Annotated in this window: 101 protein-coding genes and 1 pseudogene (2 of these 102 running past the window's edge); 37 read left to right on the top strand and 65 right to left on the bottom strand. The window is 70.1% G+C overall.

Annotated elements, in window-relative coordinates; translation table 11 throughout:
- Positions 1-615, bottom strand: partial view of a LuxR family transcriptional regulator gene (locus AB0C30_RS35245; protein WP_357952476.1) — the beginning only. The gene continues 2220 nt to the left of window position 1, outside the view; the window shows 615 of its 2835 coding nt (coding positions 1-615); its start codon is at positions 613-615; the stop codon falls past the left edge of the window.
- A gap of 191 nt (positions 616-806) precedes the next feature.
- Here AB0C30_RS35245 and AB0C30_RS35240 point away from each other — a divergent pair, with 191 nt between their 5' ends.
- Positions 807-10376: a LamG-like jellyroll fold domain-containing protein gene (locus tag AB0C30_RS35240; protein WP_357952475.1), complete on the top strand. Its 9570-nt coding sequence runs from the start codon at positions 807-809 to the stop codon at positions 10374-10376.
- A gap of 41 nt (positions 10377-10417) precedes the next feature.
- A complete protein-coding gene (locus AB0C30_RS35235) occupies positions 10418-10732 on the top strand; it encodes a hypothetical protein (protein WP_357952474.1) in 315 nt (104 codons plus the stop codon).
- Between the two features lie 7 nt (positions 10733-10739).
- Here AB0C30_RS35235 and AB0C30_RS35230 read toward each other — a convergent pair whose 3' ends face one another.
- Positions 10740-11093: a VOC family protein gene (locus tag AB0C30_RS35230; protein ID WP_357952473.1), complete on the bottom strand. Its 354-nt coding sequence runs from the start codon at positions 11091-11093 to the stop codon at positions 10740-10742.
- 89 nt (positions 11094-11182) lie between these two features.
- Between AB0C30_RS35230 and AB0C30_RS35225 the strand changes: the two genes are divergently transcribed.
- Both AB0C30_RS35225 and AB0C30_RS35220 read left to right on the top strand, forming a co-directional pair.
- On the top strand, positions 11183-11602 hold the full coding sequence (locus AB0C30_RS35225; protein ID WP_357952472.1) for a helix-turn-helix domain-containing protein: 420 nt from the start codon (positions 11183-11185) through the stop codon (positions 11600-11602).
- A gap of 51 nt (positions 11603-11653) precedes the next feature.
- On the top strand, positions 11654-12877 hold the full coding sequence (locus AB0C30_RS35220; RefSeq protein ID WP_357952471.1) for an MAB_1171c family putative transporter: 1224 nt from the start codon (positions 11654-11656) through the stop codon (positions 12875-12877).
- On the opposite strand, the gene AB0C30_RS35215 is transcribed toward AB0C30_RS35220, so the two are convergent.
- The 9 genes from AB0C30_RS35215 to AB0C30_RS35175 all read right to left on the bottom strand — a co-directional run bounded on the left by AB0C30_RS35215 (position 12810) and on the right by AB0C30_RS35175 (position 26760).
- A complete protein-coding gene (locus AB0C30_RS35215) occupies positions 12810-13163 on the bottom strand; it encodes a hypothetical protein (RefSeq protein WP_357952470.1) in 354 nt (117 codons plus the stop codon). The genes AB0C30_RS35220 and AB0C30_RS35215 overlap by 68 nt on opposite strands.
- 11 nt (positions 13164-13174) lie before the next feature.
- Positions 13175-15154, bottom strand: a complete 1980-nt coding sequence (locus AB0C30_RS35210) for a TOMM precursor leader peptide-binding protein (RefSeq protein ID WP_357952469.1) — start codon at positions 15152-15154, stop codon at positions 13175-13177.
- Positions 15147-17435, bottom strand: a complete 2289-nt coding sequence (locus tag AB0C30_RS35205; RefSeq protein ID WP_357952468.1) for a YcaO-like family protein — start codon at positions 17433-17435, stop codon at positions 15147-15149. The genes AB0C30_RS35210 and AB0C30_RS35205 overlap by 8 nt, the downstream gene beginning before the upstream one ends.
- Before the next feature lie 6 nt (positions 17436-17441).
- Positions 17442-18860, bottom strand: coding sequence for a SagB family peptide dehydrogenase (locus AB0C30_RS35200; RefSeq protein ID WP_357952467.1), 1419 nt, complete (start codon positions 18858-18860; stop codon positions 17442-17444).
- Positions 18857-19885: a thiopeptide maturation pyridine synthase gene (locus AB0C30_RS35195; RefSeq protein ID WP_357952466.1), complete on the bottom strand. Its 1029-nt coding sequence runs from the start codon at positions 19883-19885 to the stop codon at positions 18857-18859. Before AB0C30_RS35195 ends, AB0C30_RS35200 begins: the two co-directional genes overlap by 4 nt.
- A gap of 3 nt (positions 19886-19888) precedes the next feature.
- Positions 19889-20866 carry a lantibiotic dehydratase C-terminal domain-containing protein gene (locus AB0C30_RS35190; protein ID WP_357952465.1) on the bottom strand — a complete coding sequence of 326 codons (978 nt, stop codon included), beginning with the start codon at positions 20864-20866 and terminating at the stop codon, positions 19889-19891.
- Positions 20859-23528 (bottom strand): lantibiotic dehydratase, encoded by a 2670-nt coding sequence (locus AB0C30_RS35185; RefSeq protein WP_357952464.1) that lies wholly within the window; start codon positions 23526-23528, stop codon positions 20859-20861. The genes AB0C30_RS35190 and AB0C30_RS35185 overlap by 8 nt, the downstream gene beginning before the upstream one ends.
- A 58-nt stretch (positions 23529-23586) precedes the next feature.
- Complete coding sequence (locus AB0C30_RS35180; protein WP_355448036.1) at positions 23587-23775, bottom strand: thiomuracin/GE37468 family thiazolyl RiPP peptide; 189 nt, start codon at positions 23773-23775, stop codon at positions 23587-23589.
- Positions 23776-23955: 180 nt separating this feature from the next.
- Positions 23956-26760, bottom strand: a complete 2805-nt coding sequence (locus tag AB0C30_RS35175; protein WP_357952463.1) for a BTAD domain-containing putative transcriptional regulator — start codon at positions 26758-26760, stop codon at positions 23956-23958.
- Between the two features lie 226 nt (positions 26761-26986).
- On the opposite strand from AB0C30_RS35175, the gene AB0C30_RS35170 reads away from it, so the two are divergent.
- Both AB0C30_RS35170 and AB0C30_RS35165 read left to right on the top strand, forming a co-directional pair.
- Positions 26987-27502: a hypothetical protein gene (locus AB0C30_RS35170; RefSeq protein WP_357952462.1), complete on the top strand. Its 516-nt coding sequence runs from the start codon at positions 26987-26989 to the stop codon at positions 27500-27502.
- A 74-nt stretch (positions 27503-27576) separates the two neighbouring features.
- On the top strand, positions 27577-28611 hold the full coding sequence (locus tag AB0C30_RS35165; protein ID WP_357952460.1) for a LacI family DNA-binding transcriptional regulator: 1035 nt from the start codon (positions 27577-27579) through the stop codon (positions 28609-28611).
- 21 nt (positions 28612-28632) lie between these two features.
- Here the strand turns inward: AB0C30_RS35165 and AB0C30_RS35160 are convergent, their stop codons facing one another.
- The 5 genes from AB0C30_RS35160 to AB0C30_RS35140 form a co-directional block, all read right to left on the bottom strand.
- Entirely contained in the window at positions 28633-29238 is a 606-nt protein-coding gene (locus tag AB0C30_RS35160) for a bifunctional 4-hydroxy-2-oxoglutarate aldolase/2-dehydro-3-deoxy-phosphogluconate aldolase (RefSeq protein ID WP_357952459.1), read from the bottom strand.
- Positions 29225-29986, bottom strand: coding sequence for an IclR family transcriptional regulator (locus tag AB0C30_RS35155; RefSeq protein WP_357952458.1), 762 nt, complete (start codon positions 29984-29986; stop codon positions 29225-29227). The genes AB0C30_RS35160 and AB0C30_RS35155 overlap by 14 nt, the downstream gene beginning before the upstream one ends.
- Positions 29958-30929, bottom strand: a complete 972-nt coding sequence (locus tag AB0C30_RS35150; RefSeq protein WP_357952457.1) for a sugar kinase — start codon at positions 30927-30929, stop codon at positions 29958-29960. The genes AB0C30_RS35155 and AB0C30_RS35150 overlap by 29 nt, the downstream gene beginning before the upstream one ends.
- Positions 30930-30936: 7 nt before the next feature.
- On the bottom strand, positions 30937-31119 hold the full coding sequence (locus tag AB0C30_RS35145) for an alcohol dehydrogenase catalytic domain-containing protein (protein ID WP_357952456.1): 183 nt from the start codon (positions 31117-31119) through the stop codon (positions 30937-30939).
- 156 nt (positions 31120-31275) lie between these two features.
- On the bottom strand, positions 31276-32112 hold the full coding sequence (locus tag AB0C30_RS35140) for an NAD(P)H-binding protein (RefSeq protein ID WP_357952455.1): 837 nt from the start codon (positions 32110-32112) through the stop codon (positions 31276-31278).
- 82 nt (positions 32113-32194) lie between these two features.
- Here AB0C30_RS35140 and AB0C30_RS35135 point away from each other — a divergent pair, with 82 nt between their 5' ends.
- From AB0C30_RS35135 to AB0C30_RS35125, 3 genes are all read left to right on the top strand, one after another.
- A complete protein-coding gene (locus tag AB0C30_RS35135; RefSeq protein ID WP_357952454.1) occupies positions 32195-33136 on the top strand; it encodes an AraC family transcriptional regulator in 942 nt (313 codons plus the stop codon).
- Between the two features lie 183 nt (positions 33137-33319).
- Positions 33320-34291 (top strand): alpha/beta hydrolase, encoded by a 972-nt coding sequence (locus tag AB0C30_RS35130; protein WP_357952453.1) that lies wholly within the window; start codon positions 33320-33322, stop codon positions 34289-34291.
- A gap of 120 nt (positions 34292-34411) precedes the next feature.
- A complete protein-coding gene (locus tag AB0C30_RS35125) occupies positions 34412-35443 on the top strand; it encodes a hypothetical protein (protein WP_357952452.1) in 1032 nt (343 codons plus the stop codon).
- Positions 35444-35533: 90 nt separating this feature from the next.
- On the opposite strand, the gene AB0C30_RS35120 is transcribed toward AB0C30_RS35125, so the two are convergent.
- Together AB0C30_RS35120 and AB0C30_RS35115 are read right to left on the bottom strand one after the other, a co-directional pair.
- Positions 35534-36193 carry a response regulator transcription factor gene (locus AB0C30_RS35120; protein WP_357952451.1) on the bottom strand — a complete coding sequence of 220 codons (660 nt, stop codon included), beginning with the start codon at positions 36191-36193 and terminating at the stop codon, positions 35534-35536.
- The gene (locus tag AB0C30_RS35115; protein WP_357952450.1) at positions 36166-37434 is read right to left on the bottom strand and encodes a sensor domain-containing protein; all 1269 of its coding nucleotides are present in this window, start codon (positions 37432-37434) and stop codon (positions 36166-36168) included. Before AB0C30_RS35115 ends, AB0C30_RS35120 begins: the two co-directional genes overlap by 28 nt.
- Before the next feature lie 132 nt (positions 37435-37566).
- Between AB0C30_RS35115 and AB0C30_RS35110 the strand changes: the two genes are divergently transcribed.
- On the top strand, positions 37567-38205 hold the full coding sequence (locus tag AB0C30_RS35110) for a methyltransferase domain-containing protein (protein ID WP_357952449.1): 639 nt from the start codon (positions 37567-37569) through the stop codon (positions 38203-38205).
- Positions 38198-38845, top strand: a complete 648-nt coding sequence (locus AB0C30_RS35105; RefSeq protein ID WP_357952448.1) for a VTT domain-containing protein — start codon at positions 38198-38200, stop codon at positions 38843-38845. Before AB0C30_RS35110 ends, AB0C30_RS35105 begins: the two co-directional genes overlap by 8 nt.
- Positions 38846-38860: 15 nt before the next feature.
- Here AB0C30_RS35105 and AB0C30_RS35100 read toward each other — a convergent pair whose 3' ends face one another.
- From AB0C30_RS35100 to AB0C30_RS35090, 3 genes are all read right to left on the bottom strand, one after another.
- A complete protein-coding gene (locus AB0C30_RS35100) occupies positions 38861-40132 on the bottom strand; it encodes an alpha/beta hydrolase (RefSeq protein ID WP_357952447.1) in 1272 nt (423 codons plus the stop codon).
- A gap of 174 nt (positions 40133-40306) precedes the next feature.
- Positions 40307-40960: a response regulator transcription factor gene (locus AB0C30_RS35095; RefSeq protein WP_357952446.1), complete on the bottom strand. Its 654-nt coding sequence runs from the start codon at positions 40958-40960 to the stop codon at positions 40307-40309.
- A complete protein-coding gene (locus tag AB0C30_RS35090; protein ID WP_357952445.1) occupies positions 40957-43242 on the bottom strand; it encodes an ATP-binding protein in 2286 nt (761 codons plus the stop codon). Before AB0C30_RS35090 ends, AB0C30_RS35095 begins: the two co-directional genes overlap by 4 nt.
- A gap of 24 nt (positions 43243-43266) precedes the next feature.
- On the opposite strand from AB0C30_RS35090, the gene AB0C30_RS35085 reads away from it, so the two are divergent.
- The 3 genes from AB0C30_RS35085 to AB0C30_RS35075 all read left to right on the top strand — a co-directional run bounded on the left by AB0C30_RS35085 (position 43267) and on the right by AB0C30_RS35075 (position 45377).
- On the top strand, positions 43267-43536 hold the full coding sequence (locus AB0C30_RS35085; RefSeq protein ID WP_357952444.1) for a hypothetical protein: 270 nt from the start codon (positions 43267-43269) through the stop codon (positions 43534-43536).
- A 100-nt stretch (positions 43537-43636) separates the two neighbouring features.
- Complete coding sequence (locus tag AB0C30_RS35080; RefSeq protein ID WP_357952443.1) at positions 43637-44671, top strand: LLM class flavin-dependent oxidoreductase; 1035 nt, start codon at positions 43637-43639, stop codon at positions 44669-44671.
- Between the two features lie 46 nt (positions 44672-44717).
- The gene (locus tag AB0C30_RS35075; RefSeq protein WP_357952442.1) at positions 44718-45377 is read left to right on the top strand and encodes an alpha-ketoglutarate-dependent dioxygenase AlkB; all 660 of its coding nucleotides are present in this window, start codon (positions 44718-44720) and stop codon (positions 45375-45377) included.
- On the opposite strand, the gene AB0C30_RS35070 is transcribed toward AB0C30_RS35075, so the two are convergent.
- The 11 genes from AB0C30_RS35070 to AB0C30_RS35020 form a co-directional block, all read right to left on the bottom strand.
- A complete protein-coding gene (locus AB0C30_RS35070) occupies positions 45358-46413 on the bottom strand; it encodes a glutathione S-transferase C-terminal domain-containing protein (protein WP_357952441.1) in 1056 nt (351 codons plus the stop codon). The two genes, AB0C30_RS35075 and AB0C30_RS35070, sit on opposite strands and share 20 nt — an antisense overlap.
- Before the next feature lie 75 nt (positions 46414-46488).
- A complete protein-coding gene (locus AB0C30_RS35065) occupies positions 46489-47640 on the bottom strand; it encodes an LLM class flavin-dependent oxidoreductase (RefSeq protein ID WP_357952440.1) in 1152 nt (383 codons plus the stop codon).
- A 1-nt stretch (position 47641) separates the two neighbouring features.
- A complete protein-coding gene (locus tag AB0C30_RS35060; RefSeq protein WP_357952439.1) occupies positions 47642-48673 on the bottom strand; it encodes an aldo/keto reductase in 1032 nt (343 codons plus the stop codon).
- On the bottom strand, positions 48670-49716 hold the full coding sequence (locus AB0C30_RS35055) for an aldo/keto reductase (RefSeq protein ID WP_357952438.1): 1047 nt from the start codon (positions 49714-49716) through the stop codon (positions 48670-48672). Before AB0C30_RS35055 ends, AB0C30_RS35060 begins: the two co-directional genes overlap by 4 nt.
- A gap of 87 nt (positions 49717-49803) precedes the next feature.
- Positions 49804-51099 carry an acyl-CoA dehydrogenase family protein gene (locus AB0C30_RS35050; protein ID WP_357952437.1) on the bottom strand — a complete coding sequence of 432 codons (1296 nt, stop codon included), beginning with the start codon at positions 51097-51099 and terminating at the stop codon, positions 49804-49806.
- A complete protein-coding gene (locus tag AB0C30_RS35045) occupies positions 51096-52058 on the bottom strand; it encodes an LLM class flavin-dependent oxidoreductase (protein ID WP_357952436.1) in 963 nt (320 codons plus the stop codon). Before AB0C30_RS35045 ends, AB0C30_RS35050 begins: the two co-directional genes overlap by 4 nt.
- A gap of 29 nt (positions 52059-52087) precedes the next feature.
- A complete protein-coding gene (locus AB0C30_RS35040) occupies positions 52088-53323 on the bottom strand; it encodes an LLM class flavin-dependent oxidoreductase (RefSeq protein ID WP_357952435.1) in 1236 nt (411 codons plus the stop codon).
- A gap of 21 nt (positions 53324-53344) precedes the next feature.
- A complete protein-coding gene (locus AB0C30_RS35035; RefSeq protein WP_357952434.1) occupies positions 53345-55024 on the bottom strand; it encodes an ABC transporter ATP-binding protein in 1680 nt (559 codons plus the stop codon).
- The gene (locus tag AB0C30_RS35030) at positions 55021-55875 is read right to left on the bottom strand and encodes an ABC transporter permease (protein ID WP_357952432.1); all 855 of its coding nucleotides are present in this window, start codon (positions 55873-55875) and stop codon (positions 55021-55023) included. Before AB0C30_RS35030 ends, AB0C30_RS35035 begins: the two co-directional genes overlap by 4 nt.
- A 10-nt stretch (positions 55876-55885) precedes the next feature.
- Complete coding sequence (locus tag AB0C30_RS35025; protein WP_357952431.1) at positions 55886-56854, bottom strand: ABC transporter permease; 969 nt, start codon at positions 56852-56854, stop codon at positions 55886-55888.
- Positions 56833-58548, bottom strand: a complete 1716-nt coding sequence (locus AB0C30_RS35020) for an ABC transporter substrate-binding protein (protein ID WP_357952430.1) — start codon at positions 58546-58548, stop codon at positions 56833-56835. The genes AB0C30_RS35025 and AB0C30_RS35020 overlap by 22 nt, the downstream gene beginning before the upstream one ends.
- Positions 58549-58739: 191 nt before the next feature.
- On the opposite strand from AB0C30_RS35020, the gene AB0C30_RS35015 reads away from it, so the two are divergent.
- Positions 58740-59810, top strand: coding sequence for an LLM class flavin-dependent oxidoreductase (locus AB0C30_RS35015; protein ID WP_357952429.1), 1071 nt, complete (start codon positions 58740-58742; stop codon positions 59808-59810).
- On the opposite strand, the gene AB0C30_RS35010 is transcribed toward AB0C30_RS35015, so the two are convergent.
- Genes AB0C30_RS35010 through AB0C30_RS35000 form a run of 3 tightly spaced genes read right to left on the bottom strand, consistent with a single transcriptional unit; the run spans position 59755 to position 62338 of the window.
- On the bottom strand, positions 59755-60486 hold the full coding sequence (locus AB0C30_RS35010; RefSeq protein WP_357952428.1) for an ABC transporter ATP-binding protein: 732 nt from the start codon (positions 60484-60486) through the stop codon (positions 59755-59757). The genes AB0C30_RS35015 and AB0C30_RS35010 overlap by 56 nt on opposite strands.
- Complete coding sequence (locus AB0C30_RS35005) at positions 60462-61286, bottom strand: ABC transporter permease (RefSeq protein WP_357952427.1); 825 nt, start codon at positions 61284-61286, stop codon at positions 60462-60464. The genes AB0C30_RS35010 and AB0C30_RS35005 overlap by 25 nt, the downstream gene beginning before the upstream one ends.
- Positions 61286-62338, bottom strand: a complete 1053-nt coding sequence (locus tag AB0C30_RS35000; protein ID WP_357952426.1) for an ABC transporter substrate-binding protein — start codon at positions 62336-62338, stop codon at positions 61286-61288. Before AB0C30_RS35000 ends, AB0C30_RS35005 begins: the two co-directional genes overlap by 1 nt.
- A gap of 126 nt (positions 62339-62464) precedes the next feature.
- Here AB0C30_RS35000 and AB0C30_RS34995 point away from each other — a divergent pair, with 126 nt between their 5' ends.
- Together AB0C30_RS34995 and AB0C30_RS34990 are read left to right on the top strand one after the other, a co-directional pair.
- Positions 62465-62566, top strand: coding sequence for a putative leader peptide (locus AB0C30_RS34995; protein ID WP_357952425.1), 102 nt, complete (start codon positions 62465-62467; stop codon positions 62564-62566).
- 62 nt (positions 62567-62628) lie between these two features.
- On the top strand, positions 62629-63576 hold the full coding sequence (locus tag AB0C30_RS34990; RefSeq protein ID WP_357952424.1) for a TauD/TfdA family dioxygenase: 948 nt from the start codon (positions 62629-62631) through the stop codon (positions 63574-63576).
- 340 nt (positions 63577-63916) lie between these two features.
- Here the strand turns inward: AB0C30_RS34990 and AB0C30_RS34985 are convergent, their stop codons facing one another.
- On the bottom strand, positions 63917-64909 hold the full coding sequence (locus AB0C30_RS34985) for a hypothetical protein (protein WP_357952423.1): 993 nt from the start codon (positions 64907-64909) through the stop codon (positions 63917-63919).
- A 303-nt stretch (positions 64910-65212) separates the two neighbouring features.
- On the opposite strand from AB0C30_RS34985, the gene AB0C30_RS34980 reads away from it, so the two are divergent.
- Both AB0C30_RS34980 and AB0C30_RS34975 read left to right on the top strand, forming a co-directional pair.
- Positions 65213-65467 carry a hypothetical protein gene (locus AB0C30_RS34980; RefSeq protein WP_357952422.1) on the top strand — a complete coding sequence of 85 codons (255 nt, stop codon included), beginning with the start codon at positions 65213-65215 and terminating at the stop codon, positions 65465-65467.
- A gap of 22 nt (positions 65468-65489) precedes the next feature.
- On the top strand, positions 65490-66329 hold the full coding sequence (locus AB0C30_RS34975; RefSeq protein WP_357952421.1) for a hypothetical protein: 840 nt from the start codon (positions 65490-65492) through the stop codon (positions 66327-66329).
- A gap of 51 nt (positions 66330-66380) precedes the next feature.
- Here the strand turns inward: AB0C30_RS34975 and AB0C30_RS34970 are convergent, their stop codons facing one another.
- From AB0C30_RS34970 to AB0C30_RS34950, 5 genes are all read right to left on the bottom strand, one after another.
- A complete protein-coding gene (locus tag AB0C30_RS34970) occupies positions 66381-66680 on the bottom strand; it encodes a hypothetical protein (protein WP_357952420.1) in 300 nt (99 codons plus the stop codon).
- Between the two features lie 9 nt (positions 66681-66689).
- On the bottom strand, positions 66690-67685 hold the full coding sequence (locus AB0C30_RS34965; protein ID WP_357952419.1) for a pectinesterase family protein: 996 nt from the start codon (positions 67683-67685) through the stop codon (positions 66690-66692).
- Between the two features lie 166 nt (positions 67686-67851).
- The gene (locus tag AB0C30_RS34960; RefSeq protein ID WP_357952532.1) at positions 67852-69603 is read right to left on the bottom strand and encodes a biotin carboxylase N-terminal domain-containing protein; all 1752 of its coding nucleotides are present in this window, start codon (positions 69601-69603) and stop codon (positions 67852-67854) included.
- Between the two features lie 2 nt (positions 69604-69605).
- A complete protein-coding gene (locus tag AB0C30_RS34955) occupies positions 69606-69866 on the bottom strand; it encodes an acyl-CoA carboxylase subunit epsilon (RefSeq protein ID WP_357952418.1) in 261 nt (86 codons plus the stop codon).
- Positions 69863-71401, bottom strand: coding sequence for an acyl-CoA carboxylase subunit beta (locus AB0C30_RS34950; protein WP_357952416.1), 1539 nt, complete (start codon positions 71399-71401; stop codon positions 69863-69865). The genes AB0C30_RS34955 and AB0C30_RS34950 overlap by 4 nt, the downstream gene beginning before the upstream one ends.
- Before the next feature lie 79 nt (positions 71402-71480).
- Here AB0C30_RS34950 and AB0C30_RS34945 point away from each other — a divergent pair, with 79 nt between their 5' ends.
- Positions 71481-72164 (top strand): TetR family transcriptional regulator, encoded by a 684-nt coding sequence (locus AB0C30_RS34945; RefSeq protein ID WP_357952415.1) that lies wholly within the window; start codon positions 71481-71483, stop codon positions 72162-72164.
- 6 nt (positions 72165-72170) lie between these two features.
- Here AB0C30_RS34945 and AB0C30_RS34940 read toward each other — a convergent pair whose 3' ends face one another.
- The 5 genes from AB0C30_RS34940 to AB0C30_RS34920 form a co-directional block, all read right to left on the bottom strand.
- On the bottom strand, positions 72171-73235 hold the full coding sequence (locus AB0C30_RS34940; protein ID WP_357952414.1) for a TIGR03617 family F420-dependent LLM class oxidoreductase: 1065 nt from the start codon (positions 73233-73235) through the stop codon (positions 72171-72173).
- 9 nt (positions 73236-73244) lie between these two features.
- Entirely contained in the window at positions 73245-74819 is a 1575-nt protein-coding gene (locus AB0C30_RS34935; RefSeq protein ID WP_357952413.1) for an AMP-binding protein, read from the bottom strand.
- Positions 74820-74868: 49 nt separating this feature from the next.
- Positions 74869-75786: an SDR family NAD(P)-dependent oxidoreductase gene (locus AB0C30_RS34930; protein ID WP_357952412.1), complete on the bottom strand. Its 918-nt coding sequence runs from the start codon at positions 75784-75786 to the stop codon at positions 74869-74871.
- A 30-nt stretch (positions 75787-75816) separates the two neighbouring features.
- A complete protein-coding gene (locus tag AB0C30_RS34925) occupies positions 75817-75951 on the bottom strand; it encodes a hypothetical protein (protein ID WP_357952411.1) in 135 nt (44 codons plus the stop codon).
- A gap of 191 nt (positions 75952-76142) precedes the next feature.
- Complete coding sequence (locus AB0C30_RS34920) at positions 76143-76763, bottom strand: TetR/AcrR family transcriptional regulator (RefSeq protein ID WP_357952410.1); 621 nt, start codon at positions 76761-76763, stop codon at positions 76143-76145.
- A gap of 224 nt (positions 76764-76987) precedes the next feature.
- Here AB0C30_RS34920 and AB0C30_RS34915 point away from each other — a divergent pair, with 224 nt between their 5' ends.
- Complete coding sequence (locus AB0C30_RS34915; protein WP_357952409.1) at positions 76988-77284, top strand: DUF3817 domain-containing protein; 297 nt, start codon at positions 76988-76990, stop codon at positions 77282-77284.
- A gap of 85 nt (positions 77285-77369) precedes the next feature.
- Here AB0C30_RS34915 and AB0C30_RS34910 read toward each other — a convergent pair whose 3' ends face one another.
- Together AB0C30_RS34910 and AB0C30_RS34905 are read right to left on the bottom strand one after the other, a co-directional pair.
- Complete coding sequence (locus AB0C30_RS34910) at positions 77370-78869, bottom strand: serine/threonine-protein kinase (RefSeq protein WP_357952408.1); 1500 nt, start codon at positions 78867-78869, stop codon at positions 77370-77372.
- Between the two features lie 151 nt (positions 78870-79020).
- Entirely contained in the window at positions 79021-79398 is a 378-nt protein-coding gene (locus AB0C30_RS34905; protein WP_357952407.1) for a PPOX class F420-dependent oxidoreductase, read from the bottom strand.
- Between the two features lie 101 nt (positions 79399-79499).
- On the opposite strand from AB0C30_RS34905, the gene AB0C30_RS34900 reads away from it, so the two are divergent.
- Positions 79500-79952 (top strand): helix-turn-helix domain-containing protein, encoded by a 453-nt coding sequence (locus AB0C30_RS34900; RefSeq protein ID WP_357952405.1) that lies wholly within the window; start codon positions 79500-79502, stop codon positions 79950-79952.
- Between the two features lie 26 nt (positions 79953-79978).
- Here the strand turns inward: AB0C30_RS34900 and AB0C30_RS34895 are convergent, their stop codons facing one another.
- Positions 79979-80257 (bottom strand): NAD(P)-dependent oxidoreductase, encoded by a 279-nt coding sequence (locus AB0C30_RS34895; protein WP_357952404.1) that lies wholly within the window; start codon positions 80255-80257, stop codon positions 79979-79981.
- Between the two features lie 2 nt (positions 80258-80259).
- Between AB0C30_RS34895 and AB0C30_RS34890 the strand changes: the two genes are divergently transcribed.
- The gene (locus AB0C30_RS34890) at positions 80260-80880 is read left to right on the top strand and encodes a DUF3459 domain-containing protein (protein WP_357952403.1); all 621 of its coding nucleotides are present in this window, start codon (positions 80260-80262) and stop codon (positions 80878-80880) included.
- Here the strand turns inward: AB0C30_RS34890 and AB0C30_RS34885 are convergent.
- Positions 80813-81370, bottom strand: a complete 558-nt coding sequence (locus tag AB0C30_RS34885) for a hypothetical protein (RefSeq protein ID WP_357952402.1) — start codon at positions 81368-81370, stop codon at positions 80813-80815. The two genes, AB0C30_RS34890 and AB0C30_RS34885, sit on opposite strands and share 68 nt — an antisense overlap.
- Before the next feature lie 146 nt (positions 81371-81516).
- Positions 81517-81954 (bottom strand): MarR family winged helix-turn-helix transcriptional regulator, encoded by a 438-nt coding sequence (locus AB0C30_RS34880; RefSeq protein ID WP_357952401.1) that lies wholly within the window; start codon positions 81952-81954, stop codon positions 81517-81519.
- Positions 81955-82179: 225 nt separating this feature from the next.
- Between AB0C30_RS34880 and AB0C30_RS34875 the strand changes: the two genes are divergently transcribed.
- Together AB0C30_RS34875 and AB0C30_RS34870 are read left to right on the top strand one after the other, a co-directional pair.
- The gene (locus AB0C30_RS34875) at positions 82180-83247 is read left to right on the top strand and encodes a glycerophosphodiester phosphodiesterase family protein (protein ID WP_357952400.1); all 1068 of its coding nucleotides are present in this window, start codon (positions 82180-82182) and stop codon (positions 83245-83247) included.
- Positions 83248-84603: 1356 nt separating this feature from the next.
- Complete coding sequence (locus tag AB0C30_RS34870) at positions 84604-85593, top strand: GNAT family N-acetyltransferase (RefSeq protein WP_357952399.1); 990 nt, start codon at positions 84604-84606, stop codon at positions 85591-85593.
- On the opposite strand, the gene AB0C30_RS34865 is transcribed toward AB0C30_RS34870, so the two are convergent.
- Positions 85590-86534 (bottom strand): helix-turn-helix domain-containing protein, encoded by a 945-nt coding sequence (locus AB0C30_RS34865; protein WP_357952398.1) that lies wholly within the window; start codon positions 86532-86534, stop codon positions 85590-85592. The genes AB0C30_RS34870 and AB0C30_RS34865 overlap by 4 nt on opposite strands.
- A gap of 143 nt (positions 86535-86677) precedes the next feature.
- Between AB0C30_RS34865 and AB0C30_RS34860 the strand changes: the two genes are divergently transcribed.
- Positions 86678-87118, top strand: a complete 441-nt coding sequence (locus tag AB0C30_RS34860; protein ID WP_357952397.1) for a DUF6010 family protein — start codon at positions 86678-86680, stop codon at positions 87116-87118.
- Positions 87119-87220: 102 nt separating this feature from the next.
- The gene (locus AB0C30_RS34855; protein ID WP_357952396.1) at positions 87221-87673 is read left to right on the top strand and encodes a hypothetical protein; all 453 of its coding nucleotides are present in this window, start codon (positions 87221-87223) and stop codon (positions 87671-87673) included.
- 34 nt (positions 87674-87707) lie between these two features.
- On the opposite strand, the gene AB0C30_RS34850 is transcribed toward AB0C30_RS34855, so the two are convergent.
- Positions 87708-88217, bottom strand: a complete 510-nt coding sequence (locus tag AB0C30_RS34850) for an HAD domain-containing protein (protein WP_357952395.1) — start codon at positions 88215-88217, stop codon at positions 87708-87710.
- A 68-nt stretch (positions 88218-88285) separates the two neighbouring features.
- Entirely contained in the window at positions 88286-88837 is a 552-nt protein-coding gene (locus AB0C30_RS34845) for a helix-turn-helix domain-containing protein (RefSeq protein ID WP_357952394.1), read from the bottom strand.
- A gap of 65 nt (positions 88838-88902) precedes the next feature.
- Between AB0C30_RS34845 and AB0C30_RS34840 the strand changes: the two genes are divergently transcribed.
- Positions 88903-89748 (top strand): alpha/beta hydrolase, encoded by an 846-nt coding sequence (locus AB0C30_RS34840; RefSeq protein ID WP_357952393.1) that lies wholly within the window; start codon positions 88903-88905, stop codon positions 89746-89748.
- Here AB0C30_RS34840 and AB0C30_RS34835 read toward each other — a convergent pair.
- Positions 89732-90238 (bottom strand): ATP-binding protein, encoded by a 507-nt coding sequence (locus AB0C30_RS34835; protein ID WP_357952392.1) that lies wholly within the window; start codon positions 90236-90238, stop codon positions 89732-89734. The genes AB0C30_RS34840 and AB0C30_RS34835 overlap by 17 nt on opposite strands.
- A gap of 219 nt (positions 90239-90457) precedes the next feature.
- Between AB0C30_RS34835 and AB0C30_RS34830 the strand changes: the two genes are divergently transcribed.
- Positions 90458-91279, top strand: coding sequence for a helix-turn-helix transcriptional regulator (locus AB0C30_RS34830; RefSeq protein ID WP_357952390.1), 822 nt, complete (start codon positions 90458-90460; stop codon positions 91277-91279).
- Entirely contained in the window at positions 91270-91491 is a 222-nt protein-coding gene (locus tag AB0C30_RS34825; protein ID WP_357952389.1) for a DUF397 domain-containing protein, read from the top strand. The genes AB0C30_RS34830 and AB0C30_RS34825 overlap by 10 nt, the downstream gene beginning before the upstream one ends.
- Positions 91492-91567: 76 nt before the next feature.
- On the opposite strand, the gene AB0C30_RS34820 is transcribed toward AB0C30_RS34825, so the two are convergent.
- Positions 91568-92440, bottom strand: a complete 873-nt coding sequence (locus AB0C30_RS34820) for a helix-turn-helix transcriptional regulator (RefSeq protein ID WP_357952388.1) — start codon at positions 92438-92440, stop codon at positions 91568-91570.
- A 94-nt stretch (positions 92441-92534) separates the two neighbouring features.
- Positions 92535-93113 (bottom strand): MFS transporter, encoded by a 579-nt coding sequence (locus tag AB0C30_RS34815; RefSeq protein WP_357952387.1) that lies wholly within the window; start codon positions 93111-93113, stop codon positions 92535-92537.
- 402 nt (positions 93114-93515) lie between these two features.
- On the opposite strand from AB0C30_RS34815, the gene AB0C30_RS34810 reads away from it, so the two are divergent.
- Positions 93516-94433 carry an aldo/keto reductase gene (locus tag AB0C30_RS34810; protein WP_357952386.1) on the top strand — a complete coding sequence of 306 codons (918 nt, stop codon included), beginning with the start codon at positions 93516-93518 and terminating at the stop codon, positions 94431-94433.
- A 68-nt stretch (positions 94434-94501) separates the two neighbouring features.
- On the opposite strand, the pseudogene AB0C30_RS34805 reads toward AB0C30_RS34810, so the two are convergent.
- Both AB0C30_RS34805 and AB0C30_RS34800 read right to left on the bottom strand, forming a co-directional pair.
- Positions 94502-94879: pseudogene (locus tag AB0C30_RS34805) on the bottom strand (pyridine nucleotide-disulfide oxidoreductase); the annotation flags it as partial.
- A gap of 73 nt (positions 94880-94952) precedes the next feature.
- Positions 94953-95513, bottom strand: a complete 561-nt coding sequence (locus AB0C30_RS34800; RefSeq protein ID WP_357952385.1) for a hypothetical protein — start codon at positions 95511-95513, stop codon at positions 94953-94955.
- Between the two features lie 138 nt (positions 95514-95651).
- Here AB0C30_RS34800 and AB0C30_RS34795 point away from each other — a divergent pair, with 138 nt between their 5' ends.
- Both AB0C30_RS34795 and AB0C30_RS34790 read left to right on the top strand, forming a co-directional pair.
- Complete coding sequence (locus tag AB0C30_RS34795) at positions 95652-96260, top strand: helix-turn-helix domain-containing protein (protein ID WP_357952384.1); 609 nt, start codon at positions 95652-95654, stop codon at positions 96258-96260.
- Between the two features lie 125 nt (positions 96261-96385).
- Positions 96386-97555 carry a glycerophosphodiester phosphodiesterase gene (locus tag AB0C30_RS34790; RefSeq protein ID WP_357952383.1) on the top strand — a complete coding sequence of 390 codons (1170 nt, stop codon included), beginning with the start codon at positions 96386-96388 and terminating at the stop codon, positions 97553-97555.
- A gap of 6 nt (positions 97556-97561) precedes the next feature.
- Here the strand turns inward: AB0C30_RS34790 and AB0C30_RS34785 are convergent, their stop codons facing one another.
- The 4 genes from AB0C30_RS34785 to AB0C30_RS34770 all read right to left on the bottom strand — a co-directional run bounded on the left by AB0C30_RS34785 (position 97562) and on the right by AB0C30_RS34770 (position 103621).
- Positions 97562-101224 (bottom strand): CHAT domain-containing protein, encoded by a 3663-nt coding sequence (locus AB0C30_RS34785; protein ID WP_357952382.1) that lies wholly within the window; start codon positions 101222-101224, stop codon positions 97562-97564.
- A complete protein-coding gene (locus AB0C30_RS34780; protein ID WP_357952381.1) occupies positions 101221-102411 on the bottom strand; it encodes a CATRA conflict system CASPASE/TPR repeat-associated protein in 1191 nt (396 codons plus the stop codon). The genes AB0C30_RS34785 and AB0C30_RS34780 overlap by 4 nt, the downstream gene beginning before the upstream one ends.
- A complete protein-coding gene (locus AB0C30_RS34775; RefSeq protein WP_357952380.1) occupies positions 102398-102676 on the bottom strand; it encodes a CATRA system-associated protein in 279 nt (92 codons plus the stop codon). The genes AB0C30_RS34780 and AB0C30_RS34775 overlap by 14 nt, the downstream gene beginning before the upstream one ends.
- A gap of 300 nt (positions 102677-102976) precedes the next feature.
- Positions 102977-103621, bottom strand: a complete 645-nt coding sequence (locus AB0C30_RS34770) for an acyl-homoserine-lactone synthase (protein ID WP_357952379.1) — start codon at positions 103619-103621, stop codon at positions 102977-102979.
- A gap of 185 nt (positions 103622-103806) precedes the next feature.
- On the opposite strand from AB0C30_RS34770, the gene AB0C30_RS34765 reads away from it, so the two are divergent.
- A complete protein-coding gene (locus AB0C30_RS34765; protein ID WP_357952378.1) occupies positions 103807-104244 on the top strand; it encodes a hypothetical protein in 438 nt (145 codons plus the stop codon).
- Positions 104245-104334: 90 nt separating this feature from the next.
- Entirely contained in the window at positions 104335-106569 is a 2235-nt protein-coding gene (locus tag AB0C30_RS34760) for an Orn/Lys/Arg decarboxylase N-terminal domain-containing protein (protein ID WP_357952377.1), read from the top strand.
- A 35-nt stretch (positions 106570-106604) separates the two neighbouring features.
- Here AB0C30_RS34760 and AB0C30_RS34755 read toward each other — a convergent pair whose 3' ends face one another.
- On the bottom strand, positions 106605-107447 hold the full coding sequence (locus AB0C30_RS34755) for a hypothetical protein (RefSeq protein WP_357952376.1): 843 nt from the start codon (positions 107445-107447) through the stop codon (positions 106605-106607).
- Positions 107448-107887: 440 nt separating this feature from the next.
- On the opposite strand from AB0C30_RS34755, the gene AB0C30_RS34750 reads away from it, so the two are divergent.
- Positions 107888-109504, top strand: coding sequence for a phospholipase A2 (locus AB0C30_RS34750; protein ID WP_357952375.1), 1617 nt, complete (start codon positions 107888-107890; stop codon positions 109502-109504).
- 199 nt (positions 109505-109703) lie between these two features.
- Here the strand turns inward: AB0C30_RS34750 and AB0C30_RS34745 are convergent, their stop codons facing one another.
- Positions 109704-114563, bottom strand: coding sequence for a DUF4132 domain-containing protein (locus AB0C30_RS34745; protein ID WP_357952374.1), 4860 nt, complete (start codon positions 114561-114563; stop codon positions 109704-109706).
- Positions 114564-114881: 318 nt separating this feature from the next.
- On the opposite strand from AB0C30_RS34745, the gene AB0C30_RS34740 reads away from it, so the two are divergent.
- Positions 114882-115343 carry the 5' portion of a cytochrome P450 gene (locus AB0C30_RS34740; protein WP_357952373.1) on the top strand. It continues 891 nt past the right edge of the window, so 462 of the gene's 1353 nt are visible here — the first part of the coding sequence; its start codon is at positions 114882-114884; its stop codon lies off the right edge, out of view.

The raw sequence follows: 115343 nt of genomic DNA, 5'->3' as shown, positions 1-115343 counted from the left end.
CTGCCTGTCGACACCGGGCAGGTCCAGCTCGTCGATCCCCTGGAGCGCGGGCACCTCGCCCTCGGCGGCCACCAGGATCACCACGCGCGCGGCGGCGAGGCGCCGGACGCAGAAGGACAGGACCGCCAGGCTCTCCCGGTCCAGCCAGTGCGCGTCGTCGATCAGGCAGAGGACGGGCCGCTTGCCCGCCAGGTGGCGCAGGAGGTTCCAGACAGGCAGGTACGGCGAGCGCGGCCAGGCGGGTTCGCCTACCGCGCGGATGCCGGGCGCAAGGCTCCACGGTTCCGGGTCGCCCTGGCGGTCGACGACATCGGGCACAAGGCTCCGCGGTTGCGGCTCGCCCAGCTGGTCGAGGACGTCGCGCTGCTGGGCGGGCAGGTGTTTCCAGCGCGGACGGGTGGTCCCCAGCAGCATGTGCAGGCCGCCGTACGGGAGGTGCGACTCCTCGGGGCTGCCGGAGGCGCGCAGCACGATTTGATCACTCGCGAGCTCGGCCGCGAAGGCGAGCAACACGCTCTTGCCCGCCCCGGCTTCCCCGCGCACCATCAGGGCGCCGCTCTCACCAGCGAGAAGTCGCGTGATCCTGGCCTGCTCCGCGATGCGCCCGTGCAGCACCAGGCGAGAGTACCGGACTCGGAGTTGATCTCATACCTAACCCGGAGCATTCCGACACCCTCGAACCAGGTCATCCGTACAGATGTGGTGCGGATAGGCGGGGACTACGGTCGCCGCCGGAGGTCGGCATGAGGAATCGTTGGGCCACTCGTCTTTGCTCGGCACTGACAGTGACCACCCTTGTCATCAGCATGGCAGGTCAGGGAGCCCACGCGGCTGCCAAGGAGCCGACGCTCCCCGAGCAGCGCCTGGGCTCGGCGGCGAACCGCACGCACCAGGTGGCGGCGGAGGCGACCCGGGCGCAGACCGAGCTGCCGGAGAAGAAGGCCGCCAAGCTGCCCAAGGGGGTCGTGCCCCGGGAGGCCCAGCAGCCGCCCAAGCTGGTCTCCCATCTGTCGAACAAGACGCAGCGGGTGGGCAAGGCGACCGGCAAGCCGGGCAACGGGGAAGTGCACGGGTTCGACGCCAAGCAGAGCCGGGTGGCCCCCAAGCTGGGCGACGCGACGTCCAAGGTGTTCCAGAACCCCGATCAGACCTACACCGTGCGCACGTACTCCAGGCCAGTGCGATACCGGACGGCCACCGGTGAGTGGGCCGACATCGACCTCAACCTGACCGGCGCCAACGGACGCTGGCGGCCGACTGCCAACGACGTCGCGGCCGAGCTGGCCGACGACGCCGCCGACCCCAGGCTTCAGTCGCTCACCTTGGACAACGAGCACAGCCTGTCCTTCGCCCTCCAAGGGGCAAAAAGCACAAAAGCCGATATTTCGGGAAATATCGCGAAGTACGGTGAGGTGCTGCCGGGGACGGACCTCCAGGTCGAGGCCGCCTGGAACGGGATCAAGGAGTCGCTCGTCCTGACCTCGCGCCAGGCCGCGACGGGCCCCTGGGACTTCCCCTTCCAGGCCAAGGGGCTGACGCCGCGAAGCACGCCGCAGGGCGTGGAGTTCGTCGACGAGCAGGGCGCGGTGCGCATCACCGTCCCCGCCGGATTCATGAGCGACGCCAAGGGCGCCCGCTCCGACGCGGTCCACTACACCCTCGCCGGCGACGTCCTGCGGGTCAGCGCCGACCAGAAGTGGCTGCGCGCCAAGGACCGCGCGTTCCCGGTGGTCATCGACCCCTCCTCCTATGTACGCACCACCAGCGGCGCCTCCTCCGACACCTACGTCGACAACCACTCCGGCGCCAATCACTCCGGCAGCGACCAGCTCCTGGTCGGCTCCCAGGACGGCACCAAGCGCAACAACGCCTACATCAACTTCAACCTCGCCTCCCAGATCCCCCACGCCTATGTGACCGGCGCCGCGCTCTTCCTCTACAACACCCTGTCGAACTCCTGCGCGGCCAACCCCGTCACGGTGAAGCAGATCACCAGCGGCTGGAACGTCGGCACGATCTCCTCCTATCCCGGCGTGAGCCTCGGCGACACCTGGGGGTCGGCCAGCTTCAGCGGCGGCGTGACCTGCGGCGGCGCCGGCTGGGCGTGGATCGGGATCAACAGCGCGGGCCTGTCGGCCCTGTCGGACTGGTCCAACGGCGCGGGCAACAACGGCCTGGCGCTGACCGCCGACAGCTTCAAGGAGTTCGCCAGCGCCAACTCGGCCAACCCGCCGTACCTGCAGGTGGACTACAGCCCCTGGCGGGCGCTGTACGCGATCGACTCCGGTGCCACGATCGACCCGCCGGTGACGGCCAACAGCTTCGGCAGGCTGCCCGTCACGGTGATCAACAACGGGATGAACTCCTGGTCTCCCGGCTCGGTGAAGCTGGGCTACAAGGTGTACACCCTCGGCGGCAGCTTCGTGGGCAGCTCCACCGCCGCCGCCACGCTGCCCGCCACGATCGGCAACAACGGCTCGGCGAAGGTGAGCGCCACGATCGACCCGCTCAACCCGGGCTCGTACCAGGTCTGCTGGGACATGGTGGCGAACGGGCAGTTCTTCTCCGACTGGGGCGTACCCGTCTGGTGCGTGAGCCTGAGCGTGATCAACGTGCCACCCCAGATCGACTCGATGTGGCCGGGCAGCGGGTACGTGGAGTCCACGCTGATGCCGGAGTTCACGGTCACCGGCCATGACCAGGACGAGTGGCCCGGCGGAGAGCTGAACTTCATCTTCAACATCTGCCTGGTCTCCGCCCCCAGCACGTGCCCGGCGACCGGCCTGATCAAGGGCGACTCCAACACCGGTGAGCAGACCGCGAACTGGACGGTGCCGCAGGGCAAGCTCAAATGGGGCGAGCAGTACATGTGGCAGGCCCTGGTCACCGACGGCAAGACCTCAAGCCCGGCGACCGGATGGAGCACCTTCCGCACGGTCGTGCCGCAGCCCCTGGTCTCCTCGCACGTCTCCGACAGCGCGGGCACGGCCGCCGTCAAGGGCATCGACCCGCTGACCGGCCAGTACGCGGCCACCACCACGGACGCGAGCCTGACCACCGCCGGTCCCGCGCTGGCGATCACCCGCTCGTACAGCAGCCTGAACTCCCGCTCGGGGCTGTTCGGCGTGGGCTGGACCACCGCCTACGACATGAAGATCGTCACTGACAGCGACCTGACGGGCAACGTCGTGGTCACCTACCCGGACGGGCGGCAGGCGCGCTTCGGCCGCAACTCCGACGGCACGTACGCGCCGCCCGAGGGCCGGTCGGTGAGCCTGGTGAAGGCCGATACGGCGTGGTTCCTGCGTGACAAGTCCGGCGGCGCGTACGTGTTCGACACGAACGGCCGGTTGACCGCGATCTACGACGACGACCAGCACGGTGAGTTCCTCACCTACAACGGCGACGGCACCCTGGCCAAGGTCGTGAACAAGGTCAGCGGCCGCGGTCTCTACTTCACCTGGACCAGCGGTGTGGTGACCTCGGTCGCCACCGATCCCGCCCAGGGCGCGCCCGCGTGGAGGTACGGCTACGGCTACGGCCTGCTCGCCCAGGTCTGCCCGCCGGGCACGACGACGGCCTGTACGAAGTACACCTACAAAATGCTGTCCCACCACCGGACGGCCGTCGTGGACGCCGCCCCCGCGATGTACTACCGGCTCCACCAGAGCACGACCAACGAGACACAGATGTTCGTCGGCCAGGACGACGCGCAGGCGGTCAACCTGACCTACGGCGCGGCGGGCGCCCCGGCCGGGACCACGGACGGCTCGGCGACGTTCAACGGCACGAGCTCCTACGTGCGCATGCCGTACAACATCACCGACGACACCACCTACGCGGCGGTCGGGATGTGGTTCAAGACCACCAAGGCCGGCGTGCTGTACGGCGCGCAGATGAACACGCTGGAGGACTCCCGGGGCCCGCTCCCCTGGGGCTTCCTGCCGATGCTCTACGTCGGGACCGACGGGAAGCTGCACGGCCAGATGGCCGACGACGGCAGCTGCGGCTCGATGACGTCGACCGCGGCGGTGAGCGACGGGGCCTGGCACCATGTGGTGCTGACCGCGAGCGGAACCTGGCAGGGCATGTACCTGGACGGCGCGATCGTGGGCAGCCGCTTCAACCAGGTCAAGGCGACCCGTCTGCCGAACGCCAGCATCGGGGCGGGCTACGTGAACACCTCGGGCTGGTGCCCCGCCGCGCCCACGGACACGCGCGGCCACTTCACCGGCCAGATCGACGACCCCGCCTTCTACACCCACCCGCTCGGCCCCACGTCCGTCGCCGCCCAGTACGCGGCCGGGCAGTACACGGGCGCGCTGGAGACGGTGAAGCTGCCGTCGGGCAAGTTGCAGGCCACGCTCGCCTACGACACCCAGAGCGACCGCGTCGCCTCGATGACCGACGCCAACGGCGGGCAGTGGCGGGTCTACCCCGCCCAGACGCAGGCCAGCACGGAGTACTACCCGAACGCGGTCCTGAGCGCCCGGCCGCGCGAGTACTACCGCCTCGCCGAGTTCTCCGGCACCCGGGCGGCCAGCGCGGCCTACGGCGACGGGCGCGACACCGGCGCGACCTACCACAACGTCACCCTGGGCCAGAGCGCACCCATCGTCCTGGCCACCGGCGGCGACTCGGCCGCCGGGTTCAACGGCTCCAGCTCCTATCTGGAGCTGCCCGACGGCGAGATCAAGGGCGGCGGCGACCTGTCGGCGGAGCTGTGGTTCAAGACCGCCAAGCCCGGCGTCCTGCTCGCCTACCAGGCCCAGGCCATCACCGACCCGGCCGGGCCGCAGGCGAACTACACGCCCGCGCTGTACGTCGGGACGGACGGCAAGCTGCGCGGCCAGTTCTGGGACGGCGCCGCGGTCGCGCCGATCACCACGAGCGCGGCCGTGACCGACGCGAGCTGGCACCACGCCGTCCTGACGGCCTCCGGTGACACCCAGTGGCTCTGGCTGGACGGCGCGGTGGTCGGGACCAGGTCCAAGGGCCCGGTGTCCACGATCGCGCAGAACCATGTCTACGTCGGCGCCGGTTTCATCGCGGGCAACTGGCCCGCCAAGCCCTCGGACACGCTGGGCCACTTCAACGGCACCATCGACGAGGTGGCGATCTACTGGAACAGTCTGCACACCGACGCGATCCAGGCGCACTACAAGGACGTCGCCACGTTCGGCATCCCCGCCACCACCGTGCTCGCCGCCGACCCGCGCGGCAAGGCGATGGTCTACAGCTACGACCCGCAGCACGGCGGCCGGCCGACCTCGCTGTACGACGCCTCGGGCGGCACCACGCGCTACGGCTACGACCTCAACGGCAACCTGGCCACGGTGAGCGACCCGGACGGGCACACCACGCAGCTGTACAACGACGACCGCGGCAACCCGGTCATGAAGGTGACCTGCCGCGGACCGCGCTCCTGCCAGACCTCCTACTTCACCTACTACCTGGACGCCGGCGACCCGCTGAACCCCCGCAACGACAAGCTCACCGGCGCGTACGACGCCCGCGCCACCGCAGGGAACGACGCGGCGCACCGCACCAGCTACACCTACGACATCTCGGGCGACCTGCTCAGCGTCACCACACCTCCCGTGGCCGGAGCCGCCAACGGCGGCACCACCAAGTACGCCTACACCGATGGCGACGAGGCCGCCACCGACGGCGGCACCGTCCCGGACGGGCTGCTCGCCTCCACGACCACCCCTGGCGGCAGGACCACCCGCTACAGCTACCGCCAGAACGGCGACCTCGCCCAAGTGGTGGACGCCGCGGGGCTCACCACGAAGTACGACTACGACAGCGCCGGCCGCCCCATCTCCGAGACGAAGATCTCCGACACGTTCCCGAACGGCGTCAGCACCTCCATGGGCTACGACGCCCTCAACCACCTCACCGCCACCGTCGGCCCGGCGACCACGGACGTGATCAACGGCGTCAAGCACCTCCCGTGGGTCCTCTACACCTACGACGTGGACGGCAACGTCACCAAGGCCGAGCGGACGGACCCCACCGGCAAGGACGTCACCCGCACCACGGACTACACCTACGACGCCGCCGCCCGCGTCTCGTCCGTCAAGGACCCCGAGGGCAAGACCACCACCTACGGCTATGACGTCTACGGCAACCTCACCAGCACCGTGGACGCCACCGGCGCCGACTTCCGGCACACCTACGGACCGACCGGTCTGCCGCTGACCACGAGCCTGGCCAACTGGGTGGGCGACCCGCTGGACACCGACGCCCCCAAGGAACTGGTCCTCGAATCCCGCGCCTACGACCCGGCCGGGCGCCTGGCCACGGTCACCGACGCCATGGGCCGGACCACCCGCTACCGCTACTACGACGACAACCTGCTCGAATCGGTCTGGGCCGAGGGCTTCCACAACGCCGATGGAACCACCCGGGACATCCCGCTCCAGCAGAACACCTACGACAGCGCGGGCAACCTCATCAAGCGGGTCACCGGTAACGGCAAGAGCACGACCGCCTACACCGTGGACGCCGCCAACCGGGTCACCGAGGCGCTGCTGGACCCCGCCGGCATCAAGCGCAGGACCACGTACGGCTACGACGCCGACGGCGGTGTGGTCTCCCTGGTCCAGGCGCAGGACAGCGGCTACACCTGGACCGCGTTCGACCTCGACGCGCTGGGCCGGCCCCTGTCCCAGAAGGTCTGGGACGGCGACGAATGGCTCACGACGTCGTGGACCAGGGACCAGCGGGGCCTGCCGAAGACGATGACCGACCCCCGTGGCGCGGTGACCGACTACACCTATGACGAGGCGGGCCGGCTCACCACGACCAAGGCGCCGACGGTGGCCATCGAGCACTCGGGCGGCACGCCGTACAACGTCAGGCCGACGACGCGGTCCGGCTACAACAGCTTCGGCGACGTCGTGACGAGCGAGGACGCCGAGGGCTACCGGACCACGATCACCTACGACGGCATGAGCCGGCCGCGCGTCGTCACCCTGCCCTCGTACCGGCAGCTCGGCGCCGGTGCCACGGTGACGGCGGGCTCCACCACGACGTACGACGCGCTGGGCCGCGTGACGCACGTCGAGGACGCGCTCGGCCACGGCGACACCCACACCTACGACCAGCTGGGCAACCTGGTGGCCACCACCGACGCGGCGGGCAACCAGTCGCGCTCGGGCTTCGACGTGGCCGGGGAATGGCTCTGGACACGGGACCAGGCGGGCCGGGTGACCGGGGCGACGTACGACGACCTCGGCCGCCGGATCTCCAGCACCGCCGTCGACCGCACACCGGCCGCGGCGGGATACACCACCGCCTATGAGTACGACGACGCGGGGAACCTGACCTACGTCACCACACCGTCGGGCGCGCGCAGCCAGTACGGCTACAACGCGGCGGGCGAGGTCGTGGTCGACGTCAACCCGCTGGCCCAGGCCCACTGGTACACCCGCGACCACGCCGGCCGGGCGACCAAGATCGCCAACCCGGACGGCACCAGCAGCACGCTCACCTTCGACGGCGCCGGCCGGGCGACCGCGACGGCCGATTTCGACGCGGCGGGCAAGCAGCTGCGGTCCACGACGATCGGCTACGACGACGCGAGCAACCCGGTCACCGTCAGCAGACCCGGCGGCGGAGTCACCACCTACGACTACGACGCGCTGAACCGGCTGACCGGCCAGCACGAGAAGACCACGGCGACGCACACCATCAACACGACCTTCGGCTACGACGCGGTCGGCAACCGCACCCGCTTCACCGACGGCAACGGCAACGCGACCTCCTACGCCTTCAACCCGTGGAATCTCCAGGTGGCGATGTTCGTGCCGCCGACCACGGCCTACACCACGCTCGCCGACCGCCAGACGATCACCGACTACGACGCGGCCGCCCGCCCCGTCCAGGTCACCAAGCCGGGCGGGGTCACCATCGCCCGCACCTTCGACCCGCTGAACCGGCTCACCGCGGAGACCGGCGCGGGCGCCGAGACCGCCACGACCGCGCACAGCTTCGGCTACGACACCGTGGGCCGGCTGACCTCGGCCGGGGGTAACACCTTCGGCTACGACGATCGCGATCATCTCGTCAGCACGGCGGGGCCGTCCGGCACGGCGTCCTTCACCTATGACGCCGACGGCCGCATGAAGACCCGTACCGACAAGGCGGGCACGGCCGCCTACGACTACGACGCGGGCAGCCGCCTCACCACGGTCCGCGACCCGCTCACCGGCGGCACCTCGATCTACTCCTACGACACGATGGACCAGCTCAAGGGCGTGGACTACGGCGGCGCCAAGCGCTCCTTCGACTACGACGCGCTGCACCGGCCCACCTCCGACACGCTCAAGACCACCGCGGGCACGGCGCTGGCCGGCATCACCTACGGCTACGACGACGCCGACCGGCTCACCACCAAGACCACGACCGGTACGGCGGGCGCCGCCGCCAACACCTACGGCTACGACCTGGCGGGCCGGCTGACGTCGTGGAACTCGGCCGCCTACGAGTACGACGACGCGGGCAACCGGACCAAGGCCGGCGCGGCCGCCTCCGTCTACGACGCGCGCAACCAGCTGGTCTCCGACGGATCGGCCGGCTACGCCTACTCGGCGCGCGGCACCCTGAAGTCCAGGACGCCGAGCGGCGGGAGCGCGAGCGCGACGAGCTACGACGCGTTCGACCGGATGATCACCGACGGCGCCTCGACCTACGCCTATGACGGGCTGGACCGGCTCGCGTCGGCCGCGGGCCGCACGTTCAGCTACTCCGGCCTGGGCAACACCCCGGCCGCGGCGGGTGCCGAGCTCTACGGCAGGGACCCGGCGGGTGACATCGTCTCCGTCGCGGGCCTGTACGCCTACACCGACCGGCACGGCGACCTCACCGCCACCTTCACCGGCGCGGGTGCGCTGACCGATTCGGCGGCCTACGACCCGTACGGGAAGGTCGTCGCGAACTCGGGCACCAAGCGGGACGTCGGCTACCAGAGCGGCTGGACCGACCCGGCCACCGGCAAGGTCAACATGGCCGCCCGCTGGTACGACCCCGGAACCGGCGCGTTCCCCAGCAGGGACACGCTCGACGTGAACCCGATGCCGTCGATGAAGGGCAACCGCTTCACCTACGCGGACGGTGACCCGCTCAACCAGGTGGACCCGACCGGTCACTTCGGCTGCCCCGCCTTCGTGTGCGGCACCGCCAAGCAGGCGATCAAGGTCGTCTATCGGGACATCGCCAGGCCGGCCTGGAGCGCGGCCGACTACGTCCTCACCGGTGGCGGGGAGTTCGGCGCGGCCGCGCGCGGCTCACGGTTCTGCGGTCCGGCCTGGCTCTACTGCCTCGCGGCGGCCGGCGTCACCGCCGGCGTGGCCTACTACGCGGCGAAGTGGTGGAAGAACAACTGGTGGAAGGGCTGGCCGGACGGCAGCGGGCCGTACATCCAGTACCCGGACGGCGGCGGCTCCCCCGGCAAGGGCAAGTCCGACGGCACGCCCGGCGACGACGGCGATCCCGGCGCCTCGCCCGGCAAGGGCACGAACGGCCCGCCCAAGGCGGATCCGCCGCCGCCTCCGCCGCCCACGCCCCAGGAGCTGGCCGACATCGCGGCGAAGACGCGCGCGACCAGGCCCGGCCCCATCGACCACGACCGGCTGCCCGGCCCGGCGGGCACCTCGCTCGCCGACGCGCTCGACAAGGGGCTCAACCACCGGGTCGACAACGCCATCGACAAGATCCTGGACAAGGTCGGCGTGGCCTTCACGCCGATCGAGGCCAGGGCCGGCGACGGGCAGCCCAACGGCGGCCTCGACCCAGCCCCGCACGTCGTCGGCCAGTGCTCGGGGGTGTTCGGCGCGGACGCGATGCAGGACTGCCGCGTCGATCCGGGCCCGGGCGTCCCGCCGGACCCGACGGTGCAGCTGGCCCCCTGCCGTGGTGTGACGGGCGCCGGCGCCGCCTGCTCCTCCTCCGAGGAGACGGCGGCGGCCCTGGGGAGCGAAGGCGCCGGCTTCGGCGACGACTTCCTGACGCTGGCCCGCCGCCCCGGCGATCGGCCGAAGTGGAGCGAGAGGCTCCCGATGAACATGGACACGGTCCGGCGGGTGGCCCAGGACTGGGACATCCGGATCGACGACCTGACCATCAGGATCGACAAGGTGAAGGACGGGCTGGCCGGCGTGACCTTCCCCAACCAGATGGTCCTGCTGCGGCGAGCCGCTTTCCGCAGCGAGGAACTGCTGGCCCGCACCCTCGCCCACGAGCGGTTCCACGTGGAGGACATACGCGGGGGCGGCGTCTTCCCGAAGACGCTGGAAGAGGCGCGACCATGGGAGGACCGGGCCTATGCCTTCGAGGACGACTGGTGGGACAACCATCCACGTAACCAGTAAGGGACCATAGGCGAAACGGCTCGAGCACCGAGGTGGCCCCAGTGTCGAACACTCATGACGAGGCGCTCCGATGGGAGAGCTGGCTGCACGCTTATGAGCAGGCACGGGACGAGCTGCCCGGACCGATCACCAGGCGTTGCCCGAACTGTGGACGTGCCTGCCTCCGCCTGGTGTATCGGCTCCGGATCCCCCACCTGCTCATCGGTGACGCCCACTTCTGGTGCGACCACTGCCTGCAGGGGCCGTACCTCGGCCGCGTGGAGATCCCCGAAGCCGCCGCGGCGGCTTCGGGGGAGCAGGAGTATCAGCGGGTGAGACCCACGATCCCGAACTACGAGCTCATTCCCCCTGCGTGAGGCGCTGTCAGCTGGGCTGCCACAGCTCGATCCGATTGCCCTCAGGATCGGTGACCCAGCCGAACCGGCCGACACCCTCCATGTCCTGAGTCTCCTTGGCCACGTCCGCGCCCTTGTCGCGCAGTTGCGCGAGCATCGCGTCCAGGTCGCGGACCCGGAAATTGAGCATCGTCTGCTGGGCGCGGGAGCCGAAGTATTCGGTCTCGGACTCGAAAGTCGCGAACACCGTTTCCCCGGTCTGCTGACGCCACAGGCCGTTCTCATCGGCCTCCAAGCCCAGACAATCGCGATACCACGCGCCCAAGGCCATCGGATCGGCGGCCCGCAGGAAATATCCGCCGATTCCAAGCACACGTTCCATGCCGCTATCTTGCCAGGACCCGCCCGTCAACCTCTGTGTAGGATGACGACAAAGTCGCTAAATTCTGGCTGTTAAGGATCGGCACTCCGATGAGCGTTGATGAGACTCCCCGGACGCTGGCCGACAAGCTGAACCGGTTGTTCCAGACGGTCCGGCGCCAAGGTGAGGCCGAATACAGCAACGTCGCGGTCGCGGAGGCCATCAGCAAGGGCCAGGACGTACAGATCTCGCACACCTACATCTGGCAGTTGCGCACGGGCCGGCGGGTCAATCCCACGATCATGCACCTGACGGCGCTGGCCACGTTCTTCGGGGTGCCGGTCGCCTACTTCCTGGACGACGCGGAGACCGCCAAGATCGACAAGGATCTGGAGCTGCTGGCCGGCATGCGGAAGGCGGGTGTCACGCACATCGCCCTGCGCAGCGCCGAGCTGACCCAGGGCAGCCGCGCCGCCATCACCGAAATGGTCAATCAGCTCTGGAAGCTGGAGAATCCCTCCGATGAATGATCTCTTGGCGGCCGATCTTCGACGTCCGCCGCCGGCCATGGCGCGCCTATCTTGATCGGCCTGGCCGTCGCCGGCTGGATCGCGGTGGGCATCAAGCTGTTCCACCTCCGCGCCAAACCCGGCTGCCGGTCGACGCGTTGGCTGTGTGCCGCGCTGCTGGCGCTCTCGGTGTCGATCTGCTTGCAGGACCAGACCGTCCACGAGGTCATCGACGGCCACACGGCGCTCAACACCGCGGGCACCCTTTCCAACTGCCTGACCTTGATCGCCGCGACATCCGGGCAATGCGCGTTCCTCCACATGGTCTATCCGGCGGAGCAGGCCATGCGGAGCGCCCGGCTACGTCTGCGGCAGCTGACCGGCGTCCTGGCACTGATCGGCGTTCTGCACGCGACGACCCCGTCGAACTACGCGGAGGCTCTGGCCAGTCAGGTGTTGGCCGTGCAGGTCCCGGTGATCTCGGCCGCCGCCTACGTCTATGTCGCCTATCTGGCGTTGACCGTCACCGAGATCGCGCGCGCCACGCACTACCGCGCGAGCGCCGCGAGAGGCTTCTCCCTCCGCAACGGCCTGCGACTGCTGTTGCTCGGTCTCGCCTGCACCATCGCCTACGCCGGGCTGCGGTTCGCCGCCATGTCCGCCCACCTTCTCGGATGGGCCGTGCCGTGGCTGTACGGCAACCTGATCGGGGATGTGTTCCGCCTCGCGATCCTGTTCGTCGTGGCCGGCATCCTGCTGCCCGTCACGGGCCCGCGACTGGGCCTGGACCATCTCGCGCGCTGGTGGTCGCTCGACCGCTCCTATCGCAAGCTCTTCCCGCTCTGGAAAGTGCTGTACGACGAATTCCCGGCCATCGCCCTCGATCCGCCGGGGACCCGGCACGTCGATTTCCGGGAACCGGAGCAGGCCCTGTACCGGCGGATCGTGGAAATTTGGGACGGCCGCCTGCTGCTCCTCCCCTATTTCGACCCACGCGTCGCCGAAACGCGAGGGGCGGGGGCCACCGGCCTGTCCGATGACGCGCGCGCGATCGCCGTCGAGGCCGCGCTGATCACCTCCGCCCTGCGCCGCAGCAGGCTCGGCGAGCGGCCGGACCCGCCCGGACCGGCGATCCCCGGCAACAGCCCGGCCGACCCTGACGCCGAACTCGACTGGCTGATCCGGTTGGCGGCGGCAGTCAGGGCCGACGAACGGCAGGCAGACCCGCTCAGCCTGCGGTCAAGTGGTCTCCTTCCAGCGCGGCGCCGAGCCCTGCGAGGCTCTCGTACACACTGATGCCCTCCGCGATGGCTTCGAGCTGGAAGACGCTCACCGACGTGGGCGGATAGCCGATGAGCTCGATGACGCGGCTCACCCGGGCGGGCCCGTCCATGGCCTCGGCGGAGTCCCAGAGGTAGACCGCCCCCCAGGTCTGGCGGGCGGGATTGGAGAACCACGCCTTCAGCCGCATCCCCTCGAGCGTGGCGTAGGCGTCGACGGCGTAGTCCCGCAGGTAGTCGCGCAGGCTCTCCACGGTCTCCGTGGACCTGCTGAGATCCCAGGCGACGATCGATACGAACATGGCCGGCCCTTCTACGGGAACGCGTGCGGGTACGGGTTGACGTCCTGCGGCTCCAGGGGCCGATCCCGGTAGCCGAGCCGGTACGGCACCTCGTACAACCTCGGCAGACCGTCGACCCGCCGGTAGTCGTGGCCGAAGGTGACCGGCAGGGTGCCGGGGATGACGACCTTCACGCAGGCCAGGTCGGACACCTCGTGCTCGGGGGTCGTCTGATCCACCACGATGACGTCCGCACCGGTGACCAGGTAGCGGTCGACCAGCTCGATCAGATCGTCCCGGAGATCGGCGTTGCGGAGTCGCGCCGGCGACGGAAGGTCGTCGATGTGCCGCCGCCGTGGCGTCTCGGTCAGGAAGCGCAGCCGGTCGTACGTCCGGTGGTCGCCGTACAACAGGCGATGGTCCTCCATCTCCTTCACCAGCGACGAGTCGTCCACCATCCGGCCGGCCTCGTCCATGTGGTCGGGATAGCGCTTGATGAGGTCGGCGAGGAGCGGGCCGAGCTCGTTGAGCGCGTTCTCGATCGCGCGTTCCGGGACCGGGTGAGCGCCCGCCGAGCAGGCCGCCTTCGGGCGTTTCTCGTCGTCGCCGGGGTCGACGGCCATCGCCCAGACGCAGGGGATGCCCTGTTCGAGGGTGGTGTCGAAGAGCATCACCTGGTAGCCGCTCTCGGCCTCGATGGCTTCGATGATCAGCGGGATCATCGAGTCGCGGGCGGAGGTCACGTCGATCCGCGGGACCGGCATGCGCGCGTACCACGTCATCATGAAGGCGTCGCGCTCGGCCACTTCGAGGATCCCGTGGAAGACGGCCTCCTCCAGGCTGCCGCCCAGGGCGCAGCCGTTGGAGACCTCCTGGACGAACGGCGGGCGATCGGCGTCATGGTGGCGGGCCCGGTAGTAGGCGTAGGTCTCGGGGACCAGCACGGGAGCGCTGCGGGCGAAGGAGTACCCCCATACCCAGCGGCACACCTGCTCCTCGTCGAACGGACGGTACGGGAAACCGGGGAGCCGATGCCGCTCCGCCGGATAGAGGCCGAGCGTCCGGGGGTCGATCGCGTCGTGGCGGACTTCGGCGTAACTGGCCGACACCGTGGTGCGCTTTCCCCCTGGCTCCATGCCGCCGTGCCGTTCCAGCGTCTCCAGCATGGCGGTGACCTGACTGCCCTGGTAGTTACGGGTACGGCCGAAGCCGTACTCGGTGGAGCCCTGGCGCAGGCCCATGGGCGCCGCGGCGACCACGATGCCGCCTTCGGTGCTCTTGAGCACGGATCGGATGAGACCGCTCTCGCCGTCGACGTACCTGGCTTTGAGCGTGTCCACCTCACCGGTCATCGAGCGGAGCCGGTAGACGTCCGGGGCCGGTTTGGGGCGGGACCGGAGGGAGATGTTCGCCCGCGACCGGTCGTCGGGCGGCAGCGTCCCGCAGGTGCCGCAGAGCGGGTCGGGCAGGAACGGGTGCGGCTCGACGGCCAGCGTCTCCAGATCCAGGTAGACGAAGGCGGACCTCGTGCGCGCGGTCTCCCGGTTTCTCGTGCGCGCGGTGACCACGGCTTCCCGGTTGACCAGCCGGGCGATCTCCTCGGTGACCAAGGTGGCGGCGAGGTCGGCCGCGAGTCCGGTGAGCCAGGCCGACGGCAGCGCGGACAGGGTGGCCCCCTGCTCTCGCCACACCGTCTCGTGCCCGTCTGGCTGGAGATGGGCCAGTCGCCGCCGGAACTCGCCGCAGTCCACGCAGCCGGGCAGCCCGTCCTCCTCCAGAGGGCCGAGGACGATTCGCCCTAATTCAGCACGTACCGGCAACCAGGGCACGCCCGCCTCCGCGGCGGCGGCTCTGACCTCGGCGTAGCCGGACAGGTCCCAGCGGTCATGGGCCACGACGGCCGCGACCGCACCGGAGGTCACGAGGGGCGAGACGGAGGATCCGCCGCCGGACAGCGCCGCGACGATGCTCTCCGCGAGCAGCCCTTCACCGAGGACGGCGATCTCATGCATGGGTCAGCACCACGTGGACGGTGTACGGCATGATCGAATGAACCTCACGATCGTGGTCGAGGGGCACCGCCACCGGCGAGAGACCGCGTCTGACCAGCGCGGACACCAGACTCGCCGAGTCGGTACGGGAGGCGTCGGGCAGGCGACGGATCGCCGAACCGCGCAGCTCGGGCGGTATGCCCGGCGGCGCGGGTGGTGCGTAGACGGGCTGGGCGTTCTGCCGCGCCTGGTAATGGAGGAGGGCCTGTTCGAGCGCGCCGGTCACGGCTTCGGCCGCCGACAAGCCACCGGCGTATCCGACAGGTATGTCACCCAGGTAACTCATGGCGGCCGGAATCTCCGCCGGCCCGGTGAGGTCGTAGCAGGTGACCGCCTCGCCCGTGGCCTGGATCATGGACCTGTACCGTTCGCCGCGCGGTGGAAGCCACCCGCTGTCCAGGTCGAACCGGGGCAACGGCGTCGTCCGGTGCTCCAGATCGGCGAGCGCCAGCCGTCCCGCCTGCTCGGCCAGCGCGACGTCGACGGCCTCCTGCCAGCTGTATCCGGCGGCGATGCCCGCAGTGGTTCCAGCAGTGATTCCTGCGGCAATGCCCGCAGTGACTCCCACAGTGGTTCCCGCGGCAATCCCCCCAGTGACTCCCACAGGGACTCCCCCGGCTATGCCCCCAGTGACTCCCACAGTCCGGCTCGGCGCCCGGCCGTCGGCCAGGCTCGTGCCGGACAGCACGGGGAAGGCGACGTCGGCGGCGACGACTAGCGTCCCGCCGTCGGCGAGCCGGTGGCCGAGGACGAACCCGCTGATCCTGCCGGCCCGCAGGTCCGCGAGCAGGACATCGGGGTCGGACTCCGGCGCGGCCAGCGGAGTGCGGCCGTCCGCCGAGAGCAGCCGGCGCGGATCCACCATCAGCGAGGCGTAGACGGCGAACGCCTTCAGGGCGGCCTGGTGGCGCGCGGACTCGAAGTCGAGACCCGTGCCGACGACCCTTGAGACAGCGCCACCGAGCAGCCCGACCGGGTCGGGCACCTCCACCTCGCTGACGTGCAGGGGAATCTGCGCGTAATCGCGTTCGGTCGGCTCCCCGAACACACCCAGGAGATCGTCGGCACACACCACCGCCCGCCGGGAGAACGCCTCCCGACCGAGAACCGCACCGTCGCGGGCCGGGTCAGCAGATCCGGAGAGCGCAGATCCGGAGAGCGCAGATCCGGAGAGCGCGGGTTCGGAGAGCGCAGATCCGGAGAGCGCGGACCCGGGAAGCGCGGGTTCGGCCGACCGGGCGTAGGGGTGCGGGACGAAGGCATGTGACGTCCGGCGCAGCGTGGAAAGGTCGATCCTGGTCAGCCGGGCACGGCGGTCGTCCAGCAACCCGGTGGCGGTCCGAAAGGCCATTTGGACCAAGGCGGCGGCGATGGCGGCGGCCCGCGTCTCGTCGACAGCCCCGGCGGCGGCCCCCGGCTCGGTGGCGGCGATGGGCGGGCGTGGCGCGGGCCGGGCGGCCACCCGGCGGCGGCCCGCCGTCCAGTTCGCCGCCGACCGCGTGCCAAGGTCCTCGGGGCCGAGCCAGACCTCAGCATCCAGCACGACCGCCTGCGCCAGGGGGATCCCCCGCTCCGCGCAGAGCCGGTCGAGCAGCCGTTCATGCGCCGCGTCGCCGGAGACGTGCAGAACGAGGTCCGCGCTGTCGAGCAGGGGCAGCAACCCCTCCTCGCTGAAGTCGGCGAGGAAGTGCCGCTCGACCGTCTGGTCAGGGGTACGCCGCCCGCGCTCGACCCATTCGACGGCCAAGTGCTCCAGGCTCGCCATTTTCACCAGGCGCGATCCCGTCCGTACGGCGGCACGCGCCACCCACGGCACCATGTCCCCCGCCCCCAGAACGAGCACCACTTTATCCCGATATGCCCGAAATATACTTATAGGCGAGTCTCGGAAATGCCCGATGAAAGCCACCTCATGGCGATATTCCGGATATTCCAGGGCGGCCTCCGGACCCACAGCGCCGACGTCTCTCACCACGTCCCGCTCCGGCAGCGCGCCGACCTCTCTCACGACATCCCGCTCTACCAACGCAGTGAGCAGGCTCTCCACGGCGGCCCGGCGCTCGGGCGGCAGCTCCTCCGTCAGCTCGGCCAGCGTGTGCCGCCCGTCGAGGTAGGGCTTCAGCAGGTCGAGCAGCGGACCGACGGATCGGCCTTTCAGATGGCTGGATCCCCGATACGTGAGCAGGTACATCCCCGCCGAATCCGGGGCATGGAACGCATCCGGGCGTAGCAGTAGGCCCACGTTCGTTTACTCCTGTTCCTCGTCGGCGGCCGGGCTCGGCCGGCTCCCGAGCATGAACTCGCCCACGCTGGCCTCGACCGCCGGATCGGCTCCCGTGGCCTCGTTGAAGGCCGGCGCGTCACCTCCGCCAAGCCCGGAGGCGGCCAGCCCCATCGCGGTCGCGACCAGGTACATGGTCTGGAAGAGCACCCCGACATGCTTGAGAATCAGGGCGTACGGCATCTCCTCGTACGTCCACATCACCCGCCCGAACCTGGCCGACACCACGATCAGGACCTGGGGCCACGTGGTGGTGGCCGCCGCCCGGCTCGCGGTCGAGAGCAGCCGCCCGACCGCCGGGCCGGGGTCGCTGACGAGGCGCAGCCGGTGCTCGTGCGCGTCGTAGTGGTACATGCCCGGCGCCAGGCCCGCGACATTCCGGACGACCGGGTACAACTCCAGCTCGTCGACCCCGCCACCGGCGGGACGGGGCGTGTCGACGTACTCCACGCCCTCCCACACGTTGACCCGGCGTACCCGGGCACATCGGTAGAGCAGCTCCGCGAGCTGATCGACCGTGATCGGGTGCTCGTCGTCGTGCTCGCGGATCGAGCGGCGCTCCTCGATGGCGTCGGTCAGCCCGAGGTCGCGTACGCGGATCTCGTCCAGGTCCGGTACCCGCAGGTCGATCGCGGCACCCGGATAGGGTTCCCGGCGCGCGGGGAGCGGCGGGAACTGTCCTTGTCCCCATTTCGTCCGGCCGAATCCGGCGTCGAAGTAGCCGCCGTTCCCGTTGCGGCTGCGCGAGTGGAACCACAGGTCGTGCGGTCGCCACTGGCGCAGTCGCCACTCGGACTCCGCGTCGCTCCCGGCGGGGATCGCGATGCCGGTCCAGCACAGGTCCCGCAGCAGCCTGGCGATCAGCTCTTCGGGCAGCGGGCCCTTCAACGTGGCGGCCGAGAGTGGCCGCGCCATCTCCGTGAGCATGGCCGCGACTTCCGGGTCATGGATCAGCACCTGCGCCCACGAGGTCGGCGCCTCGGCGAGGATGTCCTCCCCCTCACGCCGGAACACCGCGAAACCGGACAGCTTCACCTCGTGGTCGATGTCCTGCTCCACGCCGGGGTCGGGCGCTCGGACGGGCTGCACCGTGTACAGCTGCCTGCCGAGATGGCTCAGCGTGGTCGTCACCCATCCCCCGCTCCGCAGGGCCCCGAGGAATTCCGGGTCGGTCGCGCCGATCTCCGTCAGCTCCGACGGCGGGCACGGCCCCTCGGCCAGGCGACGCAGTACGGCCCGACCGCCCGCGCCCACCGGCCCGAACGACGCCACCCTCCGCCACAGATCATGACGGAACAGGTGCAGCTCGCCGTTCGCGCCCGTCGCGCTGTAGACCCCCGGCCGCAGCCGCAGATGTTCCTCGTACGCCGGAGCCTCGCCGCTCATGATCCATTTCCTTCCAGGTACGCCTCCACGGTGTTGGCGAGCAGATGACACAGAAGAAAGCGCTCGACCGGCACGAGGCCGAGCCGGGTCATGTGCAGATACGTGAGGTTGAGCATCAGCCTGTACAAAAGGAACTCGGGTGCGTCCCGGATCTCCGCCCACACCGGGTCGGCGTAACCCGCCCGATGAAAGGGACTCGACTCGGCCAGCTTCGACTCCTGCTCGGCGCTGACGGTCGGCACGACGAACGCGCCCTGTTCGAGGAGCCGCGCCCCTCGCCGTTGATACGGGACGAGCGCGGCCTCCCAGTCCGCCAGCAGCGCGGCGTCCACGTCGTCGCCGCCGAGCACCGCCCGCAGCTGGGCGAGGAGGGTCAGGCGGTGTTCGCCGTAGTAGCCGTCCCACATCGGCCTCATCCCGCGCGCTTCGGGAAAGGTCGACAGGAACGCCTCGGCGTGGGACCTGAAGGTGAAGTATCCCTGGGAGATGTCGGTGCCCGACAGGCGGTGCGCCGTCGCCACCATCAGCTTGAACGCCAGTTGCCGCCGTCGCGCGCCGCCCCCGGCCTCGGTCATCGCGAAGGCGAGGTCGGTGGTGTCGGCGTAGAAGTCCGCCACGAGGTCGGCCATGTGCGTCCCGCCCAGCACCTCTGTCCGGTCGTCGTACTCGGCGACGCGGAGGGTGTTGTCGGGAAACCACGGCGTCAGGGGGCCGGAGTCCCGTTCCAGCTCGGCCAGCCGCTGATGTGAGGAGAGCTCCTGCTGGGGGTCGAGCGGCAGCGATGAAGGGTGCTCGGCCAGGCAGTCGCCGATGATCTTTTCCGCGGCCGGCCGCACCACGTGCGTGAAGGTGTCGTGGTCGGTGCGGAAATTGAGCCGCAGGTGCGGTCCCTGCCGCCAGTGCCGGGTGTAGGAGAGCCCCGCCACCTGCCCGGCCAGCTCACGGAAGAGCGGGCGTACTCCGTGCAGGATCAACGGATCCTTGTCGTGGTCGTAGTAGCGGACGTGAATGCTGTTCCAGCGCACGGACTATCTCCCCTCCCCCGCGAGCACGGCCACCGCGTCCGCGCACAGCAGCCGGACGGCCCCCTCTTCCTGTACGGTCACGCCCAGCCGGTTGCAGACCAGGTGGGCGCAGATGTCGAGAACGGTGAGGACCTGCCGCGTCTTGACCGCGCCCTCCCCCTCCCAGCCTCGGGGCGGCGGCTCGAACCGGCCGGCGGCGGCCTCGGCGGCCAGCGCGTCACGGAGCGTGGACACCGATCGGGCCCACTCCGCCAGGGAGCCCGGCCCGGAGACGTGCTCCAGGTGCGTGGCGAGCCCTCTCATCCGGCGAGCGAGGCCGATGACGCGATCACGCTGACGCCCCGTCGGTTGCGCGGTCGGTTGCACGAGATCGGCGGTCATGTCGCCGCGCCGGTCCTGGTCGACGCTGACCCACGGCGCCAGCCGGACCACATCCCGCTCACCGCAGAACCAGGTGAGCAGGATCATCGCGGCTCCCGCCGTGGTGCGGTCCGCCGGCCGCAGGCCGTCGCGCAGCAGGCCGAGGGCGATGCGGCTGGACTCCGCGAAGTGCCGCTCCACCGCCTCCATCGAGGCCCCGGTGCCGTAGCGGTCGTGCTCACGCCGGTACGGGATGAACGCCACGGAATTGTTCGGGAAGAGCCGCTCGGTATGGCCGGGAAGTCTCTCCCACTGCGCCAGGGCTTCGCCTATGCCGGCATAGTCCCGCTGACTCATGGAGCGACCCGCCGGATTCTCGGCGAGATACTTCTCGAACCGCTCCGCGATGACCCGTTCCACCTCGGCCCGGTGCGCGGGGTCGGCAGGCAGCGCACGGAAGCGCAGATGCGGTCCCCCGTCCCAGTACCTCAGGAAGAACGTGGCCTCCGCGAGCCCGCTCCCGGCCAGCTCGGCGATCAGCGGACCGGCCGCGTTCGTCAGCAGCGGGTCCAGGTTCTCGTGATAGAAGACGTGGGCGCTCACCCAGTCCGATTCATGCATGCCGGCCGTCCTGGTCAGAGATCTCGATGAGAAATTCGGTGACGCTGGGGTCATCGGGGTCCGGCCCCAGCGCGTCCTCGAAGTCGGGCAGCACCTCGTCGAAGATCACCATCGGCCCCGAACTCGCCAGCATCTTCTCGAAGGCCGTGACCAGGAACCAGTTGGCGAAGTCGACGTAGACGGGCTTGCGGGACTTGTCGAAAATCCACTGCGTCCAGTCCCCCGTCCCCTCGCCCGCGCCCCCGTCCGGGCGGGCGAAGCGGACGAAGGATCGCACCGGGATGTCGTGCTCGTGCAGCCAGGACGCCAGGCGCAGCAGATAGGCGGCGTCGGTCTCGCCCTTGGCCCGTTCCGGAAGCGTCTCCTTCGGCACGATCCAGCGGGCGCGCTGGATCACCACGCCGCCGATCTCCACGCGGGGATAGGCCACCAACGACGAGGGAAGGTCCAGATCGGCCGGATCCGCCAGCAGCGGAATGCTGGGATGTACGTAGTGCGTCTCTCCCGAGACCTGGATCAGCAGGCGAGCCGCCGGTGGGAGCAGCAGGTCGGACATCATGCCCAGATGCAGTGCGGACAGATCGGCGCCCAGCCGCTCCGAGACCACCTTGAGCAGGCCATTGCGCGGATCGAGGACCACCCCGAGGTCTCCCAGCGGGATGCGCTCCTCCGCGGGACGGCTGCTGACCGCGAACGGATAGTCGATCTCGTACGCCACGTGCGGCACGCGTCTGTTCAACGCCGAGGCGGCCACTCCGCCCAGTTCGGCGAGCACCCGGCCACTCGGCCGGTGCTCCGTGGCCCGGCTCTCGCCCGTGGCCTCCGCCATCAGGGCCAGCACCCGGCTCCGTCCACGGCCGTAACCGGTGTGCGCGGCGTTGAGCACCAAGCCGATCCCGCCGTGGCCGGGGACGACCTGCACATAGCAGGCGAGGGAGCGCGGCGGGACCACCCATGACGGCCAGTCGTCCGCCAGTTTCCTGATCAGCTCCGCGGGGACGCTCACGACACCGTCCCGCTCCGGCTGGGCGAGCACCGCCTGACGGGCCTCCCGCTGGATCGCGGCCAGCTCCCGCAGCCGCGGGAGCGGGCTCTCGGACAGCGCGCCGCCCGCCCCCATGGACGGGCCCATCAGCCGGGCGACCTCGCGCGCCGCGTCGCTCGGCTCGGCGGACTCGCCGTCCTGGGTGAGCACCTCCTGGAGCGCTCGGTGCAGGACGAGGAGGGGCACGTGGGCATCCGGGCCGAAGCGCTCGGAAAAGTAGGCGCCGAGGGCGATCCGGAACGGCAGCGTCAGGTCGAAGGCGCCCAGCCAGCGCCGTACCACGTCCAGATCCTCCAGAGCCGGACGCCATGCCGCCGACCCGGCCTCCGCCACCGAACCCGTGAAGACGGCGTTCTCGCGGAAGGTGTGCCGGCCCTGCCCGTCGAGCGCGGCCGGCTCGAAGCCGAGCGGTTCCGCCAGGTCGGTGAGCGCGGCTTCCAGTTCGTGCTGCCGCTTCCAGTGCCCCTCGACGTCGTCCACGACCACGGGCAGCCGCGCCTGCCGGCGTACCCGCCGCAACGCCTGGACGACGTCCGCGAACTCGGCTCCCCCATGGTCGGCGACCCACTCGGCCAGGTCGCCCAGCGGATCGGCCGACTGGTCGGCGACGGGGTGCTGCTCCTCCAGGAGCCCGGCCCGCACCAACGCCTGGAGGAACGCCTCGACCGGGGACTCGTCGGCGGCGCCGCCCGCCAGGCGGGAGCGGAGCTCGGCCAGCGTGGATCCCGGGCGGCGCGCCGCCAGGTTCAGGCATGCCTCGACCGCGGCGGTGGCCGGCAGGGTCACGATGGGTTCCTCGGCGGAGCGCCCGATGAAGCTGACGGTTCCGTCCCGGAAGGTCGCGCTCGGGTTGACCCGCAGGGCCAGGTGCCGGGCCAGGCGGGGATCGCGGGTGAGCGTCTCGCCGATCCGCTGGAGGAGGAAGGTGTGGATCTCGAGCACTCCATGGACCTCGGCGGGGGTGAACCGTACGGGTGACTCACCGTCCGCCCACGTCCCCGTGCCACTGGCCATGAAGGTGCCGTACGGGCTCGTCTTGGCGGCCGCTCTCGCCAGGTACTTCGCCAGGCGGGCCATGGACTGCCTGCGCGGTCGCCGCCGCGGGTCCGCCAGCCACTTGGCCAGCTCGCCGAACAGGGCCGGGCTGGCCTGGGACAGTGCCCGGCGGAAGCCCGGATGACCGGCCACGTCACGCAGGACGAGCTCCTTCTCCCGCAGTTCGGCGGCGAACACGTCGTCGAGCGCGCGTCGCCCCTCATCCAGGCGGTGCCTGGTGACGATCCAGGATTCGATCGCGTCGCCGATGTCGGTGGGGACGAGCGCGGCGACACGCGCGTTCCATTCGGTGTCGCGGGGCAGTCGTCGCTGGTGCAGCGCCCGGCGCAGGCCGACCAGAGCCGGCTTGGCCGTGCCGGGATCCAGCGCTCCGATCAGGGGATACAGTGCCTCCGCCAACGCCTCGCCGTCGCGCCGTAACGTGGCCGCCTGCCGGGCCAGCTCTTCCGCCCGGCCGTACGCGCTGTCCAGGCGCAGTCGCGACAACGCCGCCACCGGCACACCCGCGACCCGCACCACGACAGACGACTCCACGTGGGCGCCGCTCGTTAAGATCACCATTTCCTCCGGAAGCGCCAGAGCCGGGCCGCCCGCGCCACGCCGACGGCCCGGCCGGGAATCAGCTGCTGCTCGAGCTCGTCGACGACGTCGAGGTGCTGCAGACGCTCGGGCAGAGCACGGACGCGCCGTTCTCCGCCATCCCGTGGCCCGCGGTCAGCGACTCGATGGCGAGGCCGCTGTCGGCGAGGTCGAAAACGTCCATCGGCAGGTTCTTGAGGTCGAAGTCGAGCTTCTGGGAAACGCTCATTCTCTTTTCAGCCTTTCTCGGGAGAAAATCGCAGTACCCATAGCCGCGAATAATCCGCCAGGAAAACATGCGGCTAATGGCTTCCGACAGAAGGCTAATCCCGACGCACGGAGAACCGCCTTTCGCCGACCTGTCACCGACCTGTCGGCGCGCTGAAACGCTCCTTGGAAAGGGCCGCTCTCACCCGGTGGACGCGAGAACGGCCTCGATGTCGTGGGCTCGCGGGTCGGCCAGCCCGGTCATCAGATCGAGCGCCGTCCGCAGGATGCCGCGGGCCAGCACGTCGTGGCCGGCCCCGTTGAGCGCGTGGCCGAGATCGGCGAGGGTGATCGCCTCCCAGCGCTGGTTCCTCGTACGGCGGAACAGGTCGATGGACTGACGGAAGGCGTGGACGGCCTCGCGGGTGTCGCCCGTCATGACGTAGGCGCGGCCCAGGTGGCGCAGGCACATCGCGTCGGAGGTGTACTCCCTGAGCCGCAGGTTGATCCGGTGCGCCTGCTTGAACGCCTTGACCGCGCATCGGTAATGGCCCGCCACGGTCTGCGCGATTCCGATGTTGTCCAGGGCCAGGGCGATGCCACGGGGATATTCGTTGCGCACGTGCAGATCCAGCGCGCGCATCAAATGCCGCTGGGCCTTTTCGTATTCTCCGGCCTCGCCATATGTCATGCCGAGATTGCACAGCGCCATGGCCTCGCCGTACGGGCTCTTGCTCCGCTTGAAATGAATGAGCGCCTCGCGGAAATGCCGCTCGGCCAGATCGACGTCACCCCTGTCGGAGTAGATGCAGCCCACGGAGTTGAGGGTGTAGGCCTCGCCGATCGGCTCGCTCGCGGCCCGAGCCGCGCGTACCGCCGACTTCAGGCTGTCCAGGCCGTCGGACCACGGGATGCGCGCGTCGTAGAAGCTGGTCATGGCCATGGTCGTACGCCATGAGTAGTGCGCCCACCCGTTCGTGGCCGCCCACGACATCACCGCCCGGAGGGAGTCGTACTCCAGCTCCAGCCAGGCCATCGCCTCGTCGGCGTCGGCGAACGCGAGCGGGCGCCGGCGCGGCCGCAGCGGCGCGAGGAAGTCGCGGCGGCGGTACGGCACCAGGTGCCGGTCGGCGCTCACGGCGGCGAAGAGGTAGTGATCGAGGAATCGCCGTACGGCGGCCTGCCGCTCGCCGGGCGGCATGTGCAACCGCGCCTGATCGACGGCGTACAGCCGGATCAGGTCATGCAGCTGGTAGCGGCAGGGGCGGCGCTGTTCGACCAGATGGGCCGCCACGAGCTGGTCCAGGCCCCGCTTGACCTCGGCGGGCGGAAGGTCGACCAGCGCCTCGACCGTCTCCAGCGCGATGTCGCTGGCGGGGTGCAGGCCCAGCGCCTGAAACGTGGCGGCCGCCGCCGGGCTGAGCGCTCCGTAGGACCAGGACAGAACGGCGCGCAGGTCGATGTTCGGATCGTTCTCGCCGGTTCCCAGGTTGTCGAGGCGGGCCTTCTCGTCCGCCAGCCCGTCGACGACCTCGGCGAGCGTGGCGGCGCGCTGCGCGCGTTCGGCGATGATGGCCAGCGCGAGGGGCAGATGGTCACACAGCTCGACCAGCCGGGAGGCCGCCGCGGGCTCCCGGGCGACCCGCGAGGGGCCGACGGCCGCCGCCAGCAGCTCGACGGCCTGGGATTCCGGCATCGCGCCCAGCGTGACGCGGTGCGCGCCGTCCCGGATCGACAAAGACCGTAGCTGGTCGCGGCTGGTCACGATGACCAGGCCGCTGGCGCCCGGCAGGAGCGGGCGCACCTGGTCGGCGTTGCGGGCGTTGTCCAGCAGGATGAGCGCGTGCCGGTCGGCGAGGATGGTACGCAGTAACGCGCACCGCTCGTCCACGTCGACGGGGATGGCGTCACTCTCCACGCCGAGACCGCGCAGCAGGCTCTCCGCCGCGGCGGCCGGGGTCATCGGCTCGCTCGGCCCGTAGCCGCGCAGGTTGAGGTAGAGCTGGGCGTCGGGGTAGTCATGGGCGACCCGGTGGGCCCAGTGCGCGGCCAGCGTCGTCTTGCCGGTCCCCGGAGCGCCGTCGATGGTCACGATGATCGGGGCGTTCGCGCCTCCCCCGCTCCGGCCCGATGCCGCCACGCCTGAGGGCAGCCGGTCCAGTGCCGCCAGTTCCTCCTCCCGGCCGGTGAAGCGGGCGATGCCGTGGGGCAGCTGCCGGGGGCTCGGCGTCCTTCGCCGGACGGCCGTGCCGACCGGGTGGTCGTCGGTGTCGCCCAGGAGCACCGTCTGGTGCAGCTGGACCAGTTCTTCGCTCGGGTCCAGGCCGAGCTCCTCGCGCAGCACCGTGCGTACGCGCTGGTAGGCGCTCAACGCCTCCGCCCGCCTGCCGCTGCGGTGCAGCACGGTGATCAGGCGCGTCCACAGCGGCTCGCGGGTCGGGTAACGCTTGGTCAGCTCCGTCAGCTCGGCGATGAGGCGCCCCGGCGGCTCGCTGGCCAGCTCCAGGTCGATCCGGCGTTCGGTGGCGCCGAACCACTCCTCGGTCAGGAGTGGTATCACCTCGTGTTCCAGCCAGGGCCCGCTGGCGTTGCCGAAGGGCTGACCGCGCCACAACCGCAGCGACTCGCGTAACAGGGCCATCTCCTCCTGCGCGGAGCCGGCGTCGTCGGCGCGGCGCACGAGGCCGCGGAATCGGTGCAGGTCCACCGCGTCGGGCTCGACCTGGAGCTGGTAGCCGTCCGGCTCGGTCTGGATGAGGTCCGCCCCGATCAGCCGCCGCAGCCTGGTGACATAGGTGTGCACCGCGCCGCGCGGCCAGCCCGGCCCCTCGCCCGGCCAGAGCCGCTCGGCGAGTGTAGACGTCGAGACCGACTGGCCGACCGATAGCAGCAGCGACGCGAGGACCGTCCGCAGCTGCCCGACGGGCACCGCCACCGCGCCCTGACCGACCCGCACCTCCCAAGGCCCCAGGACGCCGAAGCTGACATCGCCGCCATGTGCTTCCACAGCCGTTCCGGATGACGCGCCTGCCAATGCCTGACCTCCCACGGGGACGAGCTACGTTTGCCGAGGCATGGATGGTGGATAAACGGCAGTTGTGCGCCACGAGGCCGCGAAGCCGCCGCCCTATCAATCTAAGCTACGAAGGGCGCAGATGCGCTTAAACATCTGTTGAAGCATCGCGAGCGCTTATGATGTGGGTGTTGTGGCCGGTGCGCCCATGAGGAGGTTCGTGAGCGGCGAACGCCTGGAAGAGATCGTCGAGCGGTTCGAGATCACGCACCCGTTCGACATCGTGGAGTTCACCCACCAGGTGGCCCGGGCCCGGGAGCGCCGCATCGAGCTCAGGCCCGTCGACACCGCCGCGGACGGCCCCAGCGGCATGTGGCTGGCCACCGACACGGTCGACTACATCTGCTATGAGCAGCGGACCAGCCGCTCCCATCAGGAGCACATCATCCTGCACGAACTGGGCCACATGCTGTGCGAGCACGCTTCGGCGCCGATCGCCCCCGACGACCTGCTGCGCATCCTGCTGCCGACGCTGGACCCGGCCATGGTCCGCTCGGTGCTCGGCCGGACGACATACTCCGAGCCGCAGGAACACGAGGCCGAGCGGTTCGCGATGCTGGTGCTGCGACACGCCGGCCGTCTTCCCACGATGCGCAGGCCACCGCTCTCGGCCGAGGCGGCCGGGATCCATGACCGCATCCAGGCGGCACTGGCCCCGCGCACCAGGCCATCCTGACGTCCGCAGGACTTGGCGAGAAGGGATACTCCATGGTCGCGCCCGAGCGACGACGACGAGTGACCATTTCCGACGTGGCGAAACACGCCGGGGTCTCCAAGGCGGCGGTCTCGAAGGTCATCCGCAACGACTACGGGGTCAGCGAGGCCATGCGCGACCGCGTCCAGCGGGCCATCGAGGAGCTGGGCTACCGGCCCCAGGCCGCCGCGCGAGCGCTGCGCGGACGGGCGTACACCATCGGCGTGCTCCTGCGGCACATCGGGATCCCGTTCTACGCCGAGATCATGACCGGCCTGGTGGAGCACCTCGCGGAGTCCGGCTACCAGGCGATCATGATCCAGGGCGGCACCGAGGACAAGACCGAGGAACGAGCGATCGACGCCCTGATAGATCGGCAGGTGGACGGCATCCTCATGATCGCCCCGCTCGCCAGGCGCACCCGGCTGGAGCAGGTCGCCCGCGACATCCCCACCGTGGTGCTCGGCAGGCACGACCGGTCGCCGGCGTACGACTCGATCGTCGATGACGACCGGACCGGCTCCGAGCTCGTCATGGAGCACCTGATCGCACTCGGCCACCGGCGCATCGGGCACATCACCTTCCAGCAGGACCAGCGGCAGCCCGCCGACCAGGTGCCGCACATCAGGGCCGAGAGCTACGAGCGCGTGATGCGCGATCACGGCCTGGCCGAGGAGATCGCCGTGGTCGCGACCTCATATTCCGAGGAGGGCGGCCATCGCGGCGCCTACGAGTTGCTGAGCCGGTCGCCACGCCCCACCGCGATCTTCGCGGGCTCCGACGAGGCGGCTCTCGGCGTCCTGGCCGCCCTCCATGAGGTCGCTCTCTCCGTCCCCGGCGACGTCTCCGTCGCCGGCTACGACAACACCCGGCTGGCCGCCCACCCCAACATCGCGCTGACCACGGTCGATCAGGACGGAGCGGTCATGGGCCGGACGGCGGGACGACTGCTGCTGGAACGCATCGAAGGCCGCACGGCGGCGGTGCACTTCTCCGTCACGCCGACCTTGGTCGTCCGCCGCTCCACCGCGCCTCCCGGCGGCCCGGCCCAGGACTCGGCATCCGCATCCGGTCATGGGTCAAGCCCCTAGAGGCTGGGAGAAGTACGGCGGTCAACCATCCGTCACCTTGCGCAGCCGTTCCAGGGCGTCCGGGTCGTTCAGCGCCGAGCCCAGGGCGACACCCCGGCATCCGGCCGCCAGGAAAGCGGCGGCATTGGACGCGTCGATGCCCCCCGTCGCGACGAAGCTGACTCCGGGGAACGGCGCGAGCTGCGCCTTGATCCAATCGGCGCCGAGCTGCGCCGCGGGGAACGCCTTCAGCCACGTGAAGCCGCGGGCCAGCGCGGCGGCGATCTCCGTGGAGGTGGCCACACCCGGCAGGTGCGGCAGTCCGAGCCGCAGCGATTCCGTCGCGACCTCGGGATGCAGCCCTGGCGCGACCGTGAAGGCGACGCCCAGCTCGCTGACGGCCGCCAACTGCTCGGCCGTGGTCACCGTGCCCGCGCCGACGCTCTTTCCGTTGGCCCTGGCCGCGTCCAGCGCCGCGCGCAGCGACGGGTAGGCGTCGGCCGTCTGCACGGGCACCTCGATGAGCTCGATGCCGGTCTCCCAGGCGCGCTCGCACATCCGCACGGTGGCCTCAGGGTCGAGGTTGCGGAAGATGCCGAGGACCGGGTTGCGGCCGAGGTGTCTGCCGAAGAACTCAGCGGCGTCCATGTTGGTCTCCTGTCCAGCCCAGAGTCTTGGAGATCTCGTGGGCCGCTTGGCGGAAGTCGTCGATGTGCGCACGTAGCTGCCCCAGCGGCGCGACCGCGCGCAGGGCGGTGATGGAGATGCCGTGGGTGACCTTGCCGCGGGCGTCGAACAGCGGCAGGGCCACGCAGTTGATGTAGTCCTCGTGCTCGCCGTCGTCCTCGGCCCAGCCCCGCTCCCTGGTGAGCGCGAGGTCGGCTTCGAAGGCGGCGGCGTCGGTGATGGTCGTGGGGGTGAAGCGGGTGAAGGCGGCGTGTTCCAGGACGCGGGCGCGGGTCCTGTCGTCCTGGTAGGCGAGGATGACCTTGGCGACGGCCGCGGTGTGCGCCTGGGCGGGCAGCCCGATGCGGGAGCCCATGGCCACGCTGCCCCGGCCGTCGATCTTGTCGACGTACACGACCTGGTCTCCGGCCAGCTCTCCGAGGTGGACCGTGTGGCCGTAGCGCTCGCTCAGCTCATTCAGGATCGGGTGCGCGAGCGAGCGGGCCTCGACCTGGTCGAGGGCCAGCTGGCCGAGCGCGATGAGCTGGAAGCCCATGCCGTACATGCCGCCGGGGACGCGCCGCACGAAACCGCCCTCCTCCAGCGTCTGCAGCAGCCGCAGCGCGGTCGACTTGTGCACGCCGAGATGCTCGGCGATCTCACCGAGCGAGCGATGTCGTACGGAGACGAACCCGATGATGTCAATGGCACGAGCGACGGTCTGCGACATGGTGGTGCCCTCCTCCTGCTTCTGCGAGCAGCGAGACGACCTCGTCAGCGGGGGGAAGATCGGCCAGGTCGGCCGGGGACATCAGCACCCGGGAGGCCGCGTAGTGCCCCAGGCGCAGCCGCGTGACCTCGTCGCGGCCGTCCAGGAAGCCGCTCAGCCACCCGGCCGCGAACGCGTCACCCGCGCCGACCGCGTCGATGACCTCGACCGGCAGGGACGGCGCCCGGTGCACCCCTGTCGGGGTGAAGCCGACCGCCTCGATCGCGGCGTCCTTGACGATCAGGTACGTGGGCCCGTCGAGCAGCGCGCGCACGCTTTCGGCGTCCGTGGTGCCCCACAGGGCCGCCGCCTCGTCGCGGCCGACGAAGACGATGTCGGCCCGCCGGGCAAGCTCCAGCAGCACCGACGCGGCGTCGGCGCCGTCCCACAGGCGCGGTCGGTGGTTGACATCGAAGCTCACCACGGACGGCCGCAGCGGCCGGTCGAAGACGATGTGCCGGGTCAGCTCCAGGCACTGCGGGGAGATCGCCGCGGTGATGCCGGAGATGTGCGTCACCCTCGCCGGCCACGCGGCCCAGCCCGCGACGTCGGCGGCGGTCATGACCGAGGCGGCCGAGCCACGCCGGTAGTAGTAGACGGCGGTGCCCGAGCTGGTCGGGTCCTTGAAGTACACGGCGGTGGGCCGCTCGTCGTCGCGGTGGACGAGGCCGACGTCCACGCCGCGGGCGCGGAGCGAGTCGACCACGAGGTCGCCGAGCGGATCCCGGCCGACCGCGCCGGCCCAGGCCGTGGTGTGGCCGAGCTGGGCGAGCAGCGCGGCGACGTTGGACTCCGCGCCGCCGGGGCGCAGGATGAAGCTGCTGTCCGCGTCGAGGCGGCCGCCGGCGGTCGGGGTGACCATCACCATGGTCTCGCCGATCGCGAGCACGTCTGCGGGTCTCATCGGCCGGTCATCCCTCACAGGCGTCGGGGGTCAGCATCCGCGCCAGCTCCTGGCCGCTCAGGATCGCCAGATCGGACCCGCAGATGCCCACTCTCGACACCCTGACGAGCACCTGACCGCTCGCGATCTCCGGAGCCGGAAGCTCTTCCTGGGCGAGCCGATCCGCCCCCGCCCATGTGACTACCCGCATCGACCCTCCATGTTGCATTATCTGCAATGACTATGCTGCATTTGCAATGTAGTCGACGCTTCCGCTTTCCTCGAAGGTGTGGAAGATGGAGATCATCCGGGTCGAAGCGCGGCACATGGCGCTGTGCGCCGTCCGAGGGTCAGGTGAGGCGCTCGATCAGTTCCAGTGGCCGGCCGCGGCGGTTTCGGTGACGTAGTCCTCGAAGGGCCTGGGCCGACGACCGAGAGCTCGTTCCACATCGTCGGAGACCTCAGCGCCCCGGCCGTCGCGGATGGCGACCAGGACGCCGGCGAGCAGCCGCGCGACCTCGGGCGGAACGCCGAAGGAGACCTGACGCTCGACGAAGACTTCGGGCGCGACGTCGACGTACCGGACCGTGCGCCCGGCTGCCTTGCCGATCAGGTCCGCCGCCTCACCGAAGCCGATCGCCCGCGGGCCGGTCAGCTGGTAGATCCGGCCATTGTGGCGGTCTTCCGTCAGCGCCGCCGCGGCGACCGCGGCGATGTCCTCGGCGTCGATGAACGGAACGCGCCCGTCGCCGGTGGGCAGGGCCAGGGTGCCCGCCATGACCCCTGGCAGCCAGGGACCTTCGCTGAAGTTCTGCGCGAACCAGTCCGGCCGCAGGATGGTCCAGTTCACACCGGAGCCGCGCACCGCCTGCTCGGCCGCTTCGAGGGGATGATCGTCGATCTGGTCGACGCCGGAGGCGGTCAGGAGCACCAGCCGCCGTACACCCGCGGCGACCGCTTCGGACACGAACCTGGGGATGCGCTCCCGGCCCTCGGCGCCGGTCTGCAGGCTGGGCTCCATGACGTAGGCCGCGGTGACGCCGTCGAGCGCGGGTGCCCAGGTCGCCGGGTCGCCCAGGTCGAGGCGCATGTCACCGGTGGCGCGTGACGCTGTGCGTACCGGCTGGCCGGCGGCCCGGAGGCGCTGGGCGATGCGGCGGCCGGTCTTCCCGTTGCCGCCGCCCAAGATGAGGATGTTCGTCATGTGCCTAGCGAACTCCAGGGAGGCCAAGACGGTCCATGGGAGAAAGTCCGCGATACCTTTGTGATCGTCTACGGTGGGCCCCATGGACGTCCTGAGCGATCTGCTGCATCGGGCCCGCGCCGGCAACGCGACGATCAGGCAGCTGATCCAGCGGCCACCGTGGTCGCTGACCTTCGCCGACGCTCCTCCGCTCACGATCGTGGCCACGCTCGGCGGCCACGCGTCGGTCCGCCTCGACGAGGCCGATGCCGCACCGGCGCTCCTGTCCGCGGGCGACCTCGCCCTCATCAGCGGCACCGGTCGTCACACGATCGCCGACGACCCGTCCACCCCGCCCCAGGTCATGCTGTACCAGGGCAGGAAACACCTTCTCGACGGGAGCGAAGTGCCGCCTGGGGCCCAGCGGAGGCTGGCTCCCCGCACCTACGGCGACGGTCTGCCCGGGGCCACGACCATGATCCGGGGCGGTTACGACCTCTATGGCGAGGTGGGCGACCGCCTGCTGACCATGCTCCCGCCGCTCGCGGTCATCCCCGCCGGTCCCCGTACCCGGGCGGCGCTGGATCTGCTCGCCGCCGAGATCGCCCGCGAGGAACCCGGCCAGGACGCCGTCCTGGGCCGGCTGCTGGATCTGGTGCTCGTGCTGGCGCTGCGGGCCTGGTGCGCCACACCACAGGCGGCATCCCCCGCCTGGTATCGGGCGCTGACCGTGCCCGCCATCGGCGACGCGCTGCGCCTGCTCCACGAGGATCCCGCGCACCGGTGGACGGTCGCCGGGCTGGCCGCCAAGGTCGGCATGTCCCGCGCCGCCTTCGCCGCCCGCTTCACCGACCTGGTCGGCGAACCTCCGCTCACCTATCTCACCGGCTGGCGGATGACCTTGGGGTCGGACCTGCTCCGCGACACCGACATGAGCATCGCCGCGGTGGCTCGTGCGGTCGGGTACGAGGACCCGTTCGCCTTCAGCGTGGCCTTCAAGCGCGCCCGCGGCGTCAGCCCGTCTCTCTGGCGCCGAGCGCATTGATCCCGAATCGACACGGGCACGGTATCCCGAGCGGCTTTGCCGAAGCGGCAACACGATTCGCGGTGGCCTCACGGTCTCCCGGATGATTCCCGTGAAAGCCGCCGGCCGGGGAGGACCGAAAGTCTTGGAAGATCGATGGTGCGACCCGCTTCGGACACGGAGCTCACAAGCCTTGGAGGATCGATGACGGAGCTTACACATCGGCTGGTCATGACGCGCGCCGGCCGCATCCATCTGGTGGAGCAGGGCTCCGGGCCGCTGGTGCTCTTGGTGCACGGCTTCCCTGAGTCCTGGTATTCCTGGCGCCACCAGCTGTCGGCGCTGGCCGCGGCCGGCTATCGGGCTGTCGCGATCGATGTTCGAGGCTATGGCCGCTCCTCCAAGCCTGCGGACATAGCCGCGTATCGGATGCTCGACCTGGCCGAGGACAACGTCGACGTGGTGCACGCCCTGGGCGAGCGGACGGCGGTGATCGTGGGCCACGACTGGGGCGCGCCCATCGCCGCCAACTCCGCCCTGGTCAGGCCGGACGTCTTCCGCGCGGTCGGGCTGCTCAGCGTGCCGTACACCCCGCGCGGCGGGCCGCGGCCCAGCGAGATGTTCGCGCGCATGGGCGGGGAGGAGGAGTTCTATGTCGGCTACTTCCAGGCGCCCGGCCGGGCCGAGGCGGAGATCGAGCCCGACGTCCGCGGCTGGCTCGCCGGCCTCTACGCCGCCCTGTCCGCCGACACCATGCCGCCCGCTGACGCCCCCCATCCGCTTCTCGTCTCCCAGGGCGGGACGCTGCGCGAGCGCTTCCCCACCGATCGGCTGCCCGCCTGGCTCAGTGAGGACGACCTCGACGTCTACGCCGCGGAGTTCGAACGGACCGGCATGAGCGGGGCGCTCAACCGCTACCGGAACATGGACCGGGACTGGGAAGACCTCGCCGGCTTCGACGGCGCCCCCATCACCCAGCCGTCCCTGTTCATCGGCGGCGCGCTGGACGCCTCCACCGCCACCTGGCTGGCCGGCGCCATCAAGGCGTTCCCGGCGACCCTGCCGGGCCTGCTCTCCTCACACATCCTCGATGGCTGCGGCCACTGGGTTCAGCAGGAACGCCCTGCGGAGGTCAACGAGATCCTGACCGGCTGGCTCGCCGGTCTGCCGGCCTGAAGCCGCAGACCGGGAGTTCCAACAATCGTGACTTTCGGCTATGAACATAAGTCAAACAGTGAGGTACCGGAGGGCCGCATAGGCAAGAATCGGCAAAGACCGTATTAGAGGAGGTTCTCCGTGCGCGCAGTTCTCACCGCCGTGCTCGCGACGCTCACCATGTTGGCCACCGTGGCCAGTTCGGCCAGCGCCGCACCATCCCAGTCATCCTTGCCCGGCGGGAAGGCCAACTTTGTGGTCTCGCAGGGCTTCCTGCGCGCCGGGTCCACCCAGAACTGGGTGCGTCTGGGAACGTACCAGTTCAAGTCCGGCGGCACCGTCAGCGCGAACACCTACCTCTGGTGGCAGCGCAACCCCGAGGGCAGGCAGAAAACCGGTGTCGTCCCGGATTCGAGCTGCGCGACCAAGGCGGGCGGCTCCAGCACCCGCGTACGCGCCTGCGACGTGCTGACCGCCGCCGGCTTCACCGGCGCCCCGGACGAATCCCGCACGGGAACGTACACCTTGACCGGCGACGTGCTGAGCATCAGGTGGAAGATCGCCCAGACCTGGACCGAGAAGTGGCGCGTGAAGCTGTCGCCTGACGGCAAGCTCGCCCAGCTGCAGTTCGCCGGCGGCAGCCTGGCCACCAACGGGTACGGCTACGGGAGCAACGCCTCGCTCACCACCCGCCGCGCGATGAGCTCCGTGCGAGCCTTCTCCGGAACACTCAAGCAGGACCTGGTCTCCTGGGCGGGCAACCGCATCGTGAAGTCGGACGGCCAGGTCTTCAAGCAGTCCTCTTTCCGCAACTGCGCCACGACGACCTGGTGCCTGACATACCTGCAGCCGTCGTCGCCGGGCGCCTGCCAGAAGTCCGGCGGCTGCCCCAACGTCGGCGGCGGCACCAAGGCGAACGTCAGCTCCATCCAGTACTACCTCGTCAAAGTCTCCAACCGCGATCGCCGCGACACCCTGTGGCACTGGTGCACTTGCCTGGCCATGGAAGCCAAGCAGTTCTGCTACTCGGGCAACTCCCACATCAAGCCGCTTGAGCAGATCATCGACGACAGCGGCGCCTTCCGTGGCTGGGTGGGCGCCGAGGCGTCCTTCTACTCCGGGGTCAGGACCAAGGACATGATGGCCGTGTTCCGCGTCTCCGACTTCCGCTGACGCGGGCGCGCTGGCGGCGTTCGGCCCTCGCACAGGGTCAGCGCCGCCGGCGGGCCGCCGGGTCGGTGGCCGCCACGTCGAGTGGCGGCATCAGCCTCGTAGGTAGGTGACGACCGCGAGTACGCGGCGATGGTCATCTTCGGCCGGGGGCAGGTCGAGCTTGGTGAGGATATTGCCGATGTGCTTGCCCACGGCGGCCTCCGAGATGACCAGCTCCCGGGCGATCGCGGTGTTGGACCGCCCTTCGGCCATCAGGGCGAGCACCTCTCGTTCTCTCGGGCTGAGGCGCTCAAGCGGGCCGCGACGCCGCCGCAGCAGTTGCCTGACCACCTCCGGGTCCACGACGGTGCCGCCCGCCGCGACGGCGTGCAGGGCGTCGAAGAACTCCTCGATGTCGCCGATGCGGTCCTTGAGCAGGTAGCCGACCCCGGTGCCGTCTCCGGAGTCGAGCAGCTCGGAGGCGTAGGTCTGCTCGACGTACTGGCTGAGCACCAGGATGGCGAGGCTCGGGTCGGCGGTGCGCAGCGCGACGGCGGCGCGTAACCCCTCCTCGGAGAAACCTGGAGGCATCCGTACATCCGTCACGACGATGTCAGGCCGGTGCTCGGCGACGGCCGTGATCAAGGCGTCGGCGTCTCCGACGGAGGCGGCCACCTTGTGGCCGAACCGGGCCAGCAGCCCGGACAGCCCCTCGCGCAGCAGCACGCCGTCTTCGGCGACGACTATCTTGAGGGAACGTGCGACGCGCAAGGGATCTCCACCCGTAACAGGGTCGGGCCCCCGGTGGGGCTGGACAGCATCAGTCTGCCGTCGACCACGGAGACGCGGTCGGCCAGGCCCGCCAGCCCCGTACCGGCCGAGGCGTCGGCGCCGCCCACGCCGTCGTCCCGGATCTCCACCGTGAGCCGCCCGCCCTCGAACCGCCCGTCGACCGTGGCCCGCCGGGCCTCGCTGTGCTTGGCGACGTTGGCCAGCGCCTCGCAGACGACGAAGTAGGCGATCGACTCCACGGGCCCCGGCAGGCGCTCGGAGAACGCGACGGAGACCTCCACGGGCACCGGAGAGCGGTCGGCCACGTCCGCCAGCGCGGCGGGCAGACCTCGGTCGGTGAGGATGCGCGGGTGGATGCCCCTGATCAGGTCGCGGATCTCGGCCAGGGCCAGCTTCGCCTGCTTGTGCGCCTCGTCGACGAGCTCGGCGGCCTCCTCGCCGTCCGACATCTTCGCCAGGCCGAGCGTCATCGTCAACGACACGAGCCGCTGCTGAGCCCCGTCGTGCAGATCCCGCTCGATGCGCCGCCGCTCGGCCTCGAATGCCTCCACCAGGCGGGTACGGGAACGGGTGAGCTCGGCCAGTTGCTCGTCGTCTCGAGGAGTGAGGAGAAAACGGGCCAGCATGGCGTGGGCCAGCGCCAGCGCCGTCAGGGGATAGATGGTCAGGACCAGCACGACGACGCCCAGCACCGCCACGAGGAACGCCTGGGGATAGCCCTCGACGTGCCACAGCTTGAGCACGTTGATCGCACCCGTTTCACCGACGGCGAGCGGCGTGCAGATCATCACGACGGGCACCACCAGCCCGTAGAGCACGATGGCGAACTCGACCGGCCACAGCACCACGGCCAGGAGCCCGGTGTAGGCCAGCTCCCTCCAGGTGGCCTGCTCCCTGAAACGCAACTCCAGCCACGCGCGCGGGCCGGGCCGGGCGGGCACGCGATGGGGAGTGGTGACCGGCTCCCCGTCGATGATCCGCAGGCGCCTGCGCTCCAGCGCGGCCACCGGTACGCCACCGAACCCGAGCGCCAGCACCACGGGGATGCCGATCAGCACCAGGTTCAGCACGGAACCGGTGACCAGCAAGCCCAGGCACAGCGCGAGCACGATCACGCCGACGCCCACCCCCGTGACGAGGTAGGCCATCGCGCGCCATGGCAAGGAGGAGAGGATCAGATCTCTCCGGGCGAGCGCCTGCCAGGCCTGTCGTGGTCGCACTCCCAAAAGATAAGGGGGTGGCGGGACGCTTCCGATGGGCCCCGCACCACTTCGGAGGTATACCCAGCCCTACCTCGAAGACTAGGCCCTCTCTCCCTGCGCACTCAGCGTCGCCACCGCTGTCATTGCTCCATGAACGAGACAGCTGCCTTGCGGCCGGCAAGAGCTACCAACGGGGCCGCCGACCTGCGGGCCTTCATGTCGGTGGCCGTGCGCAACCAGGGTGTGGTGGGCGCCGTGGCGCCGAGTTCGCCGTCGCTCGCGCGGGCGCTCACGGCGGTGGTGCCGGCCTCGGGGACCCCGGTCGTGGTGGAGCTCGGCCCGGGTACGGGGTCGATCAGCGAGGCCATCCGGCGCAGGCTGCCGCCCGGCGCACGCCAGCTCGCGATCGACGTCGAGCCCTCAATGGTCGCCCACCTGCGCCGCGCCAAGCCGTGGCTGGAGGTGATCCACGGCGACGCGGTGGAGCTGGGCGCCCTTCTGGCGGCGGCCGGCGTGACGCGGGTCGACGCGGTGGTCAGCACGCTCCCGTGGTCACTGTTCCCGGGTCACCGCCAGGCGCGCATCCTGCACGAGATCGGTCGCGTGCTGGCTCCGGGCGCCGCCTTCACCACGGTGACCTACCTGTACGCCATGCCGCTCCCGAGGTCCAGGGCGTTCCGGCGGCGGCTCCGGTCCGCCTTCGAGGAGGTCTTGACCACCGGGCCGGTCTGGCGCAACCTCCCGCCCGGATTGACGTACGTGTGCCGGCGGCCGGTCCTCGATGTCTGAGCTGCTGGGGCAGCTTTCACCGCCGCTGGTGCTCATCGTCGGCTGGCTGCTCATCGTGGCTGAGGCCGGCCTGCTGATCGGGGTCTTCCTTCCGGGGACGAGCGTGCTCGTGGCCCTCGGCTATCTCTCTCATCTGGGTGTGGTGCCGCTGGGCACGACGGTCGCGGTGGCGGCGTTCGCGGCGATCACCGGTACGCAGCTGTCCTTCCTCATGGGACGGCGCCGCGCCTTAGGACGGGAGCGCGCCCTAGGAGGGCGGCGCATCTTGGGAAGGCGGCGCAACGGCCTGGCCCCAAGGCGGTTTGACGCTCTGGCGGGATTCTGGGAGCACGGCCGCCGCCTGCTGGTGCGGCGTGGGGTCTGGGCCGTCCTGGCCGGTCAATGGCTGGGCAGCGCCCGCACGCTGGTTCCCCGTCTCGCGGGCTGGTCCGGCATGTCGTACCGGGCCTTCGCGTGCGCGAGTCTGCCGGCCGCCGCCGCGTGGGCGGCGACGCTTGTGAGCCTGAGCCGCTTCCTGGCTCCGGAGGTCATCCACCGCATCACCGGCCATCTCGCACTGGCCGGCCCGTCGGCGGTCGCCCTGCTGCTGCTCGTCTTCTGGCTGAGATACCGCAGGCAGGCTCGCCACGAAGGCCGGTAACGCCGCCGCGCCCGGTCAGCGGGGTGGGTCGGCCGAGTCGTGGGCGGGCAGGGGCAGGGGCCGGTCGGTGAGGAAGGCCTGGAGAAGCCTGGTGTAGACGGCGGGCTGGTCGCCCGCGATGGCGTGTCCCGCCCCCGCGATGGGCACGAGCGTCGAGCCAGGCAGCGTACGCCGATACTCGTACGTGCTCTCCCAGGGAATGAAGTCGCAGCTACCACGCATGATCAGCGCCTTCGTCCCGATCCGCCGAAGCTTGGGCCGGGGGTCGGGGACCTGGCGGAAGTCGTCGCTGGTGACCTGGTTGACGTAGAAGCCCTGGCGGTTGTGATGGGGCTCGCGTGAGGGAGTGCCGGGGCACGAGCCGGTGTCCTTGCTCACCAGAGCGAGCTCGTGGAAGCGCTCGTCCGCCTCCCGATCGCCGAGCAGGGCGTGCGCGGCCTCGGGGTTGATGCCCAGCAGGAGGAACGTGGTGAGCATCCGGGGTGATTCGGTCAGTTCGTCGTGGCGTTCCCGCTGCGCCGGAGTGAGCAGCTGCGAGAGATCGCGGTCGGGGTTCGCGCCCGGCCAGAGCGTGCCCGGCGAGGTGAAGACCACCTTGGCGACGTTACCGGGATGAGCGGCCAGGTATTGGGCCGCGAGCGACCCGCCCCACGACTGGCCGACGATGATGACCTTGTCCGCGCCGATGACGCGGCGGATCGCTTCGAGATCGGCGACGTGCCGGGCGACGGTGTAGCCCGTGACGTCGTCCAGCCTGGTGGAGCGTCCCGCGCCGAGCTGGTCGTAGGCGTACACGTCGAAACCCGCCGCGGCCAGGGCCTCGCCGCCCACCGGTATCCCCTCTCCTGGCGTACCTGGGCCGCCGTGGAGGAAGATCACTGGTGTCGGGCGGGGCTTGCCGGCCGCGGCGGCGTGGACGTACGCGATCCTGGACCCGGTCGGCAGATCCCAGAAACGGACGCCTCCGGGAGCCGGGGCGGTGCTCGGGACCGGGCCTGGCCGGAAGACGGTGGCCGCCGCGAGCCCGGCGATGACGGCCGTCAAGCCGATGGCGGCCGGCAGCGCGACCATCCGGCTCCGGCGCACGCCGAGCAGCTTGAACGCCGGAGCGGCGAGCAGGAAACCGGTGCCGGCCATCGTCACCAGCCCAGCGGCCGCAAGTATCGGGATATGTGCGCTTATGGCGGCGGTGGCGAGGAAGCTGGCGGCCCCGGCGGGCGGCGCCACCACAAGAGCGGCCAAGAGGAGAGCGCCTCCGAGGAGGCGGCGCGGAAAGGTTCGTGCCATGGAGATCACGCTAGGAGCGGGAAGAGGCCGCTCCCTGGCCCTTCAGAACCGTTTTTCACCTGCCGGAACCCCGCTTCCCGGCGGATGCCGACCCCGCTTCCCGGCGGATGCCGCCCAGGCTTCCGAGCAGGTGGTTCAGACGGCTCCCGGCCGTAGTGGGACCCGCCTCCCGGGTCAGACGACCCCCGGCCGTACCAGGCCCGTCTCGTAGGCCACGATCGTGGCCTGAACCCGGTCGCGCACGCCGAGCTTGCCGAGTACGGCGGCGACGTGGTCCTTCACGGTCGCGGGGCTGAGGCCGAGCGCGAGCGCGACTTCGGCGTTGGTCAGGCCGCGCGCCACCCGCAGGAGCACCTCCGTCTCGCGGGGGGTGAGAACGGACAGCCGCCCGGCGTCGGCCGGACCCGGGCTGGTGGCGAAATGGTCGATCAGCCGCCGGGTCACGACCGGATCCAGCAGCGCGTCGCCTCCCGCGGCCACGCGTACCGCGTCGATCACCCGCTCGGGGTCGGTGTCCTTCAGCAGGAATCCGGCGGCACCGGCGCGCAAGGCCGCGAACACATAGTCGTCGAGATTGAACGTGGTCAGGACGACGACCCGCGTCGCCGGGACCTCGGCGGTGATCCTGGTGGTGGCGGCCAGTCCGTTCATGCCCGGCATCCGGATGTCCATGAGAGCGACCTCGGGTCGGAGCGAGGTCACGAGGGCCACGGCCGCTTCCCCGTCGGCCGCCTGGCCGACCACGGTCAGGTCTGGCTCGGCGTCCAGGAAGGCGCTGATCCCCGCCCGGACCACGGCCTGGTCGTCGGCGACCACCACTCTGATCATGTGGGGGACACCTCCGGCAGCCACACTCGTGCCGAGCCGTCGTCGGCGACGATGAGCGTACCGTCCGCGGCGTCGACCAGCGCGCGCAGTCGCCCCCCGCTCGTCGGTGACTGACCGGACACCGTGACGCCCCCGTCGAGGAAGGTCACGGCGACGGCCGCGCCCTCGGCGAGCAGTTCCCTCGCGACCTGATAGGCGGTGACCTCGACGGCCGGATGCAGCGGCCTGCGGAGCCCGACGTAGCGGGCCGCGCCACCGCGTCGCGCGGTCAGGACGGCGATGCCGCTCACCGTGTGCGGCGGCTCGCCGCCATCGTCCCGCTCCTGCTCCATGAGCTCCCGCAGAGCGGTCAATCCGGCTCGGGCTTCGGCGAGCACGACGTCCAACCGCCCCGCCTCGGCTCCGTCGACCACCCGCTGCGCGTGCCGACGTGCCGTACTACGCAACCCACCGACGATTCGCCGCCGCTCGGCCGCCGCCGCCACGGCCGCCACGCGTTCGAGCAGGTCCCGCTCCCGCGTGACCGCCGTCCCGCGCCGTCTGCGGCGCGCCGCGACGAACCTCCCCAAGCCCCAGGCCGCCACAGCCGGTACGGCCAGCATGGCAGTCAGCACCAGCCACGCGGCCGGCCGATCGCCCGTGATGCCGTCCCCGCTGACGAGTGCCAAGCCGCCGACCCCGGCCATCACGATCGGCGCGGGCCAGTCCCGGGACTGTGTACGGGCGCCGATCGCGTACAGCAGCGCCAGCTCCATCCAGCAGCACCACAGGAACATGTCGCTGACCGGCGGCCCCGCCCACCCTGCCAGGTCGAGACACAGCCAGACCAGGACGGAGGCCAGCGTGACCGCCAGGCCGCGGCGGGACGCGTTCGTCCTCCACCCCAGGGGCAGCGCGTGCAGGGCGAACAGCAGCGCCAGCAGCAGGCCGGGGAGGGGCGTGGCGAAGGGGTCGAGGTCATCGCCCGGCAGCAGGTTCGCGCCCAGCGTCAGCGCGATCGCCAGGACGACCAGCGCTCCGTCGAGCGCCCTGGGCCCCCGCCAATCGGCCATCCGCCTCGCCCTGGCCATGACCGGCTCATCTGTCGCCGCATCTGCCGCCGCCTTCATGCGACGTCTCAGCCGTGGTCGCACATAGCTCACTCGTCGCGTAGGAACGGACGGGTCCAGGGGTATGTCGGCCCGCACCTCCCAGCCGCCGTCCTTGAGACCTGCCGAAGACGTGCCGTCCTTGAGACCTGCCGAGAACGTGCCGTCCTTGGGCCCTGCCGAGAACGTGCCGCCGACGGAATGCACGGCGGAGCGCAGTCCGGCCAGCCCGTTGCCCGTCCCGAGGTCCGAGGCCGCCGCGTCACCACCCTCGTCGGTGACCGTGACGACCAGGTGTCCGGCCAGGATGTCAAGCCGAACCCGGGAAGCACCCGCGGCATATCGGGTCGCGTTCGTCAGCGCCTCGCGGACCACCCGGTAGGCGATGGAGATGACTTCCGGAGGCGCGCCAACGGCGGTGCGCCGATAGTCGAGGCCGATGTGCTCGGCGACGAGTACGTCGATGTCCTCCATGGTCATGGGTTCGACGGCAGCCATGGGTTCGACGGCCTCGCCAAGGCGATCCTGCTCCGTCGCGGCGCGATGCCCGGTCCCGGCGAGACGGTCCAGCTCCATCACAGCCTGGCGCCCGGCCTCGGCGGCGTGCCGGGTGGCGGCGGCGGCGAGTTCGGGATCGGTGAGCCGCGTGGCGGTGGCGGCCGACACCACGATGCCGGTGAGCCGATGCGCGGCCACGTCATGCAATTCCGCGATCAGCCGCCGCCGTTCCGCATCGGCGGCGAGGCGAGGCACCGACGCCGAGCCCGCGTGGTAGGCCGAGACAGCCGATCGGCCGGCTCCCCTCCGCCGTCGAGACCTCCCCATGACCCAGACCACCGCCGCCATGGCGGCCGCCTGGAACGCGACCCCGGCAACGATCTTCGCCCCTGCGCCGGCAGCGAGCGTCAGCGCGGCACCGACCAGCGTTACGGCGCAGGCTCCGACCGCGGCGACACCAGCCGTGCGATGCAGGGACAGCGCGTAGAGCGCCACCATCACGGTGACCATCCCTGACAGGACGCCACCGCCACCTGCGCTGATGCTCAATACCGCTGCCGCGAGCGTGCCCCCGAAGGCCCACACCGGCGTGATCCGGCGAAAGACGAGGGCGACGCAGGCGGCTCCCGAGCCCAGCATCGCGTACGTGGTCGCGAGAGGACTGTCCGCCGCGAGCGGCGACCCCGGCTCAGCCACCCACGTGAGCGCCGCCGGTAAGCGATGCGACACCGTCAGCGCTATCAGCGCGACGGCCAGGATCCCCGGCAGCAGCACGTCTCGCCACCCCGGCCGACCATCTCCCACAACGGCCCAGCCTACGATCTCGGCCGGCCCGAGGCGGCGGGCAGGCCGGCGCGAGGCAGCGCCTACGAGAAGAAGAGCGGCGCGTCACTGACCGTCGCCTCCACCGGAAACCTGGTCAGGAACGTGCCCAAGCCCCTGGTCAAGGTGCCGAATGACGCCACGGTCAAGGTGGACGCGGGCCTCTGACCTCGCCCGGAGCGGCCCGCGATCGGCGACCCGGTGACGCGGACGCGCTGAGCCCGCGACTATTCTCCGCTGCCAGGAATGACGAGGAGGAGGAACCACCGTGCCGCTACCCACGCAACCGCTGCGCAAGCTGGGTTTCCTGACGATCGGGCTGTTCGACGGTGACGACCCGCGCCCCGGCCACGAGTCGACGCTGCGGATCATCGAGCTGGGCGAGCGGCTGGGCTTCGACAGCGCGTGGGTGCGCCACCGTCACCTCCAGTACGGCATCTCCTCCCCCGTCGCCGTCCTGGCGGCGGCCTCCCAGCGCACCACCCGCATCGAGCTGGGCACCGCGGTCATCCCCCTCGGCTGGGAGAACCCGCTGCGGCTCGCCGAAGACCTGGCCACGGTGGACATCCTGTCCGGCGGCCGGCTCAACCCGGGCGTCAGCGTCGGCCCGCCGCTCCACTACGACCAGGTCAAGGACGCGCTCCATCCCGGCACCGCCGACCAGGAGGACTTCAGTTACGAACGGGTGCGGCGGCTGCTGTCCTTCGTCCGCGGCGAGCCGGCCACCGACTTCAGCGGCGTCGAGGGCTTCGAGGTCTTCTCCGATCGGGTCCAGCCCCACGCGCCCGGCCTGGGCGCCCGCATGTGGTACGGCGGCGCCAGCCTCCGCTCGGCCGCCTGGGCGGGCGAGCACGCCATGAACTTCCTGACCAGCAGCGTCGTCAAGGCGGAGGAGTCGGCGGACTTCGCCGAGATCCAGCTCTCCCACGTACGGGCGTTCCGCGCGCGGCACCCCGAGGGTGAGCGGGCCCGCGTCTCCCAGGGCCTGGTCGTCATCCCCACGGACACGGCCACGCCGGAGCAGCGCGCCAGGTACCAGGCGTACGCCGACAAGCGCACGCCCCGCACCACCACGCCGCAGGGACCGGCCCGCATGATGTTCGCACCCGACCTCGTGGGCAGTTCCGCCGAGATCGCCGAGCGGCTGTACGCGCACGCCGCCTTCCGGGAGATCGACGAGGTGGCGTTCGCGCTGCCGTTCACCTTCGAGCACGACGATTACGTGCAGATCCTCACCGACATGGCCACGAAGCTGGGCCCCGAACTCGGCTGGCGGCCCGCCATGGACCGCGGCCCGCAGTGAGGCTTGGCCTGATACGAACGCCGCAAAACAGCACAGTCTGACAGTCGTGCTGGCTACTGTTTTCGGCATGCCGGAGTCTTTAGAACAACTGTCCTTTGACGCTGGTGACGGCCTCCCGCCCGCATCTCGCGATGAGATGGTGCCGGGATTGCGCTACATCGCCGACTGGCTTACTCCCGACGCCTGCGCGTCGTTGCTTTCATTCATCGACGCCGCCGAGTGGTCGGCACAACTGCGACGACGAGTGCAACACTACGGCCATCGCTACGACTACGGCCGTCGAAGTGTGGCGAGGAATCCCCTTGTTCCCGCCGCTCCACCGATTCCGGCATGGGCACAACAGCAGGCCATGCGCCTGGTCCGCGAAGGAATCATGGAAAGCGAAGCGAACCAAGTGATCATCAACGAGTATCAGCCGGGACAGGGCATCAGCCCACACGTCGACTGCGTGCCCTGCTTTGGCCCGGTCGTCGCCGCGATCTCTCTGGGCTCCGCTTGTGTCATGGACTTCACCCATCCTGCGGACGGCACGAAGGCGGCGATATCTCTCGCCCCCGGCAGCCTGTGCGTCATGTCAGGACCTGCCCGATACACCTGGCGTCACAGCATTGCCGCACGCAAGAGCGACCCCACTGCGGCAGGCCGCATGCCACGCACGCGACGCGTGTCAGTAACCTTCCGCACGGTCAATGACCCAGCGCTGTAACCGGGCTCTCGGGCTCCTTTCGGCCAAGGCCCATGCCCGTCAAACGGCGCTGGACATCGAGGCTCTCCCTGCCGTGGGGTGAGTCCCAGGCGCCCTGGAACGGCTCCACGTCTATGCGCTTGACGCCCTCCGCGCGAGCGAAGGCGCTATGGCGGTAGGTGGCGAAGTCGGTGGTGTCGCGGAAGGCGGGGTGCTGGTAGAGGTCGCGGGCGTAGGCCCACAGGTGGGTGAAGTCGGTCAGCCCGCGCTCGCTGATGCGGGCGGCGGGGTTGTCGGCGAGGTCGAATCGGGCCAGGGTGACCCACAGCCGTACATCGGCCTCGGTGATGGCGTCACCGAGAAGGAAGCGGCGGTCGGCCAGGCGCTCGTCGAGGCGTTCGAGGGCGGCGACGGTCTCACCGCGTAGCTGCTCGTAGGTCTCCTGCGTGGCCGCCCCCGCGATCTTGGGGGCCGCGGTGTTGACGTCGCGCAGGATCTGCTCGTTGAGCTCGTCGATCTCGGCGCGGGACTCGGCGGGGTAGAGCCGGACAGATGGATCGGCCCATTCCTCGAACTCCGTGGCCAGGTCGAGGGTGATGTCGGGGTAGTGGTTGCTGACGATTCGGCCGGTCACGCGGTCCCAGAGAGTAGGGACCGAGATGTGGCCGGCGAAGCCGGGCTCGCTCGCCTCATACGCCTGGGCGAGCAGCGTGAAGCCATTGACGGGGTCGGGGCCGCGGCGCTCCCGAAAGGCCCAGCCGCGGGCGTCGCGCTCGTCGTCGACGTACGACAGCGACACCACGTCCTCAAGCCCCGCGAGCTTGCGGACGATGGCGGCGCGGTGCGCCCAGGGGCAGTGCCAAGCGTTGTAGATGTGGTAGCGGCCGGGCGCGGCCGGATAGCCGCTGGATCCGTCGGCAGTGATGCGCCCGTGGAAGGGGTAGAGCGCGCGAACTCCCTTGGGGGCGGCGTCGAGGCGGCCGGGGCCGTAGGGGCCATGGACCTGGACGTCCGCAGGGGTGGCGTAGGTCGGAGTGTGCTGTTTGGGGCCGCTCATGGGTGAGCCTCCAGGGTCGATCGCGCCGCTGCGGTAACAGGGCGGCATTTCATTAAATTCCTACTAACATTGCCGCTATGCCACACCGTTCAGCGGACCCGATGAGGTCCCCCGAGATGGCGCGGGCCGCCAGCCGAGCAGGGGTGCCAGCTCCTGAGCGCCGGCGGCGAGCAGCCGGACATGCTCGTCGAAGTCAGGCACGCCGGGGGCGAAGCTCACCAGCAGGTCGGTGATCTGCCGCAGTGCGGGATCGTCCGCCAGCTCGGCGGCCAGCTCCTGCGATGGGCCGAGCAGGGCGCGGTCGGCCTCCAGGTACTCCTCGACGCTGAGGCCCGCGACGTCGCGCCGAGAGGACAGCCAGCTCTGCCAGCGGCGAGCCCCGGGCGTGACCAGCCGGATGGCCTCCGCTCGGTCGGGGTGGGGATAGATGGCCCGGGAGACCTGCACCCGGGGCTGACGGGCCGCCGCGCGGTAGGCCGCGATCCACTCGGCCTGCTGCCGCTGTGCCTCGCGTACAGTGCTGCCCCGCCAGCCGGTGGCGCGGGAGAGCTGCAGCCCGTCACCGACGCGGCCGGCGGCGGCCGCTGCCGCATGAGCCAGCTCCGGGTCACCGGTGGTCGCCTGCCACAGCCGTCGCCGCACACCGGCCCCGGGCGGGTGGAGCGCCTCGCCGAGGCTGTTGAGAGCGACACCCTCCAGCACCTCGTGGAGCCGCGCGACCGAGGCGTCGAAGAGCCGGTGCCTGTCGGCCAGGTCCTTGCCGAACGCCTCCCACGCTCCCGGGAAGGGACCCGAGCCCACCCCGAGCTCGAGCCGGCCGCCGCTGAGCTCGTCGAGCGTGGCCGCGTCCTCGGCGACCTTGAGGGGATCCTCCAGCGGGAGCACCAGCACGCCGGTCCCCAGCCGGATCCGGGTGGTGCGCTCGGCGATCGCGGCGAGCATGACCAGCGGCGCGGAGACGTGCTCATTGCCCTGCCGGAAGTGCCGGTGGATGACCCAGCCGGAGTCGTAGCCCAGTTCTTCGGCGGCCACGAACAGGTCGATCGCCTCCCGGTAGGCCCGCGCCGGCGGCAGGTCACTGTCGAGGTGCAGCAGGAAGCCCAGGCGGAACGGTCGGCCGTCCTCGACGCCGGCCCCTATCGACCCTGTCGTCTCGGAGTCCTTGACCCCAAAGTCCCTGATCCCAAAGTCCCTGATCCCAAAGTCGCTGATCTCAAAGTTCGTCATCTCAGAGCCTCAGTCCGGTTCCGTGCACGCCGTGCTCGTCGATCAGCGTCAGCTCCTCCTCCGTCAGGGGCGGGAAATCGAGCCCTTTGACGTTGTGGTCCAGCTGCCACGTCGAGCTGGCCCCGATGAGCGCCGAGGTCACCTGCGGCTGCCGCAGCACCCACTGCAGCGCGAGTTGCGCCAGCGACTGGCCGCGTTGTTCGGCGATCCGGTTGAGCGCGGTGACCCGCTGCCGGTAGACGTCGTCGATGACGTCGGGCGACAGGAACGTGCTGCTCTGGGCGCGAGCACCGGCCGGGATGCCGTCGAGGTACTTGTTCGTGAGCAGGCCCTGCGCCAGCGGCGAGTAGACGATCAGGCCGAACCCGTCCTCGGCGGCCAGTTTGAGCAGGCCGTTGAGCTCGGGCCGACGGTCGAAGATCGAATACCGCGGCTGGTGCGCCAGCAGCGGCACCCCCTCCCGACGCAGCAGCTCGGCCGCCTCGTGTGCCCGCTCGGGTGCGTAGTTGGACAGACCCACGTAGAGCGCCTTGCCCTGCCGCACCGCGCTGACGAGAGCGCCGACGGTCTCCTCCAGCGGCGTGGTCAGGTCGGGGCTGTGGCTGTAGAAGATGTCGACGTAGTCGGTACCGAGGTCGCGCAGGCTGTGCTCCAGCGAGGTGAGCAGCGACTTGCGCGAGCCGCCCTTGTGGTACGGGCTGGGGCCGATGGGGTTGCCGGCCTTGGTGGAAAGAAGGATTTCGTCCCGGTACGGGGCCAGGTCGCGCTTGAGCACCTTCCCGAAGAGCTGCTGCGCGGCGCGGTGCGGAGGGCCGTACCGGTCGGCGTTGTCGAAGTGGGTGATGCCCAGGTCGAAGGCGTGCAGCACGATCTCGCGCTGGGTCTCGTACGGGTGGTCGGTGCCGAACTTCTGCCACAGGCCGAAGGAGACGGCTGGCAGGTCGAGACCGGAGTTTCCAGCCCGCCGATACTCCAGGTTCTTGTAGCGATCTTCGGCCGCCGCGTAGGTCTGCTCAAAAGTTCCGTAGGTCATGACTGAACGCTCTTCGTGAGGTCGCGGCGGAGCGCGGCCGGCTGGAGTGACGGAGTGTCACGGCCGGTGTCGCGCTCGACGAAATGGGTGCCCGGGTCGACGATCTCGTCGATGCGGTCGAGGATGTCCGCGCCGAGCTCGACGGTCGCCGCCTTGAGATAGCCCTCCAGGTGCTCGAACGTGCGCGGGCCGATGATCACGCTGCTGACGGCGGGGTGGTTGAGCGCGAACGCCAGGGCCAGGTCGACCAGCGTCAGCCCGCTGTCCTCCGCGAGCCGGGCCAGCGCGTCGGCGGCGGCCAGCTTGCGCCCGTTGCTGTCGAGGTCGATGTCGAACCGGCCGGGGATGAGCCCGGCGCGCGCCGACTCCGGCTGCTCGCCGCCGACGCGGTACTTTCCGGACAGCCAACCGGCGGCCAGCGGGCCGTAGCTCAGAACGCCGATGCCGTACTTCCGTGTGACGGGAAAGACCTCCCGTTCGGCACTGCGGACCAGGAGGGAGTACGGCAGTTGCTCGGTGTGCGGGGCGATCAACCCGTGCTTCTCGGCCAGCCAGTGCGCCTCGACGAGCTGGTGGGCCGGGAAGACCGAGGTGCCGTAGTAGCGGATCTTGCCCTGGCGGATCAGATCGTCGAGCGTCCGCAGCGTCTCCAGCAGATCAGTGTGCGGGTCCGGACGATGCGCCTGGTAGAGGTCGAGGTGGTCGGTGCCGAGCCGGCGCAGGCTGTCCTCCACGGCGCGGATGATCCAGCGCCGGGAGTTGCCGGCGTGCTGGGGGTTGTCACCGATCTGCCCGTGGAACTTGGTGGCCAGGAAGAGGTCGTCACGGCGGCCCTTGATCGCCTTGGCGACGATCTCCTCCGACACGCCCTGGGCGTAGACGTCGGCGGTGTCGACGGCCGTGATGCCGGCGTCGAGGGCGGCGTGGATGATCCTGACGCTCTCGCCTTCCTCCTGCCACCGGCCGAAGTTCATGGTGCCGAGGGTGAGGGGACTGAGCAGGACACCGGTGCGGCCCAGTATGCGGTCGACCTTGACGGTCATCGGATTCCTTTCAGTCGGCTGCTCCAGGAGCGGCCGGTCTTTCGGTCGGGGTTCTGGAAGAGGCTGCCGGTCTTTCGGCCGGGCGTCCTAGAAGAGGCCGGTCGTGGGCGGAGCCTCGCCGGTCAGGTGATAAGCGCCCGCCACCGCGGCCTTCCACTGCCTGGGGTTGTGGTTGGCGACCGTGCGAGCGTTGCGCCAGTGCCGATCGAAGCCGAGCTCGCGGTTGGTGATGGAGCCTCCCGCGACGTCGAAGAGCAGTTCGGCGGCTCGCAGCGCGGACTCGATGGCGATCACACCGGTCTGCCCCACGGTGACCGCGGCCTCCGCACCGGCGCTACGCGCTTGCGCGCCGGTCAGGCCACGTACGCTCTCCAGCGCTTCGGCGGCGAGCAGCACCACCGACCGGGCGGCCTGGGCCCGTGCGGCGATCTCTCCCACGGTCTCGCGCACATACGGGTCCTCGACGCTCCTGTCCGCCGTACTGTGCTTGATCGGCCGGGCCTTCTCACGGGCGAACCAGATCGCGTCGTCGAGCGCCGCGGCGGCGATGCCCGCCTCGACCGCCGCCAGGTAGAGCTGGGCGAACGAGCCCAGCCACGGGTTGTCCAGCAGGGAGTTGTCGCGGGCTACGACCTCACTCTCGCGGACGCGCACGTTGACCAGCCGCGTGGTGCCGCTCGCGGTCAGCCGCTGGCCGATCGCGTCGAAGTCGTCGAGCCGCTGTACGCCCTGACGATCCACCGGCACCGTGAAGCCGAGCACGGTGCCGTCCTCCTTCTGGGCCAGGCCCGAGAACCACGAGGCGTACAGAGCGCCCGTCGAGTAGTACTTCTCGCCGTCGATGACGTACCCATCACCGTCACGCCGGATGGTGGTGTTGACGGACCCGTTGGCGCCGCCGGTGCGCTCGTTGGCGGTGCCGGCGAACAGGTCGCCGTCGCGCAGCCGCCGCAGGGTCAGCGCCCGGTGGGGCAGGTCGCGCCGGCTCGCCACCTGGTTGGCGGTGAGGAAGCTGCTGCGCAGCGCCTGCGCCACGTTGGAGTCGGCCCGGGCGATGGCGATGACCAGGTCGATCACGTCTCGCACCGAGCCGCCGGCGCCGCCGTCCTCCCTGGTGATGCCGACCAGCGTGATGCGGTGCTCGGCGAGCGCCCGGACGTCGTCGAACGCGTAGTCGCGGGCGAGCTCCCGCGCACGGGCTCCGGCGCGCAGGCGCCCCAGGATGGGTGCGACGGCCGCGCGAATGCCTTCGACGGTGTACCCGACTCCTGCTGGAGTCTCCGGCACGATGGAGTTCGGCACGATGGAGTTCGGCACGATGGAGTTCGGCACGGTCGGCCCCGGAACGATGGCGCCTTCGAGGCCGGCGCGCTCGGCGGTCATGCCGCCACCGCCGCGAGCTCGGGCAGGCCCAGTGCGGACCGCAGGGTGGAGTGCGCGGATGTGGGATGCGCGGAGCCGACGGCCGTCAGCCTCGGCACCAGCGCCCGCAGTGTGGTGAGCGCCGCCGCGGCGCCGCCTGTGAGCACCAGCTCGAATCCGTCCAGCCGGTGCTCCGCGGCCCAGGCGAGAAGGTCGGCCGGGTCGTCCAGGGCTGCCTCGACCCGGCCGAGCAGTGCGACGTCCTCCCGGGACCGGCCGGCTCCCCGCAACGCCTTCGCCAGCGCGGCGTCCGCACCGGCGGCACGCTCCCGATCCACCACGACGACGTCTGCCGACTCAGCGACCGCCGTCGCGTCGAGAACTCCCAGGTCGGCGACGACGACCGGGCGTCCTTGCACCGACGACGGCCCGTCCAGCGGCCCGGCGACCCGGTAGAAGGCGCCCTCGTGGCCGATCGGCTTGATCTGCGAATCCCGCACCACGATCCCGGCCTCCTGATCGCCGATCAGCGCTGTACGCGGGAAGGACTCCCACAACCGGGTCAGCACGTGGGCGTACTCCCTCCAGCGCCGGACGGGGTCGGACGCGCCGGGGTCAGGAGCGGTCGCCTCACTCACCTCATCGCCCCCGCCCGCCCGCAGCGCGACGCCGGCCCGGCCGCCGGTGGCCCGGTCGAGGGAGAGCACCCTGCGCGCGGCGTTGTACGGCGCGTTGTGGCTGGTCGGTACATCGGCGACATAACCGATGCCACTGTGGAGGCCGGCGAGGTAGGCGCCCACCACGGTCGGGTCGAGCGTGCGACCCGTGGCCCCATCATCAGCTGAACCGTCGGCGAGCCGGATCGCCGCGACCCCGAGCTCTTCGGCCACCGCCGCGATGACCACGGCGTCGGCGAGTGACACCAGCGCCGGGCCGGTCGGTGCCCCGACCGCGAGGGCGAGTTGGATGGTTGTGCTCATGAAAAGATCACCTTCGGTTGTGGAACAGGTCAGCGAGCCGCTTCAAGGGGACGGCCCTGGTAGGCCCCGGCCGGCGCCGTGGGCAGGCCGAGCCCGAGGTGGTCGCGGAGGGTCGTCCCGTCGTACTCGGTCCGGAACAGGCCACGACGCCGCAGCTCGGGAAGCACCTGCTCGGCGAAGTCGGCGAACCCCGACGGCAGCACGTCGGGCATCACGTTGAAGCCGTCCGCGGCCCCCTCGCGGTACCACCGCTCCATGTCGTCGGCGATCTGCTCCGGCGTGCCCACGACGATCCGGTGGCCACCGCCGCCGGACAGCTTCTTGAGCAACTGACCGAGTGTCGGCCGCTCCGTGTCGATGATCGCCTTGACGACCCGGTAGAAGGTCTGTGAACCACCGGCCTCGTCGGGATCGACGAGGAGCTCGGCCGGGATCGGCTCGTCATCGGGCAGCCCGTCGAGGGAGATCCCGAGCTGGGCGGCCAGCCGGCCGCGGGCATAGGCGTCGGGCAGGATCTCGTCCAGCAGTTCGCGCCGGGCCTTGGCCTCGGCCTCGGTGCCGCCTACGACGGTGGACAGTCCGGGCAGGACGACGATCTCGTCAGGGCGTCGCCCGAACTCGGCCGCGCCGGCGCGGATCTCGGTGCGGAACGCGCGGGCGTGGTCGAGATCCTGGTCGGCGGAGAAGATCACCTCACCGATCCGCGAGGCCAGCCGGCGGCCGTCGCTGGAGCCACCGGCCTGGACCACGACCGGTCTGCCCTGCGGGGAGACGAGCTCGGTCCGGCCCGCCCAGCCGGTGACGACCTGCTCGGTGAACTCGGCGGCGCGGCGGTAGCGTAGCGCGTGCTCGGGCTCGCCGGTCCGGCCGAAGTTGCGCGCCGCCACGGGCCCGGCGGTGGTCACCACGTTCCAGCCGAAGCGGCCCCCGCTGATGTGGTCGAGGTCGCCGAGCCGGCGCGCGAGCTCCACCGGGTCGTTGTAGGACGACGACAACGTCCCGATCAGCCCGATTCGCTCGGTCTGGGCGGCGATCCGCGCCAGTACCGTCGTAGGCTCCAGGTTGTTGGCAGTGCGGTGTCTGATGTTCGGGTCGAGCGACGGGCCGTCCGCCAGGAAGACCGCGTCGAGCTTGGCCTCCTCGGCTTTCCGCGCGATCGAGGTGTAGTGCTCGATCGTGTAGCTGGCGGTGCCGTCGGTGCCCGGGAACCGCCACGAGCCGCCGAAGACGCCCGCGTTGAGGATGTTGACGTTGATGTGCAGCACGATCTCTCCCTGACGTGCGACCTACCGTGCGACTTGACCTGCGACTTGATGCGCCACTTGATGCGCGCCTTGATGTGCGAGGGCGAGCCGGGCTCCCGGGATCGCCTCCAGCAGCTCCCGGGTGTACGGGTGCCGCGGTGCGTGGAACACCTGCTCGACGGGACCGGTCTCGACCACGGCGCCGTCCTTCATCACCGTGACGTCGTCGGCGATGAGGCGTACGACGCCGAGGTCGTGGGTGACGAACACGTAGCTGAGCCCGAACTCCGCCTGCAGATCGACCAGTAACCGCAGGATCTGGGCCTGGACCGACACGTCGAGCGCGCTCACCGCCTCGTCGAGTACGAGGATCTCGGGGTTGAGCGCGAGCGCCCGCGCGATCGCCACCCGCTGCCGCTGACCGCCGGACAGCTGGCTCGGGAGCCGATCCAGATAGCTCTCGTCCAGTGCCACCGCGTTCAGCAGCTCCACCACCCGGGCCGTCCGCTCCTGCCCGAAGGCGCGCAACGGCTCTGCGATGATCTTGCCCACCGTGAACCGCGGGTCGAGCGAGGTGAACGGGTTCTGGAACACGAACTGCAGGTCCCGGCGGAGCTCCCGCAGCTCCCTGTGGCGCAGGCCGGTCAGCTCCCGGTCGCCGACGTGCACTGTGCCGCTGTCGGCGGAGGTGAAGCGGACCAGGATGCTCGCCAGCGTGGACTTGCCCGCTCCCGACTCGCCGACGATGGCGTGCGTGGTGCCCTTGCGTACGACCAGGTCGGCGCCGTCCAGTGCGCGCAGCTCACGCCGCCCGCCCCGGCCGCGCAGGTGGTAGGTCTTGGTGAGCGCGTGTGCCCGCAGCGCCACCGGCGCGGCGTCGAGGACCGGCCGCGGGCCTGACCTCGGCTCCAGCCGACCGGCGTGCCGCGCGGGAGCCGCGTCGAGCAGCCGGCGGGTGTAGTCGTCGGTGGCGTGCTCCAGCACCTGGTGTACCGGGCCCTCCTCCACGATCTCGCCGTCGCGCATGACCAGGATCCGGTCGGAGCGGTCCAGCGCGACGCCGAGATCATGGGTGACCAGGAGAATGCCGATGCCGAGCTCCTCGCGCAGCCGTACCAGGTGGTCAAGGATGACCTTCTGGACGGTGACGTCGAGCGCGCTGGTGGGCTCGTCGGCCACGATGATCTTCGGCTGGCCCGCCAGCGCGATCGCGATGAGCGCCCGCTGCTTCATGCCGCCGCTGAGTTCGTGAGGGTACTGGTGGAACACCCGCTCGGCGTCCTTGAGGCCCGCGGTGCGCAGACTTTCCAGCGCGTGCTGAGCCGCGTCCCCGGCCGCGGGCTGGTTGAACCGGACCGCCTCGGTCACCTGCTTGCCGATCTTCTTGACCGGGTTGAGCGAGGTGTTGGGGTCTTGGGGGATGAAGCCCACATAGTTGCCCCGCACCCGCGCCATTCGCTGGTCGTTCCAGCCGGTGACCTCGACGCCCGAGTAGGCGATCGAGCCGGCGCGGATCCGCGCGGCGGCCGGCAGCAGGCCGAGCGCGCCCTGGACCAGCGTGGTCTTGCCCGAGCCGGACTCTCCCACGAGTGAGACGAACTCCCCCGGCTCCACATGGAGGCCGGCGCCGCGGACAGCGGGCGTCCACTGACGGTGCCCCGTCCGATAGTCGATCGCGAGGCCGGTGATCCGCAGCAGCGGGTCCTTGGACGGATCGGTCATCGGCGGTGTTCCTTCCGGTACGAGGTGCTGATGCGGTGGGTGGCGATGACGACGATCGCGAGCGCCACGCCGGGCAGGATCGACGCCCATGGGTGCACCGCGACGTAGTCGCGGCCCTCGGCCACCAGCAGGCCCCATTCCGGCTGCGGCGGAGGTGCGCCGTAGCCGAGGAAGCCGAGCGAGGCGACGGCGAGCACGGCCGTTCCGACCTCGAGCGCCGCCAGTGCGATCACCGAGCTGAGCGCATTGGGTACGACGTGCCGGAGCATCACGCCCAGCCGGCCGACCCCGAGGCCGTACGCCGCCTTGACGTAGTCCTGGGACACGACCGCGAGCACCTGCGCCCTCATCACCCGCGCGAACGACGCGATGGACGAGATGCCGACCGCCAGGGCGATATTCTGAGTGGAGTAGCCCAGGACCGAGACCACCACCATCGCGAGCAGCAGGCTGGGGATCGCCAGGAACACGTCGATCACCCGCATGATGGCGGTGTCGACACCCCCTCTGGCGAAGCCCGCGACCAGCCCGACCGCCGTGCCGACGCCGAAGGCGATGAGGACGGCCAGCAGGGTCGCGGTCAGGGTCGTATGCGCCCCGTACACACTGCGGGCGAACAGGTCCCGGCCCAGCCGGTCGGTGCCGAACCAGTGCTCCGCGCTCGGCGGTGCGAAGCTCGCGGCGGGGTCGCCGTCATAGGGACTGTACGAGGTGAACAGGCCAGGGACGACAGCCCAGCCGATCACGACCAGCACGATGATCCACGAGGCCACGAGGGCCGGCTGCCGCGCGAGCTCACCGAAACGCTGGATGGCGCCGGGCCGGCCGTTCGTGGCGAGTGCGACGGTCATGAGATCCTCCTCACGTGGCAGCCAGGGTGGCCCGCAGCCGCGGGTCCAGCAGGGGGTAGATCAGATCGACGGTCAGGTTGATCAACGCGAAGCCCGCCGCCACGAGCACGACGATCCCCTGCACCAGCGGGACGTCCAGCGTGTTGATCGCGGCCTGCGTCATCCGGCCGATGCCCTTGCGGGCGAAGACGGTCTCGGTGATGACCGACCCGGCGATCAGGTTGCCGAACGTGATGCCGGCGATGGTGAGCGCCGGCAGACTGGCGTTGCGGAAGACGTCGCGGATGATGATGCCGCCGCGTGTGGCGCCCTTCGCTCGGCTCGTCGTGACATACCCGGCGTGGAGTTCGGTCGCGAAGCTGCGGACGAGGAGCTGCGCGATCGGACCGGAGACCGGGACGGCCAGCGTGATCAGCGGCAGGACGACACTCTTCGCACCGCTGTCGCCGAAGGCCGGGAACCAGCCCAGCCGGAACGAGAAGATCTGCAGCACCAGGATTCCGGACAGGAAGACCGGCACCGAGACCGCGCCCGACGGCAGTGCCTCGACCAGGTTGCGCAACCATTCACGGCGGGTCGCGGTCGCGGCGAGCGCGATCACGAAGCCGATCAGCACCGCCAGCGCGAGGGCGCCGGACGCCAGGACGAGGGTGCTCGGGAGCGCGTCGAGGATCGTGGCGGTGACCGATCGCCCCGACTGCACCGAGTCGCCGAAGTCGCCGGTCAACGCGTGACCCAGCCGGGCGAGGTACTGCAGGAGCACCGGCCGGTCGAAGCCGTAGCTCGCCGCCACCTGCTCGCGGACCTCCGGTGGGATGCTGTTGATCTCGGCGGGGTCGAAGAGCAGGTCCGCCGGGTCGGCCGGCAGCACGAACAGCAGGACGAAGGTCAGGGTGAACGCGGCCCACACCACGAACAGGGCGCGACCGGCCTTCAGTACCAGGTAGCGGGCCATCGTCACTTCCCGTTGCTCTTCCACGCGTCCACGAAGTGGTTGCGTGACTGGGCGTCGAAGACGATCCCGTGGACGTAGGCGGCGTGGGCGATCACCTGCGCCGGGTTGTAGACCGGGTTGACCAGCGCGTACTTGTCGAGCAAGAGGTCCTGCGCCGCCTTGGCGTACTGCTTGCGCGTGGCCGGGTCGAGCGTGAGGTCGAGCTTGCCCACGGTCCGCGTGACCTCGTCCACGTCGATCCCCGAGGAGTCCTTCGTGAGGTAGGTGACGTTGCCGAGCAGCGGGCTGTACTGAAGGTTGAGGACCGCCGGGTCGTTACGCGAGCGGTTGGACGCGGTGACGTTCCAGTCGGTCTTCGCCTTGGCCAGGCCGGCCGTGTAGTCAGGGATCGGGACGACCGTGAGCCGCAGGTCGACCCCGATCTTCTTCAGGTCCTGCTGGATCGACTCGTACGCCGGCTTGTTCACCACCAGGTTGCTGATGCCGAGCAGCTTGACCACGAGCGGCTTGCCGTCCTTGACCCGGATCCCGTCCGGGCCCTCCTTCCAGCCGGCCTCCTCCAGGAGGCGCTTCGCCTTCTCTGGGTCGTACTTCAGGACCGAGCCGCTGTAGTCGGCGTACCCGGTGACCGACGGCTCCAGGACCGAGGTCGCGACGGAGTAGGAGTCGGTGAGCACCGTCTTCTTGATCGCCTCACGGTCCCAGCCGAGCTGGATCGCCTTGCGGACCGCGATGTCGCTGGTCGGGAACAGCTGGGAGTTGAAGTTGAACAGGATGGCAGTGCCTGAGACGGCCCGATGGATGATCGTGAAACCCTGGTCGGCCAGTGACTTCTCGTCCGTGGTGCCCACGTCCAGGGTGGCGTCGATCGCGCCGGAGGCCAGCGAGCCGGTCCGGACGCTGGCCTCCGGAATCGTGTTGAACACGATCTTGTCCAGGTACGCCTCACTCTTGTGCCCGAGCGACGGCGGGGACCAGTTGTAGCCCTTGCGCTTGACCAGGACGGTCTTGACCTGCGGTTCCCACGACTCGTACACGAACGGGCCGGTGCCGATCACCTTCTTCGGGTCGGTCCGCTCCTTCGCGCTCAGCCGCAGCGTCGAGAGTGACAGGAAGCCGGGCTGCGCGTTGGCGGTGAAGGAGGAGGCCTGCAGGAAGCTCGCGAGCGGCTGCTTGAACCGCACGACGGCGGTGTAGCGGTCGGGAGTCTTCGTCTCGATGTACCCGGACAGCAGGGCGGCGCCGTTGGGGTTGATGCCCAGCTTCTCGTCGCCGTGCACGTACTGGTCGAAGTTGGCCTTGACCACTTCGGCGTCGAACGGGGTGCCGTCGCTGAAGGTGACGTCCTCGCGCAGGTGGAAGGTGAACTCGGTCAGGTCCTTGTTGTACTCCCACGACCGCGCCAGCCACGGCGTGATCTCACCGGTCTTCGGGTCCTGCCAGGTCAGCTTGTCGGTGATGTTGTTGCCGATGAGCGACTCAGCGTAGTTGGTGCCCCATTGCGGGTCCGGGCTGCGCTGGTAGTCGATCAGCGCGAACTGCAGCGTGCCGCCGCCGACGGGTGCGTTGGCGGTGGCGTTGCCGCCGCCGGAGCCGTCGCCCCGGGTGAGGGCGAAGCCGGTGCCGGCGATGAGGAGGACGGCGACGACGGCGGCGATCCAGGGCCACTTCTTGCGTCCCGGCGCGGAGCGTTCGATGGAACTGCGAAGGTCGGACATGAGCTTTCCTCGTACTTGATGCTCGGTGGGCAAAGGGTGCGAAAGCCGGTCAGCGCTGACACAGCGCGCCGGCGAAGAAAGCGAAGTCGATCTCGCGCCTGGAGTACCGAAGTGGCCTGAACACAATCTACACTTTACCTACATGAACAGTAGGTTTTTAGGTGATCTGAGTCACAGAAGGAGAGTCCCCGATGAGCGTCCACTTCCTCTGGTACATCCCGAACCAGGGCCGACCCGGGCACCGGGGCGACGACGTCGTCGCGAACCACAACAGCCTGGAGACCCTCACCGGCCAGGCGAAAGCCCTGGAGAAGCACGGGTGGGGCGGGGCGCTCATCGGCACCGGCTGGGGTCGGCCCGACACTTTCACGGTCGCCGCCGCCCTGGCCGCGCAGACGACGACGTTCCAGCCGCTGATCGCGATCCGGCCCGGTTACTGGCGGCCGGCCAACTTCGCCGCCGCCGCCGCGACCCTGGACCATCTCACCGAGGGCCGCGTGCTGGTCAACATCGTGTCGGGCAAGGACAACCTGGCGGCCTACGGTGACAGCGAAGGCGACCAGGCTCACCGCTACGCCCGTACGAAGGAGTTCATCCAGATCGTGCGCCGGCTGTGGACCGAGGAGAACGTCACCTACCAGGGCGAGCATTTCAGGGTCACCGATTCCACGGCGGTGCCGCGGCCGGTCGTCCGGGGCGAACGCACGCACCCCCGGCTCTACTTCGGCGGCGCCTCCGAAGCCGCGGAGAACGTGGCCGCCACCGAGGCCGACGTCCAGCTCTTCTGGGGCGAGCCCCTCGACGGCGTCGCCGCGCGGATCGAGCGGCTCAAGCGGCTCAGCGAGCGACTCGACCGCGAACACCCTCCGCTGGAGTTCGGGCTGCGGATCACCACCCTGGTACGCGACACCACCGAACAGGCCTGGGCCGACGCCGAGGCCAAGGTCGCGGAGATGGCGAAGGGGAGCATCTCCCGTGACCCCAACCGGCACGCCGCCGTCGGTCAGCAGCGCCTGCTCGACCTGGCCGCGCGGGGAGAGGTGCTCGACGACAACCTCTACACCGCCCCCGGCAGGTTCGGCGGCGGCGGCGCGGGCACCACCTGGCTGGTCGGCTCGGCCGAGGACGTGGCCAAGTCGCTGCGCAAATACCAGGCGCTCGGCATCACCCACTTCGTCCTGTCCGACACCCCCTATCTGCCGGAGATCAAACGGCAGGGTGAGCAACTCCTGCCGCTGCTCCGCGAACGGTCGACAAGGTAACGCCGAGCGTCCGCAGCAGCTCGGTCCGGAGTTCGGTGGCGCTCCTGCCCGCGTCGAGCCGCTGTTCGGCCGCGATCCTGCCCTGGTCCAGCACGAGAACGCGGTCGGCCAGCGCGATCGCCTCATCCACGTCGTGGGTGACGAGGAGGACGGCGGGGCGGTGCTGCTCGACCAGGCGGCGCAGCAGGCCGTGCATCTTGAGCCTGGTCAGAGCGTCGAGCGCGCCGAACGGTTCGTCGGCGAGCAGCAGCCGGGGCTCCCGTACGAGGGATCGCGCCAGTGCCACGCGCTGCTGCTCGCCCCCGGACAGCTCGTTCGGCCAGGCGCGTTCCCGCCCGGCCAGACCCACCTCCCGCAGGCTCTCCCTGCCCCTTTCCGCGGCGCCGTTCAGGCCGAGGATGACGTTGTCGAGCACCCGCTGCCAGGGCAGCAGCCTGGCGTCCTGGAAGACGACCGACACCTGCGCGGGCACCTCGACCAGCCCGTCCCCGGCCACGTCGCCGTCCAGCCCGGCCAGGGCGCGCAACAGCGTGCTCTTGCCGGATCCGCTCTGCCCCAGGAGGGCCACGAACTCCCCCAGCGCGATCTCCAGGTCCAGGCCGTCCAGGATGGTGCGGGCGCCGTAACGACGGGTCAGGGCCTGTACGCGGATCAGCTCGCCAACGTCCGTCGCCATGACAGTGCCCTCCTCTCCACCAGCCGGACCGCGGCGTCGGAGAAGAGCCCGAGCAGGCCGTACACGACGATGCCGACGAGGATGACGTCCGTCTGCCCGTACGTACGCGCCAGGTCCATCATGTAGCCGATGCCGCTGCTGGAGTTGACGAGCTCGGCCACGACCAGGAACAGCCAGGCCGTCGTGACCGCGAACCGCAGGCCGAGCAGGAATCCCGGCAGCGCGCCCGGCAGGACCACCTTCCGTACGAACGCGCCGCGCCCGAGATCGACCGTCTCGGCGAGCTCGACGTAACGGCTGTCGATGCCGCGCAGCCCGTTGTGGGTGTGGATGTAGATGGGTACGAGCACGCCGACGGCGATGAGGGTCACCTTCATCCCCTCGCCGATGCCCAGCCACAGGACCAGCAGCGGCATCAGTGCGAGCGCGGGGATGGCCCGCTTGATCTGGATGGGCCCGTCGATCACCGCCTCGCCCCAGCGGTTCAGCCCGGACACCAGCGCGAGCAGCGTCCCGAGCGGCACGCCGATGGCCAGCCCGGCTCCGACGCGCTGGACCGACGCCAGCAGGTTGTCCTGGAGACGGCCGGTCTCGACCAGGTCGGCCGCCGTGGTGAGCACCATCCACGGCGCGGACAGGAACCGGGGATCCAGCCGGCCCGATGCCGAGGACGCCGCCCATAACGCGAGCAGGAGCACCGGCCCCACCAGGAACCCGAACTTGATCGGGCGGCCGGGCCGCAGGCGGCGCCGGTTCCTGGCGCGGGCGACCGTGGCGCGGCGGGAGGTGACGAGCGTCATCACGCACCGCCCTTGATCGCGTCCGCGCCGACCGCCTGGTAGCGCAGGTCGTAGAGGTCCTGGGCCTTCAGCGGTGGGTTCCCGGTCTCCTTGGCCAGGATGTCGATCGTCTCCTGGTGCCGGGCGATGGCCTGCGACCAGTCGGCGGGGATGTCGGGCTCGCCCGCCAGATCGACCAGGTACTGGCCGTCGGCGGCGGTGAGACCCTGGTCCTTCACGTAGTAGCCCTCGATCCACTCCTTTGGATGCTGGTAGACCCAGATCGAGGCCCTGGCCCACGCCGCGACGTACTCGCGGATCGCGGCGGCCTTGGCCGGGTCCCGCAGCGTGACCGTCCGCACGTACAGGTGGGCCGGATCGTCGCGCAGCCCGTGGCGGAGAGTCGTCGCGCCGTCCTTGCCGAACTTGGCCGCGTATCGCTTGATGTTGACGCCGCCGATCGGGGCCACGTCCACCTGCTTGGCGGCCAGGGCATTGGGATAGACGTCGCCGGTGCTCGGCAGCTCGACCAGCGTGACGTTCGCTTTGGTGAGCCCTGCCTGCTTCAGCACTTTGAGCACCAGCGCGCCCTGCGCCTGGCCTGGACTGTAGGCGATCTTCTTGCCCCGCAGATCGGCGAGGGTCTTCACGCTCACGCCCGGCGCGATGCCCAGCTCGTACGTGGGATGCTTCAGCGGATCCTTGCGGAACTTCGAAGCCACGATCTTCACCGGCAGGCCGGTCCAGGTGGCGTGGATGGGCGGAATCTCCGCCACCGCGCCCACATCCAGCGCGCCGGCCCGGAACGCCTCGCTCGTCTGCGGGCCACCGCTGATGTTGGCCCACTCGATGTCGAACGAGAACTTGTCGATCTCACCGGACAACTGCAGCGCCACCTTCGTCTGCGGATCTCCGACGATCAGCTTGGTGCCCTTGGGGACGGAGTTCGGCAGCGGCGCGTCCGTCGCGAGCGCCGCCGCGGGTCGTTCCGGCTCGCCGCCCTGGGCACACCCGGTCAGCGCGACGAGCAGGAACGCGGCGAGCGCGGGTCTCAAGAGGGAGGAAACAGGCATACGACATGCCCTTCAGATGCGGAGGGATCAAGAGCCTGCTCTCACCATAAGCACGCCCTCAGACTAAAGCAACATTCCCTACAGGTTATACATGAATTTCCGCATTCCCTATTGCATGTGTAGGGAATGTCGCGGAAGATCTGGGCTGTGAAGAGCAGTGAGCTTCTGGTGGCTCGCCTCCACGTCGATCTCAGGCGGCAGGCGAGCGCGCTCTGTGCCATGCGGTGACCTCAGGGTCCCGCACCCCCGTCTCCCCTTTTCACACTCCACGATCCGAGGAGCGCTTCAGCATGCCCATTCTCACGATCAAGCGCGTAGCCGGGTACATCGGTGCCGAGATCAGCGGCATCGACCTGGCCCACCCCCTGGACCCCTCCACAGTGGCGGAGATCCGTCAGGCACTGCTCGCCCACAAGGTCGTCTTCTTCCGCGGCCAGACCCTCGACCACGCCGGGCAGATCGCCTTCGCCCGCCAGTTCGGGGAGCTGACACACGCCCACCCGCACGAGGACGCCCCACCGGAGGACTTCCCGCAGATCCTCACCATCGATCCACGCCGCTACGAGGAGCGGTACGGCCCTGGATACCGCCAGCTCTCCCGCAAGCGTCGCTACTCCTACAACGCCGGCTGGCACACCGACGTCACCGCCGCCGTCAACCCGCCCGCCGCCTCGATCCTGCGGGCCGAGACCGTGCCGGAGTTCGGCGGCGACACCCAGTGGACCAACCTGGTCGCCGCGTACGAAGGCTTGTCCGAGCCGCTGCGGGCCTTCGTGGACGAACTACGCGCCGAGCACCGCTTCCTGGCCGGGTACCAGCCGGCCGAACAGGACGGCAAGCTCGTCAAGCGGATCAACGACAACCTGCTGGTGTCGGTACACCCGGTGGTGCGGGTGCACCCGGAGACGGGCGAGCGCGCGCTGTTCGTCAACCCGGGGTTCACCGATCACATCGTCGGCCTGTCCGCGCCGGAGAGCCGACGCGTCCTGGGCCTGCTCTATGAGCAGATCACCCGGCCTGAGTACACGGTCCGCTTCCGCTGGCAGCCGGGCAGCATCGCGTTCTGGGACAACCGGGCCACCGCCCACCTGGCCCCGTCGGACCTCGACCACCTCGACGTCCAGCGGACGCTGCACCGGGTCACACTGATCGGTGACCGCCCGGTCGGGCCGAGCGGCTTCGTCTCCGAGATCGTCGCCGGGCGGGAGTTCAGGGCCGAATCCCTCGTCATCGCCTGACGACCCGACAGGGCCGAATCCCTCGTCGTCGTCTGGCGACCCGAGAGCGTGCGGGCGGCGCCGGGGATCGACCGCCCGCACCCCCATTCGCGGGCAGGGACGCCTCAAGCCTTTCAGCGCACCGTTGAGACCAGGCCGGGTGGGCTTCGGCCAGCTCTCTTTCATGGCTGTATTCGGCCACCAGCACAGCCACCTCCTCAGGCAAGTCGAGAACTAACTCCACGCCGGGGGTGTTCTCAGGCCACTCAGAAGATCGTGGAAAGCGCGCTCGTCTGAGTGGCGCGTCGGCGCATCACCCGCCGTCGACGTGGGCGCCCACGGGGCGCCCTCGCCTTCGTGATCAGTTGCCGCGAAGCACCGTCGTGGCCTTGTTACCGGCATAGTCCTCCAGGATGGCGACCACCTTGCTGGTGGCGCCGGACATGGTCACCGTCTCCGCGGCACGCGTGGTGCGGCCACGGATGATGTACGGCTTGGCACCCGAGCCGTACGTCGTCGTGAACGACTTCGCCTGGCCGTCCTCAAGGATGGTCAGGGTGTGCCAGTCCGGAAGCGTCGGCCGGGAGAACGTGAAGGTGTTCCCGTTGATCGCCACCGCCGAGGCCGGGTAGGGGCTGATCTCGGTGTCGGCGAACGTCCCGCGTACCCCGGTGACCGTGCCCGTTCCCGCCCGCAGGGTCAGGAGGTAGCCGTCGCCGTTGACGGGTACGCCGGTCAGCGTCGTGCTCGAGCTCGTTCCGGGGACTTGGACCTCCTTGGTGTACGGGTGGGCGGTGTCGAGGCTTTGGACCTTCAGCGTGATGGGCTGCCCGCTCGCCGGAGGCGTCCAGGTGGCCGTCAGCGTGCCGTCCGGCTTCGCCGACGCCTGCGCCTTGCCCGGTGCCGTGGACAGGTCGAACGACGTGGTCGCGGCCGGGCTCTCCGACCCGTCCGGGCCGACCGCCACCAGCTTGATCGTGCCCGACGTGGCCGTGAAGCGCTTGACGTAGTAGACGTCGTCGTAGGCGCCGCCGAGATAGGTGTCGTCCAGGTAGACGTCGTAGCGGCGTACCTTGTCGTAGGCGGAGCGCTTCCAGGACAGGAACAGTTCGCCGGTCGCGGGGAGCAGCTGGGTGATGCGCAGGTCCTGCGGCGCGGCGGGGGTGTGGTTCGTGCCGTCGCGCAGGGCCAGTGCGCCGAGGTTGACCTGGTATCCCGTGATGGGGCGGGCGCCGGCGGCGACGATCAGGCCGAGCGCGGCCACCTTCTGACCGGCGTACGCCGACAGGTCAGCCGACCGGGTCGTCCAGCCCGTGGTGCGCCGGCCCGAGCCGGCCAGCGGGACCTGGATCACCTTGGCCGGATCGGAGGCGAGGACCAGGCCGAGCCGGAGTTCGCCCCACTCCTGCTGATTGGACAGCCGGCCCTTGGTCCAGGTGGACAGGCCGTGGCCGGTGTTGAAGGAGGTGGCGAACGTGGTGCCGCCGATGACGGAGCGTTCGGCGACGTACTTGGAGATTCCCTTCCAGGTGCCCTCCGGCGTGGTGGTGCCGGCGGAGGAGCCGGTATCCGGCGACCCGCTGGGCGGCGGCCGACGACGCGACCTACCCGATCACGCTCGACATCGACTTCGGCCGCGGCCACCACCTTCGACGAGGTGGACCTCGACGAGTACACCGACTCAGGCACCAACCCGCGCGTCCAGACCTTCGAAGTGCGGCGATGGGACGCCGGGACCGGTGCCTGGGTGACGTTCGCGAGCCGGGCCAACGGCATCGGATACGACCTGGCCGTGACCGGTTTCGGCAGCGTCACGGCCTCCCGGCTCCGGGTGGCGCTCATCGGGAAGGTGCCGACGGAGGTGTACACCCCGACGCTGACCGAGATCGCCGTTCACCGGGCTGGCGAGTAGGTCTGATCGCTAATGTACCGAGATGAGTGAAGCGTTCCCCAGGCATGTGCTGTGCGTACTCGGCTCCGGGCTGGCCCTTTCCGAGATGGAACGGATCGCGTCCGGCTTCGGCGGGTTTGTCCTCGACCGTGAGTACTCCGAGGCCGAACCCGACTCCCGGATGCCGGAGGCGTTCGAGGCCAGCATGGCGGCGGCCTCGTTCGACGAGGCGGACTGGGCCGCGGTCGAGTCGCACGACACGGTCGGCTACCTGCTGTCCATGCCGATGATGCGGGAGTTGGCGTTCGACACGTCCCGGCGGCTGCTGGCGGTGACGGCCGCGCTGCTGCGGTCCGGCGCCACGGCGGTGAAGAACGAGAGCAGCGGGATCACGCACGGCCGGGACCGGTGGCTCGCACTGGCGGGCCAAGCGGCCGACATCCGGGAGGAGAGCCTGGCCGATCGAGCGGCCATCGCCACGCCCGAGGGCCTGGCCGACATCACGGACGAGGGCCTGGCCGACGTCACGGATGAAGGCCTGGCCGGCGCGCTCGTCGCCGCCTGGGTGAAGCGGCCGATCTACGACGGCCAGGTGCTCTACAGCTGCGGCATGCACCTGCTCGGCGCGCCCGAGGTGGAGATCGAGGTCGGTGCGGAGCCGCCGACGAAGGACGAGCTGCCTGAGCTGGTCGCGCACCTGGACACGCTGGCGATCTACCTGCTGACCGATCCGCGCGCGGCGGAGATCGAGGACGGCGCCGGGTTCCGGATGACCGAGGACGCGCCCCGCCGGCTGCTGCGCACCGGCACCTGCGACCGTTACGACGAGGACGATCTGTTCTTCAACCCGTACGGATACGTCCGGCTGACCCATGCGCGCTGACGGGCCGCCCGCGTCACAGGTGATGGACGCGCGCGGCCCGCGACGCGAGCGTCAGGTGCCGATGTTCGCCTGGGGTCCCGCGTAGGTCCTGAGCAGGGACGGGACATCGGCGGCCGGGTCGAGGGTGTAGGAGTAGAAGGACCCGGGGTTGAAGGCCGAGCCGGTGGTGGTGCTCAGCCCGTTTCCGCTGGTGGCGGCGAAACCGTCGGCGGTGCTCGGCCAGGTACGGGCGGCGCTCACTGGGTCGAAGGCCCCTCCGTCGGCGGCAGGGGAGGTCGCTTGAGCGGGCGCGGCGGCCACCCCGAGCGCGGCCAGGACGGTCAGCATGGTGAGTGTTGCACGGAAGTTCATGATCGTCCTTCAGGAGATGGGGTTCCAGCCGTCGGAGCCGGCCAGGTACTTCTGGGGCGTGTAGTTCGCGGCCTGGGCGTCGCTGTACTGCGGCCGGTTGGCGTTCGAGCCGGCGCCCGAGCCGGTGTTCCGGTACTCGAAGAAGCGGGCGTTCTTCCATGAGTTGCCGGACATGTCGGTCCACGGCTGGGCGGTTTTGATCACCGAGCTGAGCGTGGACTCCCGGTAGAGCACCTGGGCATTGGGCCGCCAGGGACGGCCCAGCGTGGTGGTCCCGGCCGAGGACCCTCCGGAGATCCGCGACTTGTAGAACAGGAAGCCGTAGGTCTTGGCCGCGTCGGTGCTCGCGGCCGTGATCGGGCCGCCGGTGCTGCGTTTCTCGTAGACGTCGCAGTTGTCGAAGACGATGGTGCCGCCGCCGAAGACGAAGTCGACGGTGCCCTCGACGTAGGAACCGGCGACGTAGGCGCGGGCCGCGTTGTTGACCAGGAAGGTGTCCTGGTCGCCGAGCAGGCGTACGTTGCGCAGGACCGCGCGGTCGGCGTTCAGGTTGAGCGCGACCGCCTGGTGGCCGGTGACGTTCGGGTTCTCGTCGAAGTCGTTGGAGATCGTCAGGTTGGTGGCGATGAAGTCGTGGCCGTCGACGAACGCGGTGGCGCTGTTGAATGTCCCGTACTGGCCCGCATAGTGATTGTTAACGATCACAGTCTGGGCCGCCGAAGAACCGAGTCCTTGGAGCGTGATGTACGGCTTGTTCGAGGGGACCCGGACGATCTCGCGATACGACCCGGCCGCGATGGTGATCGTCACCCGGCCGGCGTTGCCCGCGGGCACGGCGTCGATGGCGGCCTGCACGGTCCGGTAGGTGCCGGAGCCGTCCGCCGCCACGGTGGGCTTGGCCAGGGAATCGAAGGTGTCGGTGTCGGCCGCCGCCTGCGGTACGGCTCCGCACACCATCGCCGTGGCCGCCAGCAAGGCGGCGCCTGCATGCTTGCGTACGAACATGTCGCGTTCCCCTTCCTCTCGTCGTCACCGAGGAAGAGGCACCTTGACCGGGAAGTCAACTCAACAAGGGCAGGCGAGTCGAAATCCCAAGGTCACGCGTGAAGCTTTCAGGCGGGGAGCGGTAGTGGCGCGGACGCCTCGGCGATCAGCTGCCGGGTCGACGGGGTCACGACGGGTCCTTGATCTCGCAGATCACCGCGCCTGCCGCGACCGTGGCGCCTACCTGGGCGGACATCCCCACCACGGTGCCTGCCTTGTGGGCGGTGAGCGGCTGCTCCATCTTCATGGCCTCCAGGACCACGATGGTGTCGCCCTCGCGCACGGTGTCGCCGTCGGCGGCCACCAGCTTGACGATGGTGCCCTGCATCGGGCTGACCAGGGCGTCTCCGCTGGGCGCGGACCGCACGGCACTCGCGCCTCGGCGCCGGGGGGCGGCGCCCCTGGGCGGGCCGGCGCTCCGCGAACCGCCGAGCCCGGCGGGCAGGACGACTTCCAGGCGCTTGCCCGCCACCTCGACGGTGATCCGGTCCCGCTCCGCCGGTTCCGCCGCGGCGGCCGGTCCGGTGTAGGGGGTGAGGTGGTTGTCGAACTCGGTCTCGATCCAGCGGGTGTGGACGGTGAACGGCTCGGCGATGAACGCCGGATCGTCCACGACCGCCCGGTGGAAGGGCAGCGCGGTGGGCATGCCGTCGACCTCGAACTCGGCCAGCGCCCGGCGGGCGCGCTGGAGCGCCTGCTCGCGGGTGGCGCCGGTGACGATCAGCTTGGCGACCAGGGAGTCGAAGGAGCCGGGCACGGTCTCGCCCTGCTCGTAGCCGCCGTCGAGACGGACGCCGGGGCCTGAGGGGGCGTGCCAGCGGGTGATCGTGCCGGGGGCGGGCAGGAAGCCGCGGCCGGGGTCCTCGGCGTTGATCCGGAACTCGATCGAGTGGCCGCGAGCCGGCGGATCGTCGTAGCCCAGCGGCTCGCCGTCGGCGACGCGGAACATCTCGCGTACGAGGTCGATGCCGGTGACCTCCTCGCTGACCGGGTGCTCGACCTGCAGGCGGGTGTTGACCTCCAGGAAGGAGATCGTGCCGTCCTGGCCGACGAGGAACTCGCAGGTCCCGGCGCCGACGTAGCCGGCCTCGCGCAGGATGGCCTTGGAGCTGTCGCGCAGCAGGGCCTCCTGCTCCGCGGTGAGGAACGGCGCGGGCGCCTCTTCGACCAGTTTCTGGTGGCGACGCTGGAGCGAGCAGTCGCGGGTGCTGACCACGACCACGCCGCCGTGGGCGTCGGCCAGGCACTGGGTCTCGACGTGGCGGGGCCGGTCGAGGTAGCGCTCGACGAAGCACTCACCCCGCCCGAAGGCCGCCACCGCCTCGCGGACCGCACTGTCGTACAGGTCGGGGATCTCCTCCAGGGTGCGGGCGACCTTGAGGCCGCGCCCGCCACCGCCGAACGCCGCCTTGATGGCGATCGGCAGGCCATGCTCCCGCGCGAACGCCAGCACCTCGTCCGCCCCGGACACCGGGTCGGCCGTTCCGGCCACCAGCGGCGCCCCTACCTTCTGGGCGATGTGCCGGGCCTCCACCTTGTCGCCGAGGGCGGTGATCGCCGCCGGGGGCGGGCCGATCCAGACCAGCCCGGCGTCGATGACCGCCTGGGCGAAGGCGGCGTTCTCCGCCAGAAAGCCATAACCGGGATGTACGGCATCGGCGCCCGACCGCGCCGCCACCTCGATGATCTTGTCGATCGACAGGTACGTCTCCCCCGGCGTGGCGCCGTCCAGCGCGTACGCCTCGTCGGCCATGCGGGCGTGCAGCGCGTCGCGGTCGGGATCGGCGTAGACGGCCACGCAGCCGATGCCGGCGTCCCGGCAGGCGCGGACGATGCGGACGGCGATCTCGCCGCGGTTGGCGATCAGCACTTTGCGCAGGCTCACAGGTGTCCTCCCAGGTTCCAGCTCGACTCCCGCCAGCCGCGCGGGCCTGGCACGAGGGGACGGCGCAGCACGCGCCGTGGGCGGGTGACCGCCGGTCGCGGAGCGTCGGCCGCCGGCCGCACCAGGCGCAGGGCCACGACCAGGGCGGCGAGCTCCTCCGGCGTCGGAGCGCCCTTCACCACGCGCAACTCGACTTCGGGCGCCCGCTCGACGTCCTCGATCCCGGCTGCCCGCTCGACGTCCTCGATGTTGCTCACAGCGGTATGTTCCCGTGCTTCTTGGGCGGCAGGGCGTCGCGCTTGCCGCGCAGCAGCCGCAGCGCCCTGGTGACCTCGCGGCGGGTCTCGCTCGGCCGGATGACGGCGTCCACGTAGCCGCGTTCGGCCGCCAGGTATGGAGTCGCGAGGGTGTCCTCGTACTCGTGGACCAGCTCGGCGCGCAGCGCGTCGGGGTCGTCGGCGGCGGCCAGGCGTTTGCGGTGCAGGATGTTGACCGCGCCCTGGGCGCCCATGACCGCGATCTGGGCGGTGGACCAGGCCAGGTTGACGTCGGCGCCCAGGTGCTTGGAGCCCATCACGTCGTACGCGCCGCCGTAGGCCTTGCGGGTGATGACGGTGACGAGCGGGACGGTGGCCTCGCCGTAGGCGTACAGGAGTTTGGCGCCGCGCCGGATGATGCCGTTCCACTCCTGGTCGGTGCCGGGCAGGAAGCCGGGCACGTCCACCAGCGTGAGCACCGGGACGCTGAAGGCATCGCAGGTGCGTACGAACCGGGCGGCCTTCTCGGAGGCGTCGATGTCGAGCGTCCCGGCCAGCCGCATCGGCTGGTTGGCCACCACGCCGACCGGCCGCCCCTCGATCCGGCCGAAGCCGACCACGATGTTGGGCGCGAACAGCCCCTGCACCTCCAGGAACTCGCCGTCGTCCAGCAGCGCGCCGATCACCTCGTGCATGTCGTACGGCTGGTTCGGCGAGTCAGGGACCAGCACGTCCAGCGCCAGGTCGTCGGCGGAAGGCTCCAGGTCCGCCTCGAACACCGGGTGCGGCGGCTCGTCGAGGTTGTTGTCCGGCAGGTACGACAGCAACGCCCGGACGTAGTCCAGCGCGTCGTCCTCGTCGTGCGCCAGGTAGTGGGCCACGCCGCTGCGGCTGTTGTGCACCCGTCCGCCGCCGAGTTCCTCGAACGTGACGTCCTCGCCGGTCACGGTCTTGATCACGTCCGGGCCCGTGACGAACATGTGCGAGGACTCGTCCACCATGACCGTGAAGTCGGTGAGCGCCGGCGAGTACACGTGACCGCCCGCGCAGGCGCCCATGATGAGGGAGATCTGCGGGATCACGCCGGAGGCGCGGATGTTGCGGCGGAAGATCTCGCCGTACAGCCCGAGCGAGACCACACCCTCCTGGATGCGTGCCCCGGCGCCCTCGTTGATGCCGACGATCGGGCACCCGTTGCGCATCGCCAGGTCCATGACCTTGCAGATCTTCTGCCCGTACACCTCACCCAGACTGCCGCCCGCGACCGTGAAGTCCTGCGAGAACACGCACACCTGGCGGCCGTCCACCGTCCCGTACCCGGTCACCACGCCGTCGCCGTAACCGAGCGAACCCTTCATGAGGGCGTCCAGTTCGACGAACGAGCCGTCGTCCAGCAGTCGCTCGATCCGCTCGCGGGCGGTCAGCCTGCCCTTGGCGTGCTGCTTGGTCGCTGCCCGCGCCTCGGCGACGTGGACGGCCTCGTCGAGCCGCTCCTTCAGGCGGGCGAGGCTGCCCGCGGTGTCAGGTGGTCTCATCCATCACCGTCCATGGGACTGAGTTTCATAAGTACGGTACTGAGTTTCGTACGTTTTGGACACCCCTGAATCCGGAAGAATGGCCCCTGTGCCGAACCCGAGCATCAGCCACCGCCTGGCCGAAGCCGCCGTCGCCCTGTTCGACGAGAACGGCTACGACGCCACGACCGTGGACGACATCGCCGCCCGGGCGGGCGTGAGCCGCAGCACGTTCTTCCGCCATTACCACTCCAAGGAAGACGCGATCTTCCCCGACCACGACGCGCTGCTGGCCAAGATCGACACCCGCCTGCGCGCCTCCGCCGCCGACACCGCGATCGTGGCCATCACCGACGCCGTACGCCTGGTGCTCGCCCACTACGTCGACGACGCCGAGGTGTCGCTGCGCCGTTACCGCCTGGTCCGGGAGGTGCCCGCGCTGCGCGACCGGGAGATCGCCAGCGTGGCCCGCTACCAGCGGCTGTTCCGGGAGTTCGTCGGCGAATGGCTCGGCGACTCGCCCGACGCCGGACTGCGGGCCGAGCTCATGGCCGCCTCCGTCGTGGCGGCGCACAACCAGGTCCTGCGCGGCTGGCTGCGGGCAGGCGGCGCCTACGATCCCTTCGGGCTCCTGGACCACGCTCTCGGCTACGTCATCGCCACGTTCCGCCACCTGGAGCAGCCCCAGGAGAAGGGCGAGCAGGTGGTGGTGGCCACCTTCAGCCGCTCGGCCTCGCCACGGGCCGTCATGGACGCCATCCAAGCCCACCTCGAGACCCGCTGAGGCGACCTATCGCTCACCTGCGGGCAGGGCCGGCTCTTCTGCGGGCAGGTCGGAGTCGTGGAGCGTGGCCACGGCCGCGCGGATCTCCGCCTCCGGTGTGCCCGCCGGTGGATGAAGGTGCACCTGGTCGACCAGCCCGCCGAACCGGCGGCGCAGCTCCGCCGCCACTTCGGGCAGGGTGCCGCTCGTACAGAACGTGTCGAGCACCTCATCATCGACGAGGTCGGCCATCCGGTCCCAGCGGTCGGCCTCCGGACGGACCGACAGCGCGTGGAGGCGCTCGTGCAACTCCTCCCAGCCGTGAAGGGCGAGAACCCCTCGGTAGGCAGGGGTGGAGCCGTAGAAGGCGACCCGCCCGCGCAGCATCCGCCGCTGCTCGTCGACGGAGCCTTCCGGTGCGTACACGTGCGCGAAGCCGGGACAGTGGACGCTCACCTCTGACCGGTCACGGCCGCCCCGCTCCAGGCCCTCCTCCAGAGCCGGCAGGGTGACCTCGCGGAAATACCGTTCGGTGCTGAAGCCGTGCGGTATCAGCCCGTCCGCCACCTCACCGGCCAGCCGCGTCATGGCCGGGCCGACCGCGGCGAGGTGGATCGGCGGATTGTCGTGACCGTGCGGCGCCGGGCGGAAGGTCGCCGTCATGAGCGTGTGCCGGTAGTACTCCCCCACGTGCCGCACCTCCTCGCCCTTGTTCCAGTCGTTCCAGATCGCGCGCAGGGCGGTGATGTACTCCCGCATCCGGGTCACCGGTTTGCCCCACTCCATGCTGAAGCGGCGGGTGATGTGGGGCTTGGTCTGGGTGCCGAGGCCGAGGACGAAGCGCCCGCCGGAGAGCGCCTGAAGATCGTTGGTGACGTACGCCATTGCCATCGGCGTGCGCGCGAAGGCGACCGCGATGCCCGTCGCGAGCCGTACCCGGCTGGTCGCCTGGGCGGCCAGCGCCAGTGGCAGAAAGGGATCGTGATCGACCTCGGTGGTGGTGACGACGTCGAAGCCGACCTCCTCGGCCCATCCGGCGAACCGCGCTACCTCTGACGACGGCGGGCCACCGACGTGCACACCTACCTTCACCTGTACTCCTTACGTTGCTGGGTTGTTGATGTAGGCATCGCGCAGCTTGCGGCGTTGCAGCTTGCCCGTCTCGGTCCGCGGGAAGTCGGCGCGGAACTCGTACCGGCGCGGGATCTTGAACGAGGCCAGGAGCTCGGCGCAGTGCGCGCGGAGTTCGGCGGCCAGCTCGTCACCGGGCACCGCGCCGGCGGCCGGTTGAACGACCGCGAGCACGCTCTGACCCCAGTCCGGATCCGGCACGCCGATGACCGCGACGTCGGCGACGCCGGGATGCGTGATCAGGGCCTGCTCGATCTCGGCCGGATAGATGTTCACGCCGCCGGAGATGATCAGGTCCGTCCTCCGGTCCAGCAGGAACAGGTAACCGTCCTCGTCGAAGTAGCCGTAGTCGCCGGCGGTGGCCAGGTCGCCCCGCCGCGCGGCCGCGGTCTTGTCCGAGTCGTTGTTGTACTCGAAGGCCGGCCGCCGCCCCGGCGTGCCGAAGTAGATCGTGCCCGCCTCCCCGACAGGCACCTCCTTGCCGTCCTCGTCGAGGATCTTCACGTCCGTGTTCGGCACCGGCCGTCCCACGGTGCCGGGCTTGCGCAGCCACTCCTGGGGACTCACCAGGGAGACGCTGCCCTCGGTGGATCCCAGGTACTCCCACACCCGCGGGCCCAGCCACTCCATCATCTGCTGCTTGATCGGCACCGGGCACGGCGCCCCCGCGTGGATGACCGCCTCCAGGCTGGACAGGTCGTACGCGGACCGCACCTCCTCAGGCAGGCGCAGCAGGCGGTGGAAGTGCGTGGGAACCATGTGCACGCTGGTCACGCGGTATCGCTCCACCGCCCGCAGCACACCCTCGGCATCGAACCTGTCCTGGATCACCACCGTATGGCCGAGGTGCAGGAAGCCGGAGGCGTGGCCGCCGGGCGCGGCGTGGTAGATCGGCGAGCACACCAGGTGCGCCCCCTCGGCCACGGTGACCTCGTAGCGGGAGACAAAGGCCGCGTACGACGTGATCGCCGCCTCCGGCAGGATGTCCGGCAGCGCGAACCGTACGCCCTTGGGGCTGCCCGTGGTGCCCGAGGTATAGCCCATGACGGACCCGAGCCGGCGCTGCGGCGGCGCGTCGGACGGCTCGCCCGCACCCAGCTCCGGGTAGGGCCGCCAGCCGTCCACCGCGCCGCCGACCACGAACCGGTGCTCCGGCAGCGACTCCGGCGGCAGCGTCGCCGCCTGCTCGGCGTCCATGACCACGACCTTGGCCCCGGTGTCGTGGATGATGTACCGCATCTCGGCCGGGGCCAGCCGCCAGTTCACCGGGACCAGGAACATCCCGACCTGCCCCAGGGCCAGCGACAGCTCCAGATACTCGTGACCGTTGTGCACCGCCACCGCCACGGCGTCACCCGCCGTGAGGCCGTGCGACCGCAGGGCGCGCGAGACGCGGTTGACCCGCGCCAGCAGTTCGCCGGAGGTGAGAGCCGATCCGTCCGGATCGATGATGGCCACCCGGCCGGGGTCGGCGGCGGCGATCTCGTAGAAGCCGATGGGCGCCGTGGGCGATGGGGTGGTACTCGATTGAGTATCAGGGGACATAGCGCTTCCCTCTCCTGTCGGCATGAAGGGGCCTAAGGTGATGCTCGGCTCACTTGGGGATTTGTGCCATGAAGAGCGATGGCGGAAGGCCGTCGGCCTTGGGGCGGAACGACGTCGCGACCTTGGCCGCGAGGTCCTGGAGGTCCCACGGGCCGTCCGAGGCGATGGTCTCGATGACCTCGGGGGTGTTCCACAACCTGACCTCGTAGCCGGCGGCGCCGAGCGTACGCCCCGAAAGCCAGTCCGACTCGGTGGAGGCGAGGTAGGTGACGATCGGCCCGATGTTGTCCGGCGACATGACCTCCGCGAGGCCGGAATCGTCGCCGAGCTTCTTGTCGTCCGGCACGGTGGCGGTCAGGCGGGTGGCGGCGCCGGGGGCGATGGCGTTCGCGGTCACGCCGTAGCGGGCCAGGCCGTTGGCGAGTGAGGCGGTCAGGCCGATGATGCCCATCTTCGCGGCGGCGTAGTTGGGCTGGCCCGGGGAGCCCTGGAGCGCCGAGTCCGAGGTGAAGTTGATGACGCGGTAGTGGCCGTCCGGGTTGCGCTGCCCGCGCCAGTACGCGGCCGCGGGCTTGATCGTGCTGTAGTGGCCGCGCAGGTGTACCCGGATGACCGCGTCCCAGTCCTCCTCGGGCAGATTGAAGATCATCTTGTCGCGGAGGATGCCGGCGACGTTGACGACGATGTCGAGCCCGCCGTAGTTCTCCACGGCCAGGTCGACCAGGCGCCGGCCGGTCGCGGTCTCGGCGATGTCGCCGGTGTCGGCGACGGCCTGGCCGCCGAGGTCGTTGATCTCCTTGGCGATGTCCTGTACGGGACCGGCGTCGCCGCCCGTGCCGTCCGGGCCGGCGCCGAGGTCGTTGAGCACGAGCTTCGCGCCCTGGGCGGCGAACATCCGGCCGATGGAGGCGCCGATGCCGCGGCCCGCGCCGGTGATGATGGCGATCCTGCCGTCGAGAGCTCCCATGGAATGCCCTTCCTGTGTGCGCAGCGGTCGTTAGGACTGTTCAGTGGGGATCGGTTCCGTCAGGTAGGCGGGCATCGAGAGGGTGAGCATCATGGAGACGACCATGCCGCCGAAGGCCAGCACCGCGACGATCCGGCCGGGGCTGCTCGCGTTCGTGAGGGTCACGGGCTGGGGGCCATGTGTGTGCTCCTTCCGGGAGGCCGCGTCAGGGCCGTATCCGTGAGCCGATCAAGCCGTTGGCGCGCTGATCCGCACGCTAATACAGACGAACTTGGTCTGTAAATAGCCGCTCAACAAGTGACCAATCACGGACAGGCCAGACATCCCAGGACGGTCAGACGCTCTGGGATGGCCGGTCAGACGTCTTGGACTGCTGACCGGTAGCCGACGGCCGACAGCACGAAGTCGACGGTCTCCTCGGCGAACTTCTCCTTGCGCTTGATCAGCGCGGGCATCTGGCTGGCCGGTGTCGACAGAACGTGGTTGGTCAGAATGCCGGCGACCGCGTCCAGCACCCGAGCCGGGGACGTCCCCGCCGGAAGTTCGCCCCGGTCGATGCCGCTCACCACGATGGCGCGGCCCTCCTTGATGCGCTCTCGCTGGAGCCGCTCCAGCGCATGACCGAACAGCTCCGGATAGACCTTGGCCTCGATCTGCGCCCGCAGGATGACCAGGCCCCGTCGATCGAAGTAGCCGTTGAGGATGTTCACCGCCATGACGACCAGGTCCTCCCGCAGCAGCCCCGACCGCTTCGGGGCATTCGGGCCAGGGTCGGGGTGCATGGCCGTCAACGCGTCGACGATCAGCTTCTCCTTGCTGCCCCACCTGCTGTAGAGGGCCGCCTTCCCCACTCGCGCCCGCCGCGCCACCACGTCCAGGCTGAACCCCGCCCAGCCCACCTCGCCGTACAGGTCGAGCGCCGCGGCATGGACCCGCGCTTCGAGGTCCGGGTCCGGCGGGCGACCTCGTCCACTCATGGACTCAGTGTGCCAGACGATCATGCACCCCAGAACGACCCCCCGACGGCCGCACGCTCCCCGACCACGGCCCGCACCACACACGGCGCCATCCGCGCCCGACCCGCACCACACGCGACGGCCCGCCGGAACGCGCCGGTCGAGAGCGCGCACAGGCGCACCCCACTCCCGCCATCCTCTACAGCCTGTAGAGTATCCGCGATATTCGGGCGAAAGGGTGGAAAATGCTGGGTTGGTTCCGGGTCGTGGCGGTGGCCGAGGCATGCTCGTGGGCAGGGCTGCTGGTCGGGATGTTCTTCAAGTACGTGACCGCGACCGGCGAACTCGGTGTGAAGGTGTTCGGGCCGATCCACGGAGCGCTGTTCGTGCTGTACGTGATCGGAGTCCTGCTCTCGGCGCGCGAGGCGGGCTGGAGCCGGGGCGCGGTGGTGCTGGGCCTGGCGTGCGCGGTCCCGCCGTTCTGCTCCCTGTGGTTCGAACGGCGGATGGCGGCGCGCGCGACGGCCGACCAGCCCGCCTGAGGGAAGCCACCGGGGATGCCGTTCGCGCCGACAGCAGACACGTTCGGCGCGAACGTGCGCCGCGCCGAACGCCGGCCGGGCCGGGCTACAACGCCTGGACCAGGGCCACGATCACCGAGGTCAGCGCGATCGGCCCCATCACGGCCACCGTCACCACGGTCGCGCTGCGGCCGGGCAGGAAGCGGGCGAGGATGTCCGAGGCGGCCCACCGCACCGTCCCCGAGCCGGGCAGCACGAACAGCCCCAGCGTGAACGCGCCGGCGGCCAAGGACTCCGCGTGCCCGACGCTCAACCGGCCGGCCATGTGCAGGAAAGTCGCGGCGGCGATGCCGAACGCCAGCGACAGGAGCATGTGACCCCCCGCCACGAGCGCCTCCCTGGAAAACGTCCGCTCGTTCTCGCCCAAGAAGTATTCGGCCACGCGCAGCGCAAGCGTGAGCGCCGCCGCCAGCAGCCCCATGGCGACCGGCATGACGACGGTCAACGCCATCAGCGTCACGACCGCGAGCACCCCGACGAACCCGCTACCGGCCAAGAACCGCTGGAGGTCGAAGGGCTCCTTGGGAGCCGGGGCCGGGCGGCGCTCCTCCGGCTGATCGGTGTGGACGGTCGGCGCCGGGGCGGGTACGTACGGCGGCTGCTCCTGGCGCCTCGCGGCGTAGTCGACCGGCGGGAGCAGGTCGGAGACGGCGTCCATGGTGAGCGTGCTGTCTCCGCGCCCCTTGGCCTCACCCAGGCGGGCCGCCGGCGGACGATCTCGGTGCCATTCGGCCTGAGCCGGGCGGCCCGCCGGATCGAGCGCCCTGGCCATCCGCAGCAGTTCCCGCGCGCTGGGCCGGGCCGCCGGATCGACCTGCAGCGCCCGGCCGAGCCAGTCCCGCAGCCACACCGGCGCCTTGTCGAGCTGCACCCGCCCTTCCATGGTGTTGAAGCAGACCGTCTCGAACGCCCCCGTCCCGAACGGCGGCAGCCCGGTGGCGGCGAAGAACACCGTCGAGGCGAGCGCGTGCACATCGGCCGCCTGGGTGATCTGCGAGTCGCGGATGATCTCCGGCGCCAGATAGCCCGGCGTCCCCACGAACATGCCCGTCAGCGTGAGCCGGGTCGCGTTCACCAGATGCGCGATGCCGAAGTCGATGACCAGCGGCTCGCCGCCGACCAGCATGACGTTGGACGGTTTGAGGTCCCGATGGATCACACCGGCCGCGTGCACGTCCACCAGCGCCTGGCACAGCCCCTGGGCGAGCCTGATGACCTCGCGCGCCTCCATCGGGCCCTGGGACAGCACGGTGTCCTCCAGCGTGCGGCCCGCGGCGAAACGGGTCACCACATACGGCCGGCCGCCCGTCAGCTCGGCGTCGATCACCTCGGCGACGTACGGGCTGCGCACCCGCCGCATGGTCTCCACCTCGCGGACCAGCCGGTCACGGGCCTTGAGGTCGGCGGCCACGTGCTGGTGCAGCACTTTGATCGCGACTTTGCGGCCCGCGCCGTCGAGACCGAGGTGGACGACCCCCATGCCGCCCTCGCCGATCTTCTCGATCATCCGATAAGGGCCGAGCTGCTCCTGAGCTTGAGTGCCCATTCCCGACGTCATCCTCCGTGATCCCCCCGGCACGCCGCGCATCCATACGCCCTGGCTTGGACATTCTGCCTCAGCGATTTCCCCGAGATGCACAGTAAGCGAAGATCGATGCGCCTCTGCCCCAAGCGACTTCTCCGCGCGACAGAGCGCCTCAGCCCATGGTCTGCCGATCGGGTTCGATGAGCGCGACGACTCGCTCCACATCGCGCGCGTAGGGGCCGCCGATGTACTTCGTCGAGATCCGGTCGACGATCTCCCAGGCGGCGTCGCCCTCGATCCACTCGACGACCCTGCCGCGGACGATGACCGGCTGGAACGGGTTGTCGGGCGGCGTCAGGGAGAGCGCGACCCGGGGATCGCGCCGCAGGTTGCGGGCCTTCTGGGAGTCCGGGCCTGTCATGATCGCGACTTGCTCGCCGTACGTGCCGACCCAGACCGGAACGGAGTGAGGGGCACCGTCAGGGAGGACGGTGGCGAGGTGGGCGAGCGAGGTGCCGTCGAGCACGTGGCGTACGTCGGGCTTGAGCATGGTGACCATCTCCTAGCGGCGGCCTTTGGGTTCCTTGAAGAGACTCCATGACCGTAACACTCGAAGTTCCCTAAGGGAACCCCAATTGCTAGACTCCGCTCATGCAACGCACGAACTTCAGGGAGATGGCCTGCTCCATCGCACGCACCCTCGACGTGATCGGGGAGCCGTGGTCGCCGTTGATCCTGCGTGACGTGTGGGCCGGGGTGAGCAGGTTCGACCAGATCCAGGCCGACCTCGGGATCTCCCGCAAGGTGCTGACCGAGCGGCTCAACCACCTCGTCGACCAGGGCGTGCTGGAGCGCCACGCCTACGACATGCGGCCGCGCTATGAGTATCACCTGACGGCGAAGGGCAGCGAGCTCGTCGACCTGCTCATGGTCATGGCTGGCTGGGGGGACAGGTGGCTCGCGGGTGAGGCCGGCCCGCCGGTGCTCTACCGCCATCACGCGTGCGGTGAGATCAGCAGCGTCGACCTGCGCTGCGCCCACTGCGGCGAGCCGATGCACGCGGGCGACGTCGACCTGCTGCCCGGCCCCGGCGCGGCCGGGTGACCGACTTCTTCCAGGAACCCGGCAGGTCAGTAGAACTCGACCGTGTCGACGACGTTCACGAGCGGATGCCCGTCGAGCAGCCGCGTGGCATTGTCGGCGAACAGCTCGACGACGGCCGCCTCCTCGTCCACGGCGAGGGCCGCGGTATGCGGGCTGATCAGGACGTACGGCATGGTCCAGAGCGGGCTCTCGGCGGGCAGCGGCTCGACCTCGAACACATCGAGGGCGGCGAAGCCGATCCGTCCGTCCGCCAGCGCCGCGATGAGCGCCGATTCGTCGACCACGGTGCCTCGGCCCACATTCACAAATGTGGCGCCTCACCCTCAAGGGAACGCCGACGCTCTATTACGGCGACGAACTCGGCCTCCCCGACTCCCCCGTCGACAGCGAGCACGCCCGCGACTGCGCCGAACTACGCGCGCCCGGTCTCGGCCTCGGCCGTGACCCGCAGCGGATGCCCATGCCGTGGCAAGAAAAGCCGGCGCACGCCGGATTCGGTCCCGATGACGTCGAGACTTGGCTGCCCATACCTTCGTGGGCGGGAGAGTTCAGCGTCGAGAGCCAGGAATTCGACCCCGGCTCGGTCCTCTCCCTCGTCAAAGAACTCCTGTCGCTCCGGAAAGAGCTGGCCGTACTGCGCGAAGGCAGTATCACCGTGTTGTCCGCCCACCCGGACCATCTCGTCTATCGCCGGGGTGACGGCGAAGACGCGGTTCTCGTAGCGGTGAATCTTTCCGACCGTGACCAGAGAATCGCGTTTCCTGGATTCACGAGCACGCTTTGGTCCTCGCACGCGACCGTCCACGAGCGAGACCAGCCGACCGACGCGGTCACCCTCGCGCCTTTCGAGGCTCGGCTCCTTACCGGGTCTCAGGGGAATGGTTTCGCATCCGCCGTACAACGAGCAGTCCACCGACGCCCGGAATGACGGCGCGCCAGCGGACGCCCGACGGGAGGGCGGCCGGGGCCAGCAGAGCGGTCACGACGATCACGAGGTAGGCCGTGCCGTGGAGCGGGCCGACCAGCGTCGCGACCGCCGGCGTGTGCGTGGTGAGCAGGTTGCCCAGCAGGACCACCAGGGAGACCAGCTCCACGGCCGCGGCGAGCCGCAACGTACGCAGGAGGGTCATGGAGACGGAGACCCAGATCTCGCCGATCCGGCCCTGGACCATGGCCGCGGCGATCCCGACCACCGGCACGACGATGCCGAACAGGCCGTAGCCCCGGGTGACCCGGTGCAGCGCAAGGGCCACGGCCCGATTCCGCTCGGTCTCGGTCGAGACCCGCGTCGGCGCGTCACCGACCGCCGAATCCACGGCAACGGGTGCGTAGCGGGGAAACAGGCTGGCCGCGATGGCCGATCCGCCGACGAACACGATGCCGGCGAGTACGTGTATCGACAGCAACAGACCTTCCATGGATGCTCCCTCATAGCCTTCAGGTAGCCTGAAGGCTAGCACGAAAGCTTCAGGCAGACTGAAGGTTGTTTGGGCGGCCTGTGCTACAAAGCCGCGCGAACAGTCAGGTCAGTGGCGCTTGAAGGAGTTAGCGGGCCCCGAAGCAGTTAGCGAGCCTCGAAGGCGGCGCGGACGGCGTCGGCGATCTGCCGCTGGATCGGGTCGGACTCGGGACCGAACAGGTGGTCATCGACTCCGGCCACCGCCTCTTTGGCCGCCTCGAGGAGGCGCGCACCGTCAGGCGTGAGCTCGATCGTCGAGGCGGAGCCGGCGCGGGCGACACTGTCACTCACGAGCCCAGCGGCGGCGAGCGCCTTCACCGCGCTGTGGGCGCTCTGCACCGTGGTCCCCGACATCCGCGCCAGATCGCTGAACGACACCCCGGGCACACCGGCGATGTGACCCAGCAGCCCGAGCTTGCTGACCGTGAGGTCGAGCGCGGCCAGAGCGGCGTTGAGCTCGGCCTCGATCCGGCGCGCCAGAGTCAGCAGCACGACGGAGACACTGGTCACGGGCGGACCGGGACGGCCGTTCTCGGTGGTCATCCCTCCAGTTTCCCGCACCCTGGAAGGCCGCACCGACACAGTAGGGCTCGCGCCGGCTGACGATCGTGTCCACGCTGAGCCGGCGGGAGTCGTCGGCCAAGCTTCGTCGGGCGTTCCCCCTGCCGTCACAGATGATCGGCAGCCTGGTGCGCGGCAGGAGAGGCGCCCGTCTCGGACGGGACGGACGTCCTCTCGCGTTCGACCGCAGGAACAGGACGACTGACGATGATCGGATTGCGTGCCGCCGCGGCGGCCGTCGCTCTCACCCTGGCCGCCGCGGCCTATCCCGGACCGGCCGCCGCCGATCCCGGGCTCGACCGGCACGGCCGCCGTACGTTCGACCTCCAAGCCCACCGGGGCGGGCTGGGCCTGGTGGTGGAGAGCACGCTCGCGTCCTTCGCCAACGGGCTGCAGGTCGGCGTGAGCACGCTCGAACTGGACATCCAAATCACCGAGGACGGCAAGGCAGTCGTCACGCACGACCGGCGAGTGGACGCCCGCAAGTGCCAGGACACCGGCCCGGTCACTCCCGGCGATCCGGAGTACCCGTACGTCGGCAAGTACCTGAACACGCTCACTTTCGCCCAGGTGCAGACCCTGGACTGCGGGTCCCGGACGCTACCGGACTTCCCCGGGCAACGGCCGTCGCCGGGTGCTCGCATGCCGCTGCTGAGCCAGGTGTTCGACCTGGTCAAGCGTTACCGTGCGAACGACGTGAAGCTGAACGTGGAGACCAAGGTGGAGGCCGGCGCGCCGAGCGAGACCGCGCCCCGCGATCAGTTCGTACGGGTGGCGGTCGAGGAGATCCGGCGCGCACACATGCTGCGGCAGGTGACGATCCAGAGCTTCGACTGGGGTTCGCTCATGCTGATGCGCCGGGTCGAGCCACGCCTTCCCCTGGTGGCGTTGACGAACATCGACTTCCTGCAGACCGGCAAGCCCGGCGCCTCCCCGTGGCTGGGCGGGATCGACATCGACGACTTCGGCGGCGACCCGCTCAGGGCCGTCAAGTCGTTCGGCGCCGGCGCGTTCTCGCCCGTGCACGGCAGCCCGCAGAACGGCAAGGTGACCGATCCCGGCTACCAGGCCTACGTCACCCGGGCGATGGTCGACCAGGCGCACCGCCTCGGCCTCAAGGTGATCCCGTGGACGATCGACGACGAGGCCACCATCAACAAGCTCATCGACGACGGGGTCGACGGCATCATCACCGACTACCCCGACCGCCTGCGCACCGTGCTGGAGACGCGCGGCTTCACACTGCCGAGGCAATACGCCGAGCCACGCGCCTGACCGTGCTCATCGCGGACCGGGGTCCCGCCGCGCCGCTCTCGCGAAAATCGACCATCGAAAGGCTCATTACCCGGTCTGGGCGCTGAGCTCGGCGGCGGCTACGGCGGCGTCCTTCGCGCCGGAAGAAGTACCACTCCCGGCCGCCGTCGCCACCGCCGCAGTCGAACCAGTAGTGGTCGCCGGCCCGCCAGTAACAGCCGCTTGTACGGTGGCTCAGGGACGCGCTGACGGCGGTGATCTCGTCGGGGAGCGTGCATGGCCCGAACCGATGATCGTGGATGGGCAGACCGGTCTTCGAGGCCCTCGCTCCAGGCGAACCTTTCTCGGACTCCCGGCGTCGTACCCGTCGTGGATCTTGCCAGGCGTCGTGGGCTTCGTGTCGCGGCCACAGCTGTCGCGCTGTTGTTGACCTCAGGCGTCGTCGACCGGCCGATGGCGCCCCTGTTGCCGATACCCGTACAGGCGGCGACTTCGGCGGAGGAGATCGCTGACAGGCTGCGGAGCCGCTTGGATGACGACGTCGACCGCCGCCTCGAGGACATGGGCCGCACCGTCGCCGTTCCCGCCGCGATGAACCTGGACTTCCCCCTTCTGTTTTCCTGTTGGCCGGAGCACGGCCTCGGCGCGCTGCCACCCGAGGGGGTTCCGGCCTACACCGGCCTGCTACGCGTTCCGGAGGTGTCCTCAGCGCTGGACGTCAGGTTCTGGATCACTTCCGCCCGGCACCGCGAGGCGCCTGGTCCGGGAGGCCCGTCGCGGCGCGGAAGACTGCGCCCGCCAGCCCCAATCCGATTATTCGGGCAGTGATCTGGCGGACTTCGACCGTTGGGGATGGCACGGGGTGCGGGCCAGGGTCAACGAAGAGGAGTACACCAAGGATGGTGACCCGGACATCATGTCAACGATCGTGGCCGCCCGAGGGGGGCTGCTGGCCGAGGTGTCCTGGAGAACGATGGACCCGCTCCTGCTCCCGCTCGGCCCGGAAACCGGGGCAGTGTCCGTGTTGGCCGCCGTGGGCGGCGACCCCGCCAGCCCTGCCCCGGCCGGCGCCTCCCCAAGATCGGCCTTGAGCGCCATGGCTGCGCATGGCACCACCATGGTTTATCTCCGATGGCAGGGACCAGCCGGAACCGATCGGACCGCTGCCCTACGCAGGGGTCGCGCCGCGCTCACCCGGACGCTCGCTCTCCTGCCGACCGCCGGTTGAAGCAGTCCGGCGACGTTCACCGAGGACAGGCGGCCCAGGATCTTCGGGACGGCAGGCCAGGCAGCCTGGCCAACAGGAATCTCAGCGGCGGCGGGCGGGGCTGGTTCTGTAGGTTGATGGCGACATGGACCGGCCTTCGGGGAGACTCAGTGCGAGATGGGCAGCGGATGATCCAGCCGATCGATTTCGACCGGCCGGGCGACCTGGTCACGGGCCTGTACGACGCGTTCGTGGCCGGCAACGGCGACGACCACGGCCCCGTACCCTCCCTGCCCTGGTTCTCCTACGTCGTCACTACGGGCGGGGCGGGCGGGCGGTCCGAGGCGTGGGTGGCGGCCGAGGGCGGCAGGGTGGTCGGCGGGTACGCGCTGGCACTGCCCGAGGACGACAACACCCACGTGGGCCGGCTGTTCACCCTCGTGGTGCGGCCGGAGCGGCGCGGCCGGGGCCTGGGCTCGGCGCTGTTCGAGCATGCCCTTGAGCGGCTGCGCGCCCACGGTCGGACGCTGGTCCTGACCGCGACGCCCGACACCGGCTCGGGCGCCCGCTTCGCCGCCGCGCGCGGGATGACGCTCTCGCTCACGGAGGCCCGCCGCACGCTCGACCTGCGTACGGCCGACTGGGCAGCGCTGGAGCGGATGCGGCCCGAGGTGGCCGGCTACCATCTGGAGCGCTGGGTCGGCCCGGCCGGCCCCGAGTTGCTGCAGGACCTGGCCACGCTGATGGGCGGCATGAACGACGCCCCGCGCGACGCGGACATCGAGGCCGCGAACTTCTCCGTCGACCGCGTGCGCAGCCGCGAGCAGGCCCTTCCGGTCATCGGCCGCATTCCGTACACCATGATCGCCAGGCGCACGTCCGACGAAGCCCCCGCCGGCTACACGCGCATCCTGGTCGACGAGGACCGCTCCGACAGCTGGGGCTATCAGGGGGACACGACCGTGCTGCGCGAGCACCGGGGCCACCGCCTGGGCCTGCTTCTCAAGATCGGCAACCTGCTCTGGCTGCGTGAGCGGGAGCCCCACATCGAGCGCGTCATCACGTGGAACGCCGTCTCCAACGCCCACATGCTGGCCATCAACGAGGCCATGGGGTTCGAGTTCTTCGACGAGCAGAGAGAGTGGCGGTTAGAGATTTAAGCGCTCCGGAAGGAGGCGCGATAGGCGTGCGGGGTCACGCCGACGACGCGCTTGAAGCGCTCCCGGAAGGCGGTGGGCGAACCGAACCCGGCCTGCGTCGCGATGCGCTCGACGCCGTGGCCGGTGGTCTCCAGCAGGAACTGCGCCCGGCGTACGCGGGCTCGTAGGAGCCACTGCAGCGGAGTGGTACCGGTCTGCTCCCGGAAGCGGCGGCTGAAGGTCCGCTCGCTGAGCCCGCCGCGCCTGGCCATCTCCGCCAGGGTCACCTCCTGGGCGAGGTTGTCCTCGATCCACGACAGTACGGGCTCCAGCAGCGAGCCCTGGGGCACCGGCGGCTGAGCGTGCGTGATGAACTGCGCCTGTCCGCCCTCTCGTTCCAGCGGCATCACCGACAGCCGGGCCGAGTCGGCGGCGATCGCCGAGCCGAAGTCCCGCCGGATGAGGTGCAGGCACAGGTCCAGGCCGGCCGCGGCGCCGGCCGAGGTCAGGATCTGGCCGTTGTCGACGTACAGCACGTCCGGCCGTACATCCACCCGTGGAAACAGCTCGGCCAGCCGGTGGGCCGCGATCCAGTGCGTGGTCGCGCGCAGCCCGTCGAGCAGCCCGGCCGCGGCGAGGGTGAACGCCCCCGCGCAGATGGAGGCGATCCTGGTTCCCGCGGCCGCCGCCGCGCGCAGGGCGTCGAGTGCTTCCCGGTCCGGCGGGGCGGCCTGTTCCGAGCAACCGGGCACGACGATCGTGTCCGCCTCCCGCAGCGCCTCCAGTCCGTACGGAGCGAGGAGCGTGAACGTGTCGCTGGCCACCTGCGGCGTCGCCGCGCAGACCAGGACCCGGTACGGGCGGCGCCCGTCCGCCAGGCGGGCCCGCCCGAACACCTCGATCGGGGTCGCCATGTCGGCCGCCACCACATGGTCCAGCGCCAGGACCGCCACCGTGTGCATAGGGACACGGTAGGCCACGCTGGATGGCGGGAAGCCGTTGGAAATTGTCGATTCAGCCCATGGGGCCTAGGGGGCGAGCCGATCTAGCCTGGCGCTGCCTTCGACTTCGACTCGCATGTTCGCAGAACGGATCACCACTCTTCATGTCCATCCTCATGCCGATCCTGATCGGTCTGATCGCCGTCTCCCTCATCTCCCTGATCCCCGAGCCGCATCGGCGCCGCGCGAATGCCGTGGCGGTCGGCGGCGCGGGCGCCGCCTATCTCAGCGGTGGCGGGCTCGGTTACTGGGAGTTCGTGCTGCCGGTCGTCATGTCGTACGTCGCCTACCGGGGGCTGGAAAGCTGGACGTTCATCGGCATCGGCTGGCTGCTCCACACCGCCTGGGACGTACTGCACCATCTCCAGGGCAGCCCCCTGCTCCCCTTCGCCGCGGACTCCTCCTTCGGCTGCGCCATCTGCGACCCGGTGATAGCGCTTTGGTGCTTCGCGGGCGGGCCTTCGGTCTTCGGCTGGCTCCGCACCCGCCTGTCCCGTCGGTCTGCGGCTCCGCTCTCCTCCCCCGACGGACGTCAACAGGCGTAAGAGCGCAGCTCTCAACGCGTGCTCAACACATCCTCAACACGCGCCGCCTTACCTTCCCATTCGGAAGCAGACCCCCGTCTCATCCCGAAAAGGCAGGTAATCATGCGTCTCGCAAGCATCTCCCTCGCCCTCGCCACCACCGCCTCCAGTTTGGCCCTGGCGACGGCACCGGCCGTCGCGGCCCCGGCCGCGCACAGTGAAGTCTCGACCCGCGCGACGAGCGCAGCGGCAATGGCCAGCTGGCACACCCAACGGCACGAGTCGTTGGGCCCAAGCAAGGGGTACTTCTCGAGCGCGACCTGGAACCGGCCCTCGGGCGTCCGGGTGATGCAGGTCAAGGCCCGCTGCTGGGGCAACGACTCGCAGTTGGAGGTCAGACTCTGGTTCCTGCGCAACTGGGGCGGCGGCGAGAAGGTCGCCAAGTACGGCAAGTGGGCCTGCAACGGCAAGTACGGCATCGTCCGCATCAACAACGCCGGGCATTCGACGTACTGGGCGGCCTTCTCCCTCAGCAAGAAGCACACCGTCGAGTACTGGGTGCAGTACTACAAGTAACCCGCCAGGGGCTCGAAGCGGGGCAGCCGCTCCCTTAGATCACGAGGTTCCGTAGCCAGGCGTCAAGTACGGCGAAGTCCTCGTGGGTGAGACCGTTCGCGGAGTCGACGCGGTGAAGAAGGGCCGGTCCGCGATGGTGTCTGGCGACCCATGTCCGATCGAGGTCGGTGATCTCGTCGTCGACCCAGGCGAACGGCCGACCGGCGGCGGCCTCGACGAGCGCTTGTGTCTTCCAGTGCAGCACACCGGGGTCGTCTTCCTCCGGAGCGTCCGGGAGGTCGGCCACCGGGAGCTCCGGCAGGCCGAGCAACGGAGCGATCACTTCGTTGGCGTCGTGCATCCACGCGGTGGCCCAGATGAGCTCGCAGGACAGCGCCAGCAGCCGCGGGCCGTGCGCGGGATCGATCTTCGCCAGCTGCGGATTGGCCGCGTCCTGCCAGGCCGCCCACTCATCGAGGGCTGACGGGAGCCGGCCGCCGCCATAAGGCAGGAGCGTCCCGTCGACGTCCAGGAACAGCAGTGGGCGCTGGACATGATCGGTCATGGCCGCACGATATCGGCCGGATCGCCATCGAGGGGTGTCGCGCGTGCTTTGGGTCGGGACCACAGCGGCTAACGACCGGCTTCAGGCGCGGGCGGCTGCTCGGCAGGGAACAAGATCGCGCTGAGGAGGTACGGCGTGCGGTCTGGCGTGGGTGTGTTGGCCAGCCGGTCGCGCAGCACCACGAGCAGGTCGGCCAGCATCGCAGTGAGCTCGTCCGGGCTCAGCCAGACGGTGCCCTGCCGGTAGGAGACCGAGTCGGCCTCCGGGCTGGCGCCGTCGCGATCCAGGTAGGCGTTGAACTCGGCGATCAGGACGGCCATGGCCGCGGCGAATCCCCGGCGGTGGTCGTCGAGCGACATCGTGGCGGCCTCGCCGGCGCCGATCGTGGGCCGGTCTTGACGCAGCCGGTAGCGCCGCTCGACGGCGCCGCGTACCCGCTGCTCGCCGTCCACTTCCAGGAACCCTCCCTCGGTCAGCTGGGCGACCTGCCGGTACATCGTGATCTTCGGCACCTCGGGCATGCGGGCGCACATTTGCGCGATCGTCAGCGCGCCCGCTGCGGACAGGGCGTGCACGATGCGCAGCCGCACCGGGTGCAACAGCTGCTCGACAGGATCCATGGCTCAACGATTTCATATGAGATACCGTTATCCAAAATGAAAACGTTGCGCTCGGAGGAGGAGCTATGCGAGACGCCACCGGACAGCTGGTGCCCGTCAACGGCCGGACCGTCTATGTCGAGGAGTCCGGCCAGGGGCAGGACTGGGTGGTCTTCGAGGCGGGCAGCGGATGCGGCCGGACCTGTTGGGACCCGGTGCTGCCGCCGCTGGCCGGCAAGGCGCGGCTGGTGGCCTACGACCGCGCCGGGCGCGCGCTCAGCGGCCGTACCACCCAGCAGCTCAGCATCGACGACCTGGCCGCCGACCTGGTCGCGATGACCGAGGCCGTCGTCCCGGGCGAGTTCGTGCTCGTCGCGCACAGCATGGGCGGGCTGGTCGCCCGCCGCGCCGCCGAGCGCCTGGGATCCCGGCTGCGGGGGCTCCTGCTGGTCGACCCCACACCGGAGACCTCACCGGTGTACGACACGTGGGACCAGACCACCAAGAAGATCGACCGCATGCTGGCCGTGACGCAGGCGCTCAGCCGCTTCCGCCCCTTGGCGCGGCTGTTCAGCGGTAATGTCCGGCCCTTGTTCTCCGCCGACACCTATGAGGCCATGCTCGCCGAGAACTTCACCCCCGCCGGGACCGCTCAGACCCGCAGGGAGATGCAGGCGGTGGCCGCCGCCATCCCGCGGTTCCGCGCCCACCCGCCCCAGCTCCCGAAATGCCCGACGATCGTGCTGTCGGCGGCGCGCGCCGCCAAAGGGCGGGAGCGCCAGAACGCCGCCATCCGCGAGCACCAGCGGCGGTACGCCGAGACTCTGCCCGACGGGCGTTACGAAGTCGTCGACTCGGCGCACTTCATCCAGGCCGAGCAACCGCACCTCGTCGCCGACCGGATAGGCCGGCTTCTCAGCCGTAGCTCCTGATCACCCGCCCGCTTGCCTGATCGACGATCTGCTCTGGCGCGTCCAGGTACCCCATGCTCGCCGCAATAGGGTCCAGCTCAAACCATACGGTCCGGCCGAACAAGTGCCTTCTGACACCCCATTTCGTCGCCACGGCCGCCAAGATTTGCAGCCCACGCCCGCCGGTCTCGTTCGCGTCGTCGTTGCGGAGCCGTGGCCCCGACCACCAGCCCTGGTCCCTGACCTCAACACGGATCCGGCCGCCGCTGCCGCGCCACATGCGGACGCGAAAAGCTCCATTTCTCCAGCGGCCGGAAATAGTATGCCTTATTGCGTTGGTGACGATTTCGGTGACCAGAAGCCGTACGTTATCCAGAAGATTCGCATCGTCGGCGGCTTCAGGCAGCTCCCTGACCAGCCAGCTAGCGGCATAAATCCGCACATCGCTGACGACCTCGGGGCGTCCGGGAAACCGCATGTCGCCGACGAGCCGCATGCCGACTTCTGTCATATTTACCACCCATTTCCCACCCGTCGCAGTTCGGCGCATGCCACCATCGCTCGCGCCAGGATTCTGTTATGCGAATTGGCAGTGCCCAGCTTCCGGTTGCCACTTCAAACAGTGCATGCAACGGGCTACATTGTGTTGGGAAACAATCCCAGAGCGGTCCCAGACTTCTCCTGGCATCAAACCAGAAGAGCTGGAACAGTCGCGGTCACAGGGGTATTGATGCCAGCACCCAAAGAGCTCGACCCAACCACCGGCCCAATGGCACGTTTCGGTGCCGATCTACGGAAATACCGATACGCGGCTAAATGGACTCAGGCGCAGCTCGCCGAGCGTATCGGCTACAGCAAGAGTCGTATCGGCAACGTAGAAAGGGGGGACGAGAAGCCCACGCGGGAACTGATCGAGCTCTGCGAAAAGGCGCTGGGGCTGGACGGCGCGCTGCTCACGCACTGGCCGGCCATCAGCGGCAACCGGATGCCCGACTGGTTCCGGCAGTGGCCACCGATTGAGCGGAAGGCCGACCAACTCATCACCTGGGCTCCCCTTATCGTGCCTGGGCTGGTGCAGACGGAGGAGTACGCTCGCGCGATCTTCCAAGGGGAACCTCACATGACGCCAGAGCAGGCCGAAGAAGCGGTCAAGGCTCGAATAGAGCGGCAAACCATCTTCAACCGGCCGAATCCCCCTCAGTTCCTTGCTGTCGTAGACGAGGGCGTCCTGTATCGTCCGATTGGAGATGACTTCGTAGCCCGCCGTCAGCTGGAACACCTGATCGCCATGGCCGAGAGCAAATGGTTCACCGTCCAGCTCCTCCCGTATGCAGCCCGGTGCACGGCGGTGCTGGTGGGCTCGGCTCTCTTGGCCCGGGAAAACGGAGTGCCGATCGCCGCCTACGTCGAATCAGCCATCCACGGTCGCGTGGTTGACTCCACCAGCGACATCAAGCGACTCATGGACCGACTCGAACTCATACGCAGCGCGGCGCTCCCCGAGTATCTGTCAGTGCAGCGAATCAAGGAGAGAGTGGCAGCGTGGAGTTGAATGAGGAAGTTATCAAGGAGATCGCAAACCCAATCGGATGGATCACCGCGTCGAGCGGTCAAGGCGGCGATTGCCTGGAAGCCAAGCATCTGTCCGACGGCCGCGTCGCCCTGCGCGACACTGAGCAACCAGACGCCGAGCCCTGGGTAGTCCGCCGAGCCGTCTGGGACAAGTTCGTAGCGGGCGCGAAGAACGGAATCTTCGACTTCTAGCGCCATCAACCATGCGGCCCTCGACAAATCCATCGGGGGCCGCACACGTTGGTCAAACCCCCGCATGGGCCGGATGTCAGCGTTTGGTGTCGGCGTGTGCGGTGGCTTGCTCCTGGGTGGCTGCCCAGCTGGCCAGGAGCTGCAGGGCGTCCGCGGCCGGTGTGCCGGGGTCGGCGCTGTAGACGGTGATGGACAGCCCTTCGTCGCCGGGCAGGTCCAGGGACTCGTGCCTCAGCTCCATCGCGCCGACCACCGGGTGGTGGAAGCGTTTGGTTCCTCTGGTGTAGACGTGCACGTTGTGGGCGCCCCACAGGGTGCGGAAGGCGTCGCTGCGGGTGGACAGCTCGCCGATCAGGTTCGACAGTTCTCGGTCGTAGGGGTTCTTGGCGGCTTCGACCCGCAGGACGCCGACGCCGTCGCGGGCGACGCGTTCCCATTCGGGGTAGAACGTTCTGGCCCGGGGGTCGAGGAAGACGAACCGGCAGCAGTTGGCCGGCTCCTGTTCGAAGCACTGACAGTGCAGGGCGCGGGCCAATGGGTTGGCCGCCAGGATGTCCATGCGGTTGTTGCGCAGGTAGGCCGGCTGGTCGTGCAGGCCTTCGATGATGCGCAGCACGCTGGGCCGCACGGTGGCCTGTTTGGGGCGGGGCCGCTCGTGGAGGGGCCGGGCGTTGGCGGCGTGCGCCAGGGCGTACAGGTGGTCCCGTTCGGTGTCGTCCAGGCGCAATGCCCGGACGAGGGCGTTGAGCACGCTGTCGGAGACCCCGCCGAGGTTGCCGCGTTCCAGGCGTGTGTAGTACTCGACGCTGACCCCGGCCAGCGTCGCGACCTCGCCTCGGCGCAGGCCGGGCACGCGCCTCTGCCCGTACGCGGGCAGGCCCGCCTCCTCCGGCGTGATCTTGTCGCGGCGGGATCTCAGGAAAGTGCTGACCTCGGCCCGGTTGTCCATAACCTCAGCATAGGAAGGATGCAGCGACCGGTGAGGGCGCGTGAGAGTCCCTGCCAGTACCCCCCACAGAGGTCCCCTCGGCATGGGACGCGCATCACAGGGACGCGTTCGACTTCTCGGCGTACGGCGTGGAAACCCCCGCAGGGGAACCTGCCTCCTTCAGTCGGCTGCGGGTAAGCGCCCACCCGGCGAGGCCGAGAAGGGCGACGGCCATGATCGCCGCCCAGCCGGCGACCAGCGCCAGCACGGCCAGGGCGGCACCGGTGGCGGGAACCGACCATCCCCGATCGTGCAGGACGCCGGCTCGCCGGGCGGCGAAAGCGCCGGCCACTCCGGCCAGGCCCAGCAGGCCGATCTGGCCGGCCGAGTAGGAGAACGGCGCCGCTGTCAGCAGGTAGGTCAGTGACGTCCAGAACAACGAGAACACCGCGAAGCTCGCGGCGCAGATGACCAGAGTCGGGAGCGCTGCGCGGTGGCGCACCACGGTGGTGAAGACCGACCCCAGAAGGCGCGGGTAGGGAACGGGTTGGCGTGGTTCGAGGGGCGGGATGACCTTACGGAGCACGACGGCGAGGACGAGCGTCGCCGCGGCCGCGCTCACGAAGATCGCCCGCCAGCCGAGCAGGTCCGCGACGAAGCCGACCATTCCCGTTCCCAGGACCGCGATCTTCATGATCTTCTCCCCTCCAGTCGAATGGCGTGTGGTGGAGCGCCGACCGGAGTTCCCGCTTCCATGGCCAGGCAGAGCCGACCACTGACTATGCAACGCAAAACAGCTGTGACCTGGGAGTCTCCGCTGTGAGGGGTACTGGCAGAAACCTCCAGCGCCCAAGACACAGCTCCAGGTAAACCCAGAGGGCCCGCGAAGGGGGTCCCTGGCAGTACCCCCCTGCCTCGCGGTAGGACCCGCCATCCGGCGTTAGAGTCGGAAACAGATCACTCGTGGGCGCAAAGCCGCAGGCCAGAAGAGTCGGCCCATACCTTCCGGGCGACGCGTCGAAGGTGACGACAGCTGCCAGGCCGCCGACCCGCGTCGCGTCATGGCCGCGACCCGAGCACACATCCAGGAGGACCCGTGACCACCTCGTACAGCAGGACACTCGCACCCGGGGTCGACATCCCGCTCCTCGGGTTCGGCACCTACCTCATCCCCGACGCGGAGGCCGCCGACGCCGTCGAGGCGGCGCTGCGCGCCGGCTACCGCCACATCGACACCGCGGAGGTCTACCAGAACGAACGCGGCGTCGGTGAGGGCCTTCGCCGCGGCATGGCCGCCGAGGGGCTCACCCGCGACGACCTGTTCATCACGACCAAGCTGTGGCCGGGAGACGGAGACGAGTCCTTCAAGTCGACGCAGCAGGCCGTCGACGCCTTCGAGGAGAGTCTCCAGAGGCTAGGCCTCGGCCACGTCGACCTGTACCTGATCCACGCGCCGTTCAACCGGACGCAGCGGCTGGAGCAGTGGCGTGCGCTGGTCGAGCTGTACGAGAAGCACAAGGCGCGGGCGATCGGCGTGTCCAACTTCAGCGCCGCGCACATCGAGGAACTGACGGCGGCGAGTCTCCCCTTGCCACACGCGAACCAGATCGAACTGCACCCGTGGTCTCAGAAGCCCGAACTCGTGCGCTTTCTCGACGAGAACGGCATCGTTCCCATCGCCTACAGCAGCTTGGTGCCCCTCTCGACCTGGCGGACCGCCCCGGGCCATCACAGTGGCAAGACGGATGAGATGCGGGCCGACAGCGCCAGTGGCGATTCGCCGTTCAAGGCCCTTGCCGCCAAGTACGGGGTTACCGAGGCGCGGCTGTTGCTGCGGTGGGGCGTCCAGAACGGGTACCCGGTCCTGCCCAAGAGCATCAACCCCGCGCGTATGCGGGAGAACGCTGACTTGTTCTCGTTCGCGATCGACGACGAGGACATGCGGGCCATCACCGCGATGGACCGCGGCCAGGGCGTCGCGTGGGGATCATCCGACCCCACGCACGCCACCTGATCGCCGCGCTCGACCGCCTCCCGGCTGGTCCACGGCGTGGCCTCCCGCAAACCGGGAATGTCGGGCAGTAGCGCGCCGCTTCCGGTCGCGATGACCACCGCATGCCGGGCCGTCAGCGTGATGGGGACGCCGTCGTCGCCGGTCACCTCGACCACGCCCGCGGACACGATCCGGCCCTGGCCACGGTGCAGGGCGATCCCGGCCGAATCGAGCCAGCCGACCTGACCGTCGTCCTTCCAGTGCGAGGCGAAACCATCTCGCCGGCCCAGCACCGCGGCCGCGTCGAGACCACCGGTCACCGCCTCGCACGCACCCGCCACCTGACGCGCCGCCCGTAACGCCGCCGCGCTGCGCAGCAACGCCTTGGTCGGCATGCAGGCCCAGTAGGAGCATTCTCCGCCGACGAGCTCGCGCTCGACGACGGCGGCGCTCAGGCCGCCCCGCACCACCCGGTCGGCGACGTTCTCCCCGACCGGACCGGCACCGATGACGACGACGTCGTACGTTTTGCCGTCCACCTCAGTTCCCCTTCGCGGCGCGACCGAGGCGGAGGGCCGAGATGAGGAAGAAGACGCCGCCGGGAATGGCGTAGCCGGCCGCGTTGGTCAGCGTCGGGTTGGCCGCGGCGGCGCCGACGACGAACGACGCACCGGCGAGTACGGAGACGCCGCCGCTGATGATCATCGGCCACTGGCCGCCCATCTTGCGTCGGGTGACACCCACGATCAACTGGACCAGCCCGGCAATGACCGCCCAGGCGCCCCACACGCGCAGCACCGCCGGGATGCCGGACGCGCAGGCGATGGCCACACCGATGGCGGTGATCAGGCTGACGGCGACGTTCACGTACAGCAGGGCAGGTGATCCGGTGGCGCGCGACGCGCGGGCGTCGATGACGGCGGCGGCCACGTCGAACAGCGGGTAGAGCACGAGCAGGGTAACCGCCAGCGGGCCCAGGTTCGAGGCGGTCGTGAACATCGCGAGGGCCCAGACGATGGCGAACGCGAACCGGACGAAGTACAGCCGCCGTAGCGCGGACGCGGTCCCGGAAATACCGGGCGACGCGGCGATGGTGCTCATGATGATCCTCTCGGTGGATGAGTGATGAGGAGAGCGCTTCAGCGCCTTCAGCTAGACCGAACGTTCTATCTCGGCACAGCATGGCAATCTGCGGCGCGGACTGTCAAGACCGAACGTTCTATCCGCTAGGCTGGCGGCATGCCCACCTCATCCGAAGGCCGGCCGTCCGAAGCGCGGTCCCGGCTGCTCAACACGGCCACCCGGCTCTTCTACGCGGAGGGCATCCACTCCGTCGGCATCGATCGCATCGTCGCGGAAGCGCAGGTGACGCGGGCCACCCTCTACCGGCACTTCCCCGGCAAGGAAGACCTTGTCCTCGCCTACCTGAACGAGGTCGACCGGGCCATGCGGGGGCAGGCGGACGAGGCCGTCGCCGCCGGACTACCGGCCGCCGGCACCATCCAGGCCCTCAGCGAGTCCATCGCCCAAGGCATCCGGTCCGCCGGGTTCCGGGGATGCGCCTTCCTCAACGCCGCCGCCGAGTACCCCGACCCGAAGTCCCCGGTGCGCAAGGCCGTGCTCGCCCACCGCCAATGGTTCCTGGAAACCGTCACGGAGCTGCTGACCAAGATCCAGGAGACCGGCGCCGCGCCCGCCGCCCGCCACTTCGTGATGATGCGCGACGGCGCCATGGCCGCCGGCTGCCTGTTCGACTCGGAGTTGATCTGCGAGACGTTCCTGCACGGAGTCGAGAGACTTCTGAAGGTCTATGCCGCCACCGACTACAGCGACCCGGCGGGAGCCTGAGAGGGACGGCTCGTCACCGGAAATTCCGCCGTTATTGGCCCATAGCTAGATTTCGGTCATTACCATAATTGCCGCGGTGATCATCGGTGAGAGTCTCCGGTACAGATGCCGCAGGGAGTTTCAACGTGCGGAAGATCGCAGTCACCACCCTCGCCATCCTCGCCGGAACCGGAGCCGGAGCTGGAGCCGGCACAGCTCCAGCGGCAGCAGCAGCCGAATCCGCACCCGACCGGTCCCAGGTCGTCATCATCGGCCACCGCGGCGCGGCGGGCCACCGCCCCGAGCACACGCAGGGCGGTTATGAGCTGGCCGTGGCCATGGGTGCCGACTGGATCGAGCCCGACCTGGTGCCGACCAAGGACCACAAGCTGGTCGTCAGGCACGAGAACGAGATCTCCGGCACCACCGACGTGTCGCTGCGCCCCGAGTTCGCCGCGCGCAAGACCACCAAGGTCGTCGACGGCCGCAACGTGACCGGGTGGTTCACCGAGGACTTCACCCTGGCCGAGCTGAAGACGCTGCGCGCGGTCGAGCGTCTGCCCGCGATCCGCCAGCGCAACACCGTGTACAACGGTTACTACCAGGTGCTCACCTTCCAGGAGGTGCTCGACCTGGCCAAGCGGCTCTCGCGCCAGTACGGCAAGCAGGTCGGAGTCTTTCCCGAGACCAAGCACCCGACCTACTTCAGGTCGATCGGGCTGCCGCTGGAGGAGCCGCTGATCGAGACCGTCAAGCGCAACGGGCTCAACCGGCCGAACAGCCCGGTCGTGGTCCAGTCGTTCGAGCCGTCCAGCCTGAAGCGGGTGGCGAAGGAGCTCCGCGTGCCGCTGTGGCAGGCCCTGGGCACCACCGGCCAGCCGTACGACCTGACCGCCGCCGGAGACCCGACGACCTACGCGGACATGATGAAGCCCGAAGGGCTGGCGAAGATCGCGCAGTACGCGAAGTGGATCGGGCCGGACAAGTCATCGGCGCTCCCGCTCAACCCGGACGGCAGCTCGGGCACCCCGACGACGCTGGTGTCCGACGCGCACAAGGCCGGGTTGAAGATCGGCGTGTACACCTTCCGCAGCGAGAACCAGTACCTGCCCCTGCAGTTGCGACGCGGCCAGACCCCGACGGACCACGGTGACGCGCTGGCGGAGTACCGGGCGCACATAGACCTGGGCGTGGACGCCTTCGTCACCGACTATCCCGACGCCGCCGCCCTGGCGAAGGCGGAGCAGGGCAGGCCGCGCGAGCAGGTACAGCCGAAGCAGTTCGACAACGGCCTGCCGGAAGAAGGACAGGAGTAGACAAGGTCAGGGGCCGACGTGCACGTACGCCGCCCAGAAGATCGGAAACCCTGGACGGCGGCGCCGCAGCGAGCGTACGGCCAGGTGCAGCGCCGTGGCCGCCGCGTCGGGGTGCGGCTCGCGGGTGCCGCCTGCGGTCAGCACGGTGTAGACCTCCTCCGCGACGGCCGGCGCGTGCAGGTCGCTGATCGGCCACAGCGAGCCGATCACGTGCGGGAACCCGGCGAGCTGGACCGACGCCGCGATGCTGACCGCCTCGTCGGTCAGGACGTCGCCGCCGCGCGAGGTCTCGCAGCCGCTGAGGAAGGCCAGCTCGGCCCGGTCGAGGCGGCGGGCCGCCAGATCCCGTACGGTCAGCGGCGGGCCGGGCAACAGCAGCCGGCCGCTGGAGGGGTCGGTGGGCTCCTGCACGGCATGGCAGGCGAAGTGGACCCAGGCGCTCTCGTCCAGCGCGGCGAGCACCCGGTCGCGGGTGGCGTCGGCGCCGGTCAGCTCCAGCCGCCGCGGTAGGTGCCGGCGTACGGCCCGCAACTCCTGTTCCACGCCCTTCAGTACGGCCGCCCCGTCCATGGCGGGGACGCCGACGAGCAGCACCTGCCGGTCGGCGGTCGGCCCGGTCTGCTCGCGGGCGTGCCGCAGGGCCCGCAGAGTGGGGGTGTAGCTGGAGATGACCAGGTCGGGCGCCCGACCGGCGGCGTGCAGCGGCAGCAGGGTCAGCGGGCCGGTGGGGCACCACCACATCCTGGACGGCGGTTCGCCGAGCGCGTCCAGCACCGGCCCGGTGATGTGCTCCCAGAGCCAGTCGAGGCACGTCACGACCGCTTCGTTGGCCCTCGTGTCCACCGCCGCCGCGAACGCCGCGGCCCGTTCCTCGACCTGTGCGGCGGTGATGTCCAGTGGTACGACGCGAATGCCCTCGGGCGTGACGAGGAGCGCGTCGCAGCCGTAGCGGCTGATGTTCACGACCGCGACGGGCCCGGCGTCGGCGGCCCGTAGCAGGCTCTCGTGGCGCGGCGGGCGTAAGAACCCGGCGAAGCCCGGCAGCGCCCTGATCTCGGCGAGGATCTCCTCGCGGCGCCGCCGCAACGTGTGACGCTGGTCGAGGAGGCGTTCCCGGTCGAAGGCGGGCGCGTCGGACCCGGCCACCGGCACGTCGACCAGGTCCATGCGCTCGGCGGCGTCGATGGCGTCCTGTACCTCGGCAAGCCGGTCGGCCAGCTCGGGCGCGGCGGCGTGCAGGACGTCGCGGGAGCTGCGGTTGTCGATGACCTGGGTGAGCATGACGCCTCTGCCCTGCTCCAGCAGCTCCAGGGCGGTGCCCGGGTCGGCCGCCCGGATCGCGGCCGCCGCCGCGTCGCGGGCCAGCCCCTCGTAGTCCCGCAGTACGCGCTCCTGGTCGTCGCGGCCGAGCCCGCGCCAGGCCGCCTCGTCCAGCGCGGCGACCGCCGTGGCGAACCCCTTGACCGCCTCCTCGACCAGCCCCGCCTCCATGGCGAACTCGCCCCACCGCTGCCCGACGGTGACCCGCCAGTCCGCCGACGCCGTCTCGACCCGGGCGGCCTCGCGGTAGCGGGCGAGCGCCTCGTCACGCGGCGCGGGCGCGCCGGTCATCTCCCACTGGTCGGTGAGCGTCCCCGCCAGGTGGTACAGCGCGATCGAGGCGGCCGGGGCGTCGGGCGCGCAGGTCGCCACGGCGGTCCGCATCGTACGCAGTGCCCTCCTGAGGTCCCCGCCCCGTCCGGTCATCGCGTAGCGCTTGCGCAGGGCACCCCCGAGCTGGCTGTACGCGACCGGGCCACCCGGCGGCTTGGCCCTGATGGCCTCGGTGAGCTGCTCGATGGCCTCGTCCAGGTCAGGGATCTGCTCGACGGCGCCCTTGGGGGCCGGCTCCCCCAGCGCCTCCGCGATCATCGCGGACAGTGTGGCCCGGCTGATCTGTGGCGACAGAGCCCTGATCAGCAGGGCGCCGCCCAGGTTGACGGTCGCGCGGGTGCGCATCGCGGTCCCGGGCACGGAGGCGGCCTTGGCCTGGCGGAACATGTCGATCGACTCGTCGAGGCCGTCGCCCGTCTGCAGGAGCACCATGCCGAAGGTGTTGAGGACGCCGGGCCGGTGGATGTTGCCGGGCTGCACCGTACGGACGGCTTCGCGCATCCGCTCGACGGCCTCAAGCAACGCGGGCGTATGACCGGTGTACTTGTACCGCTCCGCCAGCACGGCGGCGAGATTACCGAGATAGCTGGGGCGGTAGGGGCTGGTCAGCGGCGTGGCGGCCACGGCGTCACGCAGGACGGAGGCGGCCTCCTCCGCGTCCTCGCTCCGGCGGGTCCGCTCGTAGCGCTGCGCCAGCGCGCCGCCCAGGTTGGCCAGGATCAGGGCGTAGTTGCGGTGCTCGGGGGCCGTTATGGAGCTGGCCGCGCGGTGGCTTTTCACCGCTTCGTCCAGCTCCGCCAGCTTGCCGGTGAGCTCGTACCGGAAGAAGAGCGCCGATCCCAGGCCGGTCAGCGCCATCGCGCGCTCCGGATGCTGCGGCGAGTCCTTGAGCGCCCGCCGGTAGCAGTCGATGGAGTCGTCGAGCACCTTCGGACCGCCACCGAACCGGAACTTCAACATCAGCGCATTGCCCAGATCCGAGCGGTACATCCCGACATGCGGGTCGGTGGGGCTGACGAGCGCCACCCCTCGGCTCAGGACGTCGATCATCTCGTCGAGGTCGTCGACGGTGCCACTGAACTCCATGCGCAGGCCCAGCACCGCGCCCAGCGAGATCAGCAGTTGCGGCAGCTCGGGGTGGCCCGGTGGCGCCTGGGCCACGGCCTGATGGAGCATCTCCACCGCCTGGTCGGCGCGGTCCAGGGCGCCGGAGGTGCGGACGTCCTCGATGAGCATGCCGCCCATGCCCGCGAGGTAGCGCGAGCGGCCGTCGGGGCCGAGGAACGCATCGCCGACGGCCTCGTTCCGCAACTGCTCCATCATCTCGGGGGTGATGACCGGGATCTCGTCCGCCGCCATGATGGCGCCCAGCAGGACCATGATCTCCTGCTTGACCGGCTCGGACGCCTCGGCGTAGCGGGCGCGCACCTCGTCGAGGGCCGCCTTCAGCTCCTCGGCCCTGGCCGGGTCCTCGTGGGCGACGAGCACCAAGGCGTTGGCGAGCTTGGCCAGCCGCCACAGGTACCTGTCGGTCGACCGGTCGGTGGCGTGCACCGACTGGCGCAGCAGATCGATCCCGCGGCGCAGGTGGTCGCGGTCGCCGGTCCGCATGTGGCTGAGCATGAAGGCCATGCCGTGGTTGGCCAGCACCAGCGGCCGGTCCTGGAGCTGACCGCGGAGCGCCACCTCGTACAGCTCCAGGGCTTCCCCGAGCTCCCCTCCACCACTCGCCTTCACGTGGTTGCCGAGCACGCCCGCCAGCGCCGCCTGGGCCTCGGCCAGCTCCGGCCGCCCGGCCAGGGCCGCCACGGCGCGGCGGTGCAGGTCGATGGCCTGGACCAGGTCCTGCTCGTCTCGAAGCCAGTCGTAGCGCATGCTCAGGGCGTTGCCGTACTCGCTGAGCAGCATCGGGTCCGAGTCGCGCGCCACCGCCTCGCGGTATCCGGCCAGCCCGTCCTCCAGGGCCTTGGTGTCGCCGGTCAGCAGGTATCGGTTGATGAGCTCGGCCGGGTTCATCGGCTCCTCCGCCATCTGACGACGCCGAACGCGGTCACCCCGAAGGCCGTCAGGGCCAGGGCGGCCACGATGAAGGGCTTCACGGAATCGGGTAGGGGGACGCGGTAGTTCAGGGACTGCACCGCGGTCAGCATCATGATCAGGCTGCCGATGACGGCGGTGCTCAGGATGCCGAAGCGTTCCCAGCGGCGCTCGGTCTTCTCCGCCCGCAGCTGCAGCCGCTCGGCCAGCACGATGTCGGCGATCGCGGTGATCTCACGGGCCCGCTCCCGGGCCGCCTCGGCGTAGGCGAGGTCGTCGTCGAGGCGCCGCAGGAACCACTCGGTCAACGCCAGGTCGTCCTCGAGCCCCTGCGCCCGCATGTTGTGCAGCGCGATCTCCACGCTCCGCCGCATTTCGCGCAGCCGGGTCGCGGCCCAGATCAGCCCCGCCGCCGCCGTCTGCCGCTCGGTCAGCTCGCGCCGCGCAGACGTCAGACCGTCGCCCCCGAGCAGCGCCATCGTCGCGTCGACCTGCTCGTCGACCCGGCTGCGCGCCGCCCGCATGCTCGCTCCGTCCGCGTAGACGCGCAGGTGGTAGCGGACCTTGGCGGCGTGCATCAGGTAACGGGCGAACGGCGCCATCCGGTCATCACCCGCCGTCCACGCCCACGCGTCCAGGCGGGTCTCCAGCCTGCGCGGCGCGATGACCGCGAACACGCGCCGGCTCCGCGCGTCCTCCTCATGGCCGACCTCCCACAGAGCCAGGCCGTCTCTGGTGGTCATCCGGCTCGTGCTGTACGGCTGCGGTGTTGTGTACGGCTGCGGCAGGGCGGCCACGATCCGATCCGCCCGCCTCGTACGGCCGTAGGCGACGAACAACCGGCACTCACCGAGAGCCCACTCACCGATGTCCTCACCGGCGCATCCGGCCCAGAGGGCGTCGAGCTCCTTCCAGGAACCGCCCGTCAACGCCACGCTCAGGCAGCGCATGTCGTGTTCCAGTCGCAGCACCGCCTGACGCAGCGGCAGGCCCCGCGCCGTCCGGACCTCGACCGTGCCCACGGTCGTGGCCGGCATGTGCAACCGGTCGCCGAGCGCGTCCCACACCTGGCGCAGCCGCCGCTCGCCCGCGACCGCCTCCGGCCCGGCGGCGGCCACGAACACGTGGACGATCAGCCCTGGGGCGGCAGGCTCACCCGGCCTCATCGGCCCGGTCCGCGACGGGGGCCGACAGGCTGTGGATCAGCTCGTTGACGCGCTCGCGGGTCTGATCGGGCATCGGAGCCACCGGTTCCTCGGGGTATTTGGTGATGATCCGCATGGGCCCGGCCAGCTCCAGGTAGCCGATCTCGGCGTCCGGGTCGGCCGACGCCGCGAGTCTGGTCACGGCCGCGTCCACGTTCGCCCACTTCGCCGCGGGCAACTCCCAGCCGAGCGCCTCGCGCAGCACTGCCACGGCCTCATCGTGCACGCCGAACCTCCCGTCGGGCGATTCCCGACTCAAGTGTGCATGCCCGCCTGTGATCACGACCAGCGATCACACCAACACGATGCGGTAACAAGGGGGCGTTCGCGGCGTTGATCCCTTGCGGCCTGCGGCGTCCGCGTGGCCGCTGGATTCGCCCGCGAAGACGCCCCGGTCTCCAGCGAGACCGGGGCGTCTTAGCCTGTGCGCTTTGGTGCCTCAGGGCCCCCGACTGAGGCATGTCGAGATTATTCCTTTACGTCCGTTTTGTACAGCTTTTCGTAGATGGGACCCGCTGGAGCGCCCTCAGCGCCGCCCGTCCCGGCAGTGCGGCTCCCCTTCCGGCGCGGGGAGCGCGTTCTCCAGGAAATCCCTGGTCGACGTGGTGTAGGCCGAGCAGGGAAGCTTGCCGAAGCGCGTCGCCTTGCCGTCGCCGAGACGCCGGGTACGAACGCCCATGGCATGCACGCTGCGTTCCACCGCCACGCTGGAGACCGCGACGATCGTGTCACCACGCCGGTCGACCCAGCGGAACGCCTCCCAGAGCAGCGCGCGGGCGCGGGGGCCGAAACCCGCCACCACGCCACGGGACCAGGCTCGAGCGGTGGCCAGGCGGCTGAGCTCCCAGATGGCCGGATCGTGCGGAGCCGGGTCACCACATAACGCCTCGGGGAAGACATCGCGGAGCATGTAAGGGCCATCGGTGGGCAGCAGGCGGCAGCACCCCGTGATCTCCCGGCAGCGTTCCGCATAACTGATCACATAGACCGGATCGCAGTCGTCGAAGGAATCGCGTTCCCTTCCGTGGAGGCTGTGGACGTCCCAGCGAAGGCGTTCGTGGAACACCTCGTGACGCAGCCGGAACATACCGTCGAGCAGCCATGCCGGCAGTTCGCCCGCACGGCCGGTGGCGATCTGTTGCGTGCATTCCCCCACCGACGGATCGTCCATGTGCACCCTCCGCGAAAGAAGCGACTCCTGGTGATCGCTTTTCTTTCCGTCATTCGCGGAATCGCGGTTTCCGGATGGCACTCAGCGCAATCGCCGGCGGCCCGTCAGAGCACTGAAAGCGCATTGCAGGCGGCGTGCCTGTCAATGGTTACGCATCCGGTTCACGCCGTCACCAAGGAGATCCGATGAACCGCACCGTCCGTACCATGCTCGGAGTCGCCGCCACCGCAGGCATCGTCGCCCTGGGCGTCCCGGCCTTCACCGGCGCCGCGAACGCGTCGACCACGTCCACCACATCCGCCACCTCGTCCGCCGGTCTCAGGCAGGGTCAGTCCTTCCTGTTCAATTACACCTTCAACGGCCATCTCAAGGTCGCCGGCGGCAATTTCACCGTCGATCACCGGGTCTACCTGGTCGTCAAGTTCAACACCGGCCGGGTGGCGTTCTCCAAGTGGGAGATCGCCCGGACACACCCCATCACTCCCGGCGGGGCCATTTATGTGGAGACGACGATCGCGGCGCCCTGCGCGCCGGGCAACAACGGCTACGCCCGCGCCTATGACGAGGCCACCAGGACCTGGTCTCCGAAGCTGCCGGTGACCATCTGCCAGCGGATCGACTGACCTTCGCCAGACCGGCCGGGTACCCTGAGTGACGATCAACGACTCAGGGTAAAGAGCGGAGCGACAGTCCCCCCGGCCATGGAGTTTCGCATGGAACGTACGGTTCTCGCCGCAGTCGCCGAGCGCCCCGACGCCGACACGGCACTCGCCGAGCAGATCCGCCGCGTCGGCGCGGCGATGGACGACCTCGGCGTCCAGGTGCGCTGGACGCATCGCACGCAGGACGCGCTGGCGGTGATCGGCTCGGACGCCTCGCTGTCCGGGATGCTGGCCGACTGGGACGCACCCGGCGCCGATCAAGTGCTGGGCGCGGTCACCCAGCGCTTCCGCGGCCTGCCGGTCTTCCTCATGACCGCCGAACAGGAGCTCCCCCTATGGGTGTACGAGGTCATCCAGGGCTATGTGTTCCCGCTTGAGGACACCCCCGACTTCATCGCCGGCCGCATCGCGCACGCCGCCGAGGAGTACGCCGAGCGGATCCTGCCACCGTTCTTCCGCGCGCTGCGCAAGCTGCAGGACCACCACCAGTACTCCTGGCACACCCCGGCGCACGCGGGCGGCGTCGCGTTCCTGAAGTCGCCGGTCGGGCGGGCGTTCTTCGACTTCTACGGCGAGCGCCTGCTGCGCACCGACCTGTCCATCTCCGTCCCGGAACTCGGCTCACCGCTGGACCACACCGGCCCGATCGGCGAGGCCGAACGCAACGCCGCCCGTGTCTTCGGCGCCGACCGCACCTTCTTCGTGATGAACGGCAACGCCACCGCCAACCGCATCGTCGGCCACCACGCCATCGCCCGCGACGAGACTGCCCTAGTGGACCGCAACTGCCACAAATCCCTCCAGCACGCGCTGACCATCAGCGGCGCCCGCCCCGTCTACCTGGTGCCAGAACGCAACGGCCTCGGCCTGGCGGGCCCCATTCCGCCCGCCGCGCTGCAGGCCGACGCCCTGCGTGCCCGCCTGGCCGGCCACCCGCTCGCGCGGACCGATCCGGCCTACGCCGTGATCACCAATTCCACGTACGACGGGCTCTGCTACGACGCCGTACGGGTGGCCGAGCTGCTGAGCGAGAGCGTCCCCCGCGTGCACTTCGACGAGGCGTGGTTCGCCTACGCCCGCTTCAACCCCCTGTACGCCCGCCGCTACGGCATGGCCGTGGACGAGCGGACGCTGCCGGGGCCGCGGCGCCCCACCGTGTTCGCCACCCAGTCCACGCACAAGCTCCTGGCCGCTCTGTCGCAGTCGGCGATGCTGCACGTCCGGTCGGCCGATCGCGCCCCGGTGGACTACGAGCGGCTCAACGAGACGTACCTGATGCACTGCTCCACCTCGCCGCTCTACCCGATGATCGCCTCGCTGGACGTGGCGGCGGGGATGATGGACGGTCCGGCCGGGCCGTACCTGACGGGCGAGGCCGTCACCGAGGCGGTGCGGTTCCGGCAGGCCATGGTCCGGCTGGGAGCCCGCATCCGGGAGGACGGCCGGCGGCCGGACTGGTACTTCGGCGTCTGGCAGCCCACGCACGTCACCGACCCCCACACCGGCCGGCCCGTCTCCTTCGCCGAAGCCGATCCTGTCCTGCTGAGCACCGATCCGGCGTGCTGGACGCTGGAGCCCGGCGCCGCCTGGCACGGCTTCCAGGGCCTGACCGACGGCTACTGCCTGCTCGACCCCATCAAGGTGACGATCACCTGCCCCGGCGCCGACGCCGCCGAAGGCACGCTCGACTGGGGCATTCCCGCTCGGATCGTCGCCACCTACCTGCGGGAGCGCGGCATCGCCGTGGAGAAGACGGGGGATCACACGCTGCTGGTGCTGTTCTCCATGGGTATCACCAAGGGCAAGTGGGGCACGCTGATCGACGCGCTCACCGACTTCAAACGCGCCTACGACGACGACCTGCCCCTGGCCGAGGTGCTACTGGGCTTCGGCCCGCCGGCCACCACGCTGCGCCGCTTCTGCTCCGACGTACACGACAAGCTCCGCGCCCTCGAGCTCGGCGCGCTCCTCGACCAGATCTTCACCACCCTTCCCCAGCCCGTCCGCACCCCGGCCGACAGCTATCAGGCCCTGATCCGCTCACGCACCGAACGCGTTCCGCTCGCCGACCTGCCCGGCCGCATCTCGGCCGCCACGGTCGTGGTCACGCCGCCGGGGATCCCCATGCTGATGCCCGGGGAGGCGACCGGGCCCGCCGACGGCCCGCTGATGGCGTACCTGCACGCCCTGGAGGACTTCGACCGCTCCTTCCCGGACCTGGCCACCGACATCCACGGCGCGCACCGCGGCGACGACGGCAGCTACCACGTCGAAGTCGAACGCTGAGGAGCGGTCACCGGCGGGGCCGGCGCTGGTGAGGTTCAGTCTTCGTCGAGCCTGGCCAGCTCCCCGGCCTCCACGGGGTGCAACGAGCGCAGCACGGCGAGCAGCTCTTTCTCGCTCATCGTCAGGCCCTCGATCCGCACCAAGTCGTCGCCGTACCAGGCGAAGATGATCTTATGGGTGACACTGGGAACGAGCCATACCCCCGGTGACACCTGCCGGCACTTGTCCGCCTCCGGGAGGTAGTAGTTCAGCGCGGCAGAGTCGCAGGCGCCTTTGGGACTATCCGTGCTCCCTGACTCGACGGCGACGTCAACCCGCGAGACCAAGCCATCGCGGGCGTACCTGAGCTCCAGCCGCCCTTCCACGCCCTCCAGGGACCAGAGCTGGTAATCCGGCAGCGTGGGCGCGACGAGCGGGACCCCGGCGCGGGTCAGTCTGTGGGCGCGCGCCGAGTCGGCGAGCACGTCCTGTGCCGACCACACGGCCAGGTACGCCACGGCGACGCCCGCGACCGTCAGGACGCGGAGCCCCCGGTGCACCGGCATGACCAGACCGCCCGCGGCCAGGTAGGCGGTCGCGCCCAGAGCCACGAGGGACAGGCCCATCTGCCAGTCACCCGAGTCCATGGTCTCGGTGGCATGTACGAGGGGGAGGGCGAGGAGGAGGAACGCCACTATGGCGGCCGGACCCACCAGGCCCACCCCCCACCAGCGCGGCAGACCGCCCCACCAGGACAGGAAGAACCCCAGGCCGGAGGACAGGACGACCGTCATCATCAGGTCGAGCGGCCCAAGGTCGTCTCCCCGCCAGCAGAGGAGGACGAACTGGGCCAGTCCGACCACTGCCCCTACGAGCGCGGCCCGCAGCGATGCGTTCATGTTCCGATCATGTCGAAAGAACTGCGTCCATGGCGGAAATCAGGCGATTTGGTGCGGCGACCAGAGCCGCCCGCCTGCGGCCACCGGCGCGCCCACGGATCCTGGCGGGCGACTTCAATACCACGCCGGGCCATGCCTGCGCGTTTTTTAAACAGTCCCGCACAGCCGCGCCGCCTACCACTCTGAAACATCTTCACATTACCCGAACAGAATTATCCGCGAAGGTGCCACATAATCACTACATTTCCACCACACAGACACTGCCACCAGCGCTGATACATATCATTCGACGCACAGGAACTTTTCAGGAATCGCCTTCCAGACGTGGGTTCGTACGCGATTTGAACATCGAATTAAACATCCGTCCAGACCCTTGTTAAGCGAGTTTCCATCATTTACCGTCCAGGGGATCAATTCGCTCGCTAAATGAGGAGGACCGGTTGCGTCGATTAACATTCACCGTCGCCGTCGCGGCAGTGCTACTCCCTCTGCTCTCCCCGACGGCGTCCGCCGTCACCGCCACCACCAGCGCCACCAATGAGGCGGACCCGGACAACGTCCAGCAGGTCGGTCCGGGGCTGTACTTCACCGACACCGACACCTTCAAGATCAGCGATACCGACGTACCGGCCGGGGCGATCGGCCGCTCGCACGGCGTGGCCACCGGAGGCGGCGACCTGGCCCGACCGCAGTCGGCCCTGGCCTCCCGTCCCGAGATGGCGGTGTTCGGGCCCGGCTGGACGGCGGAGTTCCTCGGCGGGATGGTCGACCGGAAACTGGAGACCCAGAACGGCGCCATCGTCGTCACCGAACTCGACGGCGGCACCACCTCCCGCTACGACCTCAAGAGCAGCATCTCCTTCCCCGACGGTGGCGGCGTCCAGCGCTACGAGACCACCGACGGCTCCAAGATCACCGAAACGACCCGGTGGGACACCGCCGCCGGAGCGATGCGTACCTCCATCACCGAAACCATCGCGATGGACAAGGGCGCCACAGAAGCCGGCGACGACACCTTCACCCAGAGCAACGCCGACCTCAGCCTCACCTACACCTGGAGCAAGATCGACGGCCTGCAGGGCACCGACACCTGGCGCGCGACCAGCACCGGCAACACCGCGTACGGCACCTCATCGGTGACCTACGACCCCCAGGGCCGCATCAGCACCATCAAGGAACCGGCCGGCGGCGAGACCCCCGAGGAAACCCTCACCATCCACTACGCCGCCACGACCACGGCCACCGCCGCCTCCTTCGGCGACTTCGCGGGCCGGCTCAAAGACATCACCCTCAAGTCCGGCTCGTCCACCCCGCAGACCGTGGCCCAGTACGGATACGACGCCAACGGCCTGCTGCGCACCGTGGCCGACCCCGGCCTGAGCAGTTCCCCCGCCGCCACCTATGGCTACGACCAGCTCGGCCGCCTGAACTCCATCGACTCCCCCACCGACGGCAGCTGGCAACTGGCCTTCGCCAACGGCACCGCCGCCCCCACGGCGACCGCCACCGGCACCGCCCAGCCGACTCCCGGCGACCCGATGCAAGGGGCGACCGGCATCAACGACCCCAACGCCACCGAGCCGTCCCCGGGCGACTTCCTGCCCGGCGACATCTCCAACCCCCAGGCGTACCCGTCGTACTGCAACGACGCCTGGAAGTGGCTGTACTACCAGCGGGCCGGCTGTTCGTCCTGGGTCGCGCACAATGGCTGGCACAAGCCGCTGTGGAAGAAGCTCCCCAGCAAGCGCTATGTCGTCGGCATCACCTTCGACCACTGCACCAACGCCCCCGACCGGCCGACGGGCTTCGACTTCCGGCCCGCCTGCGACATGCACGACTACGGGTACGGCCTGATCGGCAACACCTACAAGCACTACAAGTACTACCTCGACAGGTACCGCAAGTCCCAGGTGGACGACGTCTTCTACAGCACGCTCAAGAACTGGACCTGCAACGCCTACTTCGTCCTCGTCCGCCCTGCTTGCCGGAGATGGGCCTTCATCTACCGCCAGGGGGTTCGCCTCGGCAATCCCAAGAACGGTGCTGACAAGACCTGACCCGCAGCACACTCTGATCTGAGAAGGCCGGCCGGATGGCGTGATCGCTCGCCATCCGGCCTCCCTTCGTCATATGACCGCCTTGATCCCTGTGACGGCCCATCGTGGCTGAGGGCTTTGGGGATGTACCCCCTCCGGGGAGCGAAGAAATGGTCCGCCGTAGCCGGGGCCCTGGGAGGGATACACACCTCCGGGAACGTCACTCCAGCCGGGCCGCGGCCTCCAGTGGCTCGGACGAACGGAGGAAGCGCAGGTCCTTCATGACCAGGGCTGCATCGGTGGCGCCGCCGCGGCGGAGGGCCGGGGTCAGCGCGTCCAGGTCGGACCAGCGGGACGGGCGGAGGTGGACGCGGTAGCCGTCTCCGGCGGGCTCCAGGGTGAGGGCTTCGCCGATGGTGAGCCCGCTCTCCGGGAGGTGGGCCGCGGTCGCTCCGGCGGCTCGTTCCAGGGCGGTGACCGAGGTGACCCCGGCGGCGATGGGCAGGGTCGTGTCCGGGCCGGTGGCGTGTTCGTGCAGGTCACGCAGGCGGGCGGCGGCGGTCGTACGGGCGGGATGGTCCTTGGGCAGGCGGTCGGCCAGGAGCCTCGCAGCGCGGGCGATGTGACCCAGCGGCGGTACGGACGCACGCTCGCCGAGCAGGGCGATCAGCGCCTCCAGGGCGTCCTCGGCGCCGGAGGCGAGGATGGCCCACTGCGCGGTGGTGAGCGGGGTGAGCCTCGGGTGGCGTTCCGTCCAGTACGCGACCGCCCGGTTGAGGTCGGGGCCCTTACGCCAGAGCTCGGCGGGGTCGTCGGGCATGAGCAGCTCGACGACTTCGACGGCCTCGTCGGTGGTGGTGAGCGCCTCCAGGGAGAGCGCGGCGATGCGCAATGCATTCTCGGTGAGGTTGAGTTCGCGGGCGCGGGCGGTGTCGCCCTCACGGAAGGCGGCGACGCGGCCCCGTGCCCAGCCGTCCGGCCAGGAGAGCGTGCGGGCCGAGGTGGAGAGCAAGATCAGGCACTGGGCCGGTGACAGGCCGGTGGCCTTGGCGAACGCCCGTACGGTCGCCTCCCGGTCCACGGGCGGCGGGCCGTTCTCGGCGATCTGGTCGAGCGCCCGCCGGAGCCGGTCCGGGTCGCCCCAGCCACGGCAGGTCCGCAGCTCGACGGCGCGGTTGCGGGTGAACAGGAGCGGGTCGGGGCCGTCCGGGGTGTAGAGGAGCGCCGTGACCACGTACCCCCACCCCACCTTCTCGTAGTCGGCGACGGCGGCGGCCGCGATGGGGCCGTAGCCCGAGCGGATCCGCCCGAGTTCGTACTCCGGGCGCAGCCGGGCGACATGCCAGGTGCCGTCGGTACGGAGGAGTTCGGGGACGGCGGCCAGTTCCAGAAGTCGCGCGCGCCCGCCGCCGTTGCCCCACGCGGCCTCCAGGACGGCGGCGCCGAGGCGGCCCAGCGTGTTCTCGATCCCCTTGACGGTGGAGGCGGCGAATGTCGCGATCGTCTTGTCGTACGGCACATCGACGGCGGTACGGGTGAAGTGGACGATCCTCTCGTACGCGGACTCAGGCCCCGGATCGTCCGGCTCGGGGGGCTTCTCGGGCTGGACGGCGGGTGCCGCGGCGGCGGGCGCCGGGCGCAGGTGGGGTGGCGGGGTCAGCGCCAGGCGCTCCAGCAGGGCGAACGCGCGCTCGCGGCATTCGACGGCCGTCCACACCAGGAACGTGACGCCCTTCCAGAGCGACTCGTCGGTGATTTCCGGCAGGAGCGGGCGGAGCCGTCCCGCCAGTTCCTCGCGGGCGGCCTCCTTCTCCTGGTACCGACCCTCGGGGTCCAGCACTCGCATGAGGTCGGCGGCGAGCGCGGCGTCCGCGACGTCGATCAGGGCCTGCGCCTTCTTCTCGTCGACGGCGCGCAGCGCCCTGGATCCTTCGGGGTCGCGCGGCCGCATCGCCGACCACCGGCCGGGAGGCGCGACCAGGTGGGTCCCGGACGCGTAGCGGCGGTGCGCGACCGCGCTTATGTTCTCGGCGCCGTCGTGCTCGGGCACCCTGCCCCAGCCGCGGACGTAGCGGCCGATGGTCCGCCCGGCCGGATCCCGCAGCTCGATGATCCGCCCCTTGCCGCGCCACACGGTGGCCTCGGCGCCACCGGGGAAGGCGACCCGTTCGCCGTCGGCCGGTACGACGCGGCGGGCGGCGGGGTGCGCGCTGCCGTGCGGGCAGTGCGGGCCGCCGTGGTCAAGTACGGTCACCAGGCCGTTCACGGCGATCAGGCAGCGGTCGTAGAGGTCGCGCGCTTCGTTCCGTTCGTGGGACCGGCTGGAGATGTCCTCGTACGCGCCGAAGCCGTGGGACGGGCCGACTCCATCCGGTGTGACGACGGAGGCGCGGAACTTGTGCCCCCAGAGCCGGCCGGACTCGATCAGGAGCAGAGCGGTGCCGCTCTCCTCCAGGTAGTCGGTGATGGTGTTGACGTGGCCGGGGACGAAGGCGGGCAACTCCAGTTCGTCGAGGACGCCGCCGCTCAGCGTGGCGGCCAGGGCCCGGGCCGGGTCCGTCCCGGTCGCGATCGTCCGGACGCTGTCCAGGAGGGGGCCGGGGACTCCGGCGATGGTGAACCGTTCGGCGTCGCACAGTGCGGCGTGCGCGTCCGGAAGCCCTTGATCGGGGACCCGCTCGGCATGCTCGGCCAGGATGGCGGCGACGATCCGCGCCGTTCCCGGTGTCGCGGTCAGCGCCCGTACGGTCTCGGGGGCGGTCTGCTCCGGGACGGCCGGCTCGGTGACGTTGAGCTGGTTGGTCACGTTGCCCACGATCGCGTCGCGCAGCAGCGGAGCCCAGTCCGGGTCAGCGGCGACGGCGGCCAGGTCCGTGCCCGCTCCGGAGGCGAGCCGGTCGTACAGCTTGAACGTGTGCAGCAACCGGGGCCGCGCGAGCGGGACGCCGCGGTCCAGGAGGAGGTCGAGGAGCGGGAGGTCGGCGGCGGTCCCCTCCCAGCGGTTGACCTCGTCCTCGTCCACTCCCAGTACCGCCTCATGGCCGTCGCAGGTGAGGCCCTCCGCGCGCAGCCGCGTACCGGCGTCGTGCAGGAGGTCGCCGAGACCGGCGACGGGGAGCGCGAGCCCCGCGTACAGCTTCAGGAAGCGGCCGAGCCAGACCTTCGCCGCCGCCCCCGTCAGCCCGGGGGACGTGGTGAACGGGGCGGTCAGGCCCACGCCAGCGAGGTTGCCGAGCAGGAGCGACACTGCCGCGCTCTTCGCCTTGGGGGTGTCCTCGGCGGGCAGCGGCAGGACGCCGAAGAGCGCGCGGCCGATGCCCGCGTCCGCCCGTGCCATCGGGCCGAGCAACGGAAGGACGAACGTCCAGAAGGCCTGCGGTGCCGACTCCATGCAGCCGCTGTCCAGCAGGGCCCGTACGGCGCGTTCGTCCTCGGGCCCGCCGAGCGCGTGCCCGGCGGCCTTCGCCAGTGCCGCCCAGCCGTCGGCCAGGGCCAGCGCGCCGTCCGCACCGTCCGGGACTTCCTCGCACCACTCGGTGAGCAGGCTGCGGTGCCAGCGGTACGCGCCGGGGGCGGGATGGCGGGCGGCGAGCCGCTTGCCGTGCTTCTTGAGTGTGGCCGTTCCGGCGGCGTCCGGTCCCGCATCGAGGTGCGCCGCGACGAGCGCGGCCTCGTCGACCGGCAGTGCGTGCGCGCCCTCGGCGGCGCGGGCCTTCTCGAAGAAGGCGGCGGCGAAGCGGGCGCTGCCCGCGGCGGCCAGGATCCGCGCGCACTCCTCGTAGAACGGCGGCAGCAGCTCGGGCGCGTGCGTCTCCAGGTCGTCGCCGGTACGGGTGAGCGCGGTGCGTGCGAGGCCGGGCTTGCGGGCGGCCAGGCCGCGGGCGGCCCGCAGGTCGGTGTGCGCGGCCAGGATGCGGGCGCGGTGCGCCGGGTACCGGTGCAGGGCGGACGCGAGGAAGCCGAGCGGGCCCGCGTGCACCGTGCCGACGCCGGTCTCCGCCACCGGGTCCAGGTCGTACAGCGACTTCTCGGCCTTGTCGCCGTCGACGGCCGCGCGCCGGACGAGTTCGACGACCGGCTCGTCCAGGACGGAGTGTTCGTAGCGGATAGCGACGCACGTGTCCTCGTCGGAGCCGGCGGGCGGGCTCGGCAGCACCGCCCCGGCGCGCAGCAGCACGTCGCGGGTCGGGGCGGCGATGCCGGAGGGCACCACGGTGCCGGGCTCGCCTTGGTGGGCGTCGCAGTAGCGGGAGTACGCCTCGGCTGCCTCCACCATCGGCTCCGTCTCCTCCACGGTGCGGTCCGCGTACAGAGCCATGAGCATGCGGATGCCCTCGGACCAGGCGATGTCGCCGATCTCCCGGCCGCCCGCGGTGAAGCTCAGCTCGTCCATGTAGGCCGGGCTCATCGGCCCGCTCCAGTGCAGGTCGATCTCGATGCCGAGCGGCTCGGGCGCGTGCACGGTGAACCGCGCCTCGTCCCCCTTGATGCGCCCGCCCAGCTCGTGCACGCGGCGCTCGAACACGGCGCCGCTCTCGTACCAGGCATTCATGTATCCGAAGGTGTTGACCACGCCGAACGTACGATCCATGCTCGCGGGACGCGTCCACACCTCGCGGCGGACCTGCTCGACAACCTGCGTGAGGCCCCGTCCCCGCCAGATGGGCAGCTCGTCGCCGAGCAGCAGCGGGTGCGGGATCGCGAAGGCGTCCGCGCCCGTCCACGCGCCCTCGCGCAGGAGCGCACAGCGGGCGAGGTCGGGCGTGCCGTCGACGATCGGGGCGATGACCAGGTCAGTGAGCGTCTCGCGCCACACCGGGTCGTCCCACACGGCCGCGAACACCGCGGCCGGGACGGGCAGCGACCGTACCATCCAGGACTCGACCCGGTCGTGCACCGCCCGCGCGTGCTCGCCGAGCCGGTCGCAGAGGGCGGCGAGCCGTACCGCGATCGGATCCTTCCTGACGTTGGCGGGCACCTTGGCCAGCACGCGGCCCGCGGCCGTCCGGCAGGCGAGCACCGGCCGCCGCGTCCCCTCGACGGTGAGCTCGTGGCCCGTCGCAATCCCGATCCATCTCATGGCGCCATTCTTGATCATCCCTAGGACATTCCGCTGTTGATCTCCCGGAGCAGCAGCGGGGTCTCTCGGAAGGGAAGGGACCCTCTCCGAGGAGCGGAAGAACGGATACCTGGCGCGCGTTCGTGGACGCCGATCAGGGATTGACCGGGCGGAAAACATGATTCATAGTCACGTTATCCCGCTCGATCAGGAAGGATGGTGAGACAGAGCCGTGCGACTGTTACGTCATGTGGCTGCCCGCCTCGTCGGCAAGGTCCGAGTCAGCGGCAGATACATCTACTGGCCCTACCACCACGGTAAGTAAGTAAGCCCAGCCAGTTGGACACGGCACGCCCACCAGGGCCTCGCGGTCACTGGCTGATGGGCAATGCGGTCGACTACGACAAGGACCGCATCTCTTTTCTCCGCCGCCATCATCATGACTACGGCGACGTGTTCTCCTTCGACGACCGGGTCGTCTTCACCATCGACCCCCGGCTCACCCATCAGGTTCTGACGGCCACCAACCGCGACTACGTCACGGAGTTGGCACCGTTCGCCGGCTCGTCGGCGCTGCACGGCGCCGCCGAGATGATCAACCCGTGGATGGGGGCGCGCCGCGCGGTGCGCCCCGCTCTCGGCGATGACGCGGTGGCGGGCATGGACGGCCGGATCGTCGCGATCCTGGACGCCGTACTCGACGCGACGGCGGGCCGTACGGTCGACGTGCTGCCGGTGATGCTCGACTTCGCCGGGCAGGTCGTGGCCGATCTGTGCCTCGGCGAGGACGCCGCGGGCATC

This window comes from Nonomuraea sp. NPDC048901 (assembly GCF_040649695.1).
Lineage (GTDB): Bacteria > Actinomycetota > Actinomycetes > Streptosporangiales > Streptosporangiaceae > Nonomuraea.
This window is presented reverse-complemented; position numbering and strand designations above follow the sequence as displayed.

Coding starts and splice junctions, on each gene's coding strand:
- AB0C30_RS35145 (WP_357952456.1), bottom strand. CDS start 31,119: ATGCGGGTAGTCACATGGGCGGGGGCGGATCGGCTCGCCCAGGAAGAG.
- AB0C30_RS35230 (WP_357952473.1), bottom strand. CDS start 11,093: ATGGAACGTGTGCTTGGAATCGGCGGATATTTCCTGCGGGCCGCCGAT.
- AB0C30_RS34780 (WP_357952381.1), bottom strand. CDS start 102,411: ATGAGGCCGGGTGAGCCTGCCGCCCCAGGGCTGATCGTCCACGTGTTC.
- AB0C30_RS35135 (WP_357952454.1), top strand. CDS start 32,195: ATGGACGTCCTGAGCGATCTGCTGCATCGGGCCCGCGCCGGCAACGCG.
- AB0C30_RS35060 (WP_357952439.1), bottom strand. CDS start 48,673: ATGACCTACGGAACTTTTGAGCAGACCTACGCGGCGGCCGAAGATCGC.
- AB0C30_RS34995 (WP_357952425.1), top strand. CDS start 62,465: ATGTCGCGGAAGATCTGGGCTGTGAAGAGCAGTGAGCTTCTGGTGGCT.
- AB0C30_RS35010 (WP_357952428.1), bottom strand. CDS start 60,486: ATGGCGACGGACGTTGGCGAGCTGATCCGCGTACAGGCCCTGACCCGT.
- AB0C30_RS34755 (WP_357952376.1), bottom strand. CDS start 107,447: ATGAACGCATCGCTGCGGGCCGCGCTCGTAGGGGCAGTGGTCGGACTG.
- AB0C30_RS35035 (WP_357952434.1), bottom strand. CDS start 55,024: ATGACCGATCCGTCCAAGGACCCGCTGCTGCGGATCACCGGCCTCGCG.
- AB0C30_RS34875 (WP_357952400.1), top strand. CDS start 82,180: ATGATCGGATTGCGTGCCGCCGCGGCGGCCGTCGCTCTCACCCTGGCC.
- AB0C30_RS35055 (WP_357952438.1), bottom strand. CDS start 49,716: ATGACCGTCAAGGTCGACCGCATACTGGGCCGCACCGGTGTCCTGCTC.
- AB0C30_RS35085 (WP_357952444.1), top strand. CDS start 43,267: ATGCGACACCGTCAGCGCTATCAGCGCGACGGCCAGGATCCCCGGCAG.
- AB0C30_RS35000 (WP_357952426.1), bottom strand. CDS start 62,338: ATGCCTGTTTCCTCCCTCTTGAGACCCGCGCTCGCCGCGTTCCTGCTC.
- AB0C30_RS34745 (WP_357952374.1), bottom strand. CDS start 114,563: ATGAGATGGATCGGGATTGCGACGGGCCACGAGCTCACCGTCGAGGGG.
- AB0C30_RS34975 (WP_357952421.1), top strand. CDS start 65,490: ATGAGTGAAGCGTTCCCCAGGCATGTGCTGTGCGTACTCGGCTCCGGG.
- AB0C30_RS34760 (WP_357952377.1), top strand. CDS start 104,335: ATGGAACGTACGGTTCTCGCCGCAGTCGCCGAGCGCCCCGACGCCGAC.
- AB0C30_RS35100 (WP_357952447.1), bottom strand. CDS start 40,132: ATGGCACGAACCTTTCCGCGCCGCCTCCTCGGAGGCGCTCTCCTCTTG.
- AB0C30_RS35070 (WP_357952441.1), bottom strand. CDS start 46,413: ATGAGCGGCCCCAAACAGCACACTCCGACCTACGCCACCCCTGCGGAC.
- AB0C30_RS34850 (WP_357952395.1), bottom strand. CDS start 88,217: ATGACCGATCATGTCCAGCGCCCACTGCTGTTCCTGGACGTCGACGGG.
- AB0C30_RS34770 (WP_357952379.1), bottom strand. CDS start 103,621: ATGGACGATCCGTCGGTGGGGGAATGCACGCAACAGATCGCCACCGGC.
- AB0C30_RS34800 (WP_357952385.1), bottom strand. CDS start 95,513: ATGAGCACCATCGCCGCGTCGCCCGGTATTTCCGGGACCGCGTCCGCG.
- AB0C30_RS35140 (WP_357952455.1), bottom strand. CDS start 32,112: ATGACGAACATCCTCATCTTGGGCGGCGGCAACGGGAAGACCGGCCGC.
- AB0C30_RS35110 (WP_357952449.1), top strand. CDS start 37,567: ATGAACGAGACAGCTGCCTTGCGGCCGGCAAGAGCTACCAACGGGGCC.
- AB0C30_RS34900 (WP_357952405.1), top strand. CDS start 79,500: ATGCAACGCACGAACTTCAGGGAGATGGCCTGCTCCATCGCACGCACC.
- AB0C30_RS34880 (WP_357952401.1), bottom strand. CDS start 81,954: ATGACCACCGAGAACGGCCGTCCCGGTCCGCCCGTGACCAGTGTCTCC.
- AB0C30_RS34830 (WP_357952390.1), top strand. CDS start 90,458: ATGCCAGCACCCAAAGAGCTCGACCCAACCACCGGCCCAATGGCACGT.
- AB0C30_RS35155 (WP_357952458.1), bottom strand. CDS start 29,986: ATGTCGCAGACCGTCGCTCGTGCCATTGACATCATCGGGTTCGTCTCC.
- AB0C30_RS35045 (WP_357952436.1), bottom strand. CDS start 52,058: ATGAGCACAACCATCCAACTCGCCCTCGCGGTCGGGGCACCGACCGGC.
- AB0C30_RS35050 (WP_357952437.1), bottom strand. CDS start 51,099: ATGACCGCCGAGCGCGCCGGCCTCGAAGGCGCCATCGTTCCGGGGCCG.
- AB0C30_RS35065 (WP_357952440.1), bottom strand. CDS start 47,640: ATGACGAACTTTGAGATCAGCGACTTTGGGATCAGGGACTTTGGGATC.
- AB0C30_RS35190 (WP_357952465.1), bottom strand. CDS start 20,866: ATGCATGAATCGGACTGGGTGAGCGCCCACGTCTTCTATCACGAGAAC.
- AB0C30_RS34840 (WP_357952393.1), top strand. CDS start 88,903: ATGCGAGACGCCACCGGACAGCTGGTGCCCGTCAACGGCCGGACCGTC.
- AB0C30_RS35105 (WP_357952448.1), top strand. CDS start 38,198: ATGTCTGAGCTGCTGGGGCAGCTTTCACCGCCGCTGGTGCTCATCGTC.
- AB0C30_RS35020 (WP_357952430.1), bottom strand. CDS start 58,548: ATGTCCGACCTTCGCAGTTCCATCGAACGCTCCGCGCCGGGACGCAAG.
- AB0C30_RS35210 (WP_357952469.1), bottom strand. CDS start 15,154: ATGCATGAGATCGCCGTCCTCGGTGAAGGGCTGCTCGCGGAGAGCATC.
- AB0C30_RS35015 (WP_357952429.1), top strand. CDS start 58,740: ATGAGCGTCCACTTCCTCTGGTACATCCCGAACCAGGGCCGACCCGGG.
- AB0C30_RS34935 (WP_357952413.1), bottom strand. CDS start 74,819: ATGTCCCCTGATACTCAATCGAGTACCACCCCATCGCCCACGGCGCCC.
- AB0C30_RS35005 (WP_357952427.1), bottom strand. CDS start 61,286: ATGACGCTCGTCACCTCCCGCCGCGCCACGGTCGCCCGCGCCAGGAAC.
- AB0C30_RS34795 (WP_357952384.1), top strand. CDS start 95,652: ATGCCCACCTCATCCGAAGGCCGGCCGTCCGAAGCGCGGTCCCGGCTG.
- AB0C30_RS34965 (WP_357952419.1), bottom strand. CDS start 67,685: ATGTTCGTACGCAAGCATGCAGGCGCCGCCTTGCTGGCGGCCACGGCG.
- AB0C30_RS34765 (WP_357952378.1), top strand. CDS start 103,807: ATGAACCGCACCGTCCGTACCATGCTCGGAGTCGCCGCCACCGCAGGC.
- AB0C30_RS34845 (WP_357952394.1), bottom strand. CDS start 88,837: ATGGATCCTGTCGAGCAGCTGTTGCACCCGGTGCGGCTGCGCATCGTG.
- AB0C30_RS34865 (WP_357952398.1), bottom strand. CDS start 86,534: ATGCACACGGTGGCGGTCCTGGCGCTGGACCATGTGGTGGCGGCCGAC.
- AB0C30_RS34860 (WP_357952397.1), top strand. CDS start 86,678: ATGTCCATCCTCATGCCGATCCTGATCGGTCTGATCGCCGTCTCCCTC.
- AB0C30_RS35185 (WP_357952464.1), bottom strand. CDS start 23,528: ATGGTGATCTTAACGAGCGGCGCCCACGTGGAGTCGTCTGTCGTGGTG.
- AB0C30_RS34890 (WP_357952403.1), top strand. CDS start 80,260: ATGTGGCGCCTCACCCTCAAGGGAACGCCGACGCTCTATTACGGCGAC.
- AB0C30_RS34990 (WP_357952424.1), top strand. CDS start 62,629: ATGCCCATTCTCACGATCAAGCGCGTAGCCGGGTACATCGGTGCCGAG.
- AB0C30_RS35130 (WP_357952453.1), top strand. CDS start 33,320: ATGACGGAGCTTACACATCGGCTGGTCATGACGCGCGCCGGCCGCATC.
- AB0C30_RS34950 (WP_357952416.1), bottom strand. CDS start 71,401: ATGAGACCACCTGACACCGCGGGCAGCCTCGCCCGCCTGAAGGAGCGG.
- AB0C30_RS35180 (WP_355448036.1), bottom strand. CDS start 23,775: ATGAGCGTTTCCCAGAAGCTCGACTTCGACCTCAAGAACCTGCCGATG.
- AB0C30_RS34915 (WP_357952409.1), top strand. CDS start 76,988: ATGCTGGGTTGGTTCCGGGTCGTGGCGGTGGCCGAGGCATGCTCGTGG.
- AB0C30_RS34970 (WP_357952420.1), bottom strand. CDS start 66,680: ATGAACTTCCGTGCAACACTCACCATGCTGACCGTCCTGGCCGCGCTC.
- AB0C30_RS34785 (WP_357952382.1), bottom strand. CDS start 101,224: ATGAACCCGGCCGAGCTCATCAACCGATACCTGCTGACCGGCGACACC.
- AB0C30_RS34945 (WP_357952415.1), top strand. CDS start 71,481: ATGGCCCCTGTGCCGAACCCGAGCATCAGCCACCGCCTGGCCGAAGCC.
- AB0C30_RS35240 (WP_357952475.1), top strand. CDS start 807: ATGGCAGGTCAGGGAGCCCACGCGGCTGCCAAGGAGCCGACGCTCCCC.
- AB0C30_RS34855 (WP_357952396.1), top strand. CDS start 87,221: ATGCGTCTCGCAAGCATCTCCCTCGCCCTCGCCACCACCGCCTCCAGT.
- AB0C30_RS35160 (WP_357952459.1), bottom strand. CDS start 29,238: ATGGACGCCGCTGAGTTCTTCGGCAGACACCTCGGCCGCAACCCGGTC.
- AB0C30_RS34910 (WP_357952408.1), bottom strand. CDS start 78,869: ATGGGCACTCAAGCTCAGGAGCAGCTCGGCCCTTATCGGATGATCGAG.
- AB0C30_RS34835 (WP_357952392.1), bottom strand. CDS start 90,238: ATGACAGAAGTCGGCATGCGGCTCGTCGGCGACATGCGGTTTCCCGGA.
- AB0C30_RS34820 (WP_357952388.1), bottom strand. CDS start 92,440: ATGGACAACCGGGCCGAGGTCAGCACTTTCCTGAGATCCCGCCGCGAC.
- AB0C30_RS34815 (WP_357952387.1), bottom strand. CDS start 93,113: ATGAAGATCGCGGTCCTGGGAACGGGAATGGTCGGCTTCGTCGCGGAC.
- AB0C30_RS34930 (WP_357952412.1), bottom strand. CDS start 75,786: ATGGGAGCTCTCGACGGCAGGATCGCCATCATCACCGGCGCGGGCCGC.
- AB0C30_RS35030 (WP_357952432.1), bottom strand. CDS start 55,875: ATGACCGTCGCACTCGCCACGAACGGCCGGCCCGGCGCCATCCAGCGT.
- AB0C30_RS35225 (WP_357952472.1), top strand. CDS start 11,183: ATGAGCGTTGATGAGACTCCCCGGACGCTGGCCGACAAGCTGAACCGG.
- AB0C30_RS34885 (WP_357952402.1), bottom strand. CDS start 81,370: ATGGAAGGTCTGTTGCTGTCGATACACGTACTCGCCGGCATCGTGTTC.
- AB0C30_RS35095 (WP_357952446.1), bottom strand. CDS start 40,960: ATGATCAGAGTGGTGGTCGCCGACGACCAGGCCGTGGTCCGGGCGGGG.
- AB0C30_RS35200 (WP_357952467.1), bottom strand. CDS start 18,860: ATGAGCGGCGAGGCTCCGGCGTACGAGGAACATCTGCGGCTGCGGCCG.
- AB0C30_RS35215 (WP_357952470.1), bottom strand. CDS start 13,163: ATGTTCGTATCGATCGTCGCCTGGGATCTCAGCAGGTCCACGGAGACC.
- AB0C30_RS34920 (WP_357952410.1), bottom strand. CDS start 76,763: ATGAGTGGACGAGGTCGCCCGCCGGACCCGGACCTCGAAGCGCGGGTC.
- AB0C30_RS34905 (WP_357952407.1), bottom strand. CDS start 79,398: ATGCTCAAGCCCGACGTACGCCACGTGCTCGACGGCACCTCGCTCGCC.
- AB0C30_RS35150 (WP_357952457.1), bottom strand. CDS start 30,929: ATGAGACCCGCAGACGTGCTCGCGATCGGCGAGACCATGGTGATGGTC.